This is a genomic window from Micromonospora sp. C95 (assembly GCF_018070465.1).
GTDB lineage: Bacteria > Actinomycetota > Actinomycetes > Mycobacteriales > Micromonosporaceae > Micromonospora.
In genome coordinates this window covers 115,343-229,800 of the sequence record NZ_JAGPXT010000001.1, presented here as the reverse complement: position 1 = coordinate 229,800, position 114,458 = coordinate 115,343, and the positions used below count along the sequence as shown (strand labels likewise).

Genomic DNA, 114,458 nt, shown 5'->3' with positions numbered 1-114,458 from the left:
TTGTCCCACCACTGCCCGTTGTCGCGGTCGACCGTGTACGGGTCGTGGTTCGTGCCGATCATGAGCTGCGCCCCGTCGAGGTCGAACCGGCGCCGAGTCGAGGAGGCGTCGACGTAGCCGACGAACTGCCTACAGAACCTCAGCAGCGCCGTCAGCATGGCCTCGGGGACATCGCTGACCGACGACGCGATGACTCTGTCGTCGCCGACCGTGGCAAGCAGCATCATGTCGTAGACGCTGTGCGGGAACGCCTTGTCGATGAACGCGAGCCGGTCCCCGGATCGTCCGGCGGGATATTCGTGCAGGATGTTGGCGCCGTAATGGTCGCGGTAGTGCGGGCTGAGGTTGCGCACGTCCGGTGGCGGCGCGGCGAATCTCGGCATTGGAAGGCTGGGAATGACCGGCAACGTCATCGCCGATGCCGGGTAGAGCGGCCCGAACCGGTCCGCGACCAGGTGACGAGTCGTGACGGCGGTCATGCCGGCATACCGGTCGCGATGGCGTCGCCGGCGGCAACGCCCATCATGGCAGCCTGCACGATGCCCTGGGCGATCCCTGCGGCGTCTCCGACCACGTAGATCGGCAGGCCCCGCACCTTGCAGTCCTCGTCGACCGGGACCCGGTCCCACAAGAACTCGACCTCAGGCCCGATCACGAGAACATCGTCGACAAGGTCATCCACGGACAAGCCTGCGCCGGCGTGGTCCAGGATCGAGCCCATGACCCGGCGGAGGCTCTCGATAAGGCTGAGGTGCTCGGCGTCGGTGAACAAGCTGTCGAGCCGGGCGGTAGTCAAGTCCTTGACGGACGGCTCGAACGTCACTGCCGCAGCCAACTCCGGCCAACGACGCGGCTCGGTCGTCTTGTTCATGAACGCGCGCAGACTCTGCGCCACCGGCCGGCCTCCGCTGAGCCGCCAGTAATCGGACAGGATCTCGTCCCGGACTTCGGTGCTGGTGCCGGGTCTGGCGAGCTGGCACAACAGGCCGAAGTTGGCTGCCAGTGAACGTTCCTCCGGAAGGCGTTCAGTGGTTTCGTGCCCGTCGAGAGTGATCACCTCCCGCCCGAAGGAGCGCTGGTAGTTGGTGAACTTGATCCGACCACCGTTCGGGCCGCCGCAGAAACAGAACGTCTTCGTCTTACGGTCCACCCGCTCCAACTGGGTGATCTTCAGATCGGGGTGCTCGACGCCGATCGCGGCCAGCACCTCGGTCCTCGTCTCGAGACGCACGCCGAGCGACATGTCCGGCGCGATCGTCTGCACCCCGAATGCCGTCAGGAGGTTGTGAGTGCTGGTCACCCCGTGTCGGCCCGTGGCCAGCACCAGCCGTGCCGTCTCGGCGGTGACGAGGCCACCGTGGGTCGCTACCGTCAGCGTCAGGCGGTCCCCCTCCAGGGCGGCGGTGACAAGTTCCGATTTCTCCCAGACGGTCAGAGCGTCGTTGCGGAAGCCGTGCAGCGCCGTGAGCATGTCCCGAACCTGCGTCTCCCCCAAGACCGCGACCGGGTACTCCCGGATGGCCAGGCCGTTCCCGGCGAAGGCCTTGATGACTGGCGCGCCGAGTCTCGTGCCACTCAGAATGGGCGGCTCTGGCAGTGGAGCGGTCAGGAACTGGAACGCGCGCTCGCACAGTTCGTCCGCGCGGTCCTCACCGAAGTGATCGATCAGGCGGCGGCCGGACGGCAGCAAGCTCAACTTCACCCCGTCTCCGTAGTGCACACAGCCGCCACAGCCACTGATCACGTTGCAGATCCCGGCGCACCCCGTGCAACGCAGCCCTCGGTCGACCGGGCACGGCCGATTCCGCATCCCCCGCCCGGCCTCCAACAGCAGCACCCGCAGGCCCTGGGCCTGGCGCACGACCTCGTGGGCACAAGCCAGACCACCTGGGCCAGCGCCGACGACGACGACATCGAAGAACATTGCAGACATTCCTTCCAACAGTCGCAGGCGATCGGGAGCGAACAGCCATCCCCGCCGCCGGACGCGCTGCATGTCCGTGGCTGAATCAGCAAATCGGCAGCAGCCGCGGCCAGCGCGATGATCACCACGTAGGGCAGCGAAGGTGCCGTCTGGACAGCGATGCGCGGACGATCCGCCCGGGGCCTTTCGGGGAAGGCTCACTCACCGTCGCCGACGTCGGGTGTTGTCGGACAGGCATGTCATCGGACTATGACAATCCACCGACACCCGCTGCCGCGACCGCATCCACCGCTTGGCCTTTCGGTCCGACCGCGAACCCGGAGCGCTCGGCAGGGTTAGCTGCTCGTGCCCGTGCGACGATGGATCTATGAACCACAGCAGCGCCGGCTTGGTCATCTGGGACGTTGACGGGACGCTCATCCCCGCGGACTTGCGTTGGCTGACGCGTGCGATCGCTCGTGCGTACGGCATCGCGCAGTCCGAGGTTGTCTTCCCTGACAAGAAGGTGCATGGGTATACGGACGAGTCGATCGCCGTGGACACGGCGATCGCTTCGGGCGTGGACCCGTCATCTGCGGAGGCGGGCATACCCGCCTTCCGTCAGGCCATCGCCGCGGTCATGCAGGAGGGTCGGCAGGAGTTGGCTGAGGTCCAGCCGCCGTATCCAGGTGCAGCGGCGAGCATCGCGAAGCTGCACGAACGTGGCTTCATCCAGACCGTGCTGACCGGCAATCTGCGTTCGGCCGCCGAGGTGAAGCTGGACGTGGCGGGCTTGGACGATTTTCTTGATCTTCGCATCGGCGGGTTCGGATCGGACGCGCGAGATCGCTTCCAGCTTCCGGCAGTCGTAGCTCAGCGCTACTCGGCGGTCTACGGTGACCCGCTCGATTCCGCTCGAGCGATCGTCATCGGGGATGCGCCCAACGACATCGCTTGCGCACGTCACGCCGACTTTCGCGTCGCTGTCGTCGCTCACCGGCTTGGGCGTCGAGAGCTGGCGTCCTACGAACCTGACGTGGTACTCGACAGTCTCGACCCGACGACGGTGGCGGCAGCCGTCAGTTCGCTGTTGAGTGCGGGCGGGACGCCGGCTGCTCGTTAGGCGGCCATCTGCTCCTCGAGTTCGAGGACAAGCGGCTCATCGCGCCATCGGTCCAACCGTTGTCGAGCTCGTTGGGCTCGAGCGATGCCTCGATGGTTTCCACCGGCTTTCAGCTGGTCGTAGGTGGCGCCAAGCAAGGTGCAGGATTGTTCGAGTTCGCCGGCGTCGGCGTAGGCGCTGGCGAGGTCTACGGCTGCCGCCAACGCGACGTTGGCGTTGGCGTGGTCGTGTTGCAGCATTTGTACCGCACTTTCCAGCACGGTCACCGCTTGGTGGGGCTGACCGAGAAGGAGATGGCACGTGCCCGCGTAGACGTGGAGGCGGGCGCTGCTCCAGTCGCTGTAGAGGCCAACACAGTCGGCGGGTGACAAGTCGTTGACCGCTTCTTCTGCCCGCTTCAGGGCCGCCGTGGCCTCGCGGGGAAGTCGCAGGGCCGCGAAGGCTTGGGCCTGCTCGGCAGCTACTCGCGCCCGTGCGGGTGGACTGAGATCGGTGGACGCACGGGCGGCCTCATCGAGGAGCCGCAGGCCGATCATGATGTCACCGTCTGCGTCAATCAGTGTGGCAGCCTCCGAGTGGAGGTTGCTCTCGAAGATGCGTGCCGTTGCGCTGATCCTGCGGCTGCCCAGCCTGTCGCCGAGCTGACGGGCATAGGCACAGTGAGCGAGCGCGAGGGCACGGTTGCCTTGCGCGCTCCACAGCCGGCTGGCGACGATCGAGGCTTCGGCGAGCATCGCTCCGATATCAGCGCGGATGGGAGCACGACCCGCTTTGCGATACAGCGTCGACAGGCAGTCACGGTGGGCCTCGATCAGACCCAGTAGCGCGTCGGGTGACACGGCCTGGCGCTGCTGGGCCAGCATGCTGGTGAGCGTGGAAAAGCTGTTCCACTCGCCCACCAGGTAGTCCGTTCCCGGCGTGCGGGCGAGCGCCTCCGCAGCGGTGGAGGACGAGGGCTCAGCAGCCACGTGGCACGCCGTAGGGGCGGCCGTGCCGCTCAACACGTGCCGGTTGCTGGCGAGCCGGATGCGATCGTATTCCCGGACCAGTCTGCCCCCGGTGCCCAACACCTCGTCGCTTCGGGCCCAGAAATCGCGGCCCACACGCTGTCTGCCGGTCTCCACGTTCGCGATCGTGCTCCGTCCATAGCTCACCCGCGGGGCGTACGTCTCTTGCGTGTAACCAGCGGCTTTGCGGCTGCGGGCCAGCATTTGGCCAAGAGCGATCCATGCCTTGGCCACGTCTTGTGGTGGCACGCTCGACATCAGCAGCTCCCGATGGGTACGAACGCTCGCGCGAGGCGAGGCAGGTTGGCGTGGGAGCACTGTAGTGCAGGTCTGTGATGCGCCAGCTACTCAGCGGCTTCATCCAGCACTCTTCCGACAAAGTTCCGACATTGGCCTCGCGGTCGTCCGAACTCGCGTGACCTCCGATGCTCGTATGCTCCCTACTCGTGACCCACGAGCCGGCCAACAATGATCATGAGGTTGAAGCCAAGTATCGCGTCGACGACCTGCAGAGGTTGATCACGGCGCTCGCCCGGCGGCAGGTCGTATTGACGGAGCCGTCGGTCCAGGACGACCAGGCGTACGCACCAGCCGGCTGGTCGTACGGAATGTCGAAGGTCGGTGTTCCGTTTGCGCGTCTGCGCACGCAGGATGGGCGCCATCTGTTCACCGTGAAGAAGCCGATCGACAACGAGATGGCTTGCCTGGAGCACGAATGCGTGATCTTCGACCGTGACGCGATGCACGCTGCTCTAGCGACGATGGGTTGGGTGCCAACCGTACGAATCGTCAAGCAGCGCCGAACCGGCGATTGGGACGACGCGACGGTATGCGTGGACGTCGTCGACGGGCTCGGCGCGTTCGTTGAGGTGGAGCGGGTGGTCAGCTCCCGGCACTCGGGTGAACAGGTGCAGCACGGACTCGACGCGATGATTCGCTCACTCGGCGTGCCAGTACTGCGGGTGGCGGACACCTACGACACGTTGATCTGGAATCTGACGAGCGCGGCCGTGAGGTCGTCGGCCCCGGTCTGAGGTGGTCGAGTCCAAGGCTGTTGCCGCCCCGGCTGTGACGGCTGGAGACCTGGGCCCCCGCGCTCGACTGGCTTCAGGGGAACTGCAGGAGTGGAACGTCGTAGAGGTCGGTTTGGCGAACGCGCGTCATCGGTGGCTCGAGAATCTCCACGATGATCATTTCGGTGAGGAACTGGACAGTCGCGGCGAGCAGGTGGCTCGTGTGGGCGGTGGCGCTGTGCGCCTTTAGGCCCACGGTGAGGTGGATGTGCGGCTGGATGGTGTCGGTGCCGGGGTCGTAGGCGAGGGTGCCGCCACCGAGGGCCTCGATGTTGGTCACATGGACTTTGGACCAGACCGGCGCGTCGGGGTTGTCGAGGCGTTCACAGGTGCCGACGATGTCCGCGGCCGCGAGGCCGGCGATGAAGGTGGGGATGTAGCCCTGGCGGATGTCGTGGGCGCGGCAGGTGCGGTCGAGGGCGTCGTAGAAGTCTTCTCCGTGGTCGAATACCGCGACGATGGTGCGGCCGGGGACGACTTCGTGGCTGCGCAATGTGGGCTCCTTCGAATTTCGGCCGGCACGCGGTGAGAGCTGGGTGCCGCCAGGAGGATCGTGTCGCGTGGCGCGAGTGTTGGCCTATTGACGGGTGAGCGTGGTGAGGGTGTCCGCGAAGCTGCGGGCAAGGCTGGCCAGCACCGCCTGCCCCTTGGCGTCAGTGGCCAACGATGGTTGCCCGACTACTCCGGTGCTCGTGTAGGCAGCCAAGCCGAGCGTCAGGAGCTGTGGCCGTTCGGTGAGGTGATCGGCGGTTTCGAAGTCCGGGCCGACGGCATCCGGCGCGGCGTGGAGAAGGATCGACGTCTCGATCTCCCCGGCGTGCATGTCGTCGTGGGTGGTGCTGTGTAGTCCGGCGTCGCGGCGTGCTTGGTCCCAGTCCTGTCGACCTGGGAAGAGCGCGAGGCGTGGCCCGTCAGTGTTGGCCTCTTGGACGATGTTGGACAACACATAGTTGCCGCCGTGCCCGTTGACGAGAACGAGACGGTCGATGCCTTGCCCATGGAGGGACGCCACGACGTCGTTGATGATGGCGGTGAGGGTGGTCGAGCTGAGACTGACAGTTCCTCGCCACGCGGCGTGCTCGTGGGAGCAGGACATAGTAAGTGGCGGAAGCAGGAACAGGTCGTAAAGTTCCGCGAGCGCGGTGGCGATGGCGCTGGCCACGATCGTGTCGGTGGCGAGCGGTAGATGCGAGCCGTGTTGTTCGAAGCTGCCGATGGGCAGGACCGCGACCGCCGCTTGGCGGCGAGCTTCGTCGGCCGCCGTGGCGATCGTCCAGAGGGTCACGCGCCTATTCTGCCGCTCGTCTAGGAGAACGTACGGGACGTCAAGCAAGCCACGACGTTGCTCGTACCGGCCCCCCGACCACCGGCGGCCGGTGCGTCGATGTCGGCGCTGTGCGCCAAGTGGTCGGTGAGACCCTCAAGGCGAGGTTGGTTCAGGTAGGCGGCGGCTGCCAGGTGAGGCAGTAGCCCAGGGCCGGCGTGGAGGTAGTCGAAGCGATATCCGTTTCCGGCACGGCCGATCCAGCTGTGTGTCTGCACGTCGGGGTGCAGAGTCCGGTGGACGTCGCAGAGCCCGAGTAAGGCGAGGGCGTCGAGGAAGTCGTACTCGAAGGGTCGGAAGCCGGGGTAGCGGGGTTGGTGGTCGCGGCTGATGACGTTGTAATCGCCGCCGACCACCAGATGTGCGCGGTCGGTGGTGGGCAGTCGCGCCAGGGTGTCGGTGACGGTGGCGAGGAAGGTCCGCTTCTTGGCGAGCTTGGCCAGTGCCCGGTCGCTGGAGGGGACGTAGAGGCCGAGGATCGTGACGGTGGGGTCGGTGCCGAGGATGACGGCGGGGGCCCGGCCAGGCAGGCTGACGCCCGCGGTGAGGTGCGGGGCTGGGCGGGTGGGGATGCGGCTGGCGATGGCGCAGCCGCGGTCGCCGTCAGTCGAGGGCTGGTGAGCGATGGACATCCCGGCTGCCCGCAGGCCGGTGAGCAGGTGCCGGGTGCCGGGTCCGTTGCTGGTTTCGGTCAGGATGATCACGTGATCATCGCGTTGCAGCAGCCAGGTCAGGAGCTTCTGCGCGCGGGCGAGCGCGGCGGCCTGCACGTTGAGCGTCAGGATGGACAGCACGGTGAGCCTCGCTGGTCAGGGGCCGTCGGCGGCTAGCAGGGTGAGAATAGTGTCCACGACCTGTTCGGGGTTGAGGCCGTGGCAGGCGACGACGTGTTGGCGCCACTGCTGCCGGTGCAGGTGGGTGGCGGCGTCGCGGTAGAGGGCGAGTTCTTTCTCGGGTGAGCCGGCCACTTCCAGCCTGGTCAGGTGCGCCCTGGCTGCCAGTCGGGTGCGGATGACCTCTGGGTGGTCTTCGAGGTAGATGACGGTGGCGGGCAGGACGTAGCGGTTGTAGGACCAGATCTCGCCGAGGTCAAGGCCGTCGATGCGTTGCAGCACCAGCGAGGAGGCGACGTACCGGTCGGAGACGACATGCAGTCCGTCGTCGAGCCGGGGGATGATCTCCGTTTCGATGTGCGCGGCGCGGTCGGCGGCCAGAGCGAGGGCCAGTGCCTTGCCGTGCAGGAAGGATTCCTGGCGGCGCAGGAGCTGGCCCAGGGGCGTGCGGGTGGGCTCGCCGGTCAGGTGGACCCCGGCCGGTCCGAGTTCGGCGAGGCGGTCGGCCAGAAGGCGGGCGACGGTGCTCTTGCCGACTCCGTTCGGGCCCTCCACGGCGATGAACAGGCTGCTCACCCCTTGGCCAGGGACAGCGGGAGCAGTCGACGACCGGATGGGTCGGTGACGGGGCACTGCTCGGTATCGACGTCGCCGATGCGGCCACCGGTGGCGATGACCGCGGCAGGGCAGCCCTTGCCGCACTGTCCGGCCAGCGCGCAGGAGCCGCAGGTCGGGTTGGCGCCGAGCCGGTAGCGGCCATGGAAGTCGTAGGCGTCGAGGCCGGTGACAACCTCACTATCGAGGATGTTGCCGGTGAGGAACTCGGTATCGCGGTGCGCGGAGGCAGGCGTGCGGGCGGCGAAGACCAGGTAGGGGCAAACGGCGACCTGCCCGTCAACGAAGACGTAGATCAGTTTTCCCGCGTCGCATCCGCCCAGCGGCAGGCCGTCGTTGGGGAACCGGATGCGCACGAGGTCGACGTGGCCGGCGAAGCGGTCGGTCACGGCCGTGATGGCGTCCATCGCCGCCGTGGTGGCAGCGAGCTTACTGCGGCTCTTCACCCCCCGTCCGAAGGAGGACAGCGGATTCATCAGCACGTACTCGGCGCCGACGTCGACGGCGAAGGCGCACAGGTCAGCGAACTCCTCCGGCACGGTCAGCGCGTTGGGCGTGGACAGCAGGCCCTTGAGGAGGCCGGCATCGGCGAACTTGCGGGTGGTGGCGACGGTGGTGGCGAACGAAGACCGGTCGCCGCGGAACTTGCCGTGACTGTCGGATCGGAACCCGTCGAAGGACACGTTGACGTGAACGTTGCCCAAGGCGGCCAAGGCGGCGATGTCGGCGTCACGCGTCAGCGTCGCGTTGGTGCAGATACCCACCGGCAGTCCCTGATCGGCCACCGCCTGGCACATGGCGATCAGGTCGGAGTGGACGAACGGCTCGCCCCCGGTGAGCGTGAGGCGCTCGACTCGGGCATCGAGCAGCCGGGGCAACACTCGGGTGGTGAAGTCGCCCAGGGACAGGTCGGACCCGACTGCGGTCGAGGAGACAAAGCAGTGGGCGCAGTGCAGGTTGCACCGTTCGGTGATCTGCACCAACGCCTTGCGGCCATCCCCGCCGACGGAGGTGCGGAAGTAGCAGGACGAGGCGTGGGTGTCCACGATGAGGCGCTTCATGAGGGTCTTCCCGCGGTAGTGAGATGAACTCCGGACGCGCCAGACGGGGCGGCGTCGAGCAGTTGCGCGGCAGCGTGCAGTTGGCGGTGCACGACCTGGGCGTGAGAGCCATCGGTGTGGGGCTGGTGGTGGCCTGCGGCGGCTGTGGTCAGGAACCACCAGGCTGCCCACACGCGGTGCCATCCCAGCGCCCACTGAGCTGCCGGCAGTTCGCCGCGGTCGGAGTGGGCGTCGGCGCTGCCGCCAGCCGCGACGTAGGCGCGGATCAGGCGGGTGAGTTGAGCGGGGTCTGGGGCGTTGCGGGTGCCGAACCAAGTGGCGAGGTCGAGCAGGCCGGGTCCGGTGAAGGCTTTCGCCCAGTCGACGAGGCGGCATCCCGTGCGGCTGATGTGCAGCGAGCTGCGGTGGAACTCGCCGTGGCACAGCCCGAAGGGCTCTCGTTCGGTGCCGTCGGCGCGCCGGCCCGCCACGGCTTCCAGCCGCCGCAGCAGGTCCTCGATCGTGCCCGTGTTGAGGAAACGCCCTTGGCGGTGTAGCGCGTCGAGTGCGGCCAGCGCCTGCTCTGGAAGGCTTGCCAGGGTCTGCTGACCGAACGCGGGCAGCGTGGGCATCGCAGGGATGGTGTGGACCGCGCGGGCGGCGGCTGCGGCCTCGGCCGTGGTGGGCGGCCGGATGGGGTCGCCGAGGTCGTCCATGAGCATGCCCAGCGCCTGTGGACGTAGCGTGTAGCCGTGCAGGTGGGGCACGGCGGCACCGTTTTCGTTGAGGGCTCGCAGCACGGCGGCTTCGCCGGTGAACGGTGATGTGGCGAGCTTGCAGATCACGCTGCTGCCGTCGCCCAAGTACAGGCGCTGCACTGTCGACAGTTCCCACTCCTGGATGACCTGCCCACCGGTCTGTTGATGGCCGGCGGCGGTGAGGAGGTCGCGGCGTAGCTGGTCCGCCAGCGCGGCATCTATGGCGATCACGTTGTGCTCGCCGTCTGGATGGTGGTGGCGGCTCGCTCGAGCAGTGCCAGCGCGGTGTCGAGGCGGGCCGACATCCCCGCCGGCAGCCGGGGGTGGGCTGCCTGGTGAAAGGCCCGGAAGTGCGGTAGCAGCGTGAGCAGCGCCGGGCGCGTGCTGAGGAAGTCGGTGACGTTGCCGCTGGCATGTGCCCGTCGCAGCAGCGATGTCAGCGCGACGATCTTGTCGGCGGTCGACGCCAGCAATACCGGCAGGTCGTCGACGCGGATCGGCGGGTTCGGCATGTCGAGGGCCTGGTGCTCGGCCTGCAGGGCGGCGATGATCCGCGGTACCTGCGGGCCGTAGGTGGCGGCGAGGAACTGGTAGATGTCCGGTGTGCGGGGCGCGAAGTCGGGAGTGTCGTGCAGCAGCGCTGCGGCTATCAGATCCGGGTCCGGGTGCGGTACATGCTCGCCGATGGTCACGGCGACCCGGACGGCGTGGGCCAGTGCGGGGCGGTCGTCGATGGTGTGTCCGGCGCACCAGCGCTGGGCGTCGCGTAGGGCGCGGTCGACGGTGGCGGCCCGGGGAGGGGATAAGACGGTCATGGCCTGATACCTCCTGGTTGCCGTAGCATCGGCGCCATGTCCGGGCCGCTACCGCAGTGGTGTGAGCAGACGTGCGTGGTGTGTCCCGCCCAGCAGCTCGGGCCGGGCCAGTTCGACGTCGTCGATCGGCCCGGACCCGAGTTCGCCTACAACCCGGACATCGGATGGCGAGTCACCACCGAAGGCGTCGCGGTGTGTGTGCACCCGTACCGGGTCGGACTGCCACCGGGCCGATACGCCTCACGCGGCGAACCTGTCCCCGACCAGACCCCACGACCGGCGCCGACGCCCGCCTCCCTGGTGTTGCCTGCCGAGCTGGTGGATCTGGAAGGCTGGCTCGTCGCCGTGCTGCGCGACGCCCCGGAAGAGCAGATCTTCGGTGCCGTCGCCCGCGCCGAGCGCCTCGCCGCAGAGAGGTTCGAGCCGAAGCAGGTGGTGGCAGCGATGCGGCGGGTGCTGTCGGTGGAGCTGGCTAACCGCTGACCCCGACCGGCGCGGTCGCCGGGTCCGGTCGGTCGAAGTCGAAGTCGTGGCTGCGTCCGTCACGTCCGAGGCCCGCCGCCTGGTAGTGGGCGTTGAGCTGATCCAGCCGACGGGTCACCTCGGCGGAGTCCAGCCAGTACCGCAGCGGCTGCGGCCCCCAGCCGGCGGCGGCGTAGTACGCGTCGGTCAGGCAGCCACGGGTGTAGGTGAACTCCTCCAACTCCGTGGCGTGCGGGAAGGTGACCCCGAGGTCGCGCTGCATCCGGGACATCAGGGTGAACTGGGCGAGCACGGCGTGGATCATCTCGTCGACCGGCGCCGGCACGAGCAGCTCCGCGGCTTGCTCGTCGCCGCCGGTGAGCTCGAACACCGCGGCCTTGAGCGCGAGGACCCGCATCGCTTCGGTCAGCAGCGGGCCGGCGTCCCGGTCCAGGGACCAGCGGCTGATCGCTGGGTACCCGGTGAATGTCGCCCAGCAGCTGGAGTACTTCATCGACGAGCTGCGGAGCCGCTCGGACGACGAGTGGCGTGTGATCAGGTCGAGGATCTCGGCGGCTCGGCGACCGACCTCAGCCGGTTCGGGCATGGTTCGTGGGGCCATGGCACATCCCTCCTACGGGAGCGTTGGGCACAGGCAGGCGAACCAGCCGGCGGCCGGATCGCCCGTCACCGCTGTCCGCGCCGCTGGCGCTCACGGTGATGCCCCCATTAACGGCCGCGTGCGCGGATGTCGATAACCCGATGCCCTGACCTCTGACAAAGCTCCGACATTGACCGGCCCGGACATTGGGCGGCCTCGACGGGGTCAAGCCGCGGTGCAGCGCGTCGGTAGGCGATGTTCGCCGGCCATCCCAGGCGCGCTGGCCGCCATCGAGTAAGGGCGGATTGTCGGCGGATTGTCAGACGTGCACGGCGAGCCTTACCGACATCGACGGTCTTCGCCTTTAGTCACTCTCGTCGCCTACGACGCCTGGGTTATGCCCCGGCCCGTCGCAGAGCAAGACCGTAGCGCGGACGACCGCGCCAATTCGCCGGACTGCGGGAAGGACTGCTGTGCCTGTCGCTCGGAGGCTTGCGCTCCTGCTGCTCATCCCATTGGCGGCGACTCTGGTCTTCGCCTCATGGGGTGTGGCATCGACGAGCCGTCAGGCGCGCAGCGCCGACCGCCTGCAGTCGCTGGTGGCGGTGTCGGCCGCGGTGGGTGAGGTGCTGCACGAACTCGACCGGGAGCGGCAGGTCGCCGGCGGGCTGGTCGGTGATCCGGCGGGCGGCCTCAACGGTTATCTCGAGCAGGTCACGGCATCCGACCGGGCGGTGGACGCCTACCGGCAGCGCCGCGGTGAGCTCGCTGCTTCGGACTCGGTCAGCCGTTTGGCGGGGCCGTTCGATGAGCAGCTGCGGTTGCTGCCGGTGTTCCGAGAGCAGGTCAAGGCGCGGTCGGCGTCGTTGACGGCGGTGCTGGTGCGGTATCGGGCGGTGCTCGCGCAGGGTCTGGCGGTGCGGGAGACCGTGGGTCAGGTCGGAGGTGCGGACGGCGCGGTGGCCGACCAGTTGCGGGTGGCGGCGGCGTTGTCGCAGGCTGGGCAGTACGCGGGTATCCAACAGGCAGCGGTAGCCGCCGGCAACGGCGCCGTGGTGTCGCAGGCGGTGCAGCGGGAGCTGGCCGCGACCCGTGCCGGGTACGACGAGGCGTTGCTGGCGGTGTCGCAGCGGTCGTCGGCGCGGTGGCGGTCGTGGCTGGACCAGGCGCTGTCCGGGCCGCAGGTCCTCGTGGCGCAGCGTCTCGACGACGAGGTCGCCCGCACTCAGGTGGGTCAGCGGTTACGGGTGAACGCGTCCCGGTGGGCTGCGGCCAGTAGTGAGCGGCGCGACCGGCTGCACGAGGTGCAGACCCGCGTCGACGCGGACATCGCCGCCGAGGTGGGGCGGCAACGCCGACAGCAGTGGATGACCACGGGTGTGCTGTCGGCGGTCGCCGTGGCGCTGACCGTGGCCGCCGCGGTGCTGGCGTGGCGGCAGGGTCGGGCGTTGGCGCGGCGGCTGCGGCGGGTGCGTAACGCGGTGACCCGGGTCGCGGAACGGGACCTGCCGGACCTGGTCCGCCGGGTCGACGCGGCGGATCCTGCCGACCCGGCGTCGGTCCCGCCGCCGCCTTCCGCGCTGGCACCCGGAGCGGCGCGGGACGAGGTGGACGAGGTGGCCGCCGCGTTCGACACGCTGGCGTTGAACACCTACCGGATCTCGACGGATCTGGCGCGGCAGCGGCGGGTGGCCGCCGGTGCGGTGGAGGCGGTGGGGCGGCGGTGTCAGGGGATGACGCACCGGCTGCTGCGCGAGTTGGACATGGCCGAGCGGGACGAGAAGGACGCCGCGACCCTGGCGACGTTCTTCGCGGTGGACAGTCTCGCCGCACAGTTGCTGCACGCCACACAGAGCCTGTTGGTGCTGTCGGGACGGTCGTTGGGGGCGGTGCACCCGCAGCCGGCGGAGCTGGTGACGGTGGCGCAGGCGGCGCAGGGCCGGATCCAGGAGTACCGGCGGGTGCGGCTCGGGGTGATCGACGAGCGGGTGCTGGTGCCGCCACCAATGATCGACGACCTGGTCCATCTGTTGGCGTCGCTGCTGGACAACGCGACCCGCTACAGCCCCGGCGACGCGTCGGTCACCGGGCATCTGCTGGGCAACCGGGTGATCATCCAGGTCACCGACACCGGGTCCGGCATCAAGCCGGACCTGCTGGCCCGGCTCAACGCCGAGCTGGCCGAACCCGCGCCGATGATCGAGGTGGAGCACATCCGGCGCCAAGGCCTGGCCACCGTCGCGCTGCTGGCCTCAGCACATGGGCTGCGTGTGCGGCTGCTGCCGGGACAGCCGCATGGCACGGTCGGGGAAGTCGAGATCCCCGCCGCCAAGCTCCTGATCAGCGTTCCCGAGCCGGCCGCGCTGCCCACCGGCCCGATCGCCGGCCGACGTGCTCCCGGCGGCACGCCCGCGTCCACCCTGACCCTGCCCGCGCCCACGGCGGCACCGGCCGGGCGCGGCGGCTCGGCCGCGCTGCCCACCCGGCGCCGGTCGTCCACCCCGAGCGCGGCGGACGGCCCTACCCAGGCGCTGCCGGTGATTCCGGCGCCCCGCCGGGCGACCGAGTCGGAGTCGACGCCGGCCTACGACGAGACAGCCCGACACCTGCTGGCGCCGGCGTGGTTCGTCGAGGGCGCCCCGGTGCACATGCCCTCCACCCCTGCGCGCGGGCTACCCGGACAGGACGCCACCACGGCCAACGGCCTGCCGAAGCGGCAGCCCATGTCCGCGTTCACACCTCCGCCCCTACCCGCTGCCGACGCGCCGGTCCGCTCGATGGATGGCCTGGCCCGTACGGCGGGGGCCTACCAGCGCGGCCTTGAACGCCGCTTTCCCCAGTCGAAGGGCCAGTCATGAGCGATCTGAGTTACCTGCTGAACACCAACCTCGTCGCCCGCGTGCCGGGGATCAGCCGCGCCGTGGCCGTGTCGGCCGACGGGCTCCTGCTGGCCTGGACCGACGGGCTCAACCGGGACGCCGCCGAGCGCCTCGCCGCGGTGGCGGCCGGAATGAACAGCCTGCTCAACGGCGCCGCCCGCGACCTGTCCGCGGGCGGGGTGCGGGGCAACCTGACCGAGCTGGCGCACGGATTCCTGATTCTGGTGGCAGTGAGCACCGGCGCGTCGCTGCTGACCCTGGCCACCCGCGATGCCGACCTCGCGTTCGTCACCGAGGAACTCGGCCGTTTCGCCGAGCAGGCCGGCGACCAGCTCACCCCCGCCTTCGCCGGCACACTCTCCACCGCGGCGGCCGGCCGGCGATGACCGCACCCGCCCTCACCGTCCGGCGACCCGCCGGTGGGCCGCCGAGCCTGAAGATCGTGCTCACCGGGCCGTTCGGCGTCGGGAAGACCACCCTCGTCGGCGCGGTCTCCGACATCGCACCGGTCACCACCGAGGCACGTATGTCCGCCGGCAACGCCGACGACACGTCCCACACGCCAGCGAAGACGACCACCACGGTGGCGATGGACTTCGGCCGCCTCGACGTCGACGGCGTCACCGTCTACGTCTACGGCACCCCGGGCCAGCACCGCTTTTGGTTTATGTGGGACGCGATCGTGCGCGGCGCTGCTGGTTCGGTGGTCCTGGTCGACACCCGCCGGCTGCAGGACTCGTTCCGGCACCTCGACTACGTCGACAACGTCCGGCTGCCCTACGTCGTCGCGGTCAACCAGTTCCCCGGTGCCCGCTCCTACCCCGCCTCGGCCATCCGTGAAGCCCTCGCCCTGGCCGCGAACGTGCCGATCGTCGACATCGACGCCCGCGACCGCGACAGCGTCCGCCGGCTGCTCATCGCCCTCATCGAGCACGTCATCACCCAGACCACGCCCCGCTCGGCGGTCGCTCAGCCCTGAGCACCCGCGGAACCCAACGCATCACCCCTGACGAAGGAGCATCTTCGATGTCTGATCCCCGGCCACACCTGCGACGTCGACTCGCCGCCCTGACCGCGGCCGGTCTTTTGCTGACCGGCGCCGCGTGTACCAGCACCGCCACCGACTCTGGCTCGGTCCGGGTGGGGCTGCTGGTCTCCCTGTCGGGCACCTACGCCGCCGTCGGCGAGGACATGCAGCGGGGCTTCCGCCTCTACCTCGACACACACGACGGCAAACTCGGAGGCCGAAAGGTCGACCTGGTCGTGGCCGACGAGGGCGACGGCCCCGCCACGGCCGTCCCCGCCGCGCAGAAGCTCCTCGAACGCGACCAGGTAGTCGCCCTGACCGGGCTGGTTGGCGGCGCGACGGTCGACAAGGTGCAGACCCTCACCACGCAGCGGAAGGTCCCCCTGCTTGGCGCGAATGCGCGGCCGGCGTTCGCGCCGGTCGGCGGCAAGCCTCGCGACCTGGCCTACACCTGGCACACCTCCTACAACTCCGACGAGCCGGGCATCGCCATCGCCGAGTACGTCAGGGCGCAGGTCGGTGACGGTCAGGTGTACGCGATCGGCCCGGACTACCAGGGCGGATACGACGAACTACGGGGTTTCACCGACACCTTCACCCGCCTCGGCGGGAAACTCGCCAACCCCGACGGGAAGACGCTGTTCACGCCGTTCCCGGCGACGGAGAACTTCCTGCCGTACCTGAACAAGGCCGCCGAGACCAGACCGAAGGCCGTCTACACCTTCTACGCCGGGGCCGCGGCGGTGGCGTTCGTCAAGCAGTACGCACAGTCCGACCTTGCCGACGTCCCGCTCTACGCCGCCGGCTTCCTGACCGAAGGATCCGTGCTCACCGCGCAAGGATCAGCGGCAACCGGCATCCGCAACGTCCTCAACTACAGCCCCACCCTCGCCAACCAGGCCAACCAGGACTTCGTCGCCGCCTGGTCCGCCGCCGGCCACCCGGGCCAGCCGACGACCTTCGCGATGGCCTCCTACGACGCCGCCGCCGTCCTCGACCGGGCGCTGACCGCCGTGAACGGCGAGGTGAGCGGGGAGAAGCTCAACGCCGCGATCGGGCAGGTCGGGCGGGTCGTCTCCCCGCGTGGGGACTGGCAGTTCGACCCCACAGAGCACCGCCCGGTGCAGCGGTGGTACCTGCGCGAGGTCCGCAACGACGGCCCGGTGCTGTCCAACGTCCTGGTGCAGGACCTCACCACCCTGCCCGCCAGCTGACCACACCAAGCACACGAGAAGGGGGTGCAGTGCGCGTGGACGCCTACCTGATACCCGCCGTCGACGGCGTCGCCTACGGGCTGCTCCTGGCCATCGCCGCCGCGGGGTTGACCGTCGCGTTCGGCGCCGGGGGTGTGCTCAACCTCGCGCACGGCACCCTGATCGCCGCCGGTGGCTACGTCGCCGCCGCCACCAGCTCGGGGACATGGCCAAGCCTCGCCGCCGCGGTCGCACTGGCGGCTGGTGTGGGTGCCGCCGGCGGTGGGGTGCTCGCCGCCGCGACCGCCGCACTGCAAGGTCGGGGGCACCTCGACCAGGCGCTGCTCACCTTCGGTGTCGCGCTCGTCGGCGCCGACCTGCTCACCGCCGCTTACGGCTCCGACACCCTGCGACCTCGCCTGCCTGAGGTGTTGGAGGCGACCGTCCGGATTGCCGGGCACCGGTATCCAGTCGACCGGCTCGCCGTGCTGGGCGTCGCTGTCGCGGTCGTCGCCGCCGGCTACGTGGTGCTGCACCGCACCCGCGCCGGGCGGCTGATCCGCGCCACGGTCGACGACCGGGCCATGGTTGCCGGCATCGGTGTGAACCCCCGACTGGTGGACGCGGCAGTCCTGGTCGCCGCCGGTGCACTCGCCGGCCTGGCCGGCGCGTTGACCACGCCGATCCTCGGCGTCGGCCCGCACACCGCCGACACCGCGCTGCTGCTGTCGCTGATCATCGTGGTCTGCGGTGGCCTCGGCTCCGTGCCCGGCGCGCTCACCGCCGCCCTCGCCGTGGGCGTCGTGCAGACCGTCGGCGTGACGTCCTTCCCGGCGCTCGCCCCGTACCTGCTGATCGGGGCCATGGCCGTGGTGCTCCTGGCCCGTCGGACCAGCCTCCCCGCAGGGGCGTCGGCATGAGCGGTCCACAGCATCACATCTCGGCGACGGTGGTGCGCGCGCTGGCACGACGCGCGCAACCGTGGTCGGCATTCGGGCTGGCAGCGGCGGTGGTGGGCGCTGTGGCCGTCTCACCGGATCCGTACCTGCACGCCACCGCCGCGCGGATGCTGCCTCTGGCGGTGCTGACGGTCAGCGTCGCGGTGGTCACCGGCCACGCGGGACTGCCGACGCTCGGCCAGGTCGCCCCGTACGCGGCCGGTGCCTACGCCACCGCCCGGCTCGCCCTCGCCGGCACCGACCTCGCGCTGCTGCACCTGTTGGCGGCGGCCGGGGCGGGAGCCGTGACCGCCGGGGCTCTCGGCGCGTTGCTGGTCCGCTACCGCGCCACGGTGTTCCTCATGCTCAGCCTCGCCGTCGCGGAACTGACCGCGATCACCGCCGCCCAGTGGCGCACGGTCAGCGGCGGCACCGACGGGCTCGCCGGGATCCCCGCCCCCCGCCTACTGCCCGGCCTGCCGCCGCTGACCGCCGACCGCACGGTGCTCCTCTACACCGCCGCCGTGGCGATCGCCGCGACCGCCGCCGCCATAACGCTGCTCGACGGCGACCGGCGCACGCTGCTGGCGGCCGTACGCGCCAACGAGGCCCGCGCGAGCGCCAGCGGCCACCAAGTCACCGCCTACCTGTGGACGGCGCACACCGGTGCGGGCGCGCTCGCCGGGATCGGCGGGGCCCTGCTCATCCACACCCACCGGTGGATCACTCCGGCCGATGTCGGCTTCACCACCGCCGCCCTCGCGCTACTCGCCGTGGTCATCGGCGGCGCAACCTCGCTGCCCGGCGCCGCCGCCGCCACGGTCGCCGTCCTCGCCGTGCGCGACGTCGTGGGGGCGTCGCTGCCCGGCCACGCGCCCCTGCTCCTCGGCGCCCTGTTCGTCACCGCGGTGTACCTGCTGCCCGGCGGCCTGACCGCTCTTTCTGCGCGACTGGCTAGCTTGCCCATCCACCGGCGCCGTCCCACTTTGCACACCCCCGAGGGCCCGGACCAACCCGTCACCAGGAGCACCCCGTGAGGACCGTCCACCGCATAGACCCCGACGGCGTGCCGTCGCAGCGCGAACCGGGTGACATCGACCGCGCCCACGGCAACGGCCTCGTCGCGACCGGCCTGCGCCATGCCTACGGACAGCTGACCGTCCTCGACCTGGACACGTTCACCGTCGCCCCCGGCGACCGCCACGCCGTCATCGGCCCCAACGGCGCCGGCAAGTCCACCCTGCTGAACATCCTCGCCGGCACCACCCGCACGCAGACCGGCACCATCACCTATAACGGGCAAGTCGTCACCCGGCGTGGCCCGGCCTGGCGGGCCCGCGCCGGCATCGGCCGTACCTTCCAACACCCCCGCGTCTACCCGAACCTGACCGTGCTGGACTGTGTGCGCATGGGCGGCTGGCACCACCGCCACCAGCCCGAACGCACGCCTCTGGAAGCCCTCGACCTCGTCGGCCTGCTCGGGTACGCCGACTACCCGGCCGCCGCGCTGTCGCACGGGCACCGCCGCATGCTCGACCTGGCCGTCGCCCTGGCCGGGCAGCCCCGCGTGCTGCTGCTCGACGAGCCCGCCGCCGGCCTCACCGACACCCTTACCACCCGCCTGCTCGACATTCTCGGGCGTCTACCCGGCTGGATGGCGGTCGTGCTCGTCGAGCACCACATGGACGTCGTCGCCGCCCTCGCCGACTGGACCACCGTCCTGCACCATGGCCACCGCCACACCGACGGCCCTACCGACACCGTGCGCGCCGACCCCGCCGTCACCGCCCTCTACCTCGGCACCGGGGGTGACGATGCTGCGCATCGGTGACCTCGCCGCCGGCTACCGCCCCGACACCCCCGTCCTGCACCACATCACCGTCGATCTGGCGGCCGTCGCCGTGCACACCGTGGCCGGGCCCAACGGCGCCGGTAAGACCACCCTGCTGCACACCCTCGCCGGACACCTGCGACCTACCACCGGGCGGGTCCTGCTCGACGGCCGCGATGTGACCGGCTGGACGCCCGTCCGCGCCGCCCGCACCGGGGTTGCCCTCGCCCCGCAGGGGCGGCGGCTGTGGCCGTCGCTGACCGTCGCCGAACACCTCACCGTCACCCGGCCGCCCGTCCGCCGCCCGGACAGCCGCACCTGGGCAGTGGACGAACTGCTGGAGATGTTCCCGGCCCTCGCGGCCCGGCTGCGCCACCGCGGCCACCAACTCTCCGGCGGGGAGCAGCAGATGCTCACCATCGCCCGCGCCCTGCGCACCGCGCCCCGGCTGCTGCTGTGCGACGAGCCCACCGAAGGACTCGCCCCCACCATGGCCGCGCACGTCACTCACGCGCTGCGGGATCTGCCCTGCCACGGCGTCACCGTCCTCGCCGCTGTGCCGCACGCCCGCGCCGCTGCCACCCTCAGTGACACCGTCTACGTCCTCGCCGATGGACGCCTCACCGGACCCATCGCCACCAGCGGCGGACAGGCCGAGCAGGCGCTACGCGACCACCTCGCCCTGGTCTCACCCGCCCTGCCCAACCCTGGACAGGCACACCGATGACCCCCACTACCGCGGCAGTGGCGTCCCTGGTGATGCTCGCCGCCACCTCCGTACCCGCCGCGACGATGCCAGCACCGATCCCCGTTCAGGCCAGGGCCGCGCACTGTCCCACCTCAGCGGCCCCGCAGCCCCGGCTTGCAGCGGCAGATCACACCCCCGGCCACAGGGGCACTCGGGTGGCGTACCCGCAGCCGGCGCGCGCCCCGCTGCTAGCGCTGGCGGCACGCCTGCGGGCCAGCGCGTGCGACACCGTCGCGGGTCGGTATGACCTCGTGCACTACCGGCAGTGGAACAACCCCGCGCGCTTCGGGGCGGCGGTACGGGAGGTGGTCCGCTGGCGCGGCGACGACCGCTCCGGCGGCCAACTCGCCACCCAGCACCCCACCGGCGTCGTCCCGGTCACCCACGACTGGTGGCAACCCGGCGACCTCTACAGCGTCGGGCTGGTCGACCCCTTCACCCGCACGGACGTGCTGCGGGAAGACATCGGCATCAACGAGCCCTCACCAGCCGACCCCACCGAGGTGCTGGCGAACCTGGCACACCTGTCGACCTGGTACAGCCCTCGCCGGGACGGCCGCGCCGCCACCCTCACTGTGCTGGCCGACCTGATTCCACTCACCTACTACTCGCGCCTGGTCGACCGTTCCGGTCGCCCAGGCATCGCCGTCGCCGCCACCAGCGGCGACCGGCGCGCCCTGCTCGTCCTGCACCCAGACACCGGGGAAGTCCTCGCCTACGAGTCCGCCCACCTGGGTCCCTTCGGCTGGCGCGTGCAGACCTACCGCCTCTACCTCGCCCACAGCCACGCCACCCGCCGCTGGTGGGAACCCCCCGCCCGTCCCCGGCCAGCTCCGCTACCGCGACCGCTGTACCCGCGGCCGCAACAGCACTGGCTGCTGACAACGCCCCCGCCTTGCCACACCACGACGACCTAAGGAGTCGCACCATGACGGCCACCGCACCCACGCAGCGCTACCAGTTTCGCAACAGCCCTCACCAGCTCCACCCCCTGCAGGAGATGCTCGACCCGGTCACCCTCGACGACCTGACCCGCCTGGGCGTCAACCCCGGGCACACCGCCCTCGACGTCGGAGCCGGCGCCGGCTCGATCGCCCGGCACCTGTGCGAACTCGTCGGCCGCACCGGAAAGGTCATCGCCGTCGACATCGACACCAGCATGCTCAACCCCACCGGCGTGCTCGACGTCTATCAACGCGACCTGCGCACCCAGCCGCTGCCGGTCGAACCCGGCACCATCGACGTCGCTACCGCCCGCTGCGTCCTGGAACACCTGCCGAACCGGCACCTGATGCTCCACCAGATGATCAACGCGCTGCGCCCCGGCGGGCACCTTGTCCTTGGAGAGATCGTCTACGCACCCGTGTCCGCGCACGCCCCGGCCGACAGCGACAACGACCTCATCACCCGCGTGGTGCACACCATCCTCGACGTCCTCGCCGGGCGCGGGGTCGACCTGCACTGGGGCGACAAGGTTCCGTCGGTCCTGCTCGGCAACGGCTTCGAGCAGGTCCACACCCGCTGGGTCGCCGAGACCTGGGCCGGGGGCAGCGCTGGCTGCCGCCTGTACGCCGACAACGCCACCCAGCTACGCGACCGGCTCCTCGCCGAGGACCTGTCCCACGACGAGCTCGACCGGTTCGCCGAGCTGATGGCCGACCCGGCGGTGCTGGTGCGCGGCTACCAGTTCGCCTCCACTACGGGCCGCAAGCCCCGCTGAACCTGACAGGCGGGCGGCCGAGGTCGACGGGGGGCCGAGGCCCGGCAGGGCGCTCGCTAGTCGTCATTCGGCAGGTACCAGCCGTGTTCACGGTGCCTGGTGGTTGCGTCCGGGTTGTCGCGCTCGTAGGCCTCGTTGGCGCGGCGCGTCATCTCTTTGTCGTAGCGGTGCAGCTCGTCGTAGAGGTTCGACGCCTCACCGACGTTGTCGCTGGATACGTAGCGCTGTCGTAGCGCTTCGCGTTCGTCTTCGAGTTCCTCGTCGGACAGCGGGCGGAGGCTACCCATGCCGCGTGCGACGGAGTCGAAGATGCCCATCCGCAGATGCTGTCACGCCGGGGAATGGCGGGCAAGGAAGCGGCATAGGCCCCTCAGCCGGGCGATTTCGTGGTGCGTCGGCGTGCTGCACGGTGCGTCTCGCACGCTATGCGGCCGTGTCGCTGCGCGGGATGAGGTCGGCGACGGCATCCGCGCCACTGCGTTCGAGTTCGAGGATGACGGTGGTGTAGGTGTCGGAGGTCAGGCCGATGGTGGAGTGGCCGAGGGTTTCCTGGACCTCTTTCATGTCGGCGCCGCCGTGGCGCAGGTAGGTGGCGGCGCAGTGCCGGAGGTCGTGCAGCCGTACGGGTGGCAGGCCTGCGGTGGCGACGAGGTGGTCGAAGCGGTCGCTGATTGTCTGGGGGTGCCAGGCCTTGCCGTCGGGACGGACGAAGAATCGGCCGCTGTCGGGCCATCCGGTGTCGTTGACCTGTTGCCAGCGGCGGCGCATGTCGAGGTAGGAGCGCAGGGCGGCGATCGTTTTCGGGCCGAGAGGGATGACCCGGTCGCCGGCGTCGCTTTTCACCGGCCGGACGATGGGGGTGTAGCCGACGGTGGTGATCTGTTCTACGACGGTGAGGTAGCCGGCGTCGAGGTCGACGTCGTGGTCGCGGAGACCGCAGGCCTCGCCCCGGCGTAGGCCTCGGTGCAGGATGAGCAGGAACATCGCGTAGAGGACGATGTCGTGGCGTTGCGCGTGGTCGAGGAACTGTCCGGCCTGCTGCGGCATCCACACCATGACCGGGCTGGGACGCCTGCCGGTGGACTGCCAGTGCTCGACCGCCTTCGCGGTCCAGACCCGCGCCTTGGGTCGTTTCGCGGAGGGCAACTCGACGCCGAGGGCGGGGTTGGTGGGGATCAGCTTCGCTCGGACGACGGCGTCGTTGAGTGCCTTGCGCACCGTGGCGTACAGCCGGTGTGTGCTCGATGCGCCCATCGGCCGGACGCCCTTCACGTTCGCCCGGATCTCGGGGTCGCTGCTCGCGCGGGCGGCGCGGATCTCGTCCTGCTTGACCGCGATGGCGGTGAACATGCCCTCGATGTGGGCCGTCCGTAGGCTCTGGATCGGGATGGCACCGAGGTGGGGAATCAGGTAGAGGCGGATGTGGTCGGAGTAGCCGCGCACCGTCTTCTCCGCCAGTCCCCGCCGTCCGTCCAGCCACGCGTTCAGGTACTCGCCGGTGGTGGTCGGCACGGAGGCAGGCACGCCGGCGCGGACACGGGCGGCAACCGCGTCGCGGTCGGGCAGCGGGGTGCCGGGCTGGCAGGAGTGCAGCAGGTCTCCGATCTGCGCCGCGACGTGGGTGTCGCCGTCGGCGACATCGAGCAGCGCGCGGGCGTGCCGCAACTCGGCGGCGGCGGTGTCGCGGCTGTCGAAGCCGGACCGGCGTAGCTGCCGGCGGGGCCGCGCGGGTCGGACGGGCAGTTCGAGTTGGTAGCCCCATACCCCGTGGGTGGGGTGCCAGCCGCCGCCCGGCCGGCGCAGTCTCGGGCACCGGCTCCCCAGCCTCTTGCCGGTGTCGGGGTCGGTGCAGGTGCAGCGTTTGGTGAGGGCCCCTTCGGGGCTGCGGGTGCGGGTCACGGTTCCTTCTTCCTGTCGCCGCCAGTGTGCGGCGGGTCGATGCTGCTGATTTCGTCCTGGTGATCGACGCTTCGCATCCCGCCCAGGGTCAAGTCGCCGGACGTCGGCGACAGACCCAGGGCGGTGAGGATCCCGGCGACGGGCACCTTGTAGCGGGCGCCGACCCGCAGGACCGGCACCGGGAAGTCGCCGGTGCGGGCGAGGTCGTAGGACAGGGCGCGTCCCAGGCCGAAGACACGTCCGGCGGTGGGCAGGTCGGTGATCGCGCCGAGCGCGCGGATGCGCTCTTCGGTCCACACCTCGCCACCGCTGGCGGGGGTTCTGGGATTGATGTCGTGGCTGGTCACGGTGATTACTCCCGAGTCTCGAAAGGGGAAAGGAAAGTGAGGTCAAGTCGGACAGGTGCGGCCCTCGCTTGTAGCGGACCATCACCCCGCCCTCACACGTACTGCCGTGAAGACGGGGTGATGGCGTCCTTGCTCAACGTTGGTAGGTTGCGCTCGTGGATCACGTTCGGGCGGCGCTCTACCTCGACTTCGACAACGTGTTCAGCGGCCTCTACAAGTTGGACCCGGACGTGGCAGTTCACTTCGCCGAGGATCCGGGGGGATGGCTGCGCCGGCTGGCGACGACGGCCACGACGGATGGCGTACGGCGCTGGCTGGTCCTGCGCTGCTACCTCAACCCCGCGGGCTGGGTGTACCGCGCAGACCCAGATGGGGAGCAAACGCGGTTGTACTTCTCGAAGTTCCGGCCGTCGTTCGTCCGCGCCGGCTTCGATGTGATCGACTGCCCTCGCTATAGCAGCACGAAGAACGCGGCCGACATCAGGATCGTCGTTGACGCCGTCGACGCACTGTCCGTCGACACCCGGTATGACGAGTTCGTCATCGCCTCCGGCGACTCCGACATGACACCTCTGCTGCAACGCCTACGCCGTTCCGACCGGCGAACCATGATCGTGTCACCGGCCGACGCGGCTGAGGCCTTCACCGCGATCGCCGACCAGGTTCTCGACAGCCAGCACCTGTTGGCACTGGTGCAGGGCGAGTCGGTCGATCTCGACGACGAGCCCGACAGTGAGGTGGAGGACGGGTTGGACGAACATGTGGCCGCGGTCGCGGGTGACGCCCCTGCCTCTGGTCAAAGCGAGGCGTACGAGGCCTTCCGGTCTATCGTGACCCAGGAGTACGCCACGGCGACTGAGCCGTTGAATATGGCTTCGCTCGCTTCCCGGCTGCGGATGCAGCTCGGTCCGTCGGTCACGGACAGCAACTGGTTCGGCTTCGGTAGCTTCGCCCGTGCGGTGGCGAGCTTGACGTTGCCGAACCTGCAGACGTCGCAGTACCTGATCTGGGACACCAGCCGCCACCCGGCTCCGGAGGCGGCCACCGCGACGCCACGCGTCGCCCTGCCGGACGTCGTTGAGCGCTTGGGCGATCAGCTCGACCTGCCGCGAATGCCGCAACACTGGTGGCCGGCGATCTACCGGACACTCGCGGAGTACGCCCAGTCCCAGCGGTTCAACCTGACCCACTGCACCAGCTGGGCCCGAGACCAGCTACGCGACCAGGGGCTGCCGGTCAGCCGCAACGCCGTCGCGTTCGTCGTGCGGGGCACGTCGTTCGGCGGTTGCCCGCTGCACCGTCAACCCCCACCGACAGCCGACGACATCGCAGCGGCGTTCGTCGGCAACGTCCTCAGCCGCGCCGACGCAGCGGAGATCACGTTCTCCGACGAGGAGATCACGACGGTCCACACCTGGCTGGGCGCAACACCGGACAACAATCCCGAGCAGGTAGACCGGACGGAGAACCCTTCGTAGCTTGTTCCACCCGCGGCGACAGCTGGTCACGCGGACCCCTCCCACCGACGAGGGCACAGCAGAAGCCGCAACGCCGCGGCAGCCTGCTGGGGGACGACGCCGTTGCCGAGAACCCGTAGTGCGGCGGTGCGCGGCAGCCGGAGAGTTGGGTCGGTGACCCAGTGCTCGTCGAGTCCCATGAGCCATTCCACGAACGGTGGCGCCAGGACGGGCTTGCTGTGCTGGCCCAGCTGGGTGGGTTCCGGCGCGGGCCGGCCGAGCAGCAACTCCCAGCGGGCCACAGCGGCGGCGTAGACGCCCCACTGGCCTGCGTCGGGCTGGCCGAGCCCGGCAACGGTGGTGCGTAGATCCGCACCGCCGTCGCCGTGCTGGCCAGGCCCGCGCGCGTCGGACGCGCGCGGGGTGGGCAGGGACCGGGCCGGTACCTGCACGGCCGCCGACGGCAGTGTCAGGTCGCCGTGTGAGCCGCGCTGCCCGGGGCAGCCCTTCGTTCCGTCGGTGGCCCGTGGGGTGGGCAACAGGACCTGCGACAGCGGGGGCCGGAACCCGGCCCCCGCTCGCCGTCCTGGAGTACCAGTGTCGCTGGCCCTCGGGGTGGGCAGCAGGCCACGGGTGGAGCCGGACGCCTCGATCAGGTCAGGCAGCCCGTACTGGTGACCGGGCCCTTTCCCATCACGGGCGCACGGTGTCGGTAGCGTCCGCACCCCCTCCCAGCCGAACGGTGGGTGTGGCCAGCAGGAATAGCCTGTCCCGGCGGTGGGCTGCGCCGATGTCGGATGCGCGTAGGCATGTCCAGCTCGTGTCGTACCCGATCTGGGCCAGGTCGGCGTGGACGACGTCGAATCCGCGTCGCAGGAGCGCGGCGACGTTCTCCACGAAGAGCAGCCGGGGTCGAAGTATGCGAACGGCTGTGGCGATGTGGGTCCACAGGCTGGAGTGTTCTCCGGTGATGCCGGCGCGTTTACCGGCGTTGCTGATGTCCTGGCAGGGGAATCCGGCGGTGAGGATGTCGACGGGTTCGACGCTGCTCCAGTCGAGGGTGCGGATGTCGCCGAGGTTGGGCACGTGGGGCCAATGGTGGGCCAGGACGGTGGTGGCGTGCCGGTCGGTTTCGGCGTACCAGGCGAGGTGGCCACCGAGCACCAGCTCGACGGCCATGTCGAGGCCGCCGTAGCCGGTGCAGAGCGATCCGATCCGTGGGGAGGTTGGGTGGGCAATGGTCACGCCACCTCCCCACGGTCAGCGCCGCCGGGCACGGGAGTGTCGTGGGGGCAGGTCCACGGCCCGCAGCTCGGCGAGTCCGCCGGCCGCGGGCGTGGATGCAGTACCACCTCGTCGAGTGGCACCCGCTGCCGATGCAGGAAGAACTGGCCGCGCAGTGGCTGCCCGGCGGCGTTGGCCCGGGCGGAGCCGTGGCGGACCGCCGTGTCGAAGGCGACCGCGTCGGCCCACTCGGTCGGGCTGTTCTCCCGCAGGGCGGCCCAGAAGCCGTCGTCGTGGAACGGGCACCCGACGCACGACGACTTCGGGGTGTTTCCGAGGCCGTGCCGGCGCAGGTAACGCAAGCAGTCGTCGCGCCGCCAACCGAGGTCCAGCAGGGGGAAGACGTTGCGCATGTAGGCGACGTCGGCGTCGCGGGCCCGGCCGATCTCGTCCAGGCTGATCCCGATCGCCATCTCCGCGATCACGCCGGCCGGTACCCGCCTCGGGTGCGGGTAGCCGAGCCGGCGCCGCACCTCCGCCTTGATCGGTTTGATCTTGTATTCGCTGGTGCACTGCCGGCGGGCCATGCCCCGCTCGCCGGCCGGCCCGAGGGTGAACAGGGGCATGCTGGCGAAGCGGTGGGCCGGGTCGAGCGCGTCAGCGCGGATGTTCCCGGCGCTGACGCGTACGACCTCGATCCCGGCCCGCTCGGCGATCCCGGTCAGCCGGCCTAGGTGCCGGTAGACGGCGGCCGGTTCCCACGAGGTGTCGGCGAAGACTGCGGCGTCAAACGGTGGGATCCTGCCCTGGGCGGCCAGCAGCAGGAGCGTGGAGCTCTGCACACCGGCGCCCAGGGACAGGTAGCGGTGGGTGGGTGCGGTCACGCCACCACCCCGGATTCCGGCGCCGGGCTCTTGACGAACACGAGGACGTCCTCGTGCGCGATCAGGTGCATGGGAGTGCCACCAGCTCGGGCCTTACGGACGGCCTGGAGTTGAAAGAACGACGGCCGCGCCACGAGCCCGCCATCGCGGACGGCCGCGAGCAGCGCCACACACCGGTCCACCGGGGTGAGGCCAGCCCGGATGCCGGCGCCGATCACCGCGCTGGGCAGGTCGACGAGTTCGCCGTGCTTGCGCCACGGCCTGGCGGTCACGACGACGACTCCGCCGGGGCGCAGGAGGGTGTGGCAGCCGGCGAGGATCTGGGCGAACCCGTCGGCGAGTCCGGTGAGGTCGCGGTAGGCGAGGTTCCCGCGGTCGGTGCCGTCGTTGTAGGCGTTGTCGAACTTGGCCACCCCGTCGGCGCCGGGCCGGACCAGGCCGTGCACGGTCGGCCCGTACGGCGGCGACGTCACCACCAGCGCCACCTGCCCGGCCAGGGCCCCGGGTACGAGCGACAGGATGCCGGTGGCGTCGCCGCGGATCACCCCGGCCCGTCCGGTCGCACCCTGGGCATGGGCGTGCTTGATGTTGGCGTCGGCGATGTCGGACCACCGGGACTCGTACTCCACCCCGATCGCGTCCCGGTCGGCGTGGATCGCCTCGACCAGGGTCGTGCCGATCCCACACATCGGGTCCAGCACCAGGTCACCCGGCTGGGTGTAGGCGGTGACGGCGTGCGCGGCGATCGCGGGCAGCATCCGCGCCGGGTGCTGCACCGACTCGCGCACATACCGGCCGCGGCGCTGGACCGGGCCGGTCGACTGCGCGGTAGCCCACACCGACAGGCCCTCCGGGCCGGGAGCAGCCCGATGACGCCCGACCGGGCCAGTGCTCGTGGCGGCAGCCGTCGTGGTCTGCCCGTCGGGCTCGCTGGGGTTGGTTTGTGCGCGGTGCTTAGCCACGGCGACCACCGCCCTCGCGCCCGCCCCGGCGCGGAGCCTGACGCTGGTGCTGGGTCTGGCTGAACACCATCAGGTCCGCGTGGACCCGCAGATGCGCCACCCGCCACCGGTCGCCCAGGGCGGTGGTGAGGGTGAGCAATTCCTCGTCGGTGACGTGGTACACGAACGCGTCCCCGTCGCTGTCGGCGGTGACCGCGACGAGGTGCTGCAGGTAGCCCAGCCCGACACTGGCGGCGGCCTGGACCACGCCGGAGAAGTCCTCCGGCCGGGCGGTGGTGCCGGCCGGAACGGTGACGACGAGGATCAGGCAGCCACCCGGCTGCAGCAGCGCGGCGCAGCCGGTCAGCAGCCACGCCAGCCGCACCCGGTTGGTCGCGGCATTGGGGTCGAGGGGCCAGCAGGCGACCACGAGACTGGTCGCCTGCTGCAGGGAACCGCCGGGCGGCGGGCCGGCGACCGTGTCGGCCGGTGGGTGCAGGTCCGGGTCGGTGAGGTCGTCGCCGAACCAGGCCCCCATCTCCGGCAGGTCCTCGTCCTCGTCGGTGCCGCCGGCGGTGCCGCCGGCGGTGCCGGCGGGCGGACGGGGAGTGGCCGGGCCGACGATCAGGCTGGACGCGTCGGTGAACCACGCTGGGTGGTGCCGACGGCCCCCGGCCGCGCAGGCGGAGGTGAGGGCGTGGTCGCCGGTGAGGTCGACGACGACCTCACCGGGGCGGCTGTAGGCGGCGACGAGCCGGGCGGCGAGGCGGGTGCCGATGCTTCGGCCGGCGTCGCCCGGGGTGCGGGCGGTGCGCCAGACGGTAAGCGGTACCGGCGGGTCGCCGGCAACCAGGTCGGTCGGGGTGGGGTCGACCTCGGCCAGGGTGCCGGTGTCGACGGTGGGATCGTGCTGCGGGTTGTGGTGCTGCGGCGTGTGCTCGCTCATGTGGTGTCGGCTCCGCGCCGCGCCGTGGTGCGCTGACACCCTCAAACCGGTGTTTGTCAGCTGTGGCGAACACCTGCCGATCTCACGGTGATCTCACGACTGTCTGACAGCCGATTCCTGTCCGCTCGGCTGACCTCGGGAACGCGGGATGATTTGGCGGTCGCTGGCTCGACTGGGCCAGGCGGGCGTCGTGAGATCGTCACAGCCCTCCGCCACCTCCGGCTGTCAGACGCGCACGGTCACGACCACCTCGACCATGACAGCGACTTAGATCGATGACACGCGGGTGCTGGCCGGTCTTGTCAGATCGCCGTCCGGTGTCCTGGACGGCAGCGGCGTCTGTCCCGAAGGTGGCGATGTCACCGAGGACACCGGTGCCGGACTGTCATCGGAGGCGGCGGGCGTGTCAGACCGTCCCTACGCCGGACGAACGCTGTCAGACGGCGCGGTGACGATGACACTCGGCCGTGGTGTCAGTCGGTCGCGAGCTGACACCACGCCGTCCGCGGGGCGCTGCCAGACGCTGTGAGACCGGCAGTCCCCCGTTGTCAGACCCCTCGGCGGTGTCATGTCCCTCGCGGCCTTGGTCCTGTGTCCGCCGCCTCCTGTCGTGTCAAGGCGCAGGTCAACGCGGCTTTGTCAGAACGGCGACGCGCGCTGACGCTGGTCTGCAGTCAGCGGGTGGCCGGTGGCGGCTGACGCCGTCGAGCTGATGTTCCATGCCTGTCGGCCTGCGTTGTCAGGGGCCGGTGAGACCGAGGTGGCGCAATGGCGGTCAGGCGCGCCGGCTCTACACCTCCGGCCCGTCATCGACATTCGTCTCTGACATGGGAGTTCGTGACATGACCGCGTCCGCCAAGGACTGGCCCGACTCACCGCTGGACGCCGTGGACACCGCGTTCGCCGCCCTGACCTGTGATCCCGATCCGTTGTCACTGGACCTCGACCCGCTGGCCGACCAACTCGGCGATGACAGCGGTCTGCCCGGTGGTGTCATCGCGCTGCCGGCGTTGCGGCAGTGGCTGCTGGAGCATCCCCGCGCCTACACGGCGCGTGACGTCGTGTGGCGGGAGTTGGTCCGCCGCGCCCGTCTCGGCGGGCCCGCCTGGGTCATCGCCGCGGTCGCTCTGGCGATGCCGGCGCTGCGCCGCTACGCCGGCCGGCTGCACACCGGCTGGGCCGGTGACGCTCACGACCTGGACGCCGAGATCCTCACCGGCTTCCTCGGCGCTCTGCGGGACCGGGTCGATCTGGCCAAGCCGGCGCCGTACGCGGCGTTGTGCATGGCGGCGTGGCGGGCCGGCCACGAGCTGCGGCAGCGTGACGGCGCCGAGGCCGTGCCGGTGGACGACCTCGACCATGTCACCGGCTCCCGTACCCCGAAGCGTCCCTACGGGCATCCGGACCTTCTCGTACGCCGGGCGGTCGAGTTGGGCATCGTCGACGCCTGCGACGAGCAGCCCTACATCGACGTGCGGCTGGGCCGGCGGGCTATCGAACCCATCGCCGCCCGCCTCGGCCTGGAGGTCGACACGCTGCGGCGGCGCGTCGAGCGCATCGACGTCCGCATTGCCGACGCGCTCGCCGCCGGGATGCTCACCGAGGCGACCTCGCCCCGGGCGCGGGAAGACCTCGCCGCTGCGGCCGAGCGACGGCAGCACATCCGGGCCGCCCGCGGTGGCGCCCGGCCGGCCGCGGCGCAGGTGAGGCTGGCAGCCGCCTGACCGTCGACCATTCCGCAGGCTCTCCGGTCGCGGGCCCGACCATCTGGTCGGGCCCGCGACCACGTCCGGCGAACCCAGCCCCTTTCCACCGCTGCGACCGGCCCCACCCGGTTCGGAGGAGAACCGCCGTGGCCGCTGCCGAGCGGGCCTGACGGATCTCTCGCGGATCTGACAGCGGCGCTGACGGGGTGTTGATTCGGCGGCTGTGAGATTCGGGGCCGAGCCGACGGCGAGGTCCGCCCCCGGCGGCGTGATCGTCGGAAATGCCGCTGACCAGGGCTGTCAGAGGTTCGTGAGGTCGTGTCGGAGTGCTGTGGGATCGGCAGGTGTTCGCCACGGCTCACAAACGCCGGTTTGAGGGTGCGGAACTCCTCCGACGCCACCACGGCGCCAGCGGGTTCCGTCCGCCGCCGGGCCGGGAGGCCTGGTCGGTATGGGACCGGGTGCCTCGGGTGCCGCGCCACGTTGATGCGCTGACACCTCATCGATCACCGCTTACCCGAACGGGAGGACGAGCTCCTCCCGAGGTTCACCACGGTCCCCTCCGACAGGCGTCTCCCGAGCCCGGCGGCGGCCTCCTACCCACGTCGAATCGCCCCGGCGCGAGCCGGGGCGGGAGGTGCCGCCATCATGTTCCGCCCGCTGTGGGTACGTTTCCGTGCCCTGACCGCCCTGTCCCACGCGCCGATGACCACTCGTGCGCTTCGCCGCATCGCCCGCGTCGCCACGGCCGCTGCCGCGGCCGTGACGCTGCTGGCGGTGCCGGCCGCCGCCTACGCCGACCCCGGCGGCCCGGTCATCCTGGCCGCCAACGACCTGCCCACCGTCATCGCCAACCTGCAGACCTGGGTGATGGGCATCCTCGCCGCCGTCGCCACCCTGTTCCTGGTCCTCGCGGGCGTGTACTGGGCCACCGCCGGTGGCGACCCGGCCCAGGTCGACAAGGCCAAGGGTGCGTTGAAGAACGCCCTGATCGGCTACGGCCTGGCCGTGCTCGCGCCGATCCTGCTGCAGGTCGTCAAGGGAATCGTCGGAGGCTGACGATGACCTGGGCGCTCGACCAGATCCTCGACTGGTTCGCCGGTCTGCTCCTGGACTGCCTCAACGGGTTGATCACCGCGATCACCCACGCGCTGCTGATCACTCCGGACGTCACCGCCCTGCCGCAGGTGCAGGCCCTGACCGGACGGTCGATCTGGGTCGTCGACACCGTCTTCGTCCTGGTGTTCGTCGCCGCCGGCGTCCTGACCATGGTCGCCGGCGGCGACGAACGGGCCCGCTACACCGCCAAGGACCTCATGCCGCGGTGTGTCGTCGGGTTCGTCACCGCCCACTTCTCCCAACTGATCGCCGGCCAACTCATCGCGCTGGCCAACGCGTTCACCACCGCCCTGACCGCGCAGGACTTCCACGGCGACAGCGCCCTCGACGCGATCAAGACCCACCTGCTCGCCGCCCGGGACCAGACCGCCGGGCTGCTGTTCCTCGTCTGCCTGGCGATCATCGTGTTCCTGCTCGCCGCCACGGCCTGCAGTGTGATCGTCCGGTTCGCGGTCGCCCTGATCCTCACCGCGGTCGCCCCGATCGCCCTCGCCTGTCACGCCCTGCCGCAGACCGACGGGGTGGCCCGCATGTGGTGGCGCTCCTACGGCGCCATGCTGGCCATCCCCGTGGCGCAGGCGTTCGTCCTGTTCGCCGGACAGTGGATGCTGCTGGACACCAGCAACATGCTGCCGCTGCTCGGCCTACCGGTCGAACCGGGCGGCGTGCTCAACCTGTTCGTGGTGATGGTCCTGCTCTGGACCACGCTCAAGGTGCCGGGGCTACTGCGCCGCTATGCCACCAGCGGCGGCGGACGCGGCGGCAACCCGCTCGGCGCGATCGTGCGGGTCGTCGTGGTGCAGCAACTCACCCGCGGCCTGCGCATCCCCGGCCTTCGGGCGGTGGGGCGATGAGCCGCGACCGCCGCGACGAACAACCGGTCACCGCCCGGATGCCCGCCGACGTGGACGCCCCGGACAAGGTGCTCTACGGGCTGACGTTCCGGCAACTCGCGATCCTCGCCGTCGCCGCCGTCATCTTCTACGGCGCCTGGCGGGCCCTCCACGCGATCGTGCCCGCGCCGGTGCTGCTCGGCGCGGCTGTCGTGCTCGGCGGCCTGGTGTTCGGCCTCGCGGTCGGCCGCCGCGATGGACTGCCCATGGACCTGTGGCTGCTGGCCGCGGTCCGCCACTCTCGGGCGCCACGCGCGCTGTCCACCACCGACACCACCGCGAAGACACCCGACTGGGTGCAGGCCCCGGCGTCGAGAGTGATGCTGCCGGCGCCGCTGAAGCTTCCCGCCGACGCCATCGACGACCACGGGGAGATCAACCTCGACGGGGTGAAGGCGGCGATGGTCGCCGCGACCAGCGTCAACCTGGCTCTGCGCACCGCCGACGAGCAGGCCGCCCTGGTTGACACCTTCGGCCGCTGGCTCAACAGTCTGTCGACGCCGACGCAGATCGTGGTGTCGGCGCAGCCGGTCGACCTGCATTCCGCCGCCCGCACCCTCGCCCATACGGCGGACGGGATGCCGCACCCGGCTCTCGCCGACGCTGCGGCCGACCACGCCCGGTTCCTCGACGACCTCGCGCAGCGCCGGGATCCGCTGCGCCGGCAGGTCCTCATCGTCACCCGCACCACCTCCGGTGAGCGTGGCGAGCACGCCGCCCGACGCCGCGCCGACCAGACCGTCCGGTCCCTGTCCGGACTCGGCGTCACCACCCGCGCCCTGGATGGCCACGCCACCACCGCGGCGCTCGCCGCCGCGGCCGACCCCTACCGGCCGCCCCGCCCCGGCGGACTGGCCGCCCCCGACACCACCATCACCGGACCTCCGGCCCGGAGGTCGACATCCCGAAGGACATCATCATGACGATCCGCCTACGCCGCCCGACGACCCGCACCCGCCCGAACGCCACGGCGCTCCCCCCCGCCGGAGGCGTCGCGGCTACGGTGGCACCGGCCTCGGTGGAGGTGACGCCCCGGTGGCTGCGGGTCGGCGACGGCTACGCCGCCACCCTCGTGGTCACCGGCTACCCGGCCGAGGTCGGGCCGGCGTGGCTGGAGCCGCTGCTGTCCTGGCCGGGTCGCCTCGACCTGGCCCTGCACATCGACCCGATCCCCGCGCCGGTCGCCGCGTCGCGGCTGCGCAACCAGCGGGCCCGGTTCGAGTCCTCCCGGCGGGCCGACGAGCAGAAGGGCAAGCTGGCCGACCCGTACGTGGAGGCCGCCGCCGACGACGCCGCCGACCTCGCCGAACGCCTCGCCCGGGGTGCGGCGAAGCTGTTCCGCGTCGGCCTGTACCTGACCGTGCACGCCCGCACCGAAGCGGAACTCCTCGACGCGTGCGCGCAGGTGAAGGCCGCTGCCGCGTCCACCCTGATCGAAGTGCAGCCCGCGACGTGGCGGCATCTGCCCGGCTGGACCACCACCCTGCCCTTGGCGACGGACAGCCTGCAGATGCGCCGCACCATGGACACCCAGGCCCTGGCCGCCGCGTTTCCCCTGGCCAGCGCGGATCTGCCGGCGCCGCTGCCCGGTGACCCGGCCACCACCGGTGGGGTGCTGTACGGGGTCAACCCGGACTCGCAGGGCATCGTCTGGTGGGACCGGTGGGCGCAGGAGAACCACAACAGCGTGATCCTCGCCCGTTCCGGCGCCGGGAAGTCCTACTTCGTCAAGCTCGACGTGCTGCGCAACCTGTACCAGGGGGTGCAGGTCTCCGTGGTTGACCCCGAGGACGAATACCTCCGCCTCGCGGACGCGGTCGGCGGCACCATCGTGCGGCTCGGCGCACCCGGCGTGAAGATCAATCCCCTGGACCTGCCGGTCGGGGACACCCGCCCGGACGTGCTCACCCGCCGCGGCCTGTTCCTCCACACGCTGATCAGCGTGTTGGTGGGGCAGCTGCCGCCGCCCGCCGAACGCGCCGCCCTGGACCGGGCGATCCTGCGGGTGTACCGGCAGGCGGGCATCACGGCCGACCCGGCCACCCACCACCGGCCGGCGCCCCTGCTGAAGGATCTGGCCGCGACCCTGCGAGCTGACGACGCCGCCGCCGCGCACGAACTCGCCGCCAGACTCGCCCCGTGGGTGGCTGGTTCGTACTCCGACCTGTTCGACTCCCCGACCACGACCCGCCCGGACGGGCACCTCGTCGTGTGGAGCCTGCGGCACCTGCCGGACGAGCTACGGACCGTCGGCACTCTGCTCGCCTTGGACGAGATCTGGCGGCAGGTCGACCTGCCGCGGCAGTACCGCACCAGCTCCTCGCCGGAGGCGCGGCGGCTGGTCGTGGTGGATGAGGCGTGGCTGCTGATGCGCGACGGTGAAGGCGCCCGGTTCCTGTTCAAAATGTCCAAGGCCGGCCGGAAGCGCAACGCTGGCCTGTCGGTCATCACCCAGGACGTCGCCGACGTGCTCGGCACCGACCTCGGCCAGGCCGTCGTCTCGAACGCGGCCACGCAGGTGTTGCTCAAGCAGGCCCCGCAGGCCATCGACCAGGTCGCCGACGCGTTCGGCCTCACCGCGGGCGAGCGGCGGATGCTGCTGTCCGCCCGGGTCGGGCACGGCCTGCTGATCTCCGGCACGAACCGGACCGCGTTCGAGTCGATCTCCTCCCAGGCCGAACACCTTCTCGCGACCACGAAGCCGTCCGACCTGGCCGACCTCGACCCCGACGACCAGGAGGAGGACCTATGACACCCCTGCGTGCCCTATCGTCGACGCCCAGCCCTTCCGGGCCGGGCGTCGGCGTCATATACCCGCCGAGTACGCCCACGCGCTGGGTCCTGCACGTCGCGGGTTGGGCCGTGGACCGGCCGTGGCTGGTCGGCGTCGCCGCCGCCCTGCTGGTGGCCTATGTCGCCGGGCGGAACCTGCTCGACGGGTGGCGGCACCGCCGCCACGCCGAGGGCGCCCGCCTTGTCACGGTCGCCCCACCGCCGGAGGTCGACCCGCACAGCGCCGCCGCGCTGTGGGCGAACCTGCACGGCACGCTCACCCCGTCCCGCCGTCGCCGGCTGCTGTACGGCGGCCCGCACGTGGTGTGGCAGTACACCTGGACCGGCCGGCAGCTGCTCATCTCGATCTGGGTACCCGGAACGGTGCCGGCCGGGGCGGTCGAGGCCGCCGTGCGGGCCGCCTGGCCCGGCGCCGCCTGCACCACCGACGACCAGGCCCCACCGCCGATCCCCCTCGATGTGCCGGCCGCCGTCGGCGGGCACCTGCTGCCGACCGCCGCCGAGTGGTTGCCGTTCGAAACCGACCACGACAACGACCCGCTCCGAGCGCTGATGTCGGCCGGGTCGCAGCTCAAGCCGGACGAGTACGCCTGCGTGCAGGTCCTCGCCCGCCCCGCCGCCCCACGACGGACCGCACGAGCCCGCCGCGCCGCCGGCCGAATGCGCGACGGTAAGACGGCCGTACCGGCCATCAATCCCGCCGCCCCGCTGCTGTGGATCCTCGAGGCGTTCCTTCCCGGCCGTACCGCCACCACCCGCAGCGGCGGCCAGCCGGCCGGCCGCCGGGACCCCGGCGTGGAGCGGGACGTGCGGGCGATCCTCGACAAGACCGCCCACCCGCTGTGGACGATCGGCATCCGCTACGCCATCGCGAAGAACAACCACCGCGGTGGCTCCCGGCCGGAGGGCAGGCTGCGCGGTGTCGCGGACGCGGTCGCCTCGTCGTTCGCCGTCTACGCCGGCCGCAACCGGCTCGCCCACCGGGCGCGGATGGCGCACCCGGTGGCCGTGCTGGCCACACGGCGGCTCGGAGCGGGGTTCCTGGCCTCCACCCCCGAGCTGGCCGTCCTCGCCGCCCTGCCCCGGGATCTGGCCGTGCCGGGGCTGGACCGGGCGCGAGCGAAGTCCATGCCCGCCCCTGTGGCGGTGCCGACCGGCGGCCGCGGGATGAAGGTCCTCGGCGACGCTGAAGTGGGTGGCCACGCGGTGGCCCTGTCCGTCGCCGATGCGAGGTATCACATGCATGTGGTCGGATCGACGGGCTCCGGGAAGACGACCCTGCTGGTGAACCTCGCGGTCGAGGACATCAAAGCCGGCCGGGGCACTGTCGTCATCGACCCGCACGGCGACATGGTCCTCGACATCCTCGACCGGCTTCCCGCGTCCGTCGCCGGGCGGGTGGTGCTGTTCGACCCCGACCAGCCCAACCCGCCCACCCTCAACCCGCTGTCCGGCACCGACCCGGACCTGGTCGTGGACAACCTCGTGTCGATCTTCGGGAACATCTTCGCGAAGGCGTGGGGGCCGCGGATGGACGACGTCATGAGGGTGGCCTGCCTGACCCTGCTGCGGCACGCCAACGTCACCCTCCAACACATCCCGCCCCTGCTCAACTCGGCCCAGTTCCGGTCGGCGATGACCGTTGGCCTGGACGATCCGGCCGGTCTGTCTGGGTTCTGGCAGTGGTACGACGACCTCAACCCCGCCCTGCGCTCCCAGGTCATCGGCCCGGTCCTGGCCCGCCTGCGGGCGTTCCTGCTGCGGGACTTCGTTAAACGCACCATGCGCTACCCCCGGTCCAGCTTCGACATGGGCAAGGTCCTCGACGGTGGGGCGCTGCTGGTGCGCATCCCAAAGGGGCAGTTGGGTGAGGACACCAGCAAGCTGCTCGGCTCGCTCGTGCTGGCGCAGGTGTGGCAGGCCGCGACCGCCCGGGCGGCCGTGCCGGCGGACAGACGCCGGGATGCCACGTTGATCATCGACGAGTGTCAGAACTTCCTGACCCTCGCCAACAGTCTCGACTCGATGTTGGCGGAGGCGCGCAAGTACCGGCTGTCGATGGTCCTCGCACACCAGGACCTGGCCCAGTTCCCGAAGGACCTCCTCGCCGCTGCTTCGGCGAACGCCCGCAACAAGCTGTACTTCTCCGTCGCCCCCGAGGACGCCCGCGTCCTCGCGAGGCATACCTTGCCCGAACTCGACGAGCACGACCTGACCCACCTGGACGCCTACACCGCCGCCGGACGCCTCGTCGTCGCCGGGCGGCAGACACCGGCGTTCACCCTCAAGACCCGACCGCCGAAGCCGGTCGTGGGGGAGGCGACGGTGATCCGGCAGGCCGCGGCGCAGGCGGTGCCGGCGCAGGACACCAGCGCTATCGATGACCTCGTCGACCGGTTCTCGGCCCGACCCGACGACAACCGCCGGGCCCGGGGCAAGAGCGGTCCGAAGGCGAACGCCTGAACGCCGCAGGGCGGTTGGCGAGAGATCGACAGACCAGGCCGACCAGGTCGGCCGGGTCTACTGCGTCCCGGTCACCCCTTCCGTGAGGGCTTCACCAGCCCTTCACCACCGATCACCACACCGCACTGACAGATTCCGGCTCTCCGGGTCTGTCAGTGCCGCTCACCGGCGGTCAGCAGCCTCCGGTGACCACCTCACCGAACTCAGACACCCTCCCCTCGGAGGGAACTCCTCTTCCGCTTGGAGCATCCACCGTGCCTACCAACAACTCCGTCTCCCGGTCGTCGTCCGCCTCCTCCTCCGGCTCCTCGTCCGGTTCCCGTTCGTCCTCCCGTCTCGCTCGTCTGGACCGGCTTCGTCGACTCACCACCCGTGATCACCAACTGTTGCGGTTGCTCGCCGAGCACTACGTGCTCTCCACCGACCAGATCACGTCGGCGCTGTTCCCGTCGCGTCGCTCTGCCCGGCTCCGCCTCGCCCAGCTGCACCGGTTGGAGGCGGTCAGCCGGTTCGTGGACGTCACCACCGGCAGCGGCCAGCACCTCTACACCCTCGGCCCACTCGGTGCCGTGGTCCACCCGACCCAGTTCAACGACCCGAACAGCGCTGGTGCCCGAGCGCCGCGGACCAGCATCGAACGGACGGAACGCATCATCGGCAGCCGCCGCCTAGCCCACCTGCTCGGCACCAACCAGCTGTTCATCGACCTGATCGGCTACGCCCGCGCCGACGAGCACGCCCGGCTGGCGCGGTGGTGGTCCGAACAGCACACCACCGCCGCGTTCGCCGCCGCCTCCTACGCCGCCGGCAGCGGGGCCGGGGTCCAGCCCGACGGGCACGGCATCTGGCACGCCGGTGGGCGCGCCGTCGGGTTCTTCCTCGAACACGACAACGGCACCGAACCCCTCGGCACCGTGCTGCGCAAGCTGCGCGGCTACGAGCAGCTCGCCCGCTACGGGCCGCGGTACCCGGTGCTGCTGCGCGTCCCCGGCCGCCGCCGCGAACAGCACCTCCTCGACGCCCTCGCCGGAGTGCCCACCGCCATGCCCGTCGCCACCGGCCTGCACAGCGAGCACCCCGCCGGGCCCGCCTGGACCCTCACCACCGATCCGGGCCTGCGCCGCTGGCTGCATGAACTGCCCTCAGATCACGGCCCGGACAACCCGGCCACCAACCCGCACCGCTTCACCGACACCGACCTCAGCGGCCCCACCGCCCCGGAGCCCTGACGCCCACCTTCACCGCACGCGGAGGGGGGTGTCCACCGTCGTGGGCGACTGTGAGACCGACCGGATCTCACAGCCTCACCGTTCCTCACCCGCTTAATCGAGCGGTCGTCTGACAGGGCAGGTCAACCGCACTTCTGACGATCGAGACGGCGGCCGGCGCTGACAGATCCGGCCGCTACCTTCATCGGCACCACCTTCACCTATATATCGCTCCACCCGGTCCGGTCCCACCTCGGGAACCACCGCCGCACCCCAACGGTGCGCTCCGCCCACCCGCCTTCACGGCCGGTCGGCGCCCGCGCCGCGCGGCGACCCCAGGTCGCACCGCACCACCCGCACCAACCCGCAACGCCAGCACCAGCCCGCTCCACCAGCAGCGACTCTGCTGCACCCATTTCCTGTTCGTCCCGTGCGTCGACCCATGTACCCGGTGGGCCGACCACTTCCGCGCGCCCAACAACGCGCCCCAACCGAAGGAGGAACCCCTCATGACCGCAACCAACGGTGCCGCGACTCCGCTGAGCCGCTACGGCACCCGCGTGGCGACGGTGACGGCCCGCCCGGGCCGCAAGCCCGCCCCCGCGGCCACCACCGCCAGCACCACGGCGCCCACCAGCCCGGTGGTCACGCCGACCGCGACGATTAACACCATGATCGTCTGCCTGCCCGACGGACTGCCGTCGCAGGCCCTGACCGCCACCCAGCTCGACCGGCACTTCGGCGTGTCCGGCACCCTGCAGTCCCGTTTCTGGGCCATCCCGGACATGTGGCTGTGGCAGCGGCGCGACCTGGTCGCACCGCGCAAGGGACGTCCGGTGTACTGCGCCGGCGGACCGGTCAAGCTGCTCGACCTGGACGCCATGCGTCACGCCGCCGGCGTCGGCGCCGGCATCCGCCACCAACTGTGGCAGCAGGTCGTGCACGGCACCCGGCCGGCCACCCCGTGGCCGACCCTGCTGGCCCGCCACCTGGCGGACCCCGCCAAATACCCGCGCGAGCGAGCCGAGGCGGACTTCAACAACCAGCCCCGCGTCAACGCGATGCGGATGCACAACGCGGCCAGCTACGGCGCCGCCCACCTCAGCCCTGGTGAGCTGGAGATGTTCCAGGCAGGCCCGATGGCCTACCAGCACTACAGCGCCACCACCGCCGTGTGCGGCGACGCCCTGCTCACCCCGGACGGGCACAAGTTCGCACCCGCGAGCGACGCCCTCACCCACCGGGTGACCTACCTCGAGCAGGCGAACCGGTACCTCGACACCATCGAGGCCGGCCAACGGCTGCTCGCCGTCGCCCTGTAGCACCACCGGGATCCGGAACCGGTCGGGCACCGCCACCCATCCCTTCTTCCCTGGGGATCGGCGGCGGCCCGACCGGCTCCACCCCCTTCCCCGCCGCCCCGGCCACCAGCAGCAGACGCGAGCTTTGCAGCCGCGGCCCTTGAGCGTCCCGGCCCCTGCGACGCACACACCCGCCGCGACGAGTGCGGCCACACGCCCACACGACATTGACCACACCTGAACCACGCCCGCCTGCACTACATCCGACCCGCTCCTGCGGGCCATCCGCCCTACCCACGGGGGGCCAAAGCGGCGTGGCGTGGACCCACTGCCGGCCCCGTGCGGCACCGCCCGGCGCCCCGGGCTGGGGCTCCCGCAAGCCCGGCCGGCGAACGGCCGACCTTTCCCTCTTCCCCTACCAGGAGGTTCCTTCGCCATGTCCGACCGACTGTGGTTCCGCGTCGACGACGTCCTGCCCCTCGCCGAACACGCCGCCGCCACCAGCGCGCACCTGCGCACCCGGCAGCAGTACCGGGCCGGTGTCCCGGACCAGGCCGCGCTCATCTGGTCCCACGACACCGACGGGGACTGGTTGTCCTCCAACGGGATCCCCCGCTGGTACGACGCCGACGGCGCCGACCACCGGGTCCTCGCCGAAACGTGGACCCACACCGCCACCGGCGCCACCGGCAACCCGGTCCCCGCCGACGACGGACACGGATTCCTGCCCCTGCACACCGAACATCGTGACGGCCGGCGGGACCTGCTCGACCTGCTCCGCTACGCCCGCCACCACGGGCTGCACTGGTTCGGGCTTCACCCCGACCCGGCGAGCGACAACACCGGCGACCGCTACCGCATCTCCCGCCACCGCGGCGACATCATCCCGCCGCTGTCCACCTGGACCCCGGCGACCGTGACCTGCGACGTGGTCGGCGGCGGCGCCTACCGCGCCATGGTCGCCCCCGGCTACACCACTCTCACCCGCACCGGCCTGCTGTGCCGCTTCCCTCTGTTCGCGGTGCAGCGTATGGCCGCCCAACTCGACGGCCTCTACCCCGGTGACATGCCGGGCGAGCATCCCCGGCTGCGGTTCGACGGCGACGAGGTTGTCGTCGAGTGGGAGCACGACGACGGCTTGGACGGTCGCTGGGTCGAGGACGACCGGGTCGTCCCGGACGCCAACCGCTGCTACGCCGTCGGCGCCTACCAGTGGCCGTGGACCCTTGTCGCGTCCGAGGCGACCTTCCGCACCGCCGACCCGAAGGACCGGTCGCGGTGATCGTCGACAACGTGGTCCACCAGGGCGGCCCCGGCTGCTACGAGCTGACCCGGGTGCACCACATCGACGGTTACGTCCTGCGGGTGCGGGTCTACCGGGACAGCTACGCCAAGCAGAGCATGGCGGTCGCCGAGGTCCTCACCCCACTGTTCACCTGGACGATCATCGCCAGCAGCCCGGGTCACAGCTGGCACCGCACCACCCCGACCACCGCGCTGGACGCGACGCCGTTGATCCCGGTCGCCGACGAGGTGCTGCAGCGGGCGCGGCGGATCCTTCCCGTGCCGCCGCCGTTCACCACGCCCGGCCGGTAACCCCACCAAGGCCGCACCCTGCCGCGCTGCCCGCCGCTCGGTCGCACCTCGCGCACCAGCCGGCGCAGCCCGGCCCCGCTCCTCGCACACGTCCATCCACCCGCCGCACCACGGCGGCTGACCCGCGCGTCCACGGCCTACCGCCGTTGACCCGCTTCGCACTGGCACGACCTGGCCGATGCCCGGCCACCCGCGCACTCGCGCAGACCCGGGCACGGCCGTGCCCGGGTTCCCACCCCTGCCGAAGGGAACCCTCATGACATCCACCAGCAGGCCCCGCATCGCGGTCGTCGGCGGCAGCATCACCGGCCCCGTCACCGCGCTGCTGTTGCTGCACGCCGGATTCGACGACGTCACCGTCTACGAGGCGGCGCCGGCGTCCGCGCCCCTGGGCGGCGGCCTCATCGGCCTGGAACATCCCGCCCTGGACGTGCTCGACCGCCTCGACATCCCGCAACACGAGTTCGTCACCCACGACTCCGAGGCCATCGTCCAGATGACCATCCGCGACCGCCACCCCGCCGAGACCATCCGACGCACCTACCCGGGCCGCAACACCACCTGGACGCTGCTGCACCAGGCGCTGACTCGCCGCCTCCCCGCCGGTGTCCTGCACACCGGCATGAAGGTCACCGCCCTGGCCGAACAGACCGGCCAGCCGGAGCTGTGCTTCCGCGACGGCCACACCGAGGCCGCCGACCTGGTCGTGTTCGCCGACGGCCGCTCCTCCACCGGCCGCCGGCTGCTCGACCCCGACCGGACCCTGCGGTACGCCGGCTACGTCGCCCACCGCGGCATCGCCAACATCACCCCCGAACCCGGGCTGCGGGACTTCCTGCGGCTGCAGCCCTGCCCCGGCGTGCAGTTCAACCTCGCCCCGGTACCCGGCGGTTGCGACTGGACCTTCTACCTCAACTGCACCAGCAGCGAATACGCGCAGCGGTTCGGGGCCGACCCCACCCGCCGGGTCTTCGCCCTACCCCGACACGTCGGCCCCGCCGCCCGCACCCACGTCGACACCCACGCCGACCTGCTGCTGCCGGCCGACCACGCCGCCGTCGTCCACGCCACCACCAACCGGATGGCGGTACCGGTCCTCGACATCACCCCACCGCAGCGCATGGTCTGGCCGGTCGGCGGCGGCGGTCACGCCGTGCTGCTCGGTGATGCCCTCGCCCCCGTCCGCCCGCACACCGCCCGCGGCGCCAACAACGGCATCGAACAGGCCGCCGGCCTCGTCGCCGCCCTCACCCAGCACCGCAAGTACGCCGCCGACCTCACCGCCGCCCTGCACGGCTGGCAACGCCGACACCTGCCCGCCGCCGTCGCCGCCGTACACCGCGGGCCCGCCATTGGCCACCAGCTCGGCCTCGGCACCCAGACCGCCCAGTAACCCGCCCCTCGAAGGAAAGGAGGTGGCCCTCGTGGCCACCCAAACCACCGCGATCGTCGTCGACGACCTCGACGGCTCCACCGACGACGTCGGCACCTACCAGTTCACCTTCAACGGCGTCACCTACGAGATCGACCTGTCCGCCAGCAACTTCGACCGTATGGCCGCCGCCTTCGCCCCCTTCATCACCGCGGGACGCCGCCTGCCGAAACAGGCCAAGGCGCCACGGCGGCAGCGCGGCACCACCACCAGCCGCACCCAGGAGATCCGCACCTGGTGGTGGACCACGAACTGGCAGGAGCTGAACCTGCCCCGACCACGAACCGGCGGCGTCATCCCCGCCACGGTCCGCGACGCCTACCACGCCGCGCACTGACCCTTGGTCCTCAATGTGCCGCCCGGTGATCTCGCCGGCCGGCATACCTGTGCGCGCCGCCGAAGTCCCGCAGTACGGGCAGATGACTTGATCAATGCCTGATTCGAAGCGTGGATCAGTGCGCGCGCCTCACTCACCAACCCCTGCCCGATGGCAGGAGAAAGGGGGCCACGCGCCCATGACCAGCACACCGACCGACACGACCACCGGTACGGCCGTCACACCACCGCCGGCGCCTAGCGTGGCGAAGGTTCTCACCGCGCTGCACCGGCTCGGTGAGGCCACCGCCGCCGCCATCGCCACCGAAGCCGGCCTCGGCTACTCGACCACCACCCCGAAACTGCGCACCCTGGAAACGGCCGGGCTGGCCGAACCCACCCGCGACGAGCGCGGACGCAGCCTGTGGCGGCTGACCGACACCGGTCGCGCCCACGCCGAACAGGGCGACGAGCACGGCCAGCCCGAGCCGGAGCCCGCCCTCCGCGACGCCGCCGCAGAACCCGGGCCGCGCGGCGACGACCCGCAGGAAACCGGAGAGGCTACCGGGCAGGACCACGACCAGCAACCAGCAACCGAGGCCCTCGCCGACGAGCAGCCCGATGCCGCCCAGGCGCCGACATCGCCCGCTGCGAACGACGTCGAGGTGGCAGTCGACGAAGCCACCGAAACCGACGACGACGAGACCGACGACGGCGGAGACAGCGACCGCTCCACCGCCGAACCCGAGGTGCCGGTCACGACCGACGACACCAACCCGGCCATCGGGACACCTCCGGCGAACGAGGCGGACCCCGGACAGGCCACACCCGACTTGCCTCCCGCCAGCACGGCCGCCGACAGCACCACGGGCGACGCCGCCACGGAAGGATCACCCGCCGTGCCCTCGGGCACGGAGGCGGCGGGCGAGGCGGCGCAGGCCCCTACCCGGCGGGCGTCGGGCACGCTGCGCGGCGCGATCCTCGACATCCTCGAGGCCAACCCCGGCCAGCGGTACAAGGTCAGCGAGCTGTGCAAGCTGGTCGACCGGGCCAACGAGGGAACAGGCGCGAAGAAGGCCAGCGCCGGGGCGGTCCACAACGCCGCCGTGAAACTCGTCGAGGCCGGGCGGGTGGTCCTGGCCGCCGAGAAGCCCGTCACGTTCGCCCTCACCGACCCCGCCGCCTGAACGACCCCGCCCTGCCGGTAGCCCGGAGGCGGGCGTCGAACTTCCCGGAACCACGCCCGCCCCCGGTGCTCCTTAGTACAGAAGGAGCTTCCGAAGTGTCTCCCATCCTGACCTCGATCGTCACCGCCGCCGGGGGAATCCTCGCCGGTCTCGCCCTCGCCGCAGCGCTGCTGTGGCGCCAGCAGCAGGTGCTGACCCGCGCCCGCTACGCCGCCGACCACGACGACACCACCGGCCTGCCCAACCGGCGGGCCCTGCTCGCCGCCCTCACCCGCGCCACCCGCACCGATGGCCCGTTCGGGCTCGTCCTACTCGACCTCGACCATTTCAAGGCCATCAACGACACCTTCGGCCACGAGGCCGGCAACGACGTCCTCACCGAGGTCGGCCGACGGTTGGCCGCCCTGCGAGGGCCGGTGCGGCTCGCCGCGCGCCTGTCCGGCGACGAGTACGCCCTGCTGATCGACGGCGGCGCCGACGACGTCGCCGCAGCAGCCCGCGCCGCTTGGCGGACGGTCGGCCGTCACCCCGTCGACCTCGGCGCACACATCGTGGCCGTACGCGCCAGCGTCGGGCACACCACCGCCGCCCTCGGTGTCGACCCCCGCACCCTGCTGCGCCAGGCCGACATCGCCATGTACCAGGCCAAGGAGACCGGATCCGGGGTTCACGGCGTGAGCGCCACCACCGGCCACACCGGTCTGCCACCGGGCACCCGCCTGCGGGACCTGCGGCGCCGCTGACCGCTCACGGTCGCACCAGGAGGACCTCGCGCCCGTCGACGGGCGCGAGGTCCTCACCTTGCCCCATCTCGACCCCGCCCCCGACTGCTGTCCCCGTCCTCGGCGACGGTCGCCGAGAACCCGTATAAGGAGCGCACCCACCATGAGCAGCCCTCACACCTACACCGTCGGCGACCGGGTGATCATCGACCCGGCGGTGGCCCGCGCCAGCACCCGGGGCGTCACCTACCGCGTCACCCGGCTACTGCCGGTCAACGTCGTCGTCGAACCCGTCGACGGCGGCCGACCCGTGAAGGTCAACCCCACCTACCTGCGGCCCGCCCCCGCAGCGGACATCACCACCAGCGGTAGCACCACCAGCGCTAGTACCGGCGGCGAGTGGACCATGATCCACGAGGCGCCGCTGCATCCGGGCACCCTCGTCACCGTCGCCGGCGCGGGCTGGAAGCAGCCTCCCGGCGAGCTGTACGTGGTGCTGCGCGACACCGGCACCGGCCGCGTCTCCCTCGTCTCGCTCGGCGGCAACAACGGCCGCTACTGGCGCGGCGTCTCCCGCCACCTGCTCACCACCGTCGACCCCACCCGCGTACGCCTCGACCCCGAACAGACCACCTGAACCACGAACCCTCGCCGTCGTATGGGGCGGGCAAGGTCCTGCCCGCCCCATACGACTTGACCTTCATCGAGAGATGAGCGTCGATCACCGCTGGTCGTCGTCCGTCGTCCGGACACCAGCATTCCCCAGGGCCCCGACGCGAGTCGGGCGGCGACCGCGCATGCCCGCGATCCGCCGACCGAAGGGCCACCCGCCATGGCACACCCCGCACATCCCAAGGGCCGCAGCCGGCGCCCCAGCGAGCGCACCGCCGTCCCGGACGACGTCACTGACCGGCTCCTCTGGGCCCTCGCGGTCGACGTCGCCGCCGCCCACCAACTCGGACCCGACGGCGCCTGCACGAACCTGCAGTGCCATGGGCAGGACGGCCCCTGCTGGGCGCTGCGCACCGCCCGCCGCGCCGAACAACAGGCCCGGCGCGCACCCACCACCCTCGCCCCGGCGCCCCCGCCGCCGTCGCCGCGCCCGGCCGGGGTCGCACGGGGACGCGCCCCCGTGCCCGCCCCGCCGCGTCGCTTCCCCGGCTGGTTCACCCCCGCTCGCCCGCCGGCACCCCTGGTGCGGCCCGCGCCCGTGCCGGACACGGTGCCGCCGGAATCCCGCGTCTACCGACGTCCACCCGTGGCGGCCTTGGCCGCCTGAACACGCACTTGGAGGCAACTAGTGAATTTCCTACCGAACGACACGCTCGCCGGCTACGCCCGCACCGCCGTCGACCTGCGTGCCCGCATGGTCGACTACCACCGCAGCCCGCTCGCGGCGCAGTACCTGCAGGCGTTCTTCGGCAGCCGCCTGGCCAACCACCCCAGCCCCAGCCCAGCGGGCATGGGGAAGGTCCTCACCGCGGTGCGCGCCATTACCGCCAACCCGTGGCGATTCGGCGAACCGTACGTCATCGCCCCGGCGATGACCGCGATCATCGCCGCCGCCGCGGCGGCCCTCGACCTGACCGGCGAGGTGCTCCCGGCCGACGTCGCCCCTGACGACGGTGGGGTGCTGTTCCTTCCCGAACCGATCTACCATCGCAGCCTCAGCGGCGAGGTGTCCTCGATCGGTGCGATCACCTGGGCCCGCACCACCAACACCGGAAGCGGCCGGTCGTTCTGGGCCATCGCTGGCTGGGCCGACCACCGCGACCCGCACGACCCGGCGGCCGTGCGCCGCCGACAGCAGCTCACCGACCGGCCCGATCTCGCCCGCCAGTTCGGCCCCTACGTGCTGACCGACTTCACCGAAATCCCCATCGGCCAACCCGTCGACCCCCGCCCCGACCTGCCCGTCCTCGACGGGGACGACCGCGACTGGGAACCGGCCCCCGACGGCCGGTTCTGCATCGACGAGACCACCACCGCGATGCGCGCCAGCGCCGCTATCGCCTACGCCTTCTGGCGCATCCAGGCTCAACCCCTCGCCACCGTTGCCGCCGCCCCGTTGGACCGCGCCGCCCGACGTCGCGCCGTACGGGCCAGCATCCGCCACGACACCCGCGTGGTCATGCTGCGCCGCACAAGCCCCCTCGCCGGACCGACCGACGGCGAGCCCAAGTGGCACTACCGGGTGCGGTTCGTCGTCCGCGGCCACTGGCGACGCCTCATCGACCGCGACGGCCACCCCTACAGGATCTGGATCAACGCCCACATCAAAGGCCCCGACGGGGCGCCCCTGCTGCACGGCGAGAAAGTCGCCGTCCTCGCCCGCTGATTCCCGCACCCGGCCGAAGGCCGCGCGACGCCGATCCACAGGCCCGCGCGGCCTTCGCCGTCCCCGTGCTCCACCGGCCCGCTGCCCGCCCTGCCTTGAAGGAGTGACCAGTCATGACCACCCGCGTGCTGTCCGGGATCGCCATCGCGGTCACCGGCGTCCTGCTGCTGTGCTCCGGACTGGCCACCACCCTGATCTTCGGCGGCGGCGGTGGCGGCGCGTGCGGGCCTGCCACCAGCGTCACGCCCACCGCCTCATCGGGCCCGCGCAGCCCCACCCCGGGCGGGATCGGTCCGGTCGGTGACTGGAACGCCGAGCAGGTTGGCAACGCCGCCACGATCACCGCCGTCGGCATGCGTCTCGGCGTCGCGCCCCGCGGCTGGGTCGTCGCCGTGGCCACCGCGATGCAGGAATCCTCCCTGATCAACACCCCGGGTGGGGACCGCGACTCGGTCGGCCTGTTCCAACAGCGGCCATCCCAGGGCTGGGGCACCCCCGAGCAGCTACGGGACCCGCAGTACGCGGCGACGAAGTTCTACCAGAAGCTGCTGGCCGTCGACGGCTGGCAAGCGATGCCACTGACCGTCGCCGCCCAACGGGTGCAGCGGTCGGCCTTCCCAGACGCCTACGCCAAGTGGGAACCCGACGCCACCCGCATCGTCGCCGCCCTGACCGGCGTCAGCGCCGGCCTTGCCGCCTGCGGCGTGACCGTCAGCGCCCAGGGCTGGACCCAACCGGTGCACGGGGACGTCGGCTCCGGGTTCCGCACCCCTGGCCGTCCCGGGCACGACGGCGTCGACCTGATCGTGGGCAAGGGCACCCCGATCCACGCCGCGTCCGCCGGCACCGTCACCGTCGTGCGCTGCAACGCCGTCGACGCGCGCACCGGCCGGGACTGGGGCTGCGACCGCGACGGCGACCCCGTCCTCACCCGCGGCTGCGGCTGGTACGTCGACATCACCCACCCCGGCGGTGTGATCACCCGCTACTGCCACATGCTTACCCACCCCTCCGTCGCCGAGGGCCAACAGGTCGCAGCGGGTGACGTCATCGGCGTCTCCGGCAGCTCCGGCCACTCGTCCGGACCGCACCTGCACTTCGAAGTGCACCTCGGTGACCACACCTCCGGCACGGCCGTCGACCCGGTCGCCTTCATGGCCTCCGTCGGCGCGCCCCTCAACCAGTAGTCGCCATCGCGAACGCCGGCGGCGGTTGGGTCATCCACCCCCAGCTCGGCGGTCGTCCCGCCCCGGGATGACCGCCGCAACCCCCCATCCACACAACCCTGAGGAGGTAAAGCCCGTGAGCACACCCACGCTCATCGGTGTCGCCGCGCTCCGCGGCAGGTATACCGCCCGCTGGATCCAATTCGGCGAGGATCCGCAGGTTCTGGTGCCGCTGTTGCGCCGGATCTGGACCGACACGTTCAGCCGTGACACCGGTGCCATGGCCGCCGCGCTGCTGGCCCACGACTGGTGGTCCCTCGCCGTCAACCCCAAGCCCCGCCGCTGGGACCAGCAGCCGCCCGTACCGGGCCTGGGCCACCCCGCCGACAACGACACCGTCCGGCGCGGCGCGCTGCGCGAGGACGTCGACGGCGCCCTCGAGTGGCTGTACCTGCTGCACCTCGACCAGCGGCGACTGGTGGTGTACGAGGCGACGGTCCACGGCCGCTGGCTGCGGCACAGCGCCCACCACCTCGACCCCGTCGAGGAACTGTTCATCACCGAACCCGCCGACGACGACGGCGGCCCGGAGATGACGGTGTGCACCGTCTGCGGCGCGGTCGACGAGATCGACCACGTCGAGGTGCCCTCCATGGCCGGCTACGGCTACGACACCGCCACCAGCTGCACCCGCTGCGGCTCCTCGGTCGCCACCGACCCGATGTTCGGCGACCACGTCACCCGCAAGCCCTGGCCGCCGCACAACCCCACGACGGGTGACGCGACGGGCAGCGCCCGATGAACACACCCGACCCCACGCCGTCGCCGCCCACCAGCGGCAGCGATGGCCCGTCCACTCACCGATCGGAGACCACCATGAGCTACCAACCTGGCCAGCGCGTCGCGCTGGTCCACACCAGCGACCCACATACCCGGCTGCGTGCCGGCGACACCGGCACCGTCCGCCGCCACGACCAGCGGCAGAACATCATCGAGGTCGCCTGGGACAGCGGCTCGACGCTGTCGATGAGCCTCGACGCCGGCGACCGCATCGCACCAGCCACCACCCCGCCGCCCACCGGCGATCCGGTCGGCGAGGCCACCGAATGGGCCGCCGCGCTGCGGCGCATGCGGGCCGCCGGCACCGAGGCCGGCCACACCGCCGCCGAGTGGTGGGCGCAGGACTCCATCGGCGCCCGGGTCAGCGGTGACACCCGCCTGGCCGCCCGCCGGATCCTGGCCGGCATCCACGACGGCGATCCCGCCGTCCTCGACAGGTTGCCCCACTTCTCCTCGGCTGGAGAGTCGGTCGATGGCGCCGGATGGGAGCTGTTCGCCGACGCCACCGGCGATGTCTCCGGCTGGTTCGGGCTGCGCATCCAGCAGCGCGACGAGGCGATGACCGTCTACCGCGACGCCTTCGCCACCGCCGCCGCAGAGCGGGTCGCCGACCTGTGTCACCTCGCGGCCAGCCCCACCGGTCGCGACGTGTCCCACCTACACCCCGACCGGGTACATCTCGGCGACGTCGGCGTGTTCTCCGGCGAGTGGGCGATGACCGTCGGCCCGGACGGCGATGACCGCTTCGAGATCGGGTTCGTCGGCACCCTGATCGACCACTGGAACGGGTGGGCGGTGTTCTCCTGCACCCGCCCGGTGGCGGAGGCGATCGTCGCCGACCAGCACCGGCTCCGCGACCAGCACCGCCGCAGCCTGCGCGAGCAGGGCGTACCGGAGGACGACCTGGATCGCCGGTTCGACGCGGATCTGGCCGACCTGTCCTTCGACGGCGACGTCCTCGTGGTCGACCAGCGCGCCCTGTCAGACGATCCGGAAGCCATCGACCGCGTCGCCCCGGACGGTGACGGCCGGTACGTGGTGATGGGCCGCAGCTGGTGCTGGGAGGCCGTCGACCCGTACGCCTGCGACCGGATCGTCGGCGACCTGCCCGAACCCGACCAGACATAGGCCCGGCGACCTCCGGCCAGGGCGCGCCGCGTCACCCGGAACCGAGCCGTCTTCGGCAGCGGCACCCGACACACCACCACGACAGGTAGAACCTACAGGAAGGAAACCACGTGACCATCCGTACTCAAGAGGAGATCGTCACCCGGGTCTGGGCTCTGCGGGCCAACCGACAGGACATCCTCGGCTTCCGGGAGGACGTGCTCGTGGAGGCACTCGACCTCGACCACGCCCGCCAGGTCATCACCCCCCGCCACCCGGTTGAGTGGACCCAGCGGGTCGACCACGAGACCTACGCCCGGGACTACCTGGATTTCGCCGTCGGGAAGATCCTCGACCACCGGGGCAACTCGGCGAGCCGGTCGGTGGACAAGCTCAGCGAACTCGCCTGGCTTCTCGGCCGCGACGACATCGTGGCGGCGATGGAACACGCCGGTTATCCGATGTACGGGGCGCCCAAGGTCAAGGCGTTCGCCGACGGGTTCGGCTGGCCGTTCCTCGACGGCGACGACGGGCTGGCCCTGGCACGGATGGCTGACGGTCAGCAGTGCGACCCGCAGGGCTGCGAACGGGGCTGCGCCGACTGACCACGACCTGGCCACCGGCACCGCTCCCGACCCTCGACGTGCCCGCGTAGGCAGCCGGCACGTCAGCGATCCCGCGCCCCGCACCAATTCGACTTGATCGATTGGGCGGTGGGGCGTTCCATCGTCGGCGCAGACACCGCCCGCGGCGTCGACACCGACCAGCACGCACCGGCGGCGACCCACGTGTCGCCGTAACCCTTCAGCACTACCGGGGTGTGGTCGCCCACCTGCCCGGCCCGACCAGGCCGGCACGGGGTTGGCCCCACCCGTCTCCGCTGTGCGGTACCCACCGCCCGCGCACTCGGAGACGGGTGCGCGGGCCCGACCTTGGAATCGAGGCATCACCATGACCACACCAACCCCACCGGCCCCCCAGCCCGGCGCACCGCAGAACAACCCGGCCGCGACCGACACGCCCACCGCTGAGGCCGCCTCCGGCCGGTCCGGCTACCTGTACCGGAAGGTGGCCCTGCACCTGGCCGACCACCCCGACCAGATTCTCAAGACCGGGGAGATCACCCGGGCGATCGGCGCACCGTCGTCCGGGGCGGTGTTCGAGGCACTGAAGAAAATGGCCACCGCCGGGCACGCCACCCACCACCGCGACCCGCACCACCGCTTCCAGATCACCCAGGCTGGCATCGACGCCGCCGGCACCCTCCCACCCGCCGCGCCCCGCACCCGCTCCAGCAGCAGCAGCAGCGGTGGTGGCCGGCAGGGACGGCCCGCGCCCGTACCGCGACCGAACGGCACGCTGTACCACCCGCGGCGGCTCGGCCGGGGCTGGGACGTCGAGGAACTACGGCGGCTACGCACCCAGCAGGTGCCCGTGCTGCTGTACGGGCCGCCCGGCACCGGCAAGACCGCCATGGTCGAGGCGGCGTTCCCCGACCTGCTGACCGTCGCCGGCACCGGCGACACCGTCGTCGACGACTTCCTCGGCTCCTACAACCCGGTCCCCGGCGGCGGCTACGAGTTCGTCCACGGACCGCTCGTCACCGCGATGCGGGAGGGGCGGGTGCTGCTGGTCGACGACGCCACCCTCATCCCGCCCCGCGTCCTGGCAGTCCTGTATCCGGCCATGGACGGCCGCGGGGTCATCACCATCCCCGCCAACGGCAACGAGACCGTGCAGGCCGCCGACGGGTTCTACATCGTCGCCGGTCACAACCCGGGCGTGCACGGGGCGGTGCTCACCGAAGCTTTGGCCTCCCGGTTCACCGTCCACCTGCACGTCTCCACCGACTGGGACCTCGCCCGCCACCTCGGCGTTCCCAAGCCTGTCGTGGCCGCGGCGATCGACCTCAACGCCGACCTCGCCGCCGGCAAGACCGTGTGGGCGCCGCAGCTGCGCGAACTGCTCGGCTTCGTGAAGGTCCGCGACCACATGGGCATGACCGCCGCTCTGGCCAACCTGGCCGGCATCGCCCCCGAGGACGCCCGCGACGACGTCACCGCCGCCCTGTCCCGACACACCGGCACACCCATCACCGCGCTCGCCCTCGGCAAGCGCTGACCGCAGTCCACCCCTTCTGGAAGGAGCCCATCCGTGTCCCACCCCAGCACCCACCTACAGCAGGGCGCACCGCCGACGCCGGCCGGCGCCAGTGACTGGCATAGCTGGTCCGCCGCGTGGACCCAGCACGTTCCGCTGCTGACCGGCCGTACCGACCTCACCGTCCTCGTCGCCCCCGGCGCCGCCGGGGACGCGCCCGAGTGCTTCTACCCCGCCCTCAACCGGATCGAGGTCGACGCCACCTACATCGCCGACCGCCCCGACATCACCGACCCGACGAAGGCCCGACACAAGCGGATCGTGCCCACCGGCTACGGGCTGCTCGTGCACGGCGCCGCGCACGCCGCGCACAGCCTGTGGGCCACCCCGCCCGGCACCCCGCCGATCCTCGCGGCTGTCGCCGAAATGCTGGAGGAATCCCGGGCCGAAGGACGCCAACGCGCCCGCCGCCGGGGCGACCGCCGTTGGCTGCGCCACGTCGTGACGACCCTCCTCGACCCCGAGGACGCGGCCGTTGACGACGCGTGGCACGCCGGGCAACTCGCCGCCCTGCTGCTGGCCCGCGTCGACGCCCGCATCGTCACCAGCAAAGACGTGCGCCCGGTCCGGGCCGCCGTCACCGGCGTCCTCGGCCGCAAGCGCCTGCGGCAACTGCGGGACATCTGGCGGGAGGCCCACACCTGCGACGACGCCGACGCCGACACCATGATCTGCCTGGCCCGCCGGTGGTGTCAGGTCCTCGGCATCGACCCCGATCAGCAGTACGACACTCCCGTACCGGACGCCGGGCAGTTCGCCGGCCGCCTCGCTGCGGCCCTCGTCGACTACCTCGCCGTCGCCGCCGGCGTCACCCCGGCCGAGTACGCCGCGGCGCTGCTGGCCCACCGGCACAGCCCACCGTCGGAGTGGGACCGCCGGGACCCGACCGAGCAGGAACACCGCGCGGCCCGCGACCTCGCCCACCGGCTGCGGCAGGCCCGCACCCAACATCCCGAACCCGGCCGGCGGCCCTCCGCGATCCCACCCGGCCGGCTGCGCACCCGGCAGGCCATCACCGCCGAAGCGCAAATCGCCGCCGGTCAACTCCCGACCGCCGCCCCGTGGCAGCAACGCGCCCAGCTGCCACCGGAGAAACCCCGTCTGCACCTGGCCGTCCTGGTCGACCTGTCCGGCTCGATGGACCGCTACACCGACGCGATGTCCTCCGCAGCGTGGATCTTCGCCAACGCGGCACGCCGCGCCGACGCGACAACCACCACCATCGGGTTCGGCGACCGCACCACCGTCCTGGTACCCCCACGCACCCGCCCCACGCAGGTGCTAACCATGCGCACCGGCCTCGCCACCGCCACCTTCCCGGAAGCGGTCAAGGTCGCCGACCAACTCCTCGACCTACGCCACGGCCGCACCCTGCGGATGCTCGCCGTCGTCTCCGACGGCTACCTCGACGACATCCCCGCCGGGCAACAACTCGTCACCACCCTGCACCAGGCCGGCTGCGCCGTGCTGTGGCTGCACCCCGCCGACCCGCTCGCCGACAGCGAACTGACCGGCCCCGACCAGATGTGGAGGCACACCTTCACGCACACCACCACCCTCACTGTCGCCGATCCCGTCGAGGCCGTCGCGGCGATCGCCGACGCCGCCGTCACCGCGCTCACCCAGGCCTAAGCCCAGCCGAGCCGTCCGGCGACCGACCAGTCCCACCCCCGCGCCGCGGCGCTGCAACGGCCGTGGCCGGGCAGCGCCGCGCGCGGCCACCCCAACGACGTACCCAAGCCCCGCAGAGGCGGGCTGCCGCCGGCAACCCGCCACGTCTCGCGGGGCCGGCAGCGGACAGCCCTCGCCGCCGGTCGGCGACTTGACCATCCCGCGCCATCGAAGCGTCCATGCATCGCGTCCCCCACTGACCCGGTGGGCCAGGTCCGGACGCGATACGACGCCGCCCATCACAAGGAGCCCATCCCATGCGTTTCGGCACCGACAACGAACACCCCTTCGACACCGACAACCGCGCCTGGCGACGTCTCGGCGACGTCACCAGCGAACACTTCGACGTGATCACCTGGACCCGCGACCCGGACGGACGGCCGGTCCTGCTCACCCTGGGCGACCTGCGAACCGGAGACATGATCACCCTCGCAGTCCTGGACTCCCTGGAGATCCGCGACCCGTACGCGCTGCTCGCCGTTCACACCGGCGGCGAACTCGCCGCACACGGCCCCACCAGCGGCGCCGAAACAGCCCGCTCCCTCGCCCCCATGCTCGCGCTCGACAGCACCACACTCGCCGTGACCAAACCCGTGCCGCTGCACGACCCCGCCACAACAGCCCTACCCGCCACCTGCTGGGTCGACCTGCCCACCACCCTCGCCGCGGCCCTACGGCCCGCCCTCGACGACGCCCGCACCGCCGTCCTCGTGCTGCTCGACCGCACCCAAGGCTGGCTCGCCGCCGTCGGCCCGTTCCCCACCCACACCGCCGCCGACACGTGGCAACCCGACGGCGGACCCGGCCGCGCAGCCGACCGGCTCATCGTGCCGCTGCACCCGGTCACCCTCCAGGAGGCCCAGCCGTGACCAGCACCCGACCCCTGGCACACCCAGAGCTTCCGCCGATCGTGGCCCTCGACGTCGACGGCGTCCTCAACCCCGCCAACCCGGCCCACGCCGCAGCGCTCGGCTACCAGCCACACCGCTACGACGGGCCCGGACCCAACGGGCAGCACGTCACCGGCACCGTCTGGCTCCACCCCGACCACGGGCCATGGCTGCGGGAACTGGCCGAACACGCCCAACCGGTGTGGTGCACCAGCTGGAACCACCTCGCCGCCCAATGGGTCGCCCCACGACTCGACCTGCCGACCACCTGGCCGCACGTCCCCGTCCACGCGGGCGGTGTCCGCTTCGGCCACCAGAGCAAACTCTCCGCCCTCTACCCCTGGGCCACGCGGCGGGCACTCGCCGTCCTCGACGACGAGTTCGGCGGCAAGGACCCCACCACCGCCGACCAGCGCACCCGCGACGGCGTACCCACCCTGCTCCACCCCGTCGACCCGTCTCACGGGCTGCGCCGTGCCGACATCGACACAGTGCTCACCTGGCTGCGCCGGCTCTGACCAGGCCACACCGGCGCCGCCCGGGTGCCGAGGCCTTCCGCTCACTCGGATTCGTGGGGCCCGCATCGACGGATGCGGGCCCCACGCCGTCACGCCAAGGAGTTGATTATGGACAGCATGTTCGATCCCGCCGACGAACCGGGTACCGACCGGTCACCCCGGCTCAGCGTCGGCGACCCGGAACTGCGCAAGACCCGCCTGCTCGCCCGCGAGTGCTCCACCTGCATTTTCAAGCCCGGCAACCCGATGTACCTCGACCCCGGCCGACTCAAGCAGATGGTCGCCGAGGCGCGTGGTGCGGCGGGCTACATCATCTGCCACTCGACGCTGCCCTACGCCGATAGTCCGGTCCCGCCCGCGGTCTGCCGCGGATTCGCCGACCGCTACCGCACCTGGCAACTCCAGGTCATGGAACGACTCTGGGGCTTCGTCGACGTCGAGCCACCCGACCCGGACTCCACCCGTACGCCCGAATGACCAGGAGACAGCACGTGCCCAACACCGACGACTTCCTCCAACGCCAAGAACGGATCATCGACACCACCGGCTGGGCCGTCACCCACGTCCTGCCCACCGACGACGACCCCGACACCACCGCCCCGTTCGCCTACACCGTCGGGCTCACCGCCCACGACTACCCAGAACTGATCACCGCCGGACTGCCACCCGAGGTCGCCCACAGCCTGCTCAACGACCTTGCCCGCCGGGTCTACGACAAGGCCGAACGGTTCACCCACGGCCAGCGCATCAGCGACCTCATCGCCGGCTACGACGCGATCATCATCGACGGACCACCCACCGACGAGCTGCTGCCCGGCATGGCGATCAACCGCTACGGCCGCGACCAGATCCGCCTACAGCAGCTCGTGTGGCCCGACCGGCAGGGCCGATTCCCCTGGGACAGCGGGTACGACTTCGACCCGCAGGCACAGCCGCTGATCTCCCAGCTGTAACGGGCACTCCACCGGAACCGTCGGGATCCGGGCGCCCCTCAGGCGTCCGGATCCCGAGCACGACCGGACCCGCCCACCTGGACCAGTGCCGGCGCCGTCGCTGAGATCAACACACCGTCACCCAGTCACTCGGCGCGGGCGAATGCGCGCGCTCCCCGGCGGTTCGCCGGGGACAGAGTGAGAAGGCAGGGCCTTTCGTCTTTGGCGGCTCAGTGCGCTAAACAGCCAGAGCCCACCCCGGCCGTGGGCCACCTGCGGCGAGAGCTGCGAATGGTAGCGCGGGCAGCGCCCGGCGTACAGGTTCAAGTACGTAGGTAGGTACGCCGCGACGTACGAAGATCTACGTGGCGACGGGACCTGAGGCGCCGCCGACCTGAGGCTTCAATCGTCACCCGGGCGTACAAATCGCCGGCGACGCTCGGTGACCGCGTGAGGGCGTGAAGCGCGGGGAGCGGCAGATGAGGCATGCAATTACTGAGCGTCAGTGACCGCTTACGTCCCGGCAGGGTGCGAGATGCGCGCAAGCGATCTGACAAGCTGTTCAACCGAGCCGTCACCGTCCGGCAGCGGCCCGACTACTGCCTTCGTCACCTCGTGCACGCGTGCCGGCAGCAGGATCGTCCACCGGCGCCAGTCCACGTCGTGAGCGAGCAGTGAGGCCTGCTTACGAGTAGCGGTCAGGACGAACAGGCCGGTTCCCGGTGCTGCTGCAGCCGCGTATTGGTCGAACTGGTTCCAATCGTGCCCGCGGTTGACCGCGGAGCGGGTCTTCACTTCGAGTTGGGCGACGGCAAGGTCGCCGTCCCACGCGACGACGTCTGCCTCGCGCCTGACGCGCGGCTGCCCCGCCCAGTATCGGGCCGTTGGTGGGCAACCGAGAAGTTGCGGGCCGAGGTCAGGAATGTGGTTCAAGGCGTTGAGCAGCAGCGACTCAAGGAACCGTTCGTCGCAGCTGTCGGCGACATCGTCGAGGATCTCGGTGACCGCGAGCAGTGCCCTTGCCGCCACCACCGCAACGTTTTCCAAGGGGTTTGGGATGGCCATGCCGTTAGCGTCGTACCCAGGTACGACAAGAATTGGGAGCGTGTAGCACGGGTGATAGGCCGCCCTGACCCGTTTGCACTCGAGCCGTACCTTGCTCTCTACTTGCGTCGGTACAGCCAACAGGCTGCCTGGCACCCCGCACGGCGGCGGTCACGAGGCGCCAACCTGCTCGGTGACACGGCTGGTGTCGTGTCCGTTGGCGGTTCGCGGCACGGGAGGCCAGTACCGGCGGACGGTGCGTTCCGAGCGGCCGATTCTGGTGGCAATGTCGGCTGGGTGTAGGGATGGATCGCGGTGGTACCAGTAGGCCACGGCCCCGGCGGTGTCAGACGGGACCTCTACGCCGCTTCTTCCGTCGTCCGGATCGGCGTTATGTACCTGATCCTCAATAGTGTCCGCATCAGCGGCGTCGGCGTCGGCCGAAGTATTCACTCGGCCCCGCTCGTCGGAGTTATCGATCGGCGTGGCCGGGAAGCCGGTGGCGCGGGACCAGGTAGCTCCATGTCTGTCGACAGTACGGAGAGCCGGGTCCGTTCCGCCCAACGGCGTCGTGTCTCCGAGCGCCGAGGCCTCATCGCCGGTCGAGACGAGGCGAGCGTCTCCCTGGTCGCGTGCTTCGACCAGTGGGAGTTCGGGTGTCACTTCCTCGGGGCCGCGCGCACCTGTCGGCGCCTGCGTGGCGACCACCGTAGTCGGCTGCCCGCCCTCATCACCACGGATCGCGGTCTGCGACCGCGGCGGCGGCGAGGCGGGGTGGTCTCCGGCCAGCCACGCAGCACCGGCCGGCTCTGGCGCGGGGGCCGGCGCTTCCATGCTCGGGGGCTCGACCGTCGGGGACCGCGTCTCCGCTGGCGGTGTGACGGATGGCCGGCCCCCGGTCGGGCTAAAGGAGGGGGTGCGGATCCGTCCCGCGATCTCGACCAGGCTGATGCTGGCCACGACGACGAGTCCGTCGACGGAGATGGGCAGCAGGTAGGAGGCGGCGGCACCGGTTTCGCCGTAGCGGGCGGCGACGCCGACCATGTGCCAGTAACTCACCCAGGCGGCGATGCCGGCGATGACGGCGGCGGCGATCAGCCGGGCGGCGGCCAGGCCGCGGCGATCTGCGGGGACGCGGGAGATGAGTTCGACGGTCAGCAGCAGCGCCAGGGGTGGCCAAGCGGCGATGATCTGGCTGATGAGGTTCGGCCGGGCGTGTAGGACGTTCGCCGCGATCGACGCGGCGACGCCGAGGGCGAGCACCGCCCGCACGGCCCACCGCAGGCGGGTCAGGTGCCGGAGGTCGGCCTCTGTTACCTCCGTTGTACGGGCGGCGGTGTGCCGGGGTAGCGGTGTGGCGGTCATGCAGCGGCTCCGTCACCGGGCCGGGGTGCCGGCCGCAGGTCGGGTCGGCGGGCGGGCCGCTGCATCTGGGCGACCAACTCGTCGGCCAGGGTGATGGTGTCGTCGCTGGGTTCGGCGTCGATCTCGCCGAGGGCGCGGGTCAGGGCGCGGCGCAGGCTGCGGATCGCGTCGAGGTGCCCGAGCGCGGCGCGGGCCCGCATCGCCTGCTGGTACAGCTCTTCGGCGTACGGGTTGTGGCCGATTGCGGCGTCCAGGACGGTGAGTTGCTCGGCGGGGTTGCCAGCGAGGGCGTCGGCGAGGGCGAGGTAGGCGTCGAGTGCCTGCTGCCGGACGGCTTCGCGGTAGGGCTCGATCCATTCGTAGTCGGCGCCGTCGGCCAGGTGCCCGCGGTAGGTGTCGACCGCGCGGCGCAGCGCGGCGAGGCGCTCGGCCGGGTCGGTGGCCTGGTTGGCGTCGCGGATCGCGGCGCGCATGCGCCACAGGTCCACGTCGACGGCGTCGCGGTTGAGGACGTACCGCTGGTGGGGGTGGGTGAGGTAGGTGCCGCGTCCTGCGGTGCGGCGCATGATGGTGCGCAGGTCGGACACGTAGGTGTAGAGCCGGCCGGGTGCTTTGTTGGCGGGAGCGTCGGGGAGCAGGTCGTCGAGGATCGCCTCGGCGGAGGCGTCGCCGTCGTGCACGGCCAGGTAGACGAGCACTTCGAGGGATTTCTTGCGCAGCGTCGGCCCTGGCGGCACGTCGACGATCGCGGCGGTGCCCAGGACGGAGACCTGCACCCTCCCGTGGCTGGTCTCCTGGCTTTTCCCGGCCGCGCCGTCGGTGTCCGGTTCCTCCACGGCGGGCGGGGGCGCACCGTCGCGGGCAGTGTCCGCGCCGCCGGCATGGGCGTCGGTGGGCGGAGCTGCCTGGGTGGCCGGGGCGGTCTCGCTGCTGGCGCTGCCCGCTGTTGTTGTCGGGGCGGCGGGCACGGGCTCGGGGCCGGATGCCGGCAGGTGTTCACCCTCGCGGAAGGGGACGTCGGGTGGCGCCGGCTCGGTGTCGGGAGGAGGTTGCGCATCGGGTGCGGCGGTCGTGGCCTGGGCGGTGGTGACGGGTTCGGTCGGGGCGGGAGCCTGCGGCTGGCCGGTGTGGGATTCGGCGAGAGTGACGAGCAGGTCGCTGGTCTCGGACGGGGTGAGGACGGCCAGTCGGCCGATGTCGGCCGGGTGTCCACCGTGGCGGAAGCCTTCCCCCTGGGCGCGGCTGGTGGTGCCGTCTGCGTTGACGACGATGGTGTCGCCGTCGGGCCATGCGCCCAGCAGCACGCCGTGGATGTCCAGGCGCTGGCCCTGGGCGAGAAGCGCGGCGATGCGGGTGCGCTGGTGGCGGGTGTCGGCGTCGGCCAGCATCAGGACGGGCGGCATCGGCTCCCCGGTCGGGTCCGCCGCGCGCGCCTCGGCGACGGTGTCGACCTCGTGGGCGTAGACGATGCGGCTGCGGTGCAGGGTCTGCGCCTCGAGCAGGTCGAGTGCCTCGTCCAGCCCACCGGTGACGGTCAGCCGCGGGGTACGGGGCAGCGCGACGGCACCGGCGCCGAGCAGCGTCGCCGCGGTCGCTGACGGCATGACCAGCCAGGTGCGGTCTTCCGGTGCGTCGACGCCCCCGGCGGCCAGGGCGGCGGCCATGAACCCGCGGGCGGCGGCCTCCGCGCCGGGACCGGCAAGCCCCAGGCCGGCGGGCGGCCAGACCGCGGCGAGCGGGTGCGCCAGCGACGGCACCACCGGGCGGAGCGCAGTGTCGTCTTCTGCGCTCGGGTTCGCGACAGGCGCCGGCTTCTCGTCGTCGTCCTCGTCGTCGAGACCGGCGTCATCGAGGGTGCCGGTCTTGTCGTGCCGCCCGGCGACCTCCAAGCGGTCGTCGTCGAGAAGGTCAGCGTCCTGATCGGAGGTGTCAGAGCCGTCCGGTACGGAGGGGTTGTCGTCTGCTTCGGTGCCGTCGGGATCGGTGAACAGCCCGAGGTCGTCATCCGGACCGTCGAGGCTGGCCGGGTCGGTGGGGGTCGTGGTGGCGTGGCGCAGGCGGCGGCGGATCTGGTTCACCACGGGCGGCATGGGCGCCACGTCGGGGTCGTCCAGGCGCAGGTCGGCCGACACGGGCCGGCGGGTGTAGCGGCGGCGGCGGTGGGCCCAGACGAGGGCGACGGCCGCGAGGATCGCGGCAACGAGCCCGGCGTCGAGCCAGCTGCCGGTGCCGAGTGAGACACCGGGTGACGCCTCCGTTCGCGGCCCGGGTGTCTGCTGCCCGTCGACCGAGGGGCGGGGCGTCATCGAGCCTCCGGAGGCCGACGGCTGCTCAGCGGGCGCGGTGGAGACCGGGGGCGAGGGGACGTGGACTATGCCGTCATCACCGTCGTGCGGTGCCGGGGTGGTGGAGCCTGTCGGCGGTCTCGCGGACGGCGCGTCGGGTGGCGGCTGGGTGGGTTGGTTCGGTGTCGGCGGGGGCGCGGTGGTGCCGGTTCCCGGCTGTTCGGGGCCTGCCGCCGGCGGCTCGGCGGGTGGCGGGGTCCGGGGTGTGCCGGCTGGTGGTGTGGCGTCGTCGGGCAGTTCCAGGGTCCAGCCGGGATAGATCAGGTTCGGGTTGGTGAGGGTGCCGCCGACGTCGCGGAAGTGGGTGCCCCGGTTGAGGGCGAAGATCTCCGGCCACCGGTTGGCGTCGCCGAGCCACTGCTGGGCGATCTTCGACAGGGTGTCCCCGCGCCGCACCTCGCATGTGTAGGTCTGGCCGGACGACACAAGCGTTACGTGGCCCGCTACCAGCCGCGCCGGCACCGGATCCCTCATGTCCGGCAGGGCGGACGTCGACGCGCCTGCCTGCCACGCCTGCGTGTGGTGCCCGTCCGTGGTCACCAGCCGCATGGTGCTGCTGGGTACGGCGGTCGCCGTAGCCGTAGCCGGAGCGGTGGCGTTGGTGTGGGTGGTTGTCGCCTGCGCTGGCTGGGTGAGGGTCGGTGCGGCCTGGGCGGCGGTGGCGAGGACGCCGCCGCTGATGGCGGCCACCAGGATGGCGGCGAGCCCGCGGGCCGGCGCGATGGCTCGGGGTTGCGGCAGGCGGATGCCCGTGGCGGTTTCGGCGACCTCGGCGATCAGGGACCAGATGAACGCCGCCCACGCCGCCCAGAGCAGGCAGACGAGGGCGTTGCCGAGCATGGCGTCGGTCAGCGGTGAGGTGAGGGCGGTGCCGACGTCCTGCCAGGTGGGGACCTCGCGGGGCAGGGGCCAGCCGACGTATCGGATGAGCGCGTACGGCACGCCGGCGGTGAGCAGCACCAGGATCCCGAGTCCGGCCAGCCGGCGGGCGGTGGCGGCGAGGAATGCGAACACTGGGGCTCCCGGTCGTGGCGTGGCGGTCTTGGTCAGTTCGGTGCGGTGACGCCGGTCAGAGGGCTGGCGGTCGCGGTCGCGGACACAGGCAGGGCGCTGATTCCGACGAGGTGCAGCAGCCGCGTGGGGCGGGTGCCGCTGATGGTGATGGTGACGGCGGTGGGGGTGGCGGACGCGGTGACCTGCCCGTCGACACCGGCCTGTTGGGCGAAGCTCCGCGCGGCTGCGGCAGCCTGGGCGGGCTGGAGCTGGACAGTGCCGGTGGCCCGGTAGGTGGCGAGGTCGATCTCGCGGGCGCCGGCCCGGGCGGCGCCCTGCGCGACGTCGAGCAGCCGCACCTTGTCCGACATGCCCAGGCCCAGGTCGAGGACCAGGCCGGCGAGGATGAGGACGAGAACGACGCCGAAGATCGTCCACGGGGTGATCTGGCCTCGGTCGTCGTGGCGGGCCTGCCGCAGGCGGGTACGCAGCCGGTTCATGGCGCCGTTGTCCCGCGGTAGGTGTCGAGGGGTTGGTGTGAGGTGCCGCGGATGGTGATCGTGCCGGGCAGGCCGAGGCCGTAGAGGTCTTCGAGGCGGACGGTGCACGCCACGGTGGCGCTGACCTGCCCGCCGGGGACGAACGCGCCGGGGTCGACCGTGACGGTGGACGGCTGGCAGGTGAAGGCCCGCCCGGCCAGGGTGGCGGAGGCGCCATCGGCGCCTGCGGCGCGGGCCTCGCCGGGGGTGCGGGCGAGGGACGCCTGGCGGGCCGCCGCGGCGGCAGCGGAGTTGACGTCGATGGCGGCCGAGGCCAGGCGCAGGCACGCCACCACCGCGAGGGCGGCCAGGACCATCAGCGGTACGTAGCTCAGCGCCATCTCGACGCTGACCGAACCCCGGTCTCCCCGCAGCCGAGGCACCCGGCGGCGTGGATGTCGGATGCGGCGCTGCTCGCGGGTCACGTCGAGTCTCCTTCCACTCCAGGCGGCGAGGGGGCCAGCGACAGGGTCGAGGGGCGGAAACGTTCTACCGGGGCGCTGGCCTGGGTGCTGACCTGCAGGCGCAGGAACGGCACGACGGCGGGCACCCGGCCGGCCACGGCCACGGTGGCGGTGTCGGCGGTGCGGGTGACCGACACGCGCGGGTCGACGACGACCTGCCCGGCGACCTGGTCGAGGACGGTTGCGGCGTCGGCGCGGCCTGCGGCGGCGGTTCCGCCGGACACCCTGGTGGTTTGCAGGGCGTGGTTCGCGGCGTGCTGGACGCCGAGTTGGGCCAGGGCCCACAGGGCGAACTGCACGCCGACGAGGACGAGCAGGAACAGCAGGGGCGCGTAGAGGACCACCTCGGTGGTGACCGATCCGCGGTCACCACCGAGCCGGCGTCGCCTGCCTCGTCGCGTGCGGTTCATGGCTAGAGGTTGATTCCGGTGATCTTGGTAATGATCTTGCCCTGGAAGATGGCGTAGACGGCCAGGACGAGGGTGACGAGCAGGGCGATCCACATGACCTTCTCGGTGGTCTCGCTGCCCCGGTCGCCGGAGTCGCGCAGCCGGCGGGCCCGGTCGACGAGGGTGAGGTGTGCCAGGGTCAGCAGGGCCATCAGCTTGCTGGGGTGCACGGCGTTTCTCCTTCTGGTGTGTCGGGGTCAGAAGCTGTCCACGGCGGTGACAGCCGGGTAGAGGAGGAACAGCATGTAGGCGGCGGCCAGGAGCATGACCGGCATGGACATGCGTTCGGTGGCGGAGTTGGCTCTGGCCTCCAGGGCGGCGGCCTGGTGGGCGCGCAGGGTGGCGGCGCGGATGGTGAGGGAGTCGCGGATGCGGGCGCCTTCGGTGCCGGCGAGGCTCATCGTCGCGGCGAGTTCCTGCAGTTCGACGACGCCGGTGTCCTCGCCGAGCTGTCCGAGGGCCTGCCAGGGCGGGATGCGCAGCAGCCGGGCGGTGGCCACGGCACGGTTCAGGCGTCCGGCGGCCCAGCCGTGGGTGTCGGCGCAGGCGTCGTCGAGGGCTTGTTCGAGTCCGGCGCCGCCGGCGAGGGAGATGACGACGAGGTCGAGCACGGCGGACAGGGCGTAGCGCAGCTCGTCGCGGCGCCGCTGCGCCTCGGTGTGCCCGGTGGTCTCGGCCAGCCACCAGCCGCCGGCCGCGCCAGCCAGCGACGCCCACAGCGGCATGCCGGCGGCGAAGCTGACCCCGCCGGAGGCGAGGACGGCCATCGCGACCGGGGGCAGCAGCAGGCCGGCGAGGACCGCGAGGGCCTGGTCGGCCAGGTGGGTGGCGGTCGGCCGTCCGAGTACGGCGAGGTCGGCGCGCATCCGCTGCCGGGGCAGGCCGAAGGCGCGCAGGGGCGCGGCGAGCAGCCGGGTCCTGGCCCCCACTGGTTCTTCCGGGGCAGTCGGGGTGCGGCGCAGGGCGTCGAGGGCTTGGGCGAGGCTGGGCCGGGCGGGATGCAGGCCGGTGCCGGCCAGGACCAGGCCGAGCCCGGCGACGACGCCGCACGCCACCACGAAGGCGGCCATCACGCCACCTGCCCGGGCTGGTCGGCCGAGAGCACCCGTGGTGGTTGCGGGACGCGGGAGGCGCGGGCCAGCCACCAGAACCCGCTGGCGAACACCGCTCCGACGACAAGGAGCACGAGCTGCCCGGTGACGCTGCGGTAGGGGGCGAGGAACCCGCGGTTGAGCAGGATCAGCCCGGCGACCATCGTCACCGACGTGCCGGTGATGACCCGGGCGGCGGTGCGGGTCGCGGCCCGTTTGGTGGCCACCCTCATCCGGATGCCGGCGAGCTCGCGGGCGGTGGCGGCGAGGCTGGTCAGGCACTGGGACAGTTGCCCGCCGTGGTAGCCGGCGGCCTGCGTCAGGGCGCGCACGACGAGGTCGGCGGTGGGGTCGGCGAGGTCGGCGGCGAACGCGCGCAGCGCGTCGGGCAGGCGTGCTCCGCCACGTACCGCCCCGGCGAGGGCCTGCACCTGGGGGCGGATGGGCTGGGGTGTGACAGGGGCGGTGGCGGTGATGGCCTGCTCCAGGCCGGCGGCCGAGGACAGGGTGTCGCGCAGCAGCTCGGCCCAGGTGGCGATCGCCTCGATCCGGGCGATCGCGCGGGTGTGTTCCCGGTCGGGGCCGAGGACGCGGGGCAGCGCCCACACCGCGGCGGCGGTCAGCAGCGCCGCGACCGGCCAACGGGTCGCCGCCGCGGCGGCGAATCCGGCGAGGATGGCCGCGAGGAGCCGGGTGCGGTCGGCCGACGTCCACCGTTGCCGTGTCCGGGTGGTCGGGGTGCCGGGTGGGCGGCGGCGTAGCCCGTCGGCGACGAGGATCAGGCCGGCGGCGCAGCCCAGGCCGAGCAGGATCGGCAGCAGGTCCATGCTCACCACCGGTCCCGGACGAGGAGGTCAGGGTTGAGGCCGGCGGCGGTGAGCTCGTCGAGGGTGTCGGCGCGGATCGGCGCGGCGGGGATGGCGCGCCGGTCGGGGCCGGGGCGGAAGATCTCGTTGGAGGGAACCTGGGTGCCGTCGGTCTCCAGGACCTGGCGGATGGAGGACACCACCCGGGTGCCGTCGGTGGCGACATCCAGGTGGACGACGAAGTCGACGGCCTGGCCGATGAGCACGTTGGCCGCGTCGAAGGTCAGCTTCTCCGGCGCCTGCATGACGTACATGGCCAGCCGGGTCAGCGCCTGCTTGCTGGAGGAGGCGTGCAGGGTGCACATGCTGCCGTCGTTGCCCTGCGACATGGCCAGGAGCATGGGTACGGCCTCGGCGCCGCGGGTCTCCCCGACGATGACCCGGTCCGGGCGCATCCGCAGGCCCCAGCGCACCATCGTGGACATGTCGATGCCACCGACGCCTTCCAGGTTCGGTTCCCGCTGCTGCAGGGCGGTGGTGTTCGGGTGCGCCTCGGTGTCCTCGTCAAGGCCGAGTTCGTAGGCGTCCTCGACGGTGACGATCCGCTCGTGAGGGCTAATCGCGCCGGCGGCGGCGCGCAGCATGGTGGTCTTGCCGACGCCGACACCTCCGCAGATCACAATGTTCTTGCGCGCCCGCACCAGCGCCCGGATGAGTTCCCGCAACCCCACCGTGATCTCCCCGCGGTGCAGCAGGTCGTCCAGGGTCACCCGGTGCAGGGTGTTGCGGCGGATCGACAGCGAGGGCCGTTTCGCCACCGCCATCACGGCGAACAGGCGTTGCCCGCCGGGCAGCCGCAGCGACAGGCCCGGCGAACCGCGGTCGAAGCGGCGCTCCTCCTGCCCGCTGCGCGCCGCCGCAACCCGCACCAGGTCGACCAGGTCGTCGTCGGAGGCGGCGACCGGCGGCACTCGCTGCACCCGCCCGTCGGTGGTGCGGATCCACACGTTGTCGCAGCCGTTGGCGAAGATGTCCTCCACCCGCGGGTCGTCGATCAACCTCTGCAGGCCGCCCAGCCCGGTGAAGCTGTCCCGCAAAGCTCGCGCCAGGGCCGCCTCGGCCTGCGGAGTGAGCGGGACACGGCCAGCGGAGATGTCCTCGCGGGCGTGGACGACGAGTTCCTCCGCGATGTATCCCGCGATCACCGCGTGGCGCTCGCCGTCGGGAAGCTGCGCGCCGTGCGCGGCCAGGCGGTCGCTGACCCGGGCCCGCAGCCGCGCCACCACCTCCGGCGGCGCCGCGGTCGTGCCGCCGTTCAGGGTCGGGGCGGTCACCGCACGACCTCCAGCGCCGCACCGGCGGGCTGCGCGCCGGCCGCGAGAGACGCGGCGAGGGCGCGCAAAGCTTGGGCGAGGCGGGTACGTGTCCACGCCCGCCCCGTCATCCGCCCGGCGAGGACGCCCGCACCCCACCGGTCGGTGGGCAGCTGCGCCCAGACCGGGACACCGAGGCGACCGCTGATCTCCGCCGGGGTGTAGGCGGACCTGCCGCAGACCGCCAGCCCGACACCACCCGACCTTGCCGCGGCACGCAGCGCCGGCAGGCGGGTGTCCAGGTGATCCAGGTACTCCGTCGACCCCGAGGTCACCAGCACGACCGCGTCAGCGGAGCGCAACAGACCCCATGCCGGGCTGTTGGCGTAGAGGCGGCCCGCGTCGGCGACCACTACCGGCGCCAACCGCGCGACCGCGTCGGCCTGGCCGGCGAGGACCGACACCGCCCCCGCGGCGGTCTCGGCCGCACCCGGCCCGACGAGGACGTGCAAGCCCAACGGCACCTGCTGCACGTACGGCGCCGCCCCACCGGCGTGCCCGCCGTGCCGGGCCGCCGCCGCCAGGGACGCCAGCCCCGGCTCCTGCGCCAGCCCGAACCGCGCCGCGACCACCCCACCACCGGGATCGGCCTCCACCAGCAACGCCGGGCGCTCCGGCCACAACGCCGCCATCCCCAACGCGGCCGTCGACGCACCCGGCGCGCCGGACACCGACGCCACCACCACCAACATCTCCCGCGCCTCCTCGTATCTCACTGGGACGGGCCGAGCTGCACCAGCGACACGTCCCCCGGGGCCGCCGCGACCGCTTCCGCCGCATCCGCGGCGAGCAGCACCGTCACCAACTGCGTGCCCACCTGGTCCGCGCCCGCCACCACCGACACGACCGTGGCCACCGCCCGGCGTACACCGTTGTTCTGCTGCGGCGCTTGCTGCCCGCCTCCGGTCGGCGGGGCGACCAGCACCACCACCCGCGACCCGGCGGTCAGGCTCGTCGGGGCCCGGCCCGGCTTGACCGGCACCGCGATCACCGCCTGCCCCGCCGCGGGCCACGCCGCCGGCCCGACCTGCGCCGACACCAGCAGGCTCTCTGCCGCCAGCGGCACCGCCGCCGAACGGCCGACGATCCCGCCGCGCCGCTCGGCCGGGACCAGGTCCAGGCCGGACGGGTTCGACACCCGCACCACCCGCACATCGGCGTCGGTGATGACCTGACCCGCCGGTACGTCCCGCGCCACGGCGAGGAACTGCTCGTCGGCGTGCCGGCGCAGATCCACCTGCCAGAACGTCACCACTGTCGCCAGGACCAGCAGCAGCCCAGCGACCACACGCCGCCCGCTGCGCCGCCCCGCCCGCCGCGTACCGGTGGACACCGGCGCCAGATCCGCAGCGGCGGTGCTCCCCGGCCGGGGACGGTCCGTCGTGACGCTCACCGGACACCTCCGACGATCGCCTGGGACTCCGCCACCCGCACGGACACCGTCGAGGTCGTCGTGAGCGGAGCGAGAGTGCCCCCACTACCGGCACCAGACCAGGTGACCGACCACGTCACCGTCGCCCGCAGCCGGAACGCCGCCCCCGCCGCGGCAGCGGACGAGGAGGTGTAGGTGTGCCCGCATGGCGACGACGCCCGCGGATCGGTGCCCGGCTTCCACGGCTTACCCGGACCAGTGCACGTCAGGTCGTCGCTGCCGTCGCCGAAGGACCACACCACCCGCGTCGGCGTCGCGGTCGCGGTCACCGACACCCCAGGCACCGACGCCGTCGCCGACCGGGCACCCCACGTCGCTGGGTCCACCCATAGCCACACCGGCACCTGCACTAGCACGAACGGCGCCGTGGCGGGATTCGTGCGAATCTGCGGCGAGGGCAGGCGCAGCCGAGAACGCGCCGTCTGCGCCAACGCCGTCAGATTTACCGTCGGCGCCTGGTCCAGCCACACCGGCACCTCCTGCGACCCGAGCCCGTTGGCTACGCAAGTCCGCGAATACCAACCGCCCTCTGGGCCCTTGCCCGGCGGAGGCGGGAGACCCACGTCGACCGGCGCCCAGTAGCAGCCGTCGCCACCGCCGCCGCCCGAGCCGTCGTCACCGGACCCGCCGCCCTGGTTGCCGCCGGTGGAGCCGCCAGACCCGCCGGGGGTGCCGGCGCTGATCTCGCATTCGGGAGCTGACGGGTGTTGGGTGCAGCTGACCCCGCCGATGCCACCGTCAGCACGTGCTGCCAGGCTTCCAGTCATCAGCACGATCGCTGCCGAGACCGCAGCGGTCAGGAGTTGGGCGGTGCGACGCATCAGCACGACCCCACGTCCTGGACGCCGAAGCTGGTGACCTTCCAGCCGCCGGCCTCGAGGTCCGTGACCGTTGCCCGCGCGCTCCGCCGGCCCCCGGGCACGTCGTTGATCGGCTTGCCCGCCAGGTTGTAGACCAGGAAGGCGCTGTCGTCGATGCAGTCGGTGACGGTCACCGTTGCAGGTGAGGCGTTGAGCGCGACGTCGGTGGCCTGAGGGTCTAGGACGTACTTGCCCTTGAGTACCTGCTTCTTGCTCCGGTAGGTGGCCAGCCCGTTTCGCAACGTTTTCAGCGCGCCGTCGCTGGCGAACCTGCTGAGGTCGGGCTCGTCGGGGTTTGCGGTAAGACCGGCCTTCGCGTACGCGGCCCACATACCGCGGTACACGCCCAGCGCGGCGTTTTCGGCCGAACCACGCGGATCCTGGCTGGGTGTGGAAACACTGACCGAGGTAGTGGGAGAAGGTTCTTGCCCGGTGTTTCCGGCGTCGCACGCTCCCGCGCCGGCCACCAGGCACAGCGCTGCCGCCGAGCCCGCCAGGCGCAAGCGGCGGCCTCGCGCTCGAACGGTGGAAGTTGGCTGTCTGTTACGGATCGTCATCTGCCGCCCTGCCTCCTGACGGTTCCTGGCCACAGCGAAGCGGGCCCACCCCGCTGTCGTGGAAGTTGCACGCACGGATGCCTGAACCCACCTCTACACCCGGCCCCTACGGTTACCGCAACGTGCTTACCTTCCGGTGATTACCGTCAGGTGCTCACCTCGAGGTCACCGATAATGCGAGTCTTTCGACGCAATCCGACCAGCCGGTGTCGGATTCGCGACACTATGCCCGCAGGGATCGAAGGCCTTAGAATCCTCAGAAAATCTCAAGGGAGCGCGCATTATGAGCCGCACCGCCGAGGGTCCTCAGCCCGCCGACCTCGCTGCGGAGCTCGCCCGTCGGCCCACAGCCATCGCGGCTCTCGTGACGTTGCGTGATCGCGCTACTGCCACTGTCGGCGACCTCGGTGGTGTGGACGAGGTCTCCCGCGAGGCGCTGCGGGCCGACCTGTGCTGGCTCGCGGCGACCGGACTTCTGCGGCGGGAACCGCATGGCAGCTGGGACGTAATCGCCGCCACGGGCGCCTATCGCCTGTCCACTATGGGGAACGCTCTGGCGGACGCCCTGAATGCGCTCGCGGAGGGCTGCCGCCACCTTGCCGGCGCACCAGCTACTCAACGACGTGACTCGATGCCTCGATGATCTCCATCTGACTCAACGTGAATTCACTGTTCACGTAGAGCAGTCGATCCCCTAGACTCGTCCTCTGGCCGACCTTGACGGGGAGGGGAGGCGGATGGACGACGACCTTCACGTCGCGCACGAAGCGATCAGGCTGTGTGCCCAGCGGTGGACCCTGGAGATCCTCACGGCACTCGGTCAAAGGCCGATGCGATTCTCGGAGCTGCTGCGCGAGATCCAACCGGCACCGAGCTCCAAGTCGCTCAACGACGCCCTGCGCCGGCTGCGCGACGGCGGCCTGGTGCACCATACCGACGACGCTGGTGCCGGCACCTACTCCCTGACTGCCGCCGGCACGCACCTGCTGCCGCTGCTCTCGTCGTTCATGCGCGAGATGCGCCGCTGGTCGGACACCTACCGCGACGGCTACGCGCAGCCGACCGGCGCGGACGCCGGACCGGCGTAGTCCCGTCGCGCCACGGCGACGGCAGCTGATGAATCCCCCGGCGCTGGAGCTGGCGCTCTGCTGTGGTGCCCTTGTTGGCTTGGTGCTGCCGCACGCCTATACCTGGCTGGTGGTCAACCCGCCGGCAGGCGCGGGGTTACCACCGTTCAAGGCGGGCGAATGCGGCAACTCGGCACCTCTCTGCGTCAGGAGCGGGCTGGTGCTGGTCGTCGCCTCAGAGCTGTGTGGCGTTGGGCTGGCTGTCGCCTCCGCCGGCCTGGCCTGGCTGCTTCGCGACGCCCCCGGCGGCCTGCCGTTACTGGCCGTCTGGCTCGTGGTGATGCATACCGGTGTGCTGCTCGTCGCCGTCGATGTCGCGGTCCGCAGGCTGCCCACGCCCGTGATCGGCGTCGCCGCCCTGGCCGTCGGCGTAGTGCTGGCCGGTCAGGCGGCGGCCACGGGCCAGGCCCGGACGCTGGTCACTGCGGCGCTCGCGGCGGTTGCGCTCGGCGGCCTGTACCTAGCCTTGGTCCTCGCGGCGGGCAGCCGAATGGGCTTGGGTGACGTGCGGCTGGCCGCGCTGCTTGGCGCAGCACTGGGCACCGCCGGCTGGCCTGCGGTGTTCGTCGGCGGCCTACTGCCCTTCGTGCTCGCCGTCCCCGAAGCGCTCGCGCGCTTGGCGCTGCGCCGCACGCGCAGCATTGCCTTCGGCCCTTACCTGGTCGCTGGGGCGCTGATAGCGGTCGTGGCCAAAAGTTGATCACCATGCCGGGATCAGTATCGATCGTGGGCGTCGCGCGTAGGTGCCAGACCACTGTGGGCTCTGTGGCCGAGGCGCCGGGCACCTGATGATCGGCCGTTCGGTGTCCTGATGCCTTGTGCTGCTTCCGCTACGCTGATGGACGTCACTCCGGCTCTTGTTCCACGACGGCGTCCGACCGGCGTACTGCCCCGGCGCGTGGAGCCGCGACCGGTGGCGAGGCGGAGCGGGATAGAGGGGTGGCGTTGGCTAGCAGGCGTTTCGAGGAGCGACGTGCCGAAAATCTTGACCGCGCCCGTCGATTTTTCTTGCCGGATTCAGTAGCTCGCCTGCTCGCTGTCGTGCAAGAACCAAGATGTGATGGGGAGCCATCGTCTACGGAGTTCGACCTCTGCCTGGCTGCCGAGGTGGATCTCTTGCGTACTCGCCTGTACGAGATGCAAGAGCTCACCGCAGATGTCCCCGGCAAGAGCGGCGGTGTCGTAGAGGCGGAGACGACCAAGGCTGCGCGGATTCTGCTCGCTGCGGCCGAGGCGGCCGGGATGACTGCGGCAGCCGAGTTGCTGCGCTCAGCTCTCGGCCGGTGCGCGGTCATCCCGCAGCAGTCGTCGAAGCCATCCTCGGCGCCCGAGTTCCCTCAGCCGGTGCGAGTTCTCGACCCGGATACAGGCCGGCCGATCGGCCTGTGGCGTTAGCGGATCAGTCGCGTCCCACCGGGAATCCGCTGGAATCCGGGCATGAAACGCGCGATCCAAGCCGCGAGGGTTTCCCACAGCAAACCCGGATCCTCGATGGTGATGCCTCTTGCCGTGCAGAGTGCAGTCAGGCGTTGCACCGCCTTGATGGTGGACAGGTTGCTGCATTCCTGTGCGATGCGGCCGGTGAAGCCTTGTCGCAGTATCGCCCCGACGTAGGCGTTGAACGCTGGTTCGCTCTGGATACCGCTGGGAACCCCTAACGCTCGGAGTTCGGGCTGAACGAAGTCCGTGAGTTCCTTTTCGCGTTGTCCGTCGTAGACGAGCCAGAGCACTTCCGGCATCCGGTAGGAAGGCAGCCAATCTGTGCGGTCCACCGGTTCGACGACGGCCTTCAGTGGTGCTGCGGGGAGCGCCGCTGCAGCCGCCAGAACGGCGTCGCGGTCCGCTTCCGTGGCCGTTGACGACGTCGCCCGCAGCACAGACATCAGCGCCACCATGGCCGGGTCGCTCGGTGAGGTTTCGACAAGGATCTCGACGGCGCCGGGGCGGCCCCATCCGAGGCCGTTCCCAGTAACATTGGCCGAGCCCACCAGGGCGGATGACCCAGTCAAATACCCCTTGGCGTGAACGATTGGGTGCAGCGACACCGTTCCGCCGCGGGTGCTCACCAGATCGAAGATGTGTGGGTCACTCACCCCGGCGGCGACCTCATCCGGCCGCCAACGGGTGTATACCTCGAGCTCGGCGTCCTGCGGCAGCGCCGTGAGGATCGGCCTGATGCCGGCTGAGGTGATGAACGGCGCGATGATCGTCAAAGTGGTTGCGGTGGAAACGAGTTCCAGGACTCGGAATCCGCAGCGCTGAGGATCGGCGTGTGGTTGCGTCATACACCGCTCTCGCTGTCGTCTTCGGCGCTGTCGCCGAAGAGCTCGGCAGCCTTGAAGGCAGAGTCCTGCACAGTCTCGGCGAGGCGTTGACCCCACTGGTCGCGGATCTGCTTCCATGTGCCCGCGAGAGGATGTCCCTGATACTCGTTCTCACAGCGAGCGTAGGCCAGCAGAAGCCAGGTGATGGCATCGGCACTCTTGGTGAGGAGCCTCTTGGCTTCCTCTTCGCTCATCGCGGCAATGTCTTCGCCGGAGGCGCGCAAAGGATCGATGATCGCCTGATAAGCGGGGTGGGCGTTGTTCAAGCACAGCAGCTCCAGGTTCATGGCCTCGTCGGGCCGGAAGAACGCTGGGACGTGCTTCTCTGCTTGCGTCAGAATCTGGACGGTCACGCCACGCCTGTAGTTCTCGATTATTATCTTGCGGGTCTGATCGGAGACGTCGTCCGCCTTGAGCTTCGTCTCGATAGCGCCGGCGGCCTTCTCAGGATCCGGATCATCCGCGAACTTCTTCTCGCCGGGCGTGGGGATGACGGTAGAGCGTGTCTTCTTGATGTTGGAGGCGACGCCCGCGATGTTCGGCGGGGCGGAGCGGCCTCGCGATGCCGCGTCTCGACCTTCTCGGCCTTCCTGGCGCAGGGAACGGACGAGCAGCAACAGCTGGTGGGCCATCCCGTATAGCTCGGCGATCTCGTGCTCTTCGTCGAAGAGGCCCTCTTCCAGGGCTTGTTCCTTCGGCAGATCGTAGGTGCGCGCGAGTTGCAGTGCCTGCGTCAGGTTGGGAACGTCCTGCTTGTTGTTCGTCACCCCGAAGATCTCGTCGAGGTCGGGGCTGTAGGAAAGCTCGACACCCCACCACCGGTCGGTGGCTTCCTCGTTCAAGGTCTGTTCGAGGACGAGCTCGCGGCCGGCGCGCACGACCGAGATCCCGGCGTTGTCGCGGGCATGGCGTCCCTGATGGGTGTCTTTACCGGGATTTCTCCCCGGTCGGGCCTCGGGCCGGGCCAGGGACAGCCGCGCGTGGACGGTGGAGCTGCCTTTGCCGTCCGCACGCGCGATCTCGAAGGTCCGAGAGTTGTGGTGGGCGGTGAAGGGCGCGGTGTCGGTGACCGGAACGTACTTTTCCTTCTCGCCGTCCGGGCCGGCCTGCTCCCAGTACTCGAGGGTGCTTTGGTCCGCCGGCAGCAGGTACAGGGGGTCGTTGGGGCGTACGTCGTGAAACTCGATGAGCCCGCCGATCATGTCTGCGTCAACAATGGCGATCTTGATGTGGCGCGGCGCGGAGTTGGCGGTCAGGAAGTTGCGGTAGATACGCCCGAGTAGGTTCTCAGCGTGCTTGAGGATGGTGCTAGCAGTGGTCCAGCGGACCTTGTCGAGCGTGGACCATCGAACGGCCGTGCCGCCGTAGAGCGGCTGCCCCATCGAGGTGTCCGCAGTGGCATGCTGCTTGAAGACGTCGAGGACCCAGTCGGGCATGGCTTCGTAGCCCGGCTGACCGGGGTGTGTCGGCCACGGGACGGTGAGCGTGGAACCCTTGTCGGAGTGCGAGAGCTTTAGCAGATCGAGATAGGTGTGGGAGGCGTTCTCCGGTTGTGATTTTTGCCAGGTCCATACATCAGTCTTCTTGCACTGCGAGACGCTGGCCTGCGGCAGGCCCATGCCGAAGCGGCCGATGCCCGATCGGTCGTTGTACTTGCCGGATCCGCCGAACGACAGGGCGAGATTGACGGCCTGATCCGTCATGCCGGTGCCGTCGTCGATGACCCAGATCTCGTCGGCGCGTTTGGTGGCGCGCCGCTTACCCTGCACCATGCGCTGCACGATGACCAGCAGGACCGTACGGGCCTGACCCCACTGGAAGGAGTTGTCGATCAGCTCGGCGAGGGCATAGTCGGTGCCCTTGTATCCGGTGTCGCGGATGGACTTGACGGTCTGTTCACCGGAGAGAAGCGGAGCTTCCTGGTGGGTGTCGGGTGTTACCACAAGTCCTCCCAGTGGGTGAAGGCGGCGGCGATGGAACCGAATGCGGGGACTGCGGGGTCGACCACGGTGACGACGACGGCCTTCCTGTTGCCGCCAGCCTTCGGGCCCCGGATGCCCCGGCCGACCATCTGGCTGTACAGCACGAGGGATCGTGTCGGGCGCGCGATCACGACGGCGCTGGTCTGCGGGGCGTCGAAGCCGGTCGTCAGCACGCCGTAGTTGACCAGGACGCGAGGGATGGGTGCCGGGCTCTTGTACATCCGGATTGCGGTGTCGCGCAGTTCGGGTGCCGTCGTTCCGTCGACAGCGTCCGCGAGGACACCGACCGCTCGCAGCGACGCTGCCAGCGAGTGCGCCAGTTCTACCGAGGCGGCGAACACGATGATGCGGCGATGTGACTCACTGACTAGCTGCAGAGTGGCGCCGAGAACCTCCTGCATGTAGTCATCCTGATTGAGGCCGATGTCATCCGGTTCGTCATCGTCGCCGCTATCTGGATCATCGTCCTCCGGCAGGTCTCCGAGGAGCCGGAATTCGGGCTCGGCGAGGTAGCCCTGACGGATCAGGTAAGCGACCGGGTTGTCCGCGCCTTCAGCGGCCGTGTCGAGCTCCACTTTCATGTGTTCGAAGAACTCGGCGAGATCCTCGTCGGACCGCCCTCCGAGGAAAGTCCGCCCCGGGGTCGCACTGAGCCCGATGATGGGGGTGACCGGTTGCCCGGCGGCGGAGAGTTGTTCGACCACCGACCGGTAGGTGCGGGCGACCGCTTGATGCGCTTCGTCGAACACGATGAGCCCCACGCGACGACCGAGGGCAGGAATAAAACCGGGGTCGCTGCGACGTGCATGGACGGTCTGCAAACTGGCCACGATGAGGCCGTCGGTGAGGTCGGAAAGGTCGGCGTCCTGACCGCCCCAGGCCGAAACGATCGGGACGGGCCGGTCGCCCAGCAGAGACCACGCCTTGTGGAACTCGCGCGCCGCTTGGTCCAGCAGCTCTCGCGTGGATGCGAACCAGAGCACCACGCGACCTTCGTTCTCGCGCAGATAGTCGGCCACCATGCTCATCGTGGTGCGGGTCTTGCCGGATCCGGTCGGCATGTGCAGCAACAGCCGGGTGCGGCCCAACCGCAGCAGCTTGCGGGCGCGGACCACGGCACGGCGTTGATGCGGAAACAGCCCGTAGGCTGGCGTCGCGTCGGTCGGTGTCTGCGCCGCAGTGCTGGCGCGCACCTCGGGAAGACCAAGAAATACCGCCACGGCACTCGGATTCGCCAGAACGGCCTTGCTGTCGAGCTGATCCGGGCCTAACGACAGGCGGGCGGACAGATCGCGCCGTTGTTCATCCGGGAGCTCACCGGGCAACACACCGGCCTCGGCCAGACGACGGACCGCGCTGATGGGATCGCCGAGGCACGCAGCCGCGATCACCGCATCACTGGGTGCCTGCCGAACATGCCCGCCGTCGACGAGGTGCCCGATCGCTCGAAGGACCCGCTCGTCTACGAAGCTCGACGTCCGGAGCGACGTCCGCAACAAGTCAAAGATCGTGTATGTCATCGGTACGCTCGAGCAGCGGGGATCAGGAGTGGGAGGGTGAGCGAGGCGCCCACCCGGCGACCGGCTGTGAAGTGCCGGGCACCTGCCATCATGACAGCGGTGTGGATCATTTCGACGGCATCCTCCGCGCGGCTCGCCTCGGGTCGCTAGTCACGTGGGTTATTGGACAAGATGCCTACGACATCGATTCAGGCACTCACTCTATCGCGCCACCACGCTCGAAGGGGACCGCGGCTCACGGGCTTCCTCGTGTAGCTGCGCCTTCCTCTGGGGGCGTCCGGGGAGCGGGGTTGAACTTCGATGCGGCGCGCGTCGCAGGCCGGCCTACGGGGCGACCGAACAGAACATGCGTACGGTAATCTTGCCACCCATGATCACGGCTGGTGGCACGCGTCGCGGTTCCCCTGCAGGCCACCAGCCCATAAGGTGGGTACCGCAACGGAGGGAGAAGGATGGGTCATACCGGTGCTGATCCCCTCATCTACCTCGACTACAACGCCACTGCGCCCGTTCGTCCCGAAGCGTTGGCTGCAACCACCAAGGCGCTGACAGCAGTCGGTAACGCCTCGAGCGTGCACGCGGCGGGCCGAGGCGCGGCCCTTGCGGTCGATCAGGCACGCGAGCGGGTTGCGGCGCTGTTGGCATGCTCGCCGAATGAGTTGATTTTTACCTCGGGCGCGACCGAGGCCAACAACTTGGCCCTTCGGTCGGCCGCAACGCCTGGCCAGAGCCTAGTGATCAGTGCCGTGGAGCACCCGGCGGTGACCGAAGCGGCAGTTGCGGTCGCCGACGCTGTTGGGAGCACGGTCCACACGATCGGGGTCCACCGGGACGGCACACTACGTCTCGACGAGCTGGAAGAAGCACTCGCAACTTCGCCTGCCCTGGTTTCGATCATGGCGGCAAACAACGAGACCGGCGTCCTGAGTGATCTCGACCTAGTGGTGAAAATCGCGCACGAAGCCGGAGCGTTGGTGCACTCGGACGCTACGCAACTCGTTGGTCGGCTACCGATCGATCTCCGCAGGCTGCAGCTTGACCTGCTGTCCATGTCCGGGCACAAATTCGGTGCTCCGCAAGGGGTAGGAGTACTGTTCGTGCGGCGCGGCACAGTGCCGGCGATCCGGTCGCTGGTGCACGGCGGCGGTCATGAGCGCGGACGGCGGCCGGGAACCCTAAATGTGCCCGGCATCGTCGGCCTGGGGGCCGCTGCGGAGGCTGCCGCCCGGTGCCTCGATCAAGAAGCGACACGTATCCGGTTGCTGCGTGACCGCTTCGAGACTGCTGTCATGACAGCCCTACCCGGCACCCGTCGCAACGGCCATCCTGACCTGCGGCTACCCGGCGTAGCGAGTCTGACCTTCGACGGCCTGCCAGCCGACGCGATGCTCGCCGCCATGCCCGCCATCGCGGCGTCCGAGGGCAGTGCCTGCGCGGCGGGTGCCATGGAGCCGAGCCGAGTCCTGCTCGCCATGGGCCTGAGCCGTGATGAAGCCGAATGCACCATCCGTTTCTCTCTTGGCTACGCCACTACCGCCGATGACATCGATAGCGCTATTCGCCACGTGATCGACGCTGCGCGCCGGGTTCACGCTGCCCTGTACCCAAACACCACCACGACTGCCTCTGGAACCGCCCGGGGGCAGGAAGGACCGCGGAGACACGATGCTTGAAACCAAGCTCAAGGACGTCGCCGAGCCGTCGTTCTCCCGCCATGAGACCTTTCACCCTCGGTTCGGCTGGTTACACAAGGCGTACAGCGCCCTGACCGACGCCAACATCGGCAGCGACGTGTTTCTGCGCGACAACGCGACGGTGACGCTCGGCGTGGGTAAGAACATGGTCAACGCAATCCGGTTCTGGTCATACGCCTTCAAGCTCACCGTCGAGTACCCGAAGGACCCCACGTCTCGGGCGAACGTCGCCTCACCGACCTGGGAGGCACGATGGCTGCTCGACGAGAACGGCGCCGACCCCTACCTTGAGGACACTGCGAGTCTGTGGCTGCTGCACTGGTGGCTCCTGGCGAAACCCTGCCACACTCCCACCTGGTGGGTGGCCTTCCACGCCCAGTCGACGTCCCGATTCACCACTAGCGAGCTCACCGAGACCACCCTGCGACACGTACGGTTGGCTGGCTGGGAGCCCCCGGTAGAGGCATCGGTAGCCAAGGACGCGGATTGCCTCACCAAGATGTACGCGCGCCGGCGTGAACCCACCGCGGGTTCTGGCGGAAGTTTCGAGGACCTGCTCGATTCCCCCTTCCGGGAGCTCGGGCTACTGGAGCCCACCGGGTTCGGACGCAACAACGCAGCGAGCCGCTGGCACTTCACCAGCAACGCTCGCACCTCTCTGCCGCCAGCCCTGGTCGCCTACGCATGTCTGGACTACGCGGCGCGCAGCGAGCCTCTGCAGAGTGGTTCCATCGCTCTGGCCCGTCTCACCAATGAGCCGGGTGGCCCAGGGAGGGCCTTCCGGCTCAGGGAGCCGGAGATCGCGCATGCCCTGGAGGAGATCGCCGGCGAGTACCCGCAGATGGCCTTGGTGGAGGGCATCGGACAGCGCAGCCTGCGGTTCGAGGGCAATCCTAAGGAACTGGCCTGGGACGTGCTGGACGGCTACTACGGCAACGTTCGCGTCCGCGCAAGCTTCCCAGATCGGGAGGCTTGGTATGCCACGCAATCACCCGGGATGCTGCGCGAGATGCGGCGACGTGGCCGCACCGATCTGCTCGACCAGCCGACTCTCGATCGACTCGCAGGAGCCCTGGTATGACCGCCAATGGTGCACCGTCGGGCATCAGTCCGCAGACGCCGGCCGGGATCAACATCGTCAGCAGCCGACTGCGGTCGACGAACATCGAACGCGACGTCCGCGACGAGCATCTCGGCCCAGTGCACATCGGCATCCGGGCGCAGGACATGCTGGAACGGGTCACCGCTGCCCTGGAGGACCAAGCAAATACCCGCGCCTGGTCCCTGACAGGGCCTTACGGCTCAGGCAAGTCGACACTGGCGTTGGTCGTCGTGTCGTTGCTCGGCCGTGCTGGGAACCGCCGGACGGAGGCCGAAGAGATCCTCGCCGAGACGAGCCCGATCCTGGCCCGCCGGTTGACCACAGCTCGTGACAGCACCGCGCCCGACGGATTCATCACCTGCGTCGCCACGGCACGACGAGAACCTCTGCTCGACAGCATCACGCGAGCGCTGCTCGACGGTGCCGGCCGTGCTTGGCACAAGGGCAGCATGCCCCCACCCGTGCAAGAAGCACTCGCGCCCCTCAAGGCTCCGGGTTGCAGCAATCGGGAGCTCGTGTCCGCCGTAAAGGTTCTCTGCGAGCAGGCACCGGTCATGCTGGTCATTGACGAGTTCGGCAAGTCGCTAGAGCATCTCGCCTCCCATGGTGAGTTCAGCGATGCCGGTAGCGACGTGTTCCTGTTGCAGGAACTCGCTGAGCTCGGTGCAGGCTCCCGCGGCGTGCCGCTCTACCTCCTTACTCTGCAGCACCTGTCGTTCGCCGACTACGCCTCCCGCGCGAGCACGCTGCAGAGCCGGGAGTGGGCGAAGGTTCAGGGCCGGTTCGAGGACATCCTCATGACGATCCACCTCGGCGACACCGTCGAGCTGATCCGCCGAACCCTCGACCACGACGGCGTGGCGCCCAAGGGACGCAAGCTCATAGCCCAGCATGCCGCCGCGTCCGCTCAGGCCTGGACCGAACGCGGTCTCCAAGGCATCCTCGCCGCAGGCCACGACACGTTCACTCACGTGTACCCCCTGCACCCGTTGACAACGGTGGTCGCGCCGCTGCTCGCCGCGCAGATCGGGCAGCACGATCGCAGCATGACCGGGTTCATCGCGAATGACGAACCCCACACGGTGCGACGCTTCCTGCAGAGCTACGCCTCGAATCGCCCCTCCTCCGCGTCCACCGTCCGCATCGCCGACGCCTTCGACTACTTCTTCACCGCCGGCCGCACCACCATCTTGGCCTCGGCCAACGCGAGCCGGTGGATGGAGATCGACAACCGCATCGCCGAGGCCAATGGCCTCCCTGAGCAAGACCAGGTCATCCTCAAGACCATCGGCATGCTCAACCTCGTCGACGCCTCTGGCGCCCTGCGCGCCAGCATGGACACTGTCTTGTTCGCCTTGAGCGACCCCATCACGCTCAACGACCCCACGGCCCGACAACTACTCGCCGACCAAGTCACCAGCCTCGTCGACCGCGGCTTCCTGGTGTACCGACAGTTCAGCGACGAGTACCGGGTTTGGCGGGGCAGTGACGTCGACCTCACCAGCCACATCGAGCAGCTGATCAACGCATGCGACGACCATGCCGCGGTCAAGGTCATCTCGACCTACCTGCCGACCGCCGTTGTGGCGGGCAAGCACAGCCAACGCACCGGTATGCTGCGCCACTTCGTCACCAAGGCCACCGACGCAGGCTCGCCCGAGCTCATCGGGCCGTCCGCCGCTGACGCCGAAGACGGACTCCTGCTGTTCCACTTCGGGGACGAATACACCATCCCCACGGTTCGAACCGACCGCCCTGTCATCGCCGGCGTGACCGCCCACGCCGAGAAAGTACTCAGTACCGCCCGCTACCTGCACGCTCTGCACGAGCTACCGGCCAACGTCGAACTCGACGCCGTGGCCAGTACCGAGGTCAGCGAACGTATCGCGCAGGCCAGCGCCGAACTGGCCACCCGGGTCGCAGAAGCCTTCTTGCCAAGCCAGCTAGCCCCCACCTGGTACCTGCTGCCGGCTAGGGCCGGGGCCGCCGTCTTCACAGCTGACGCCGAGACCATCAAGGGCCGAAGCCTCGCAGAGCTCGTCTCCAAGGCGTGCGAGAGCGTGTTCCCCCACGCGCCGCACATCCGTAACGAGATGCTGGGCCGGCATAAGCTGACCAGCCAAGCAGCCAAGGCACGCCGTGAGCTGATCGTCGCCATGATCACGGCCCCCACCCATCAGTACCTCGGCATCGAGGGCTACGGGCCGGAACGCGCGATGTACAGCGGAGTCCTGGAGTACCTCCAGCTGCACCGCCCCACCGATCAGCGCGCCGACGAGGACACCGAGCTACTCCCATTCGGCTTTCACGAGCCGGAGCCCGGCAACTCGCTGCACCCGGCGTGGACCGCCATGCAGCAGCGGATGCGGGCCGCCACCGCACAGCCGCTGCGGCTCGACGCCGTCTACGAACTCCTCGAAGCGCCTCCTTTCGGGATACGGCCGGGCGTCACCCCGGTCATCGTGCTGACCGCGCTCATCATCGGCAGCCAAGAACTCGCCCTCTTCGAGGAGGGCACCTACCAGACCCGACTCACCGAGGCTCTCGCCGAACGTATGATCAAGAGTCCGGAGCGGTTCGCAGTCAAAGCCATGGGCGTTCAAGCAGGTCCGCGCAAGGTCGCAGTGACCGCGATCGCCCAGCAGATCGGTGCGCGGATGCCAGCAGCGCCGCCGATGAACGTCCGCAACGTGGCGCCCCTGGCGCTCACGCGCGAGCTGCTTGACCGCGCGCGGGGCCTGTCCGCGTACGCCGATCACACCCAGCAAATCCCCAAACAGGCACGGGCTGTACGTCAGGTGCTCAAGACCGCCCGCGAACCCGACACCCTCCTCTTTACTGACCTGCCGTCTGCCCTCGACCTCGAGCCGATCCCAGCCAGCGGTGAGGTCAACGAGCAGGCAGCGCGTCGCTACGCCGAGTCGCTAAGCAAGGCCCTTACTGTGATCGGCCAGGCTGACGAACGTCTGCGCACACAGGTGGTGAAGGCCATCGCCGCGGCATTTCACATGCCTACGAACCTCGGCAAGCTACGTCAACGTCTCGCCGTCTACACCCGACACCTCGCCGACGTGAACCTGGTCGAGGCAAAACTCCGTGGTGTCATCGCGCTGGCTCAAGAGACCACGCTCAGCGACGACGAGTGGCTCGATCCGTTCGTTGTACGGATCGTTGGCCGCGGGCTCTCCGACTGGCGTGACGGTGACATCGGTACCTTCACCAACGAGGTCCGCGCTGCCGCTCGCGCTATCGAACGGTTGGCCAACCTGCACCAGCCCACGGTTACGGAACCGACCGACGCTACGTTCCTTTCCCGGGCGATCACCGTTACCCAGGCGGACGGACACGAGCTCCACACCGTCGTCCACCTCTCCGAGGACGAACGCGCCAGCGCGCGGGCCCTGCTGCCGGAGGTGATCGCCCTCGCTCGAAAGAAGATCAGCGAGAACGGTGAGCGGGCACTGCTCGCTCTGCTGGCCGAAAGTGTCATAGTCGAGAAGGACGCTGGCAGCGACGACGCACCATCCACGCGAAGGAAGCCGACCCGATGACTGCACCCCGGCAACGTACGCCCGACGAGACCCGCCACGTCCTCGGCATCTCGGGCGGTAAAGACTCCTCCGCTCTCGCGATCTACATGCGCACCAAGGTGCCGCAGATGGAGTATTTCTTCTGCGACACCGGCGCCGAGCTTCCTGAGACCTACGACTACCTCAACCGACTCGAAGCGGCCCTCGGTAAGCAGATCGTCCGACTGAACGCCACCCGCGACTTCGACCACTGGCTGCAGGTCTACCAGGGCACCCTTCCGAGCGCGTCCATGCGGTGGTGTACCAAGAACCTCAAGATCAAGCCGCTAGAGGAATGGCTCGGCGACAGCCCCGCCGTCTCGTACGTCGCCATCCGCGCCGATGAGAACCGTCTCGGCTACGTCAGCACCAAGCCCAACATCAAGGCTGTATTCCCGTTCCGGGAAGACGGCATCGACCGTGACGGAGTCAACCTCATCTTGGAGGAGTCCGGAATCGGCCTGCCGTCCTACTACGAGTGGCGCACCCGTTCTGGCTGCTACTTCTGCTTCTTCCAGCGCAAACACGAATGGGTTGGCCTCGCCGATCGACACCCAGAGCTGTTCGAACGCGCCGTTGAATACGAAGACAAGGTCAATTACCAGGCCACGGCGATGCGCGGCCGTCAGTACACGTGGTCTCAAGGTGAGTCGCTCCGCGACCTCCTCGAACGGCGCGATTCGATCGAAGAGCGGCATGCTGCCGCGCTTGCTCGCGCGGCAGCCAAACCCCGTCCCAACCTGCCCCTCATCGAGGTGCTCACCGATGCCCTAGACGAGGAGAGTGACGAGGCTGGCTGCGCCGTCTGCCACCTCTAAACGGCGGCCTCCACCGGCACCGTCAGGAACAGCACATCCGGGTCCCGTGCCAACCTGTTGTACGGCTGGTGCCACCATGTTCTGGCTGATGCCGTGTCCGGAAAAGCCCCGACCGCAGCCGCACGCCGGCTTGCCGTGTGAACGATCAGCAACATCACCATCCCACCCTCAGACTCCGATGCATCGAGCAGCGCGGACACTAGTGCCGGTGTCAAGTCGACCAGCAAATCTGGATTGCGGAAGGTGCCGGTCGACCGCTGAACGTCCGTAGGCGGGATCGTGGCTGCAACGAATTCAGCGTCTCCGTCAGCAGAGTTTTCTAGCAGAAACGAAACGCGCCCTGCATCAATTGCACGTGCTTTCAGAATCACCTTAGCTCCAGTGGTTAGCCCTCTCGCTGGACAGTGACCGCTGAATGTTCGACCCAGTCAAGTCGATATGCTGATGTTTGAACTATGGGATAGCTAAGTAAGCGTACCGAGTCGCTCGGGCAGTGTGGCCGGGTCAGTGAAACGGCGGCGAAGACCTCCTACCGTGTGTATGCTTCGAGTCTCGGCTATGAACCGGCAGAATCGTGAGCCATGGACACCGGACAGGCGATCCCCCGGCACCAGACAGCGATCGCCCGTCGGCATCTGTCCAAACCCATCTCACTGGCAGTGGCCGACGGCATTCTGGCCGCTACGTCGTCGCTGTTCGACTATGGCTGCGGGCGCGGCGGAGACGTCGCACGGCTCCGGGCCATGGGCTACACCGCCCACGGCTGGGACCCTGGGCACAACCCCAACGCCGAACGGCACGCAGCGGATGTAGTCAACCTCGGGTACGTCATCAACGTCATCGAAGACCCCATCGAACGGGCCCAGACGTTGGCATCTGCCTGGAGACTCGCCCGACAGGTACTCGTCGTGGCAGCCCGACCGGACTGGGAAGCGCGAACCGTCACTGGCCACCGTCACGGAGACGGAATCATCACCAGGCGCGGCACCTTTCAGAAGTTCTACGCTCAGGAGGAACTGCGCAACTGGATCAACCTACAGCTAGGCACCGACTGTATCGCCGCCGCTCCTGGCATCTTCTATATCTTCCGTCAGGAAACTCATGCCCAAACCTTCCTGGCGTCACGCACGCGGCATCGTCCAGCACCAATGTATCGGCCACGTACCCGGCAAGCCCTCTACGACGCTCACCGCGAAGATATGGACGCCTTAGCCGCCTTCATTACCAGCCGTGGCCGACTCCCTGACTCAGACGAAGTCCCCGGAACGGCGGGTCGGCTCCTGCGCGTCTTCCCTTCACTGAAACAAGCTGCAGCGACGTTGCGTGATGTTATCGGCAGCCAGGATTGGGACAAGGATCTCGAACGAGCCCGACAGCAAGCGGAACAAGATCTCCTGGCCTACCTCGCACTTGCTGCCTTTCGGGGACGTCCCAGGGCGTCGGACCTACCCAAAGGAATAGCGCTCGACGTGCGAACGCTATTCGGGTCCTATCGGGCGGCCTGCTCCAAGGCGGATGAACTGTTGCACGCCATTGCGGATCAGAAAGCTTTGAATAATGCGTGCAGTGCCTCCAGCGTCGGGAAGCTGACGGCTGATTCTCTGTACGTCCACGCAGCGGCAATCCAAGCGCTCGACCCACTTCTTCGCGTGTACGAAGGATGCGCCCGTGCGCTCACGGGAACAGTGGCGGAATGCACAGTCATCAAGTTTTCGCGGTTGATGACGAAGGTTTCCTACCTCTCGTACCCGGACTTCGACAGTGCCCCGCACCCCGCGTTGGCGACATCTTTGCGGGCAAATCTCAGGAAACTGGACGTCAAGTACACCGATTTTCGTAGATCAACCAACCCGCCTGTACTGCATCGCAAAGAGACGTTCGTTCCCCTTGACTACCCCGGTCGCGACAAGTTCGTGCGTCTCACCAAACAGGAAGAGCGTGCCGGGCTGCTGGACGAAGCCGCTCCCATCGGCACCCATGCCGGTTGGGAGCAGCGGCTACAGGACCGGGGCTATCGGCTAGCCGGGCACCGCCTCGTCCGCATCACGACGACGACCTCCTCCACCGGCTTCCAGTGACGTAGTTCAAATCCCGGCTTGAACGCCACCAGACGCGCCCGCTACCCGCCCTCAGGAGCGAATCGCCTCAACCCCTAGATCAGCCGCCGAGACGTCGCCCTGCCGGCTCGACATCGGCGGCGTCGATCTAGAGTCTGAAGGCTCCTGGCCTGGGGACTTCGGTTGCGCTCGTTGGATGGTGTGCCGGAGCGCTGGCGCCCCGTCCTGGGCGAGGCCGCTCTCATGCGGTGCCCAGTAGTCAGTCGGGTAGAGCGATTCGGTCGAGCAGGTCAGGGCAGCTCAGCCTCGTGCAGCAGATCGAGCAACTCAGACCCATCGTCGATGACGATGTCGGTTTCGCTCTGCGCCATGGGCTAACCCGGTCGGTGGGGGACGGCTGTATCAGGACCGGCGCCCGGCCCCAGCGCCGCGGGCGCAGGCGATCTCACGGTGGCTCGTGTCGCCGATGAACCGGCACTTCCGGATCGGGGCTCCGGCCGCGTCCGTCGTTGATTGGTTGTGTTCCCGCGCCACCGGTCTCTACGCTTCCACGGTCCTTGTGGACTCTGAGGCGGAGGGTGGCTCGATGTCGCTGACCGACACCATTGGTGCCGATTTGCGGGCGATGGCGGCGGGGGCAGACCGGTCGCAGCAGGAGATCGGGGCGGTCGACCAGGCAATCGAGCAGATCGCCGCCAGGGCGGTGGCCTCAGGCTTCGTGGGCATCACGGTGGGGCTGGCTCGGGTACGGGAGGTACTCGGGCAGGCCCGGTCCCAACTGACGGAGGCAGGTGGCGCTCTGGGTGAGGCGTCGCGGTCGGTGGGCGCCGGGGCGCAGCAGCCGTCGCCGCAGGAGACGATCACCGCGCTCACACCGGTGCTGGCCGCGCTGACCACCGTGAGCGGTCATGTCACTGGGGCTGCAGCCGCCGTCGACGAGGCGCGACGGCTCGTCACGGCGGTGTTGCAGGGAGGGCAGCCCGGTCCGACACTGGCCCGGCTGCAACAGATACTGCAGATCCTGGCGACTCTTCGAAGCCGCGGGGTGGAGGCCCGGCAGCACGTCGACACGGCGTTGGCGCAGGCCCGGCAGGTCGGTGACCTGGGAAACTAGTCGCGGGCGGCGGCGAAGGCACCCGACCGCCCGCTACATTTCCCTCCGATCTCGACCAGAACGCAACCAGCTCAAACGCAGTCCTGTCCGGTGACGTCACCACCTCGCCGGCAGATACGCCCCGGCCCGTGGGTCCGGACTGGGTACCAGTCGACCCCGGTACATTGCCGGACAGCGTGCGGCCGGGTGCTGGTCGTCTGCAGGCACGGCCCGCTGGTAGCACCCGTCCCACGTTGGGGCTGTTCAACGGTGAAGAGGTTTTCTTCTCCGGCGGCGGTGACCGGTCCCTTGCCGCTGACCTTGACCACGACCCGCTACGCGGTCCTCCCGTCACCTTCTACGACCACGCGGAGTCGAAGGCCGCGGCGCGGATGCGCCGCACCGGTAGCGTCGAGGCCGATCTGGCGGTTGACAACACGGTCTGCGGCACAAACGACCGCGACCAGGCCTACCCCTGGACCTGCGACAAAGTCCTACCCGCCATCCTTCCGCAAGGAAGCCGCCTGCGCGTGTGGGTCACCCGTGACGGCGGAGCTACATGGTGGCACCGTGTCTACACCGGCACCGGAGAGAGGATCACCCGTTGATGCTGCTGCGTGACTACCACGGCCATTCCTACGAACTGACCAACCCGCAGGAGGCGGGCCGTCGTTTCGACGAGCAGATCGAAACGATCATGCCCCATGGAGGCTGTGGACAGACGATCACCATCGGGACCGGCGATCTACCCGTACTACGCGTCGACATCGACGTTGACGCCGGCCGGGCAGCGGTGCGATGGCTGCCTGACGGTGGTTACGTCGCCGACCAGGAACCTGACAAAGCGATTACGGTCTACGAGTCTCCCGACACCGGCCTGGTAGACATCTCCGCCGACCTCGTCCGTACGACGCCGGCCGCCGCCCGCGCCGCGGTCGTCGAGTACGTCGTCACCCGGCAGCGCCCCACGAACGTGAACTGGAGCGAGGCGCGGCCTTCATCCTGACCCATGGCCTTGATTCGAGTAGCAACCAGATCCTCACGCCTGTAGGCGTTTGGTTCCGTCTTAGCAACGGCCGGCGCGCGAGCGTGCCAGGTCATTCTGAGTGCGCGGGCGGCACGACGGGGCTGCCTGGCGTCGGAGGTGTCCGTGGTCTAGAGCCCAAGCTTGCCCTCCGGAGGCCCCGCGAACGAACTGCCGGACTACGGCGACGCGGCGAGGCGGAAGCGACGGCCGAACTCCGGTTCACCGACCCCGCTGGAGTCGGACCAGCCTCGCTAGCTCAGCTTCCGGATGCAATGGGCGGTTCATCGACAGGCAGAACTGCGCCGCGAGCCATGCCGGTATGCAGTGCGCTCAGAAGCCACGCACGATCGGTGTCGCTTCGCGGTCTGGTGAAGTAAACCAGCGTGGTGTCTTGTAGTAGTGATTCACCTACCTCCAGGCCGCTGGGGGTGGCAACGATGACAGGGAGTGGGTCGCGGTCGGCCGCCGTAGCTAATGCTTGCGGCGGATCCTGCATCGTCCACTCAGTTGTCCGGATTCCGTGGGCGGTCAGGTGATCCCGCACGTACTCGACCTCGGCACGCAAGGGACCAGTCACCACGATGACGGGGCCGGACTGCTTTCTGTGCAGGACCGCCTCTGTCATCGCCGCCAACCGTGGATCTGGGCCGAGGCCTTCGAGAGAGTCAACAAGGCTCCATGCCATCTTCACGCGGCCCTGGTCGTCCCGGCTCGTAACCTGCCCCTCACTGATCAACTGCATGAGTGCCGAGTGCAGGGCGGGTCGGCTACGGATGCCGTGTCGCTTGTCCAGCAATGTCGCGGCCTGCTGAAAGATCGCGCGTTCACCGTCGCCGAGCGTCACCACATAGTCTTCTGGACTGACGTGGCTCTTGCTGCTCATGGCGATTACCTCAGCCAAGGTGAGCTGAACCAGCTCGGGATGCTGGAGCCACGAGGGCGTGTCCTCTTGTGCGTTTTGGTCAACCACGATGGTCTGACGAGCCCGGTCGACGATGCCGATGACGGCGGCCAGCGTGGCACTGTCGGGCCTCGGAAGGCCATCGAGGAGGAATAGGGCCAAGGGAAGCGACTGCAGCGCGAGCCGTACAGGACCGCGCCGGACGTTTGCCGTGGTCGTGAGGAGAACCCCGTGGTCGTGGTGGGGCTGGGTCGGCGAGAGGCTGGCAAGCTCCAACGCCAGGTCAGGGTCCAGATCGCGTAGCGGTGTGGCGGCGTGGTTCCTTAGCAACACCATGGCCCACTGCGCGAGTAGCTCGCGACGCGAGGACACGACCAGGACGAGACCGGATTCAGCGGCGCGGGCAATAATGTCCGCCAGGATCCGCGTCTTACCGGAACCGGCCGGTGCGTGCAGCACTATATGACGCGCGTTGCGGACGCGGTCCAACCGCTCGGCGAGCAGGATATGAGCAGGTGTGCGAGCGGTCATTGCACCATCCTGACCCTGCGCTGCAGCCACACACGGGCATTCATGACAAGGTCAACTTCATCCGGTGTTACCGCGTCGCGGAAGTGAAAGACTTTGTTGCGGACATCCCGCACGGGTTCAAGCATGGAGAAGACCAACTCGCGACTGCTGCCGAAGGTGCGGCTGAAGACCCGACCGAACCGCTCGGGACTGTTGATGACGGAAATCAGCTCGCCGAAGGTCAGATCCTCTAGACGCGCAGCGGCGGTGCCGTTGGCGTCTGCGGGCCGAACTGCTGCAACAAGAGCGCGGAGCTCATCTTCGGTAGCGCACGCCCGCTGAGCCAGGTAGCGCGTCGCCAACTCGACGTCGCGTACGATCATGAACTGCCTTGTCGCGGTCCAAAGGTAGCTGTTCACGTCGGCGGCAGTGACGACCGCAAGCAGTCGCTCCTCATCACCGACCAGGACCGCCCCCTTCTGGTGGAGCGCATCCAACGCGTCTTCGACCTCAGAGCCGGATCTGACGAAGGCCAGGTCTTCAAGGAAATCGCCGACAGGGTAGGACAGAGGGCTGTCCTGCCGGCGTACGACGCCGAGGTTCAGCGCAAGTGACCGGTAGCTGAATACGCCCACCACCACGCCGTTAGATGTCACCGGCACCTGATCGAAGCCGTGATGGGCCATCATCGTGAGCGCGTCCGAGACCGACGTCGCGATCTCGAAAGTGGCCACCTCCTGATCAGTCGGCACCACCTGACCCACACGCAGGAAGTTGTGCTGCGGCGTCGTGCGGCTCAGTCGTGCCACCTCCCCAGCAACTCACTGCTTCGCGCTGAGCCTACTGGGACATGCCATTTCGTCCAGCCCCGGCCTGCCTAGCGGCTCGATGACACAACTAACTCGGAAGTAGAGCTACTTCCTCCCGATTAGGGCCGCTTCGCGTAGCCGGCCGTGACCTATCGCCAGTTCTCATAACCGAGGCGTTGACCGCGGTCGGCTGGCAACCCTCGAACTGGATGCGGGAGCGAGTACCGCGTCCGACGGGCAGGAAGGAGCCGGATCACCGATAGCATCGCGGCGACCAACCTGCCGCACGACCCGCCCGTGCCCGCACCCTCGGCGAGATGTCCGTCGGGGAAGAAGTTGTCGACGCAGGCGTGACAGGCACCGTCCCCGCCGTGCCTCTGGATCGACGGACGATACTCCGCCGGCCGCGGGGGGCGCTGAGTCCGGTACTCGGCGAGCTGATCGCCGTCGGCCTCAGCTCCTGGGTCGTCGCGGTGGGCAGGTAGAGCGCTGCCGTCGTGCGGGGACCTGCAGACGGCTGTCGAACGACAGCCGCTGTCCCGGACGAAAACACCTTGAAAGGGCTCTCGTCTCGACCTCGCCGTCCTGTCGGTGGCCGGGCATACTATGGCCTTTCTAGCGGTCTCCCGCCAGCTCTGGAATTGCTGGAGGAAGGTTGTCGATCATGGATGCGGGTCCTGACCTAATCCCGCTGGCCGAAGGCGTGGCCACCTTCGGCGGTGGAAACGCGTATTCTTGGTACCGCAGTCAGGCGCATCGAGGCGGCACTGTGTCCATGGGCGGCCAGCGAGTGCCGGTAGTGAAGGTCTCCGGTCGATGGATGATCTCCAGGGCAGAGGTCGCGCAGGCCGTGGAAGCCGAACGGCGCGCGAGAGCAGAGATCGTCCAATGGACCGCCGACTACGCGGCTGGCGTCCTGCGCGAAGGGCTGGTCCAGCTGACGGGCGGGCGCAGCTACACCGTCCGTGGACAGTTTCACCTGCTGACGGTTCCGCAGCCCATGGCACCGGCGGACAGTTGGTGGATCTGCAACAGTTGCCGGCAGCCGGCGACGACTCGGCACGATCCCGACAGGGAATGCCACCGCTGCCGGGACTGGAGCCCATGCGCCGACGACTGCACGCTGGTGAGCGTCTCCTGCCCGTCATGTAGGTCGTCTCTGACGCTTCGGCCTGCATGACGGCCGCGGGCAGCGCGGCTTGCTGCGGGTGTCAACGCCGGCTGAACTTGACCCTCTGCCCTGGAACCCGCCCGGAACCCAGCCTGTGGAGGCCAAGTTGGCACGGATCCTGGCACTCAGCGAGGCAGGCCCGTCAATGCGGCTCTGCCGCTCAGGCTGAACGGCTACTCGGGGTTGTTGGAGACGTGTCCCAACGGAGGTCGTTAGGCCATGTCCGTAGCAACTGCCCGTAAATGACGAATGCGATCAGTCATTGGCGATGGCTGCTCCGCCGCTTTACCGCCGGCTATGAGGTTGAGTGTTGGGCGGTCGGTGACAGCACCAAGTAGTTGCCGGATCCGCTCCACCGGCCAGCGCAGTTCCTGCGCCAGCGCGGAGATGGTTAGCCCATGCTCGGCGGCCAGTTCGAAGGCTCTTCTTAGGAGTGTCGGCTGTTCACCGGGGAAGCCGTCGATAGGTTCCAGGGCTGGTTTGGACTGGTTGAGGCGTTGGTAGGCGCGTGCCGCAGTAGTGTCCGTGTAGAGGCCTACTTCTCGGCAGCGGTAGATGAGGCTATGGATCGACGTACCCCACGTGCGCTGGAGCTCAGCGAACGCCGCAAAGTTCACCCTTGCGGGCAGGAGGGGGCTGATGCTATCGCGCGGAGTGAGGAATTCCGCGGCGAAGGCGTCGGCGTCCCGTTCATGCCTGGAGTCACCGGGAAGGGCGTCGGCATGGAGTACGAGGTGGGCGAGTTCGTGCGCGGCGGTGAAGCGCTGCCGGTATACATCCTGGGATCGATCGCGACTGATGACAATGAACGGCCGCGGTAGCCGGGAGGTCGAGAAAGCATCCACGGTACGGAAGTCGCCGTCGGCTGGCGCATGGACGACGACGATGCCGTGGACCTCAAGAGTGCGCACGAGGTGCGGAATGGGCGCGGTGCCGAGATTCCAGTGCTGACGAAGAGCTCGGGCAGCTTGGACCGGCTCGGTGGGAAGGCTCGCGCCGGGATGGATCTCGCCGCCGGCGAACCCGGGAAGGTCTACGTGGGGCAGGAAGACGCGCCGTTCGAGGGCGTAGATGAGTTCCCAGACCTGCTCGGTGAAGGAGACGGCCTTGGCGCGCTGGTAGGAGCGTGTCTCACGGAGATGGCGGAAGTGCGCTGCGGAGGAGTCGAGGCGGGCGTAGGGACGCCCGACCTGAAAGAAGCCGACGGGGTAGCCGAGGTGATCGGCGAGGGCGATCAGAATCTCGGGGCGTGGCCGCGCCCCTGATTCGTACTGGCCGATGGCCGCGGCGCTGACCCCGACCCGGTCGGAGAGCTCCTTCTTGGTCAGCCCGGCGAGCTGGCGAGCTTGTGTCAGACGTGCCGAGTCGAACTGCCTGGCGACAGCACTGGCTGACCCCGAGGGCGACTCCACGGGGAGGCCGCCGGCAGAGAACAGGTCATCGGGCTCGTCAGTTCTGGGCATCGCTTCGCTGTTGGTGGTCGCTGTGTTCGGCTACGGGGCTGACGGTGGCCTGCTCAGCGGCGGTACGGGCGCGCAGCGTCGGGCTGGCCAGCTCGGCCTGGTCGAATCGCGGCGACGCGGCCGAGGCCGACGGCTGGGTTACCAGGCGAAGTCCGGGGATCGGGTCTGCGGACGGGACGAGCAGGGGTTGTGCGGATACCCAGCTCGCTGCGCCGGTCTGGCTCACGCTGATCTGGCCCCATCCGATGTTGAGCAGCCCGTGCCGCTCGTGCGCGGCGTAGTAGATGATCACGATACCGTCTGGTTCCAGCCCTCGCAGAACGTCGGTGGTATGGGCGTCCGACTCAGACTCCATCCCTTCGAAAGCCGGCTGCTCATGATCGGGTTTGGGGCCGAAGAGCCGCGCTAGCTCCAGCGTCGTCTTGTTGATCTTCCTCAGGGCGCGAGGGCTGTCGTAGGCGGTCGCGAGGTCCTTCGCGTATTCCACTGGCAGCACGGCGACGTTGTTGATGACGACGATGCGGTAGCTCTTGCCGAGCGGGCGCACCGTCTGGGCGCCGGGGACCTCACCGAGGTGGTTGACCAGTTCCTCGTACCGCGCCGGCCAGCCTCCGCCGAAGGCGTGGCGCGACGTCAGGCGGACCGCGTGGTGGCCGTCCATCTGCCGTCCGACGGCGGCCTGGATGGCCGACGGGATGGCCTGCGTCAGCGTGGCTGCCACGTCGCGGCCGAACAGGGACGCCGCCCACGCTGCCGGCCGGATCTTCTTCGACACGGTTCTCCCCTCATGCTTTACCTGCGTGCAGAAGGCTAGCATCTGTGCTTTAGTTTTGAGCGCGATGACGCCACTTTGGTGACGCTGAGTGTGTTCCCGCAGATTACGCCGCCTTCGGTGTGGCGTGATCTGTTGTGTGCCGCGATCGCGGCGGACGTCGATCAGGCCGCACGCGGTGTCCGGTTGCGGCGTAGCGGGTCGCCCAGGATGAGCGGCCGGGGAGGAAGGGGACGCATGACGGCGGATCTGACCAGGTTCGGCCGGGACGCAGTCGTGACCACGGTGACGCAGGCCGCCAGTGTCTGGATGTCGCCGGGACCGCCCGGCGAGCGCTGGCGGCAGGTGGCTGAACTACACGGGCGGGTCGCGCTGGCGCACCTGGCGCACGGTGAGCCTCTGCTGCCCCTGGTGGCCTTCACCGACCTGTTGACCGGGCCGCTGTCCGGGCTTCTGCCGGACGCGCTGAGGGAAGCGTGCGACGAGGTTTTGTTGGTGGAGGACGGACAGCTGAGTGCTGCTGCCGCTGACCTGCTGATGGAGAACCTCGCGCCGTCGATGGCGGCCTCCGATGTCGTCGGCTGGTCGGTGCCGCGTCTGAGCGCGGAGAAGGTGCAGGGCTGGCTCTACGGACAGATGCTGGCGACGGGCACGGAGGAGGGGTACCGACGGGCGCGACGGACCGTCATCGAACACGCGGCGGGGGAGATGTCGGAGGTGATCGACGCGATCAAGGCCGCAGGGCTGCCCCGCGAGGGCCTGGTCGAGGAGATCCCCGCGTGGGCGTGGGTGGCGCACGAGGGGGAGCACTACTGGTTCGGGTGCCCCGTGTGCCGGTACCCGATGCGGTACCAACTCGGTCGGCTTGCCTGTGCCTACCCGCCGCACACCAAGGCTCTCGGCGGTTCGATCACCGTGAAGGCGGCGAAGGGCCGTAAACCGGTGGCCGGTGCGTGGAACGTCGAGCGCGCCGCGCAGTTGGGCGGACCACAGGTCACCACTGCGGTTCCGGTCACGGGTCAGGTGTGCCTCGTCCGGCCGGCTTGGCGGTATTCGACCATCCCCGGTTGTGAGGAGGTCCGCCTGCACCGCGAACTCGAGATGATGCCGGGCGTCACCGCGAGACTGTGGCCGCACGTCGACCGGTACGACCTGGAAGTGAGGGCACCAGGACGACGGCGGCCCTGGCGGGTCGATGTCAAGGACTACACCGACCCCGCGCGGCTGGCCAACGAGCTGCTGCGTCGGGGCAGCATCGGCGAATCTGACCTGTTGATCGTCGTCCCCGACTACCGGGCGGGCCATGTGGCGGTCCTCAACGAACGGCTGCGCCTTGCCACCGGATCACGGCGCCGGTTCGCCACGACGTCTCACCGATTCCTCACCGAGGTGGAGAGGGCCGCAGCCGGATGAGCAACCGTTCGCGTTTCCACAGAACCGCCAACCGGTTCCTGATCGGACCGTCGCTGCGTTTGGCGCTCGGCCTGGCCGAACAGCTCTTTCCCACCGAGACCTGGGAAGGCGCGCCCGCGGTGGACCCCCGCGACGCGCGGTTCCTCCTCTCCGGCCAGCTCGGGGTGTGGAGCCTCTGGCGCGACGGCCTCACCGCCACGCAACGACATGCGATCGACCGTCTCATCCATCTGCGCCCTCGCCGTCTGGCCACACAAGGTGGCCTGCGCGTCAGCCTCGACGAGCACCTGCGCAACAACCGGTCGCCCCGCTACCTTGAGGCCGGAGACTTCCTGCAGGTGATCGACGGTGTGCCGGTCGGTGATCTGATCACAGCTGCGCTGCAGGAACTGGAGGATGCCTCATCCCCGCTGCGCGTCCCCCCAGAGGCGCTGGCCGGCAGGCGCTACAGCTCGTCGGTCTTCCTCGCCGGCCCCAGCCGCGACGAGTTCCGGCGCAACACCTACCTCATCCCGCGGGCGCCGATGCCCTACCCGCCTGTCCCGGTTCTGGACGCCACCGCGCCAGCCGAGGTGGTGGCCGACCTCGCGGACATGCACGCCACCGCCGAACTGATCGACAAGAAGCGGGGTGACGATGCCTTCCGCCTGGCGGAGGTCCTGGACGGATTCTCGCGGAAGCTGCGGACGCCACAGGGCCAACCCGTCGACCGGTTGAAGCTCGCGGCAGGGCCCCTCCAGCTCATGATCGCTCCCACTGGTTCCGGTAAGAGTGTCTGGATGCGCGTCGCCGCCACCCACCTCGCCAGCCACAGAGGAGGCCGCCGCACCGTTGTCCTGCTCACCCCTGATGTCGAGAGCACGCTGGATCTTGTAGCGGCCATCCGCAGTGACCTCGTGGCGCTGAGCCTCGACATCCCCGTTGTCGCACTCATGTCCCACCGACGGCTCATCGAGGTGGCCGTCCAGCGCACCAACGACGCACCGGAGGATCCGGCCGGTGCCAGGTGGACCTGGCAGGAGCTCGGCTACTCCTGCATGCTGAGCGACGAAGAAGGCGCCGCATGGCAGCCCGGCCAGGAACCCTGCACGGATCTGCACGAGCCCGGCGTCGAAGGTCGCCACCGATGCCCTCTGATCGGTGCCTGCGAGAAGTGGGCGCCATGGCGGCAAGCTGCCGGCCCAGCCAAGATCATCGTCACCAACCACGCCTACTTCCAGCAGGGCTCGGTGCCGTTTCCCGTCATCACGAACGGCACACTCCACGGACGGATGAGCGCGCAGGAGCTGCTGCTGCGGCGCGCCGACATCGTCCTTGTCGACGAGGTCGACGCCTTCCAGGGACATGCGGTCGCTCAGTCCGGCCGCACCCTCGTCCTGGCCCGTCGTGACACGCAGAAGCTGCTCCTGGAGAAGCTCGACGACCAGCGCAAGGAACAGGTCGAATCCGACAACGTGCCGGGCGAACTCGAACTCGCCTTCCAGCGGGCCATCCACCGGGTCGAGTTCCTCTCCGAGCGCTACCTGGCCGCCGTCGTCAACGGGTTCATCGACCCGCAGGACCCACTCGGCCCCAAACAGGCCAGGCTGCACCTGCCACGCCGATGGGACAACCTCCTCGCCTGCCGCCTCTTCGGCCTCAACGAACTCGAAGACCGCCCCAGCGACGACCAACTCGACAGGTTCAAATTCCTGTTCACCCAGAACGAACCCGACCCTGACGCGCTACCCGCCGGCTGGGCGGACCTACGCAAGGAACTGCGCCTCGTGGTCGCCGACGAACCGGAATCGGACCTGATCCACAAAAGAAGCCAAGGCATCGTCAGCGCGATCCAAACGATCACCGCGCCTACCACCGACGAGGGCGAACCGGACGCCGACGCCGCCGCCGACGCCGACGTCGACGTCGACCTGGACGAAACGGACTGCGGCCGTCAGACCGGGAAGGACGACGGTCCAGCAGACCCCACCGCTTCGGCGTGGCAGCTCCAGACCGCTCACCTTCTCCTACGCAGAGCGTTCCTCGGCGAACTCCAGCAAGGGCTCGCCGAACTGGAAGCCCTACTGCCGCTGATGCGCGACAGCGGCATGCGGCTCGCCGACGACGTCGAAGCCGCGCTGGACCGAGCTCCCTCCTGGCAGGCAACCCCCGAAGGACCGATCGGCCGAGCGGTCTTCGGATTCGCCGTCACCGGCGACCCGGAGAGCCGCTCCGACCGGCAGTTCACCGCAGAGATCCTCTCCGGCGACCCGCACGCCTACACCGCAGACCTCGGAATCACCACGGCTCCCGCGCTCACGGGCGCGCCCAGAGTCATCGTCGGACTCTCCGCGACCGCCTACCTACCCGGTTCCCCCACCAACCACGTCCATGCCGACGTCGCCTGCTACTACCCCGACAACGCCGGCACTGGCACTGGCACTGGCACTGGCAGGCTGACCGTCAGCAACGCGTCCGTCAACGACCACACGACCAACCGCGGGATCGTCATCTCCGGAGCAGCCCGCAACCGCAAGGCCCAACTACTCGAAGGCATCGGATCCGGCCTCTGGGACCAGATCCTCGAACAGAGACTGCGGGACCTGCACGACCACCGGGACGCCGAACGCCGAGCCCGTGCCCGGGTCCTGCTCGTCACGAACTCCTACGACCAGATGCTCGCCCTCTGCCGCGGCCTGATCGCCGGGGGAGCCCACCGCACCCGCATCGCCGTCGCCGTCCCCGCCGGTGACCGCCGCGGCCTGCAGATCCCCGACGACGTACTCGCCATCCCCGCCAGCCGGCTGCGGACCTTCCCAGGCACGGGCAGGGACGTGCTGATCTCACCTTTCGCACGGGTCGCCCGCGGGCTCAACATCGTCGTCGGCCACCGGTCCGCGCTCGACTCCATCTGGGTATGCGTCCGGCCCATCAAGCTCATCGACGAACCATCCGCACTGGTTGCCCACACCGGTGCCCACGCCCGCCGCAACCGGCACCCCGGCGAGGACCCGCGCAAGGAACTCGACGAACGCCACCGCATCGCCGCCAAACATCTGGAGCTCATCAACAGGTCCAACCCCGCCTTCGGGCGCCTGCCCCCCGACGTGCGAACCGCGATCTTCGCCGACGTCCTGGCTGACCTGATCCAACTCGCCGGGCGCGCAAGGCGTGGCGGCACCAACACCACTCTCCACCTGGTCGACAACGCCTTTCACCGAGGAGGCGCCGCACCGGGCAGTGACTTCGCCTCCCTCATCCGCAACCTCCACCAGCGATGGCGCGACGACAACCAGCTGGACCAGGTCCGCTCCATCTACGGCACCACCATCGACGCGTTCTTCACGTTTGCCGGCATCAACGACAGGAACCCCTGATGCGCACCCTGGCCTTTCCTTACACCGAAGCGATGGCGGAGAAGATCCACGGCTACACCCTCGGCAGCGAGGTCAACGACACCTGGCAGGACCTGAACCGCCGATACACCCGCCACCCGAAGAACCTGCCGTACAGGGACCTGAGCCTCGGCCTGCGCTACGTGTCCAGCGACTACGCCACCATCTGCAAGGACCCCGACGGCCCCGGCACGCTGCTCCTGATGCGCAAGAAGATCGACACCGCCATCATCAGCCGGCTCTTCGCCGCCTTCGAACGAGACCTCGCCGCCCGGCACGGCGCGCCATTCGAAGACCTCCTCGGCCCACTGCTACGCCGCACCAAGCCACGCACGATTCACATCGCCAAGTACCTGCAGGCGGACACGGCGACGCACGCCGACATCCCGAACTGGGTCTTCGACGTCGCCACCTGGCGCACCATCGAACTCCTGCGAGGCGCGCTCAAGCTCCCCGACGGCACGGACCTGCTTCTCCGTCCCGACATCGACGGCAACCTCGTCGCCTTCAACCGCCCGCTTCCCGAGACGCACCCCAGGGCCGAACAAGGCATCCACTACATCAGCCTCGAACCCATCACCGTCCCCGGCTACCCCGGCATCCTGCTCAACCTCGACGCCCACATCAGCGCCACCACCGGCTTCCCCGGCAACGCCAAGAGCCTCTGGATCGCCACCGACGACACCGGCATGCTGCTCACCGCCAGACACCGCTACGACCGCCCCACCAACCGAAACGTGATCACCGGGCTCCTTCCCCAACTCGTCGACTCCTTCAGCATCCGCGGCGTGCCCGCCAACTTCACCGCAGATGACCTCCTCGCGACCCACCCCCGCATCCGCGCCCGCCACGCCACCACCCCCGACAGGCACCCCATCGGCTCCGGACCGGGCCGCCGATTCCTCGACTGCCTGCTCGAGCACGCCACCGCCAGGCTCAACACGGCGTCGCTCGTCCTGGAAACCACACCCATACGCAACATCGATGCCGCCGGCGACCCCGACCGGCACGCGAAACTCGCCTCGGCCGTCAACGCGGCAGCACGGCCGATCCACATCAGCGTCGTCTACCAGGACGACCTGCAGCGCCACCGATCCGCGCAGGCGCTCACCGAAGTACTCAACCTCCCAGAGAACAGCCTCACAACCGCGGAGAGCACCTTCCTCGACGGCGCGCTCACCATCACCTTCGACAGCGCCAAGACCGACATCCTGGTCGCTCCCGGACCCACTCACCTCCGGGACACCCTCGCCGAGCAGATCATCTCCACCAGGACCCCGGACGCCCTGCACCTCGTACTCGCCGAGAGCAACAAGGAACTCGCCGCAGCCAAGCCCGCCGCCGAAGACCCCAAGCCGCAGCTCCGCCGCGCCCTGGCCGCCCACGGCACCGTCAGCCAGTTCATCGATCCAGCGTCAACGCCCAAGCCCGACGCCGTCGACCACCCCGCCAATGCCGCCGTACGAGACCTCCTCCGGGCATCGGGACTCACCGCCACCACACCAACCCGGGTGTTCTCGCGCCCCCTGCAGCCGCAGCCATGCGTCATCGTCGGTCTCTACACCCGCGAACAGAACCAACCCGCCACCCGCATGATCAGCCTCTCCGCCCTCATCAGCGACGGAACCGACACCCCCTGGCACATGCTCGGTTACCACCCCGACGCCCACGGCTGGAACGACCTCCCCACCGCCATCGCCGCACATCACGCCACCGACCTGAGCCAGTTCAACGACCCGAACCCCGCCACCCGCACAGCACTGGCGCGGGCCTACACAGAACGGGCCCTGCACCAGCTCCGCACCCGCTACGACGACATCCCGATGATCATCTACATCGACGGCTCCAATCGGTTCCCACTGTGGTCCGGCACCACCAACAAGAACCTGGGTAACGGACAGCTCGACGCGCTGCCCCACCTCGGAATGATCAACCCAGCCGGCATCTCACTGGTCAGGGTCAACACGGCATCAGACGGCAAGCTGCCACAACCCGTCAGGGCAACCGGAAACCGGGCAAACGCCGACGACGGTGCAGTCCCAGCCACCGAACGGCTCCACCAACTTCCCGGCGCACACCAGGACACCTACTACCTAATCAATCGATCCCGTAGCGACAAGGCGTTCCAGTCCAGCGTCAGAGCTGGCCATCGTCAGACGCGATTCGACCTCGCGGAGGCAAGAGAGCTCCGGACACCCTGGCACGCGATGACCTGCACCGAGTTCCTTCTGCTCGAACACGGCACCTTCGAACGCCAACACCTCGCGGCGCTCAGCGCGCGGCTGTGTGGGCATTCGCTGGCCTGGGACGGGCGGACAGCCCGACCCGCGCCCGTACACCTCGCTCGACAGATCCTGGAGGATCATCCCGGGCGCAAAACGGCTGCACGCTGAGGTGTGAACGGCCGAAAGGCCCCACCCGCGCATCGCAACGCCCGATTCTCGAACCACAACGCCCCGTCGAGCACCGGTTCCGGTTACCGCGCTGCCAGCTTGGTGGACACGGTGTCCGTCCTCCCACAATCGCCACGTGTGAACTTATCGATATGGCTGTTCCGGTGAACCAGATCATGAGCTCGAACATCACAGCCCACCCCGGCGGTTGCCCGCCATGGTGTGTCAAGGTCCATGCCGAGGATGAGTTGGATAGTCCGGGCGACCGGGCCCGGGGGCACTCCCGGATGGTGATGGAGACCCACAAGGGTGAGGTCGGCGGGATGGCGGTGGAAATCTTTTCACTGGAGCACCTTGACCAGCCCGAGGAGAGCACCCCAGCGGAGTTGGTCGTGTCCGCTCCGGATCCGCTCAGTCTGGCCGACGCGGGCTACCTCGCCACCTCCATTAGGAAGGCGGTCATGGAAGCCCGCCGATCACACCGGCCGTACTGGCTGAGGCGGGCGTGTCCTTCCTGGTGTGTCGCGACGCACCAGGACGGCGACCATCTCGAGGATCGCATCCACTGGCCAGACGACTCGCCGCCTGTGCTGTTGTCGTTGCACAGCTCGGTGAGTACTGCCGGCGAGTCGTGCAGCGATGGGACGTATCGGCCGCCGGGGCTGGAGGTCGACTTGGAGCAGCACGCCGACGCGGTCGAGCCGGTGGTGAAGTTCGTGATCGAGGGCGCGACGGCAGCGTTGCGCCTCACGCTGGACGAGGCCGAGCAGGTGCGGACGGCGGTCGGACGAGTTGTGGCCATGGCGCGCGATACGGACAACCAGCTGGTTGAGGCCGGATTGGCCGGTCCAGCGCCGAGGCCACACCGGCCGCGCCTCGACCAGACCGTGGCCGATCTGGTGGTTCACGCCGAGGGCCTGACGGCCGAGCAGAAGATCAGTGTGTTCCGCGGAGTGGTCGCCGAGCGACTGACTCAGCAGGGTCTGAGCGTCGCTGAGCAGGCTGTGCGGTTGAACTGCACCGAGGAGCAGGTGCTGGACGCGGTGGTGGACTTCGCGATGTGGTCGCACGCCGGCTACCTGCTTCCACCCGCCAAGCCGGCCGAGCCGCAGTGCCCGGTGTGGTGCGGCGGGGAGTGCCTTACCGAAGACGGCGTCCGCCTGCACGACCGGCACGTGGCCTCCGTGTACGGCCAGCACCACGAATGCGTCAACGACATCAAGGTGGCGACGGTCGACCTTCAGGCGTTCAACTCTCCCGACGGGTACGAGGAGCCGCCATCAGTGACGCTGGCCATCGACAACCCGGAACAGCGCCCCACCGACATGACAAAGCTCGACGGGATGAACCACAACGCGATCCGGAACCTGGCCGCGTCGCTGCTGTCGGGCTTCTGGGACCGCACGACGATCCGGCTCACCCCTCAGAAAGCGGCGAACCTCGGCGCGTCACTGGTCGCCGCATCCCGCGCTGCCCACAACAACACCACAGTCGAAGCCTGACCACAGCGAGGATGTGGAGCGGCCCGGACCCTGCGCAAACGAGGTCCGGGCCACTCATCCAGCGGACGGGTGGTGCACCGTGTGCAGCTGCCGGCCGGCGAACTCCGCACGGCCCCGGGATGTCGGGCACGGAGGGCAATCCCACGTGCCGGTGGCCGACATGACGTGCCGGGCTAGCCGCTCCGCGACGCCGGTCTGCACCGCCAGGCGCTCCCCGGCTCGCCGCACCTCCTGAGCCCGGACCGGCCGGACCACCGGAAGGTCGTAGCGCTGCTCGTAGGCCCGCAGATAGTCCACGACGTGCCCGGCGGTCGGGAACTCCGCACTTTCCTGCCGCGGCATGCCCCGCCCTCCGCAGGGGAGAACAACCGCAACGACTCTCAGCCATGCGGCCACGCGCTACCCGGCTGCGGCTGGGCGTCGAGGATGTCGAAATTCAGATCGGCGCGGCGCAGGTAGTAACCGGCAGCCAGGCCCGCCTGCCCACCCCCGACGACCACCACATCACACGACCCGGGCACGCACGACACCTCCCTCGATCCATAGATCATCATGCCGAGACGGCAGAAGCGGTGGGCCCGTACAACGAACTCACGGTGATCCTGCCCTCGTTCACCAGCCGATCGACGGTGTCAGCTGCAACGATGCACGACGTGGGAACTGTGAAGAGTGCGACGCCCGCCATCTCGCCCCTCGCCGGCGAGCCGATCGACCGCGCCGATGCCGAACGGCTCGCGGGAGTGCTCAAGGCGTTCGCCGACCCGGCCCGGCTGCGACTGCTCAGCCTGATCCAGTCGGCCCCTCAGGGAGAGGCGTCGGTCAGTGACCTCACCGCGCCCCTCGGACTCTCCCAGCCGACCGTCAGCCACCACCTGCGGATCCTCACCGAGGCCGGCCTGCTCGAGCGTGACAAGCGCGGCGTCTGGGCCTACTACCGCCTCGTGCCGTCCGCCATCGCCACGATCGCCGACCTGCTGACCCCGCCTCGCAAGCGAGCGACGAAGAAGACCCGCTGACCGACGCCACGGAAGACCGCCGCCAACGCCTCCTAACCCGGCGGCGCTCGGGCCGCAGGCGCGAAGGTTCTAACCTGCTGTCATGGGGGACGAGGAAGCGCAGCCGGAATTCAGGCAGTGGTACGACCGTGCGCTCGACGTCGGCCCGGCCGGAAATCAGGCCTTCTTCGGTCGGGACGTGCTGGCTGGCCTGGTACAGGGAATCCGGGACTTCCGAGAGCACCGGCAGCAGCGGTGGGACCAACACCATGGGCCTGGGGCGACGTTGCTGGGCTGCGCGATGTGGATGGACGACCCGGAACTGCTCGACGAACTCGCCAGGCTGCAGGCTGCCTGCGTGGTGGTCAGCAAGCAGGCCCGGGACAAGAAGGTGCAGCCGCCGGATCTGCCCTACAAGCTTCGCCGCCTGGCCGACCTCAACACCCGCGCGCCCGGTCTCCCGGTGTGCTATTTCCCCCCGCTGGAGCAACTGACCTCACTGGTCGACGGTGAGCCCTCGATGATCGGACCCGGGTGGTCGCTGCCGCCCGGCGACGAGATGATCCCGACCGTGCGGACGATCGGCTTCCGCAAGGGCGTGGGCGCCAACGGGTCCATGCCACCGATCCTCCACGCCAAGCTGGCGCTACTCGGCCGCCTCTGGGAACACGACGAGAACGACTTCGGGCCGGCCGACGTCACCGCCTTCACCCCGAAGCGACTCTGGATCGGGTCAGCGAACTTCACGGCGTCGTCACGACGCAGCCTCGAGTTCGGCTTCTGGACGGAGGACCCCGTACTGCTGCGCGGTGCCGAGGAATTCCTACTGGACCTGATCGGCAGCTCAGAGGGCATCGACCCGGACGCCGACCTGCACCTGCCGGAACGGGCGCTACCGGACTTCGACGGCTCCGCCATGGCGGAGGCGGCGGCCGAACTACGGTTCGCCGACCCCGAAGACGACTAACATCGCCGCACTCGGCCGCCCGCTCCCGCTGTCATCGAAGCGCGGATCACCGCGCCAAGGTCTGTGGGTGGCGCCAGCGGTCCCGCCTCGGTCCGGGTGAAGCGGGAGATGAAGGCGGTCATTGGGGAGCGTGCGTGCTACCTAATTGTCGACATCGCCAGAACCCTCGGCGCTCAGATCCGAGGGATATCGCGGCCCGCATGGTGCTCCGATGGTGCTCGGATGTTCGGCACCGGTCGAGCACGGGCGGGTCGAAATCAGCACGGTGAGACCGGCAGCGGCGAGTCCATCACCCTGTCCGTCGCCTGCAGCGCCTGGACCAGCCGAAACAAAAAGCCCTCCGCGTGGACGAAGGGCTTGCAAAACAGTACGAGCTATGAGACTTTGTATTTGGTGGGGAAGGTGGGTTACCCTTCCTCCTACGGATCAGAAGGTTAGGGGTTCGAGTCCCTTCGGGCGCGCCACACGATCAAGGCCGTGACCAGCGAAAACGCCGGTTGCGGCCTTGACTGTTTCCCAGCGTATGCCGTGATCTTCCACTATGCGGGAGCTTGGTGCTCCGTTGGTGCTCCGATGTCTGAGTGCTGTCCGGGTGGGGGTTGTGCCCTGCTCGTGTCGGTCGCTGTCGTTCCTGGTTGCGCAGTCCGGATCCTGGGTGGAATGCCGGCCTGTGAGCTTCCGTGTTCGTCCACTGTGGTCGATGGTGTGGATCTTGATCTTCCCTGTCCCAAGGGTGTTTCGGGTAGTGCGCGGACGTGACCTGCAGGTCAGGCTCGTGCGGCAGCATCGGTGGGGGCGGTTGCGGGTGGTGATGCTCCTGGCGTTCGGGCATCGGCCCACTGTCCTTGCGGCAGGACAGACGAGATCAGGTTCAGCCGCCGATCGGGTCGCGCGCTACTCGCCCCGGCACACACTGGTCGGGCGTTGGCCGTCCGTTTGGTGTTCGTCGTCGGCCTCGCAGAGGCTTCGGCGCGGCCGATCGACCGCAATCCCGACGGTGTCCTGGAGATGCGGCCGACTGCAGTGTCGTGCCGCGAACAAGTCGGAGCATGTTCGTAGGATCTCGCTCATGTTGCGTGTGTGGCCGGTCCGGCAGTCCGCATCACGGCCCGACGTGCCGGTCCTTCGGAGTCTCGGACCCCGGTTTGAGGAGGATCTGCATGGGCGGCACGCAGCGGTCCTCCTTGAGGTTCTGGATGACAAGTCAGCGAACGCCGCGACGAACATTGCGCTCGCGGGGCACTACGGCAGCGGAAAGAGCAGTGTCATCCTCGGCGTCCAGGCGGGTCTGGCTCAGCGGAAGATCAACTGTGTCAACCTGTCGTTGTCGAGCCTGGGCATCGACGATACGAAGCGGGCGCGCATCCAGGAGGACGGCACGCTCCCGCCACTGACGAACCTCATTCAGAAGGAGATCGTCAAGCAGCTGCTCTACCGGAAGGCGCCCGCGGACATGCCGGGGTCGAGGTACTTCCGCATCGACCCGTTCAGGCCTTGGCCGGCGGCGTTCGGGGGTGCTGTGGTCGCGGTGGTGTTCTTCGTGATCGCGGTCCTGTTCGGGCTGGTGAATCGCGTAGAGAAGGTGGCACCTCAGGCTCTGGTCGGTAGTCGTGGCTGGGTGCCGTGGGCGATCGTCGGTGGGCTCGGCGTGTTCCTGGGTGTGGTCTGTTTCTGGGGTTGGCGTGGTTTGCGGAGCCGGGTGCGGGTGGAGAGCGTCTCTGCGGGCGGAGCGGCGGTCACGCTGAGTGCGAAGGAGAACTCCTACTTCGATGAGTACCTCGACGAGATCGTCTACTTCTTCCAGCGGACGAAAACTCAGGTCGCGATCTTTGAAGATCTGGACCGTTTCCGGGATCCGCACATCTTCGAGACGTTACGTGAGCTGAACACGGTCCTGAACAACTCCGAGCAGATCGGGTCGCGGCCGGTTCGGTTCGTGTACGCGGTCCGTGACAGCATCTTCGAACAACTCAAAGTCGATGCCGCCCCGAGCGGTGACGCGGACGCCGATGTCGGTGCGCCGGGGCTTCACGCGTCAGCTCGAGAGACCGCCCCGTCGGCCAACAGGACGAAATTCTTCGATCTTGTCGTTCCCATGGTTCCGTTCATCACGCACCGATCGTCGCGGGATCTGTTGGCGGCGGAGTTCGCCGAATCGGACGAGCGACCTTCGGCCGCGCTGATGAACCTGGTCGGTGGGCATCTGACCGACATGCGTCTGATCCGCAACATCCGCAACGAGTTCGAGGTCTACCGCGTCTCGATCCTGGGAGATAGGGGCCTCAAGGGTCTCACCGCGGACCGACTGTTCGCGATGATGGTCTACAAGAACCTGCATCTGGAAGACTTCGAGGCCATCCGGCTTGGCGCGAGCAAGATCGACGACGCTTACCGGGCTTTCCGCGACATGGTCACGTATCAGACGGTGCGCCAGGCGGCGGTCAGCAAGGAGGCACGGGACCGGATGGCGTCAAACGCGCTGTGGGACAAGCACGCGAAGGTCGCTGGCGAACGGCTCCAAAAGGTGCTGCCCGTTCTTTATCGAGTGACGGGGCGTGTGAGTCGTAGGACTGTCCTGTACTTCCAGTCGCAGGAGTACGCGCTTTCAGACCTTACGTCCGGCGACTTCTGGAGGTCGCTGCACACGACCCGTCAAGGGGTACGTTTCGCTCATCCTGGATACCCAAGCGTGGACCTGTCGTTCGATGATGTGATCGCGCTGGTTGGGGATGGAGCCGCTGCGCTGGATGACGCCGTCGAAGTCGATGTCGAAGGTCTCCGGCGCACCTGGCGGTCCGCGCTGGAGACGAAGGACTTCGTGGCGAAGGCTACGATGGCGCAGCTCATGGCTCGTCCGGACCTGGTCATGCCCAGCGGCGACGATGACTACCGCAGCCTGGACGACATCGTCGCCGGCCTCGTGTCGCCCGTAGCTCGCGACTTGCTCGCGAGGGGCTACATCGACGAGAACTTCACGTTGTACTGCTCGGACTACCACGGCATCGCCATCAGCGTCAGCGCGATGAACTTCATCCTCCATTGCGTTCAGCCCGATCGCGCAGACCACCGCTTCCGGTTCGACGAGCCTGCCTCCATCGACTCGGTCGAGACGGAGATGGGTGCCCGCTTCCTCGGCGGCGAGAGCGTCTTCAACATCGAGGTCTTCGACCACTACCTGTCCACGCACTCCGAGCGGCTCGACACCGCACTGGACAAGCTCGTCACGCGCGCCGGCACCGACACCTCGTTCATCGACGCGTACCTGACGGACGGCGCGTTCCGAGACGTCTTCGTAGGCCAACTGGCTCCTCGCTGGAAGGGCGTGTTCGTCCATCTGGTCGAGAACGCTCCGATCGACCTCGCGGCGGCCGTCGCGCTCATCGATGCCACTGTCCAGAATGCGGATCTGGATGTCGCCTACGTCTCCTCGGACCGGGTGGCAGAGTTCTTCGCGGAGCATTACGCCGAGATGCGGGCGTTTGCCGGCATCGTGGAGACCTCGACGGCGGCTGATGTGGTCGCCCTGGTTTCTCGTTTCGGCACCCAGGTCAGAGACCTGACGGTGCTGGGGGACGCGCAGCGTGAGGCGGTGGTGGCGGCCTGCCTTTATCCGGTCACGAGGGCGAACCTGTTCGCGGCACTCGGTGAAGGCACCCCGCTGGCTCTCGACGTGCTAAAGGCAACCAACCTGACCGTCTACCGCCACGTCCTCGACAACCTGGACAGCTACCTCCACGCTCGCGAGGAAGACGACGTGACCGTCGATGCTTCGGAGGAGTTCGTCGCGGTGCTGAATGACGTCGCCGGTGCCGCCGAACCGGCGGTGCTGGCGATTGCTGAGGGAGCGTCGCAGGCGTGCCAGGTGGCCGACCTGGAGGAACTCGACGCTACGGCATGGACCGCAGTGGTGACGGCGAGCCGGCTCGCGCCGACCGTCCGGAACGTCAGCCAGTTCGTCGACAAGCTCGGTGTCAGTGAGGCATTGGCGAACGCCCTCAACAGCGTCGACCTTACCGATGCCGAGGAGGTGGAGGTAGAGTCCAGGTACAACCTCGGGTACGCGCTGGCCCATGCCGAGAATCTGAACCCGGCGGCGAGGGTCCGGCTGGTGAAGCAACTCAAGCTTCCCGGCGCGTTGGATCCCGAACGCTTGACCGTCGGGCTCAAGCTGCTTCCGGCGCTGCTGGCCGCCAAACTGGTGCCCGATACTGCCGCGACGTATGCGCGCCTGAGCGGTAGCCCGTTCGAGATCCGCGAGGAGTACTTCGCGGCGTCGAAACACCTGGCGTCCTACGTGCGCGACCTTCCGCTGTCGAGCGACGACCTACCCAAGATCATGCGGAGCACCCGGGTGACACCGGACGTCAAGCGGACCATCACCGATGACCCAGAGTACGTACACGGCCGGCTATCCCAGCAAGGTGCCATCGCGATCTGCGAGTGGGCGGCCAAGGGCAACAACATCTCGATCGAGCTGCTGGTCAAGCTCAGCGAAGCCGGAGCACCCGCCGAACACATCCTGCGTCTGCTGCAACCCCGCCTCCGTTACATCGACCTATCGGTGTTGAACCGGATCCTTCTAGCGCTCGGCGACGACTACGAACAGCTCACCAGGCGCGGTCACCATCGTCCCAGGTTGAAGGAACGGGACGGGACCGAAGAGCTACTCGAGGAACTAAAGCGCCGCGGCCAGGTCAGCTCGTACCGTCCATCGAAGGTCGGGGGCATCCGGGTCAACATGCGTCGCTGACATCGGCCCCCAGCGGTTCGCCTCCTACGACGATGCACACCAGGCGCGGCTCGTGGTCTGGGCCGTCGGATTTCGGCCGGTCATAGCTCGGCGAGGATGCGAGCGCGTTGCTCGGCGTGCTCGTGGTCGCTGATCAGTCCTTCCTGGTGCAGGGCAGCCGCATGGCGGAGCCGGTCGGCGATGGTGTGGGGCGGCGGAGTTGTCGGGTTGGTGTGTGGGTGCGTGCCACGGTTGTCGGGATCCGACCCGACAAGGTTGCTGGGGGAGGGCGTCGCGTCCGGCGACGACGTGGTCGTGACGGTGTTGGCGATGGTCCAGAAGTCCTCATCGACGGCGGTGGCGCTGCTAGCGGCGTCGGTGAGGTGACGCAGGGTGTCCGGTTCGCAGTTCAGGACGGCCGCTAGGCGGGTGGCGTGGGCGGTGGTGGGTATCCGGCGGCCGGCGAGGATGTCTGTTGTCACGGTGGTGGCGATGTCGGCCCTGGTGGCCAGTTCGGTGGGGGAGATGCCGGCGAGTTCGGCGTAGACGCACAGGTAGCGGGCCAGTGCCCGGCGGGCGGGTGGTGCGGTGGCGTCGATGGTGGCGACCAGGACGCCGAAGCGGATCCGGCGGCGGGTGGCGGGCAGGTCCGGCAGGTCAACGATCGGCTTCGCGCGTAGCTCGGGTGTGGCGATGAGTTCGAGGGCGACGCACTGGCGCGCGTACTCCTCCCGGATCGTCGCGATCTCCGCGGCGATGGTGCGCAGCCGTAGCAGTTCCTCCCTGGTCTGGTGGAACTGGGATTCGAGTTGGTTGGCGTGGCGTACCGCCTGGTTGCGGGCTTTCTCCGAGGTCCGCAGGTTGTCGATGTGGCGGAGGTTCTCCGCGTAGAGGCGCTCCTGCAGGCGGGCGAGTCGGCGCTGCAGGACCGGGACGCTGGGTTCGCTTTCCGGGACGTTGCGTTGGCCGGGTTTACCGGGAGGACGGCTGACGGGGCCTTTGTAGCCGTGGGGTAGTTGGCCGCGGGCGCACTGGTACCAGCCGGCGGCGAGTGCCCGGATGCTGGCGGTGTCGCAGCTGTCCGGCAGGCAGGCGATGATCAGCTCGGTCATCTCCCAGGTGGGGCCGAGGCGGTACCGGCTGAGTTGCTCGGAGAGCTTCTGCCGGTTGAGGCCGGGGTAGTGCAGGCCCCGGGCGCGGGCGTGTTCGAGGATCTTCGCCTGGCCGCCGATGCCCAGGTAGTCGTGGATGAGGCTGCGCACGTAGAGGGTGTATTCGGCGGCGTCGGGGTTGGCGCACCGGTTGCGGATGGTGGCCTCGTCGACGGCGTACGGGCGGGTGTTGCGGCGCGGCGCGGGGTAGGTGCTCATGCGGTCGTCCTTGATGCACGAGGGTTGCCCGACAGCGGTCGGTGTTGTCGGGAGTTCGTCGGGACCTCTTTCCCGACATTAGGGGCGTCGTGGAAAGTCATTCGCGCCGATCGGTGCTGACTGCCTGGTCGGTCAGGGTGCTCCGTGCCGCTTGGTTGGCCGCCCGGTTGCGCGGAGCACCCGCCATCTATACACCATGCGAGAAAGCGGTGACACAGTGCACTCGACCAGAATCTGGCGCGTGACGGCAACACTGAGCGCACACGTTGTGCGGGCGTGCCTGAGGCCACACTCAGCCCGTCGCCCCAGTCGTCCCGCCCGCCCGGCCCGCCACCGGCCCAAGCACCGTCGTCCAGGCCCGTGGACACGGCGCCCCCGCCGCCGCCGTCCCTAGGCGGCGGTGACCAGCCGCTGAGTCAACAACCGCACGCCGCCCCAGCGCTGTGACGAGTGACGATGCATCAAGTGCTGCGGGCGGCGTGCTCAGCAGGGGCCGATGAACGTGAAGTGCTCGACTGGGCAAAGTCCTCGTCGTGCTGGTCTGCGACGGTGTGTCGGGACCGTAGACAACGGGCGGGTCAGTCTTGCCTGATGTGCTCGCGCCACGAGCCAGGCGAGGGCGCGCGTAGGAGGCGGTCGACCATGTCCTGGGCGTCGGCATGACTGTCGAACTCCCACCGCAGGGTCTTGCCGGTCTCGCTGTCCCCGGCGCGGGCGACGACTGTCCATCGGGTGTGGCGGACGAGCCACACGTCGCGGCGCGCGAGCCGCCCCCATGCGCCGTTCCACCACCTCCTGACCACCTGATCCATGACCCGAATCGTACGCATGTTCGATCATGTTGTGGGTGGTCGGCGGGACGGAGGTCACTCGCAGCGGTCCTCGGCGCCCCTGCCGTACAGTTCGCAGCAGTCGGAGCGGTGCCGGTAGACCCGCAGGTCGTCTCCCTGCCGGTGAGCCAACTCAGTGGTGATCTCGTACAGGCAGGCTCGCCAGACGACGGTCTCCCCGCCGCCGGTGACGACCTGCCCGTCGCCGGGCCCGCCGCGCAGCAGCAGCTTCATTCCTCCGACGGTAGACATCCCGCCCCGTCGAGGGCGGCAGATCGTGGGCGAACCAACTCTGGTCCACTCATCGAAGCGTGCTCAGGGCTGCCGTGCTCGTTGATGCGAGTAGGTGCTGTTCAGGATGGCGTGCCGGATGCGGCTTCAGGTGGTGGGTGGGGATCGTGGTCGGAGGGACATGACCCGGCCATCGGTCGTAGACCGCGCCGGCTCCGTGGCCTGCGCGGGTTCCGGAGGGCGTGAGTCCGAACGATGTGTCATCAGGCCGTTGCTGTGGCGGTAGCGTCCTGGTCGGCTTTGCGGGCGCAGTGCGGGCAACGCTGTGGGCAGGGCGTCTGCGGTGCCGCGGCGTTGAGGCCGCTGGTGTGCAGGATGGTGGTGACTGTTTGCTCGAAGGTGCTGGTCTCGCCGATGACGGTCTCCCCGGGAATGTCGAGCAGGTCGCGGTGGGTGTACCAGCTGCGCATGTGTTCGGGGGTGAAGGACATGGCTTCGTCGCGGCCGAGGTGTCGGCGGACGGTTTCGTCGAAGGTCACGTCGAGGTAGAACACGGCGACCGGTCCGGGATGACTGTCGATGAGCTGGTGTAGGACGGTGGCGTAGCGTTCGGTGTGCAGGATGCCTTCGAGGATGGCGTGGTAGCCGAGGTCGAGAGCGGTGCGGGCGGTCGCGGTGATGAACGTCGGGGCGGCCGGGTCGATGTGGGCGCTGTCGTGTTCCCGGAGCACGGTTCTGCGCAGGTAGTCCTGTTCGAGCAGGGCCGCACCGCGTCCGAAGCGGCGGCGTACCTCGCGGGCGGTCGTGGTCTTCCCGCTGCCGGAGTTTCCCCGAATGATCACCAGCGTAGGCGAGCCCGGGGAATTGCGTTCAATGCGCGACGGGTCGGAGGTCATCGCGGCTCCCCGGAGTTGGGCCAGGTGACGGTGATCGTGGTGTGGCGGCGGGTTACGAGTAGCTGGGGTCCGTCGGGTGTGGGCGGGTGTGTGCCGGTGGGGTGCACGGTGATTGTCGGCCCGGGGCCGTGCCGGTGGTGGTCGTCCCAGACCGTGATGAGGTTGAGCATGTCGGTGGTGAGGGTGTCGGCATCGGGTCCGAAGCCGTGGGTGCCGAACTGCCAGGTGGTGTCGTCGAGCTTGCGGATCGCGAGGTAGGCGAAGCTGTGGGCGGTGAGCAGGGTCGGGCAGACGAACCGGTCTTGCGGGTCGACCAGGCCGGCGGCGCGTTCGCGGTCTACGGCGAGAGTGCCGAAGGGTCGTTGCTGGCTGGCCAGCCACAGGTGCAGCGACTCGAAAGACGAGCCTTCGTGCATGGTGATGGTGACCGGCGACCATGCTTCCCGCCGCGGCGAGTGCAGGGCGGAGGCGAGTGCGTCCGGGTTCACTCCGGTGGTGGTGGTGTCGTCCAGGGTCACGACGATGTCGTCGCCGCGTAGGGCCAGGCGGCGGGTGG

General features: G+C 69.6%; 109 protein-coding genes and 1 pseudogene (2 of these 110 running past the window's edge). 62 read left to right on the top strand and 48 right to left on the bottom strand.

Features of this window, described 5'->3' with window-relative positions:
• Together KBX00_RS01070 and KBX00_RS01065 are read right to left on the bottom strand one after the other, a co-directional pair.
• Positions 1-479, bottom strand: partial view of a hypothetical protein gene (locus KBX00_RS01070; RefSeq protein ID WP_210822299.1) — the 5' end (the start) only. It extends 811 nt beyond the left edge of the window; 479 of the gene's 1,290 nt are visible here — the first part of the coding sequence; the start codon lies at positions 477-479; the stop codon falls past the left edge of the window.
• Positions 476-1,924: an FAD-dependent oxidoreductase gene (locus tag KBX00_RS01065; RefSeq protein ID WP_210822298.1), complete on the bottom strand. Its 1,449-nt coding sequence runs from the start codon at positions 1,922-1,924 to the stop codon at positions 476-478. The genes KBX00_RS01070 and KBX00_RS01065 overlap by 4 nt, the downstream gene beginning before the upstream one ends.
• Positions 1,925-2,291: 367 nt before the next feature.
• Here KBX00_RS01065 and KBX00_RS01060 point away from each other — a divergent pair, with 367 nt between their 5' ends.
• Positions 2,292-3,026 (top strand): HAD family hydrolase, encoded by a 735-nt coding sequence (locus KBX00_RS01060; RefSeq protein ID WP_210822297.1) that lies wholly within the window; start codon positions 2,292-2,294, stop codon positions 3,024-3,026.
• Here the strand turns inward: KBX00_RS01060 and KBX00_RS01055 are convergent.
• The gene (locus KBX00_RS01055; protein WP_210822296.1) at positions 3,023-4,291 is read right to left on the bottom strand and encodes a helix-turn-helix transcriptional regulator; all 1,269 of its coding nucleotides are present in this window, start codon (positions 4,289-4,291) and stop codon (positions 3,023-3,025) included. The genes KBX00_RS01060 and KBX00_RS01055 overlap by 4 nt on opposite strands.
• A gap of 188 nt (positions 4,292-4,479) precedes the next feature.
• Between KBX00_RS01055 and KBX00_RS01050 the strand changes: the two genes are divergently transcribed.
• A complete protein-coding gene (locus KBX00_RS01050) occupies positions 4,480-5,067 on the top strand; it encodes a CYTH domain-containing protein (protein ID WP_307867922.1) in 588 nt (195 codons plus the stop codon).
• A 73-nt stretch (positions 5,068-5,140) separates the two neighbouring features.
• On the opposite strand, the gene KBX00_RS01045 is transcribed toward KBX00_RS01050, so the two are convergent.
• From KBX00_RS01045 to KBX00_RS01010, 7 genes are all read right to left on the bottom strand, one after another.
• Positions 5,141-5,599: a PPC domain-containing DNA-binding protein gene (locus KBX00_RS01045; RefSeq protein ID WP_210822294.1), complete on the bottom strand. Its 459-nt coding sequence runs from the start codon at positions 5,597-5,599 to the stop codon at positions 5,141-5,143.
• An 84-nt stretch (positions 5,600-5,683) separates the two neighbouring features.
• Positions 5,684-6,391, bottom strand: a complete 708-nt coding sequence (locus KBX00_RS01040; protein WP_210822293.1) for a creatininase family protein — start codon at positions 6,389-6,391, stop codon at positions 5,684-5,686.
• A gap of 20 nt (positions 6,392-6,411) precedes the next feature.
• Complete coding sequence (locus KBX00_RS01035; RefSeq protein ID WP_210822291.1) at positions 6,412-7,224, bottom strand: endonuclease/exonuclease/phosphatase family protein; 813 nt, start codon at positions 7,222-7,224, stop codon at positions 6,412-6,414.
• A gap of 15 nt (positions 7,225-7,239) precedes the next feature.
• Positions 7,240-7,839, bottom strand: a complete 600-nt coding sequence (gene tmk, locus KBX00_RS01030) for a dTMP kinase (RefSeq protein WP_210822289.1) — start codon at positions 7,837-7,839, stop codon at positions 7,240-7,242.
• Positions 7,836-8,939 (bottom strand): radical SAM protein, encoded by a 1,104-nt coding sequence (locus KBX00_RS29015; RefSeq protein WP_301547120.1) that lies wholly within the window; start codon positions 8,937-8,939, stop codon positions 7,836-7,838. The genes tmk and KBX00_RS29015 overlap by 4 nt, the downstream gene beginning before the upstream one ends.
• Positions 8,936-9,907 (bottom strand): phosphotransferase, encoded by a 972-nt coding sequence (locus tag KBX00_RS01015; RefSeq protein ID WP_210822286.1) that lies wholly within the window; start codon positions 9,905-9,907, stop codon positions 8,936-8,938. The genes KBX00_RS29015 and KBX00_RS01015 overlap by 4 nt, the downstream gene beginning before the upstream one ends.
• A complete protein-coding gene (locus KBX00_RS01010) occupies positions 9,904-10,491 on the bottom strand; it encodes a metal-dependent phosphohydrolase (protein WP_210822284.1) in 588 nt (195 codons plus the stop codon). The genes KBX00_RS01015 and KBX00_RS01010 overlap by 4 nt, the downstream gene beginning before the upstream one ends.
• Positions 10,492-10,527: 36 nt before the next feature.
• Between KBX00_RS01010 and KBX00_RS01005 the strand changes: the two genes are divergently transcribed.
• On the top strand, positions 10,528-10,974 hold the full coding sequence (locus KBX00_RS01005) for a hypothetical protein (RefSeq protein ID WP_210822282.1): 447 nt from the start codon (positions 10,528-10,530) through the stop codon (positions 10,972-10,974).
• Here KBX00_RS01005 and KBX00_RS01000 read toward each other — a convergent pair.
• Positions 10,964-11,575 (bottom strand): hypothetical protein, encoded by a 612-nt coding sequence (locus KBX00_RS01000; RefSeq protein ID WP_210822280.1) that lies wholly within the window; start codon positions 11,573-11,575, stop codon positions 10,964-10,966. The genes KBX00_RS01005 and KBX00_RS01000 overlap by 11 nt on opposite strands.
• Positions 11,576-12,102: 527 nt before the next feature.
• On the opposite strand from KBX00_RS01000, the gene KBX00_RS00995 reads away from it, so the two are divergent.
• The 10 genes from KBX00_RS00995 (at position 12,103) to KBX00_RS00950 (ending at position 21,890) form a co-directional block, all read left to right on the top strand.
• Positions 12,103-14,412 (top strand): nitrate- and nitrite sensing domain-containing protein, encoded by a 2,310-nt coding sequence (locus KBX00_RS00995; RefSeq protein ID WP_210822278.1) that lies wholly within the window; start codon positions 12,103-12,105, stop codon positions 14,410-14,412.
• Complete coding sequence (locus tag KBX00_RS00990; RefSeq protein WP_210822276.1) at positions 14,409-14,819, top strand: roadblock/LC7 domain-containing protein; 411 nt, start codon at positions 14,409-14,411, stop codon at positions 14,817-14,819. The genes KBX00_RS00995 and KBX00_RS00990 overlap by 4 nt, the downstream gene beginning before the upstream one ends.
• The gene (locus KBX00_RS00985) at positions 14,816-15,412 is read left to right on the top strand and encodes an ATP/GTP-binding protein (RefSeq protein ID WP_210822274.1); all 597 of its coding nucleotides are present in this window, start codon (positions 14,816-14,818) and stop codon (positions 15,410-15,412) included. Before KBX00_RS00990 ends, KBX00_RS00985 begins: the two co-directional genes overlap by 4 nt.
• Positions 15,413-15,459: 47 nt before the next feature.
• Positions 15,460-16,674: an ABC transporter substrate-binding protein gene (locus KBX00_RS00980; protein WP_210822272.1), complete on the top strand. Its 1,215-nt coding sequence runs from the start codon at positions 15,460-15,462 to the stop codon at positions 16,672-16,674.
• Between the two features lie 35 nt (positions 16,675-16,709).
• Positions 16,710-17,573 carry a branched-chain amino acid ABC transporter permease gene (locus KBX00_RS00975; RefSeq protein WP_307867918.1) on the top strand — a complete coding sequence of 288 codons (864 nt, stop codon included), beginning with the start codon at positions 16,710-16,712 and terminating at the stop codon, positions 17,571-17,573.
• Positions 17,570-18,628: a branched-chain amino acid ABC transporter permease gene (locus tag KBX00_RS00970; protein WP_210822268.1), complete on the top strand. Its 1,059-nt coding sequence runs from the start codon at positions 17,570-17,572 to the stop codon at positions 18,626-18,628. The genes KBX00_RS00975 and KBX00_RS00970 overlap by 4 nt, the downstream gene beginning before the upstream one ends.
• Complete coding sequence (locus KBX00_RS00965) at positions 18,625-19,422, top strand: ABC transporter ATP-binding protein (RefSeq protein ID WP_210822266.1); 798 nt, start codon at positions 18,625-18,627, stop codon at positions 19,420-19,422. Before KBX00_RS00970 ends, KBX00_RS00965 begins: the two co-directional genes overlap by 4 nt.
• The gene (locus KBX00_RS00960; RefSeq protein WP_210822264.1) at positions 19,406-20,149 is read left to right on the top strand and encodes an ABC transporter ATP-binding protein; all 744 of its coding nucleotides are present in this window, start codon (positions 19,406-19,408) and stop codon (positions 20,147-20,149) included. The genes KBX00_RS00965 and KBX00_RS00960 overlap by 17 nt, the downstream gene beginning before the upstream one ends.
• Before the next feature lie 176 nt (positions 20,150-20,325).
• Positions 20,326-21,087, top strand: coding sequence for a hypothetical protein (locus tag KBX00_RS00955; RefSeq protein WP_210822262.1), 762 nt, complete (start codon positions 20,326-20,328; stop codon positions 21,085-21,087).
• An 11-nt stretch (positions 21,088-21,098) separates the two neighbouring features.
• Positions 21,099-21,890, top strand: coding sequence for a methyltransferase domain-containing protein (locus KBX00_RS00950; RefSeq protein WP_210822260.1), 792 nt, complete (start codon positions 21,099-21,101; stop codon positions 21,888-21,890).
• Between the two features lie 56 nt (positions 21,891-21,946).
• Here the strand turns inward: KBX00_RS00950 and KBX00_RS00945 are convergent, their stop codons facing one another.
• The 3 genes from KBX00_RS00945 to KBX00_RS00935 form a co-directional block, all read right to left on the bottom strand.
• Positions 21,947-22,207 carry a hypothetical protein gene (locus KBX00_RS00945; RefSeq protein ID WP_210822258.1) on the bottom strand — a complete coding sequence of 87 codons (261 nt, stop codon included), beginning with the start codon at positions 22,205-22,207 and terminating at the stop codon, positions 21,947-21,949.
• 106 nt (positions 22,208-22,313) lie between these two features.
• On the bottom strand, positions 22,314-23,789 hold the full coding sequence (locus tag KBX00_RS00940) for a tyrosine-type recombinase/integrase (protein ID WP_210822256.1): 1,476 nt from the start codon (positions 23,787-23,789) through the stop codon (positions 22,314-22,316).
• On the bottom strand, positions 23,786-24,136 hold the full coding sequence (locus KBX00_RS00935) for a hypothetical protein (protein ID WP_301547119.1): 351 nt from the start codon (positions 24,134-24,136) through the stop codon (positions 23,786-23,788). The genes KBX00_RS00940 and KBX00_RS00935 overlap by 4 nt, the downstream gene beginning before the upstream one ends.
• Positions 24,137-24,291: 155 nt before the next feature.
• On the opposite strand from KBX00_RS00935, the gene KBX00_RS00930 reads away from it, so the two are divergent.
• Positions 24,292-25,614 (top strand): NYN domain-containing protein, encoded by a 1,323-nt coding sequence (locus KBX00_RS00930; protein WP_184680189.1) that lies wholly within the window; start codon positions 24,292-24,294, stop codon positions 25,612-25,614.
• Positions 25,615-25,640: 26 nt separating this feature from the next.
• Here KBX00_RS00930 and KBX00_RS00925 read toward each other — a convergent pair whose 3' ends face one another.
• The 5 genes from KBX00_RS00925 to KBX00_RS00905 form a co-directional block, all read right to left on the bottom strand.
• Positions 25,641-26,132 (bottom strand): hypothetical protein, encoded by a 492-nt coding sequence (locus tag KBX00_RS00925; protein ID WP_301547118.1) that lies wholly within the window; start codon positions 26,130-26,132, stop codon positions 25,641-25,643.
• Between the two features lie 154 nt (positions 26,133-26,286).
• Positions 26,287-26,838, bottom strand: coding sequence for a DNA cytosine methyltransferase (locus KBX00_RS00920; RefSeq protein ID WP_210822252.1), 552 nt, complete (start codon positions 26,836-26,838; stop codon positions 26,287-26,289).
• Positions 26,835-27,701, bottom strand: coding sequence for a hypothetical protein (locus tag KBX00_RS00915; protein ID WP_210822250.1), 867 nt, complete (start codon positions 27,699-27,701; stop codon positions 26,835-26,837). Before KBX00_RS00915 ends, KBX00_RS00920 begins: the two co-directional genes overlap by 4 nt.
• Complete coding sequence (locus KBX00_RS00910; RefSeq protein WP_210822248.1) at positions 27,698-28,672, bottom strand: TRM11 family methyltransferase; 975 nt, start codon at positions 28,670-28,672, stop codon at positions 27,698-27,700. The genes KBX00_RS00915 and KBX00_RS00910 overlap by 4 nt, the downstream gene beginning before the upstream one ends.
• Complete coding sequence (locus KBX00_RS00905) at positions 28,656-29,588, bottom strand: hypothetical protein (protein ID WP_210822246.1); 933 nt, start codon at positions 29,586-29,588, stop codon at positions 28,656-28,658. The genes KBX00_RS00910 and KBX00_RS00905 overlap by 17 nt, the downstream gene beginning before the upstream one ends.
• An 842-nt stretch (positions 29,589-30,430) precedes the next feature.
• Between KBX00_RS00905 and KBX00_RS00900 the strand changes: the two genes are divergently transcribed.
• The 27 genes from KBX00_RS00900 (at position 30,431) to KBX00_RS00770 (ending at position 57,966) form a co-directional block, all read left to right on the top strand.
• Complete coding sequence (locus KBX00_RS00900) at positions 30,431-31,312, top strand: hypothetical protein (RefSeq protein WP_210822244.1); 882 nt, start codon at positions 30,431-30,433, stop codon at positions 31,310-31,312.
• A 630-nt stretch (positions 31,313-31,942) separates the two neighbouring features.
• On the top strand, positions 31,943-32,353 hold the full coding sequence (locus tag KBX00_RS00895; protein ID WP_210822242.1) for a pilin: 411 nt from the start codon (positions 31,943-31,945) through the stop codon (positions 32,351-32,353).
• Positions 32,354-32,355: 2 nt separating this feature from the next.
• Positions 32,356-33,267 (top strand): conjugal transfer protein TrbL family protein, encoded by a 912-nt coding sequence (locus KBX00_RS00890; RefSeq protein WP_210822240.1) that lies wholly within the window; start codon positions 32,356-32,358, stop codon positions 33,265-33,267.
• Complete coding sequence (locus tag KBX00_RS00885) at positions 33,264-34,229, top strand: PrgI family protein (RefSeq protein WP_210822238.1); 966 nt, start codon at positions 33,264-33,266, stop codon at positions 34,227-34,229. The genes KBX00_RS00890 and KBX00_RS00885 overlap by 4 nt, the downstream gene beginning before the upstream one ends.
• A complete protein-coding gene (locus KBX00_RS00880) occupies positions 34,226-36,058 on the top strand; it encodes a VirB4 family type IV secretion system protein (protein ID WP_210822236.1) in 1,833 nt (610 codons plus the stop codon). The genes KBX00_RS00885 and KBX00_RS00880 overlap by 4 nt, the downstream gene beginning before the upstream one ends.
• Complete coding sequence (locus KBX00_RS00875; protein ID WP_210822234.1) at positions 36,055-38,562, top strand: helicase HerA domain-containing protein; 2,508 nt, start codon at positions 36,055-36,057, stop codon at positions 38,560-38,562. The genes KBX00_RS00880 and KBX00_RS00875 overlap by 4 nt, the downstream gene beginning before the upstream one ends.
• A gap of 344 nt (positions 38,563-38,906) precedes the next feature.
• Positions 38,907-39,791, top strand: coding sequence for a replication-relaxation family protein (locus KBX00_RS00870; protein WP_210822812.1), 885 nt, complete (start codon positions 38,907-38,909; stop codon positions 39,789-39,791).
• A 488-nt stretch (positions 39,792-40,279) separates the two neighbouring features.
• On the top strand, positions 40,280-41,092 hold the full coding sequence (locus KBX00_RS00865; RefSeq protein WP_210822224.1) for a hypothetical protein: 813 nt from the start codon (positions 40,280-40,282) through the stop codon (positions 41,090-41,092).
• Between the two features lie 415 nt (positions 41,093-41,507).
• The gene (locus tag KBX00_RS00860; RefSeq protein ID WP_210822221.1) at positions 41,508-42,353 is read left to right on the top strand and encodes a hypothetical protein; all 846 of its coding nucleotides are present in this window, start codon (positions 41,508-41,510) and stop codon (positions 42,351-42,353) included.
• The gene (locus tag KBX00_RS00855; protein WP_210822219.1) at positions 42,350-42,667 is read left to right on the top strand and encodes a hypothetical protein; all 318 of its coding nucleotides are present in this window, start codon (positions 42,350-42,352) and stop codon (positions 42,665-42,667) included. Before KBX00_RS00860 ends, KBX00_RS00855 begins: the two co-directional genes overlap by 4 nt.
• A 256-nt stretch (positions 42,668-42,923) precedes the next feature.
• Positions 42,924-44,060 (top strand): monooxygenase, encoded by a 1,137-nt coding sequence (locus KBX00_RS00850; protein ID WP_210822217.1) that lies wholly within the window; start codon positions 42,924-42,926, stop codon positions 44,058-44,060.
• 31 nt (positions 44,061-44,091) lie between these two features.
• Positions 44,092-44,436 carry an Lsr2 family protein gene (locus tag KBX00_RS00845; protein WP_210822215.1) on the top strand — a complete coding sequence of 115 codons (345 nt, stop codon included), beginning with the start codon at positions 44,092-44,094 and terminating at the stop codon, positions 44,434-44,436.
• A 178-nt stretch (positions 44,437-44,614) separates the two neighbouring features.
• On the top strand, positions 44,615-45,601 hold the full coding sequence (locus tag KBX00_RS00840) for a MarR family winged helix-turn-helix transcriptional regulator (protein ID WP_210822213.1): 987 nt from the start codon (positions 44,615-44,617) through the stop codon (positions 45,599-45,601).
• 95 nt (positions 45,602-45,696) lie between these two features.
• Entirely contained in the window at positions 45,697-46,344 is a 648-nt protein-coding gene (locus KBX00_RS00835) for a GGDEF domain-containing protein (protein WP_210822211.1), read from the top strand.
• 142 nt (positions 46,345-46,486) lie between these two features.
• Entirely contained in the window at positions 46,487-46,960 is a 474-nt protein-coding gene (locus KBX00_RS00830) for a hypothetical protein (protein WP_210822209.1), read from the top strand.
• A 195-nt stretch (positions 46,961-47,155) separates the two neighbouring features.
• Positions 47,156-47,602: a hypothetical protein gene (locus KBX00_RS00825; protein WP_210822207.1), complete on the top strand. Its 447-nt coding sequence runs from the start codon at positions 47,156-47,158 to the stop codon at positions 47,600-47,602.
• A gap of 21 nt (positions 47,603-47,623) precedes the next feature.
• On the top strand, positions 47,624-48,661 hold the full coding sequence (locus tag KBX00_RS00820; protein ID WP_210822204.1) for a hypothetical protein: 1,038 nt from the start codon (positions 47,624-47,626) through the stop codon (positions 48,659-48,661).
• Positions 48,662-48,774: 113 nt separating this feature from the next.
• On the top strand, positions 48,775-49,848 hold the full coding sequence (locus KBX00_RS00815) for a M23 family metallopeptidase (RefSeq protein ID WP_210822201.1): 1,074 nt from the start codon (positions 48,775-48,777) through the stop codon (positions 49,846-49,848).
• A gap of 115 nt (positions 49,849-49,963) precedes the next feature.
• The gene (locus KBX00_RS00810; protein WP_210822198.1) at positions 49,964-50,629 is read left to right on the top strand and encodes a hypothetical protein; all 666 of its coding nucleotides are present in this window, start codon (positions 49,964-49,966) and stop codon (positions 50,627-50,629) included.
• Between the two features lie 74 nt (positions 50,630-50,703).
• Positions 50,704-51,795, top strand: a complete 1,092-nt coding sequence (locus KBX00_RS00805) for a DUF4314 domain-containing protein (protein ID WP_210822195.1) — start codon at positions 50,704-50,706, stop codon at positions 51,793-51,795.
• A gap of 110 nt (positions 51,796-51,905) precedes the next feature.
• The gene (locus KBX00_RS00800) at positions 51,906-52,379 is read left to right on the top strand and encodes a hypothetical protein (RefSeq protein ID WP_210822192.1); all 474 of its coding nucleotides are present in this window, start codon (positions 51,906-51,908) and stop codon (positions 52,377-52,379) included.
• Between the two features lie 346 nt (positions 52,380-52,725).
• Positions 52,726-53,895, top strand: a complete 1,170-nt coding sequence (locus KBX00_RS00795; RefSeq protein WP_210822189.1) for an AAA family ATPase — start codon at positions 52,726-52,728, stop codon at positions 53,893-53,895.
• A gap of 33 nt (positions 53,896-53,928) precedes the next feature.
• Complete coding sequence (locus KBX00_RS00790; RefSeq protein WP_210822173.1) at positions 53,929-55,566, top strand: VWA domain-containing protein; 1,638 nt, start codon at positions 53,929-53,931, stop codon at positions 55,564-55,566.
• A 296-nt stretch (positions 55,567-55,862) separates the two neighbouring features.
• Positions 55,863-56,474 carry a hypothetical protein gene (locus tag KBX00_RS00785; protein ID WP_210822170.1) on the top strand — a complete coding sequence of 204 codons (612 nt, stop codon included), beginning with the start codon at positions 55,863-55,865 and terminating at the stop codon, positions 56,472-56,474.
• Positions 56,471-57,013 carry a hypothetical protein gene (locus KBX00_RS00780; RefSeq protein WP_210822168.1) on the top strand — a complete coding sequence of 181 codons (543 nt, stop codon included), beginning with the start codon at positions 56,471-56,473 and terminating at the stop codon, positions 57,011-57,013. The genes KBX00_RS00785 and KBX00_RS00780 overlap by 4 nt, the downstream gene beginning before the upstream one ends.
• A gap of 108 nt (positions 57,014-57,121) precedes the next feature.
• Positions 57,122-57,490 carry a hypothetical protein gene (locus KBX00_RS00775; RefSeq protein ID WP_210822165.1) on the top strand — a complete coding sequence of 123 codons (369 nt, stop codon included), beginning with the start codon at positions 57,122-57,124 and terminating at the stop codon, positions 57,488-57,490.
• A gap of 14 nt (positions 57,491-57,504) precedes the next feature.
• Positions 57,505-57,966, top strand: a complete 462-nt coding sequence (locus KBX00_RS00770; RefSeq protein WP_210822162.1) for a DUF4262 domain-containing protein — start codon at positions 57,505-57,507, stop codon at positions 57,964-57,966.
• A gap of 492 nt (positions 57,967-58,458) precedes the next feature.
• Here KBX00_RS00770 and KBX00_RS00765 read toward each other — a convergent pair whose 3' ends face one another.
• The 14 genes from KBX00_RS00765 to KBX00_RS29005 form a co-directional block, all read right to left on the bottom strand.
• Positions 58,459-59,010: a hypothetical protein gene (locus KBX00_RS00765; protein WP_210822160.1), complete on the bottom strand. Its 552-nt coding sequence runs from the start codon at positions 59,008-59,010 to the stop codon at positions 58,459-58,461.
• 150 nt (positions 59,011-59,160) lie between these two features.
• On the bottom strand, positions 59,161-60,354 hold the full coding sequence (locus tag KBX00_RS00760; RefSeq protein ID WP_210822157.1) for a DUF2637 domain-containing protein: 1,194 nt from the start codon (positions 60,352-60,354) through the stop codon (positions 59,161-59,163).
• Positions 60,351-63,713, bottom strand: coding sequence for a BTAD domain-containing putative transcriptional regulator (locus KBX00_RS00755; RefSeq protein WP_307867915.1), 3,363 nt, complete (start codon positions 63,711-63,713; stop codon positions 60,351-60,353). The genes KBX00_RS00760 and KBX00_RS00755 overlap by 4 nt, the downstream gene beginning before the upstream one ends.
• 32 nt (positions 63,714-63,745) lie before the next feature.
• The gene (locus KBX00_RS00750) at positions 63,746-64,192 is read right to left on the bottom strand and encodes a pilus assembly protein TadG-related protein (protein ID WP_210822153.1); all 447 of its coding nucleotides are present in this window, start codon (positions 64,190-64,192) and stop codon (positions 63,746-63,748) included.
• Positions 64,189-64,572: a TadE family protein gene (locus KBX00_RS00745; protein ID WP_082171467.1), complete on the bottom strand. Its 384-nt coding sequence runs from the start codon at positions 64,570-64,572 to the stop codon at positions 64,189-64,191. The genes KBX00_RS00750 and KBX00_RS00745 overlap by 4 nt, the downstream gene beginning before the upstream one ends.
• Before the next feature lie 80 nt (positions 64,573-64,652).
• Positions 64,653-65,105 (bottom strand): TadE/TadG family type IV pilus assembly protein, encoded by a 453-nt coding sequence (locus KBX00_RS00740; RefSeq protein ID WP_210822150.1) that lies wholly within the window; start codon positions 65,103-65,105, stop codon positions 64,653-64,655.
• A 2-nt stretch (positions 65,106-65,107) separates the two neighbouring features.
• A complete protein-coding gene (locus KBX00_RS00735; RefSeq protein ID WP_091299259.1) occupies positions 65,108-65,296 on the bottom strand; it encodes a hypothetical protein in 189 nt (62 codons plus the stop codon).
• Between the two features lie 45 nt (positions 65,297-65,341).
• A complete protein-coding gene (locus tag KBX00_RS00730) occupies positions 65,342-66,214 on the bottom strand; it encodes a type II secretion system F family protein (RefSeq protein ID WP_210822148.1) in 873 nt (290 codons plus the stop codon).
• Positions 66,214-67,062 (bottom strand): type II secretion system F family protein, encoded by an 849-nt coding sequence (locus KBX00_RS00725; RefSeq protein ID WP_210822810.1) that lies wholly within the window; start codon positions 67,060-67,062, stop codon positions 66,214-66,216. The genes KBX00_RS00730 and KBX00_RS00725 overlap by 1 nt, the downstream gene beginning before the upstream one ends.
• Before the next feature lie 2 nt (positions 67,063-67,064).
• A complete protein-coding gene (locus KBX00_RS00720; RefSeq protein WP_210822147.1) occupies positions 67,065-68,375 on the bottom strand; it encodes a CpaF family protein in 1,311 nt (436 codons plus the stop codon).
• Positions 68,372-69,106 carry a hypothetical protein gene (locus KBX00_RS00715; protein ID WP_210822809.1) on the bottom strand — a complete coding sequence of 245 codons (735 nt, stop codon included), beginning with the start codon at positions 69,104-69,106 and terminating at the stop codon, positions 68,372-68,374. The genes KBX00_RS00720 and KBX00_RS00715 overlap by 4 nt, the downstream gene beginning before the upstream one ends.
• A gap of 20 nt (positions 69,107-69,126) precedes the next feature.
• Positions 69,127-69,807 (bottom strand): SAF domain-containing protein, encoded by a 681-nt coding sequence (locus tag KBX00_RS00710; RefSeq protein WP_374225228.1) that lies wholly within the window; start codon positions 69,805-69,807, stop codon positions 69,127-69,129.
• Complete coding sequence (locus tag KBX00_RS29010; protein WP_374225234.1) at positions 69,804-70,667, bottom strand: hypothetical protein; 864 nt, start codon at positions 70,665-70,667, stop codon at positions 69,804-69,806. The genes KBX00_RS00710 and KBX00_RS29010 overlap by 4 nt, the downstream gene beginning before the upstream one ends.
• Positions 70,667-71,263 carry a hypothetical protein gene (locus KBX00_RS29005; RefSeq protein ID WP_301547115.1) on the bottom strand — a complete coding sequence of 199 codons (597 nt, stop codon included), beginning with the start codon at positions 71,261-71,263 and terminating at the stop codon, positions 70,667-70,669. The genes KBX00_RS29010 and KBX00_RS29005 overlap by 1 nt, the downstream gene beginning before the upstream one ends.
• Before the next feature lie 283 nt (positions 71,264-71,546).
• On the opposite strand from KBX00_RS29005, the gene KBX00_RS00700 reads away from it, so the two are divergent.
• From KBX00_RS00700 to KBX00_RS00685, 4 genes are all read left to right on the top strand, one after another.
• A complete protein-coding gene (locus tag KBX00_RS00700) occupies positions 71,547-71,906 on the top strand; it encodes a hypothetical protein (RefSeq protein ID WP_210822145.1) in 360 nt (119 codons plus the stop codon).
• 94 nt (positions 71,907-72,000) lie between these two features.
• Positions 72,001-72,351 carry a helix-turn-helix domain-containing protein gene (locus tag KBX00_RS00695; RefSeq protein WP_210822144.1) on the top strand — a complete coding sequence of 117 codons (351 nt, stop codon included), beginning with the start codon at positions 72,001-72,003 and terminating at the stop codon, positions 72,349-72,351.
• A 28-nt stretch (positions 72,352-72,379) separates the two neighbouring features.
• Positions 72,380-73,090, top strand: coding sequence for a prepilin peptidase (locus tag KBX00_RS00690; protein ID WP_210822142.1), 711 nt, complete (start codon positions 72,380-72,382; stop codon positions 73,088-73,090).
• A gap of 407 nt (positions 73,091-73,497) precedes the next feature.
• Positions 73,498-73,785: a hypothetical protein gene (locus KBX00_RS00685; RefSeq protein WP_210822139.1), complete on the top strand. Its 288-nt coding sequence runs from the start codon at positions 73,498-73,500 to the stop codon at positions 73,783-73,785.
• Here KBX00_RS00685 and KBX00_RS00680 read toward each other — a convergent pair.
• From KBX00_RS00680 to KBX00_RS00670, 3 genes are read right to left on the bottom strand one after another with little or no spacing between them, the layout of a single operon-like run.
• A complete protein-coding gene (locus tag KBX00_RS00680; protein ID WP_210822137.1) occupies positions 73,782-74,675 on the bottom strand; it encodes a hypothetical protein in 894 nt (297 codons plus the stop codon). The genes KBX00_RS00685 and KBX00_RS00680 overlap by 4 nt on opposite strands.
• Positions 74,672-76,657 (bottom strand): ATP-binding protein, encoded by a 1,986-nt coding sequence (locus KBX00_RS00675; RefSeq protein ID WP_167361587.1) that lies wholly within the window; start codon positions 76,655-76,657, stop codon positions 74,672-74,674. The genes KBX00_RS00680 and KBX00_RS00675 overlap by 4 nt, the downstream gene beginning before the upstream one ends.
• Entirely contained in the window at positions 76,651-78,216 is a 1,566-nt protein-coding gene (locus KBX00_RS00670) for a DEAD/DEAH box helicase (RefSeq protein ID WP_210822135.1), read from the bottom strand. Before KBX00_RS00670 ends, KBX00_RS00675 begins: the two co-directional genes overlap by 7 nt.
• Before the next feature lie 452 nt (positions 78,217-78,668).
• Here KBX00_RS00670 and KBX00_RS00665 point away from each other — a divergent pair, with 452 nt between their 5' ends.
• The 4 genes from KBX00_RS00665 to KBX00_RS00650 are packed head-to-tail and all read left to right on the top strand — an operon-like array spanning position 78,669 to position 85,399.
• Positions 78,669-79,889 (top strand): cysteine desulfurase family protein, encoded by a 1,221-nt coding sequence (locus KBX00_RS00665; RefSeq protein ID WP_210822132.1) that lies wholly within the window; start codon positions 78,669-78,671, stop codon positions 79,887-79,889.
• The gene (locus KBX00_RS00660; protein WP_210822130.1) at positions 79,882-80,991 is read left to right on the top strand and encodes a DUF4007 family protein; all 1,110 of its coding nucleotides are present in this window, start codon (positions 79,882-79,884) and stop codon (positions 80,989-80,991) included. Before KBX00_RS00665 ends, KBX00_RS00660 begins: the two co-directional genes overlap by 8 nt.
• A complete protein-coding gene (locus KBX00_RS00655; protein WP_210822127.1) occupies positions 80,988-84,563 on the top strand; it encodes a hypothetical protein in 3,576 nt (1,191 codons plus the stop codon). The genes KBX00_RS00660 and KBX00_RS00655 overlap by 4 nt, the downstream gene beginning before the upstream one ends.
• On the top strand, positions 84,560-85,399 hold the full coding sequence (locus KBX00_RS00650; RefSeq protein WP_210822125.1) for a phosphoadenosine phosphosulfate reductase family protein: 840 nt from the start codon (positions 84,560-84,562) through the stop codon (positions 85,397-85,399). Before KBX00_RS00655 ends, KBX00_RS00650 begins: the two co-directional genes overlap by 4 nt.
• On the opposite strand, the gene KBX00_RS00645 is transcribed toward KBX00_RS00650, so the two are convergent.
• The gene (locus KBX00_RS00645) at positions 85,396-85,770 is read right to left on the bottom strand and encodes a hypothetical protein (RefSeq protein WP_210822123.1); all 375 of its coding nucleotides are present in this window, start codon (positions 85,768-85,770) and stop codon (positions 85,396-85,398) included. The genes KBX00_RS00650 and KBX00_RS00645 overlap by 4 nt on opposite strands.
• Positions 85,771-85,980: 210 nt before the next feature.
• Here KBX00_RS00645 and KBX00_RS00640 point away from each other — a divergent pair, with 210 nt between their 5' ends.
• From KBX00_RS00640 to KBX00_RS00625, 4 genes are all read left to right on the top strand, one after another.
• Positions 85,981-87,477 carry a DNA phosphorothioation-associated putative methyltransferase gene (locus KBX00_RS00640; RefSeq protein WP_210822121.1) on the top strand — a complete coding sequence of 499 codons (1,497 nt, stop codon included), beginning with the start codon at positions 85,981-85,983 and terminating at the stop codon, positions 87,475-87,477.
• A gap of 565 nt (positions 87,478-88,042) precedes the next feature.
• Positions 88,043-88,570 (top strand): DUF6244 family protein, encoded by a 528-nt coding sequence (locus KBX00_RS00635; protein WP_210822119.1) that lies wholly within the window; start codon positions 88,043-88,045, stop codon positions 88,568-88,570.
• A gap of 233 nt (positions 88,571-88,803) precedes the next feature.
• Positions 88,804-89,157 (top strand): DddA-like double-stranded DNA deaminase toxin, encoded by a 354-nt coding sequence (locus KBX00_RS00630; protein WP_169596968.1) that lies wholly within the window; start codon positions 88,804-88,806, stop codon positions 89,155-89,157.
• Positions 89,157-89,555, top strand: a complete 399-nt coding sequence (locus KBX00_RS00625; RefSeq protein WP_210822117.1) for an Imm1 family immunity protein — start codon at positions 89,157-89,159, stop codon at positions 89,553-89,555. Before KBX00_RS00630 ends, KBX00_RS00625 begins: the two co-directional genes overlap by 1 nt.
• A gap of 277 nt (positions 89,556-89,832) precedes the next feature.
• Here the strand turns inward: KBX00_RS00625 and KBX00_RS00620 are convergent, their stop codons facing one another.
• The gene (locus KBX00_RS00620; RefSeq protein ID WP_169596970.1) at positions 89,833-91,008 is read right to left on the bottom strand and encodes a DEAD/DEAH box helicase family protein; all 1,176 of its coding nucleotides are present in this window, start codon (positions 91,006-91,008) and stop codon (positions 89,833-89,835) included.
• A gap of 296 nt (positions 91,009-91,304) precedes the next feature.
• On the opposite strand from KBX00_RS00620, the gene KBX00_RS29770 reads away from it, so the two are divergent.
• Positions 91,305-91,601, top strand: coding sequence for a DUF294 nucleotidyltransferase-like domain-containing protein (locus KBX00_RS29770; RefSeq protein WP_374225233.1), 297 nt, complete (start codon positions 91,305-91,307; stop codon positions 91,599-91,601).
• Between the two features lie 3 nt (positions 91,602-91,604).
• On the opposite strand, the pseudogene KBX00_RS29765 reads toward KBX00_RS29770, so the two are convergent.
• Positions 91,605-91,721, bottom strand: a pseudogene (locus KBX00_RS29765) (CBS domain-containing protein); the annotation flags it as partial.
• 730 nt (positions 91,722-92,451) lie between these two features.
• Here KBX00_RS29765 and KBX00_RS00610 point away from each other — a divergent pair.
• Positions 92,452-92,976 carry a hypothetical protein gene (locus KBX00_RS00610; RefSeq protein ID WP_210822111.1) on the top strand — a complete coding sequence of 175 codons (525 nt, stop codon included), beginning with the start codon at positions 92,452-92,454 and terminating at the stop codon, positions 92,974-92,976.
• A gap of 203 nt (positions 92,977-93,179) precedes the next feature.
• Here the strand turns inward: KBX00_RS00610 and KBX00_RS00605 are convergent, their stop codons facing one another.
• Positions 93,180-94,430 carry an XRE family transcriptional regulator gene (locus KBX00_RS00605; RefSeq protein ID WP_210822108.1) on the bottom strand — a complete coding sequence of 417 codons (1,251 nt, stop codon included), beginning with the start codon at positions 94,428-94,430 and terminating at the stop codon, positions 93,180-93,182.
• Entirely contained in the window at positions 94,417-95,205 is a 789-nt protein-coding gene (locus KBX00_RS00600) for a hypothetical protein (RefSeq protein WP_210822106.1), read from the bottom strand. Before KBX00_RS00600 ends, KBX00_RS00605 begins: the two co-directional genes overlap by 14 nt.
• Positions 95,206-95,439: 234 nt before the next feature.
• Between KBX00_RS00600 and KBX00_RS00595 the strand changes: the two genes are divergently transcribed.
• The 4 genes from KBX00_RS00595 (at position 95,440) to KBX00_RS00580 (ending at position 103,884) form a co-directional block, all read left to right on the top strand.
• Entirely contained in the window at positions 95,440-96,615 is a 1,176-nt protein-coding gene (locus KBX00_RS00595; RefSeq protein WP_210822103.1) for a hypothetical protein, read from the top strand.
• On the top strand, positions 96,612-99,971 hold the full coding sequence (locus KBX00_RS00590; protein WP_210822100.1) for a hypothetical protein: 3,360 nt from the start codon (positions 96,612-96,614) through the stop codon (positions 99,969-99,971). The genes KBX00_RS00595 and KBX00_RS00590 overlap by 4 nt, the downstream gene beginning before the upstream one ends.
• Positions 99,971-102,382 carry an RNaseH domain-containing protein gene (locus KBX00_RS00585; RefSeq protein ID WP_210822097.1) on the top strand — a complete coding sequence of 804 codons (2,412 nt, stop codon included), beginning with the start codon at positions 99,971-99,973 and terminating at the stop codon, positions 102,380-102,382. Before KBX00_RS00590 ends, KBX00_RS00585 begins: the two co-directional genes overlap by 1 nt.
• A 164-nt stretch (positions 102,383-102,546) precedes the next feature.
• Complete coding sequence (locus KBX00_RS00580; protein WP_210822096.1) at positions 102,547-103,884, top strand: hypothetical protein; 1,338 nt, start codon at positions 102,547-102,549, stop codon at positions 103,882-103,884.
• A gap of 54 nt (positions 103,885-103,938) precedes the next feature.
• Here the strand turns inward: KBX00_RS00580 and KBX00_RS00575 are convergent, their stop codons facing one another.
• Both KBX00_RS00575 and KBX00_RS00570 read right to left on the bottom strand, forming a co-directional pair.
• Positions 103,939-104,226: an NAD(P)-binding domain-containing protein gene (locus KBX00_RS00575; RefSeq protein WP_210822094.1), complete on the bottom strand. Its 288-nt coding sequence runs from the start codon at positions 104,224-104,226 to the stop codon at positions 103,939-103,941.
• A gap of 38 nt (positions 104,227-104,264) precedes the next feature.
• Positions 104,265-104,438, bottom strand: coding sequence for an NAD(P)-binding protein (locus tag KBX00_RS00570; RefSeq protein ID WP_301547113.1), 174 nt, complete (start codon positions 104,436-104,438; stop codon positions 104,265-104,267).
• Positions 104,439-104,528: 90 nt separating this feature from the next.
• Here KBX00_RS00570 and KBX00_RS00565 point away from each other — a divergent pair, with 90 nt between their 5' ends.
• From KBX00_RS00565 to KBX00_RS00555, 3 genes are all read left to right on the top strand, one after another.
• The gene (locus tag KBX00_RS00565) at positions 104,529-104,900 is read left to right on the top strand and encodes a helix-turn-helix transcriptional regulator (RefSeq protein WP_210822093.1); all 372 of its coding nucleotides are present in this window, start codon (positions 104,529-104,531) and stop codon (positions 104,898-104,900) included.
• Positions 104,901-104,982: 82 nt separating this feature from the next.
• Positions 104,983-105,846 carry a hypothetical protein gene (locus KBX00_RS00560; protein ID WP_210822091.1) on the top strand — a complete coding sequence of 288 codons (864 nt, stop codon included), beginning with the start codon at positions 104,983-104,985 and terminating at the stop codon, positions 105,844-105,846.
• A gap of 1,069 nt (positions 105,847-106,915) precedes the next feature.
• Entirely contained in the window at positions 106,916-110,596 is a 3,681-nt protein-coding gene (locus KBX00_RS00555) for a hypothetical protein (protein WP_210822090.1), read from the top strand.
• Between the two features lie 80 nt (positions 110,597-110,676).
• On the opposite strand, the gene KBX00_RS00550 is transcribed toward KBX00_RS00555, so the two are convergent.
• The 5 genes from KBX00_RS00550 to fxlM all read right to left on the bottom strand — a co-directional run.
• Complete coding sequence (locus tag KBX00_RS00550; RefSeq protein WP_210822089.1) at positions 110,677-111,945, bottom strand: helix-turn-helix domain-containing protein; 1,269 nt, start codon at positions 111,943-111,945, stop codon at positions 110,677-110,679.
• A 578-nt stretch (positions 111,946-112,523) separates the two neighbouring features.
• On the bottom strand, positions 112,524-112,757 hold the full coding sequence (locus KBX00_RS00545; protein ID WP_210822086.1) for a hypothetical protein: 234 nt from the start codon (positions 112,755-112,757) through the stop codon (positions 112,524-112,526).
• 54 nt (positions 112,758-112,811) lie between these two features.
• A complete protein-coding gene (locus KBX00_RS00540) occupies positions 112,812-113,009 on the bottom strand; it encodes a hypothetical protein (RefSeq protein ID WP_210822083.1) in 198 nt (65 codons plus the stop codon).
• A 260-nt stretch (positions 113,010-113,269) separates the two neighbouring features.
• Positions 113,270-113,902 (bottom strand): AAA family ATPase, encoded by a 633-nt coding sequence (locus KBX00_RS00535; RefSeq protein ID WP_210822081.1) that lies wholly within the window; start codon positions 113,900-113,902, stop codon positions 113,270-113,272.
• On the bottom strand, positions 113,899-114,458 hold the final stretch of the coding sequence (fxlM, locus tag KBX00_RS00530) for a methyltransferase, FxLD system (RefSeq protein ID WP_210822078.1). Its footprint extends 682 nt past the window's final position; the window shows 560 of its 1,242 coding nt (coding positions 683-1,242); its start codon lies off the right edge, out of view — the gene reads right to left on this strand; it ends in the stop codon at positions 113,899-113,901. The genes KBX00_RS00535 and fxlM overlap by 4 nt, the downstream gene beginning before the upstream one ends.

What these genes read in the sequence shown, in the direction of transcription:
- KBX00_RS01000 (WP_210822280.1), bottom strand. Translation starts at nt 11,575, where the DNA reads ATGGCCCCACGAACCATGCCCGAACCGGCTGAGGTCGGTCGCCGAGCC.
- KBX00_RS00660 (WP_210822130.1), top strand. Translation starts at nt 79,882, where the DNA reads ATGCTTGAAACCAAGCTCAAGGACGTCGCCGAGCCGTCGTTCTCCCGC.
- KBX00_RS00715 (WP_210822809.1), bottom strand. Translation starts at nt 69,106, where the DNA reads ATGTTGGTGGTGGTGGCGTCGGTGTCCGGCGCGCCGGGTGCGTCGACG.
- KBX00_RS00815 (WP_210822201.1), top strand. Translation starts at nt 48,775, where the DNA reads ATGACCACCCGCGTGCTGTCCGGGATCGCCATCGCGGTCACCGGCGTC.
- KBX00_RS00605 (WP_210822108.1), bottom strand. Translation starts at nt 94,430, where the DNA reads ATGCCCAGAACTGACGAGCCCGATGACCTGTTCTCTGCCGGCGGCCTC.
- KBX00_RS00570 (WP_301547113.1), bottom strand. Translation starts at nt 104,438, where the DNA reads ATGATGATCTATGGATCGAGGGAGGTGTCGTGCGTGCCCGGGTCGTGT.
- KBX00_RS00560 (WP_210822091.1), top strand. Translation starts at nt 104,983, where the DNA reads ATGGGGGACGAGGAAGCGCAGCCGGAATTCAGGCAGTGGTACGACCGT.
- KBX00_RS00575 (WP_210822094.1), bottom strand. Translation starts at nt 104,226, where the DNA reads ATGCCGCGGCAGGAAAGTGCGGAGTTCCCGACCGCCGGGCACGTCGTG.
- KBX00_RS00760 (WP_210822157.1), bottom strand. Translation starts at nt 60,354, where the DNA reads ATGACCGCCACACCGCTACCCCGGCACACCGCCGCCCGTACAACGGAG.
- KBX00_RS00895 (WP_210822242.1), top strand. Translation starts at nt 31,943, where the DNA reads ATGTTCCGCCCGCTGTGGGTACGTTTCCGTGCCCTGACCGCCCTGTCC.
- KBX00_RS00985 (WP_210822274.1), top strand. Translation starts at nt 14,816, where the DNA reads ATGACCGCACCCGCCCTCACCGTCCGGCGACCCGCCGGTGGGCCGCCG.
- KBX00_RS00765 (WP_210822160.1), bottom strand. Translation starts at nt 59,010, where the DNA reads ATGGCCATCCCAAACCCCTTGGAAAACGTTGCGGTGGTGGCGGCAAGG.
- KBX00_RS00740 (WP_210822150.1), bottom strand. Translation starts at nt 65,105, where the DNA reads ATGAACCGCACGCGACGAGGCAGGCGACGCCGGCTCGGTGGTGACCGC.
- KBX00_RS00970 (WP_210822268.1), top strand. Translation starts at nt 17,570, where the DNA reads ATGAGCGGTCCACAGCATCACATCTCGGCGACGGTGGTGCGCGCGCTG.
- KBX00_RS00990 (WP_210822276.1), top strand. Translation starts at nt 14,409, where the DNA reads ATGAGCGATCTGAGTTACCTGCTGAACACCAACCTCGTCGCCCGCGTG.
- KBX00_RS00980 (WP_210822272.1), top strand. Translation starts at nt 15,460, where the DNA reads ATGTCTGATCCCCGGCCACACCTGCGACGTCGACTCGCCGCCCTGACC.
- KBX00_RS00595 (WP_210822103.1), top strand. Translation starts at nt 95,440, where the DNA reads ATGACGGCGGATCTGACCAGGTTCGGCCGGGACGCAGTCGTGACCACG.
- KBX00_RS00890 (WP_210822240.1), top strand. Translation starts at nt 32,356, where the DNA reads ATGACCTGGGCGCTCGACCAGATCCTCGACTGGTTCGCCGGTCTGCTC.
- KBX00_RS00545 (WP_210822086.1), bottom strand. Translation starts at nt 112,757, where the DNA reads ATGGATCAGGTGGTCAGGAGGTGGTGGAACGGCGCATGGGGGCGGCTC.
- KBX00_RS01065 (WP_210822298.1), bottom strand. Translation starts at nt 1,924, where the DNA reads ATGTTCTTCGATGTCGTCGTCGTCGGCGCTGGCCCAGGTGGTCTGGCT.
- KBX00_RS00745 (WP_082171467.1), bottom strand. Translation starts at nt 64,572, where the DNA reads ATGGCGCTGAGCTACGTACCGCTGATGGTCCTGGCCGCCCTCGCGGTG.
- KBX00_RS00625 (WP_210822117.1), top strand. Translation starts at nt 89,157, where the DNA reads ATGCTGCTGCGTGACTACCACGGCCATTCCTACGAACTGACCAACCCG.
- KBX00_RS00805 (WP_210822195.1), top strand. Translation starts at nt 50,704, where the DNA reads ATGAGCTACCAACCTGGCCAGCGCGTCGCGCTGGTCCACACCAGCGAC.
- KBX00_RS00735 (WP_091299259.1), bottom strand. Translation starts at nt 65,296, where the DNA reads ATGGCCCTGCTGACCCTGGCACACCTCACCCTCGTCGACCGGGCCCGC.
- KBX00_RS00865 (WP_210822224.1), top strand. Translation starts at nt 40,280, where the DNA reads ATGACCGCAACCAACGGTGCCGCGACTCCGCTGAGCCGCTACGGCACC.
- KBX00_RS00690 (WP_210822142.1), top strand. Translation starts at nt 72,380, where the DNA reads ATGAATCCCCCGGCGCTGGAGCTGGCGCTCTGCTGTGGTGCCCTTGTT.
- KBX00_RS29005 (WP_301547115.1), bottom strand. Translation starts at nt 71,263, where the DNA reads ATGACGATCCGTAACAGACAGCCAACTTCCACCGTTCGAGCGCGAGGC.
- KBX00_RS00655 (WP_210822127.1), top strand. Translation starts at nt 80,988, where the DNA reads ATGACCGCCAATGGTGCACCGTCGGGCATCAGTCCGCAGACGCCGGCC.
- KBX00_RS29010 (WP_374225234.1), bottom strand. Translation starts at nt 70,667, where the DNA reads ATGCGTCGCACCGCCCAACTCCTGACCGCTGCGGTCTCGGCAGCGATC.
- KBX00_RS00725 (WP_210822810.1), bottom strand. Translation starts at nt 67,062, where the DNA reads ATGGACCTGCTGCCGATCCTGCTCGGCCTGGGCTGCGCCGCCGGCCTG.
- KBX00_RS00665 (WP_210822132.1), top strand. Translation starts at nt 78,669, where the DNA reads ATGGGTCATACCGGTGCTGATCCCCTCATCTACCTCGACTACAACGCC.
- KBX00_RS01055 (WP_210822296.1), bottom strand. Translation starts at nt 4,291, where the DNA reads ATGTCGAGCGTGCCACCACAAGACGTGGCCAAGGCATGGATCGCTCTT.
- KBX00_RS00875 (WP_210822234.1), top strand. Translation starts at nt 36,055, where the DNA reads ATGACACCCCTGCGTGCCCTATCGTCGACGCCCAGCCCTTCCGGGCCG.
- KBX00_RS00670 (WP_210822135.1), bottom strand. Translation starts at nt 78,216, where the DNA reads ATGACATACACGATCTTTGACTTGTTGCGGACGTCGCTCCGGACGTCG.
- KBX00_RS00730 (WP_210822148.1), bottom strand. Translation starts at nt 66,214, where the DNA reads ATGGCCGCCTTCGTGGTGGCGTGCGGCGTCGTCGCCGGGCTCGGCCTG.
- KBX00_RS00585 (WP_210822097.1), top strand. Translation starts at nt 99,971, where the DNA reads ATGCGCACCCTGGCCTTTCCTTACACCGAAGCGATGGCGGAGAAGATC.
- KBX00_RS00775 (WP_210822165.1), top strand. Translation starts at nt 57,122, where the DNA reads ATGGACAGCATGTTCGATCCCGCCGACGAACCGGGTACCGACCGGTCA.
- KBX00_RS00905 (WP_210822246.1), bottom strand. Translation starts at nt 29,588, where the DNA reads ATGAGCGAGCACACGCCGCAGCACCACAACCCGCAGCACGATCCCACC.
- KBX00_RS00825 (WP_210822207.1), top strand. Translation starts at nt 47,156, where the DNA reads ATGGCACACCCCGCACATCCCAAGGGCCGCAGCCGGCGCCCCAGCGAG.
- KBX00_RS01005 (WP_210822282.1), top strand. Translation starts at nt 10,528, where the DNA reads ATGTCCGGGCCGCTACCGCAGTGGTGTGAGCAGACGTGCGTGGTGTGT.
- KBX00_RS00555 (WP_210822090.1), top strand. Translation starts at nt 106,916, where the DNA reads ATGTTGCGTGTGTGGCCGGTCCGGCAGTCCGCATCACGGCCCGACGTG.
- KBX00_RS00640 (WP_210822121.1), top strand. Translation starts at nt 85,981, where the DNA reads ATGGACACCGGACAGGCGATCCCCCGGCACCAGACAGCGATCGCCCGT.
- KBX00_RS00950 (WP_210822260.1), top strand. Translation starts at nt 21,099, where the DNA reads ATGACGGCCACCGCACCCACGCAGCGCTACCAGTTTCGCAACAGCCCT.
- KBX00_RS00680 (WP_210822137.1), bottom strand. Translation starts at nt 74,675, where the DNA reads ATGACGCAACCACACGCCGATCCTCAGCGCTGCGGATTCCGAGTCCTG.
- KBX00_RS00795 (WP_210822189.1), top strand. Translation starts at nt 52,726, where the DNA reads ATGACCACACCAACCCCACCGGCCCCCCAGCCCGGCGCACCGCAGAAC.
- KBX00_RS00620 (WP_169596970.1), bottom strand. Translation starts at nt 91,008, where the DNA reads ATGACCGCTCGCACACCTGCTCATATCCTGCTCGCCGAGCGGTTGGAC.
- KBX00_RS00885 (WP_210822238.1), top strand. Translation starts at nt 33,264, where the DNA reads ATGAGCCGCGACCGCCGCGACGAACAACCGGTCACCGCCCGGATGCCC.
- KBX00_RS01010 (WP_210822284.1), bottom strand. Translation starts at nt 10,491, where the DNA reads ATGACCGTCTTATCCCCTCCCCGGGCCGCCACCGTCGACCGCGCCCTA.
- KBX00_RS00540 (WP_210822083.1), bottom strand. Translation starts at nt 113,009, where the DNA reads ATGAAGCTGCTGCTGCGCGGCGGGCCCGGCGACGGGCAGGTCGTCACC.
- KBX00_RS00785 (WP_210822170.1), top strand. Translation starts at nt 55,863, where the DNA reads ATGCGTTTCGGCACCGACAACGAACACCCCTTCGACACCGACAACCGC.
- KBX00_RS00860 (WP_210822221.1), top strand. Translation starts at nt 41,508, where the DNA reads ATGTCCGACCGACTGTGGTTCCGCGTCGACGACGTCCTGCCCCTCGCC.
- KBX00_RS01060 (WP_210822297.1), top strand. Translation starts at nt 2,292, where the DNA reads ATGAACCACAGCAGCGCCGGCTTGGTCATCTGGGACGTTGACGGGACG.
- KBX00_RS00700 (WP_210822145.1), top strand. Translation starts at nt 71,547, where the DNA reads ATGAGCCGCACCGCCGAGGGTCCTCAGCCCGCCGACCTCGCTGCGGAG.
- KBX00_RS00850 (WP_210822217.1), top strand. Translation starts at nt 42,924, where the DNA reads ATGACATCCACCAGCAGGCCCCGCATCGCGGTCGTCGGCGGCAGCATC.
- KBX00_RS00840 (WP_210822213.1), top strand. Translation starts at nt 44,615, where the DNA reads ATGACCAGCACACCGACCGACACGACCACCGGTACGGCCGTCACACCA.
- KBX00_RS00535 (WP_210822081.1), bottom strand. Translation starts at nt 113,902, where the DNA reads ATGACCTCCGACCCGTCGCGCATTGAACGCAATTCCCCGGGCTCGCCT.
- KBX00_RS00695 (WP_210822144.1), top strand. Translation starts at nt 72,001, where the DNA reads ATGGACGACGACCTTCACGTCGCGCACGAAGCGATCAGGCTGTGTGCC.
- KBX00_RS29015 (WP_301547120.1), bottom strand. Translation starts at nt 8,939, where the DNA reads ATGAAGCGCCTCATCGTGGACACCCACGCCTCGTCCTGCTACTTCCGC.
- KBX00_RS00900 (WP_210822244.1), top strand. Translation starts at nt 30,431, where the DNA reads ATGACCGCGTCCGCCAAGGACTGGCCCGACTCACCGCTGGACGCCGTG.
- KBX00_RS00830 (WP_210822209.1), top strand. Translation starts at nt 46,487, where the DNA reads ATGAGCAGCCCTCACACCTACACCGTCGGCGACCGGGTGATCATCGAC.
- KBX00_RS00635 (WP_210822119.1), top strand. Translation starts at nt 88,043, where the DNA reads ATGTCGCTGACCGACACCATTGGTGCCGATTTGCGGGCGATGGCGGCG.
- KBX00_RS00960 (WP_210822264.1), top strand. Translation starts at nt 19,406, where the DNA reads ATGCTGCGCATCGGTGACCTCGCCGCCGGCTACCGCCCCGACACCCCC.
- KBX00_RS00945 (WP_210822258.1), bottom strand. Translation starts at nt 22,207, where the DNA reads ATGGGCATCTTCGACTCCGTCGCACGCGGCATGGGTAGCCTCCGCCCG.
- KBX00_RS00590 (WP_210822100.1), top strand. Translation starts at nt 96,612, where the DNA reads ATGAGCAACCGTTCGCGTTTCCACAGAACCGCCAACCGGTTCCTGATC.
- KBX00_RS00565 (WP_210822093.1), top strand. Translation starts at nt 104,529, where the DNA reads ATGCACGACGTGGGAACTGTGAAGAGTGCGACGCCCGCCATCTCGCCC.
- KBX00_RS00550 (WP_210822089.1), bottom strand. Translation starts at nt 111,945, where the DNA reads ATGAGCACCTACCCCGCGCCGCGCCGCAACACCCGCCCGTACGCCGTC.
- KBX00_RS00650 (WP_210822125.1), top strand. Translation starts at nt 84,560, where the DNA reads ATGACTGCACCCCGGCAACGTACGCCCGACGAGACCCGCCACGTCCTC.
- KBX00_RS00880 (WP_210822236.1), top strand. Translation starts at nt 34,226, where the DNA reads ATGACGATCCGCCTACGCCGCCCGACGACCCGCACCCGCCCGAACGCC.
- KBX00_RS00750 (WP_210822153.1), bottom strand. Translation starts at nt 64,192, where the DNA reads ATGAACCGGCTGCGTACCCGCCTGCGGCAGGCCCGCCACGACGACCGA.